This window comes from Chryseobacterium sp. GP-SGM7, from assembly GCF_049166575.1.
In the GTDB taxonomy this organism is placed as follows: domain Bacteria; phylum Bacteroidota; class Bacteroidia; order Flavobacteriales; family Weeksellaceae; genus Chryseobacterium.
The window spans coordinates 173,015-288,357 of record NZ_JBMHFF010000004.1 but is presented as its reverse complement, the minus strand read 5'-3'; the positions used below and the strand labels follow the sequence as shown (position 1 = coordinate 288,357).

The following is a 115,343-nucleotide window of genomic DNA, read 5'->3' as shown; positions in this document are numbered from 1 at the left end:
TTTGAATAATATTATCTCGATTTTAAATCAGGTCATAGATTTTGGTATTCAAAAAGATACCAAAAGACAATACAAATACACTGATATCAATATTAAACCAAATCTTGCCGGAATGACTGCAACAAGCTATGACGATAAGAAAAAAATACTTGACAGCGGTTATGTAGAAGGCATGAAATATTCGGCAGTTCTTGATCAGCTTCCAAAACGTGAATTTGAACGTCTCAGACAGTCCGTAAATCCTATATATTCTAATGTCTATAAGATTGACAGCGTATCAATAGATGGCGGTAAAATATACGGTAAAAACTACGTTCTCGGTAAAATGGGGCTTCGTCTTCCATCAATGCAAACGTACGGAAGCATTAATAAAGGTTTAGACAAACTCGTAGCAACTAATAATTACCGATTCATCAATTATGACATTGTCACAGAAAATAATCTGAATTATCTTAAATTATACGTGACAGAAGATGAAGCCAGGCATTTCCTGAAAGTTGGTTTACATTATGATGAAATTTTCAAAACCGGACTTTTGTTAAATTATTCTGCAAAGAGGTTACTATTTAAAAATTCAAATCTTTCCTTAGATGTAGTTATAGGAGACAAGCCAAGGTATTATTTAAATTATTTTGTTGATAATGGCTATATTCCGGGATTCGGAGTCTATTCTTCCGGGATGAGTTTTGATTTGAAAGGAGACAATAATATCAATATTGACAAATGGGAATGGCTTCGCAATGAGGTATACATACAATCTGTTTGGAAAGATAAATTTGCAATCGGGACAGGACTTAGTCACGATTATTTTGAAGCTGAAATGAATGGTACAAACAAAAGGTATAACCGGTTTTTAAATCCTTATATTTTTGTAAAAACAGATACTCAGAATGACAGAGATTTTCCTACTCAGGGTATTTATCTTAATGCTGAAGGAAAAGTAATTGATTTACTTAAGTCTGATGTAGAAAAACGTTTAATTCAGGTTAAAGCAGATGTAAGAGTAAATCTGCCAATTACAAAGCAATTGAGCTATCGCCTGAATCTCTATGGCGGAGTAACCATCGGCGAAAATCTTCCGCAATATTATCAATACAGGCTAGGAGGAGTTTTTGAGCAAAACATTATTAATTTTCACAACTTCTCTGGATTTTATTTTGCACAGCTCAACACAAACAATGTCGTGATGGTTTCAAACGATTTACAATATAAATTTTACAAAAACTTATTTCTAAGCGGAAATTTTACATTTGCCAATCTTTCAGATGACATTAGCTTTGAAGATGCCGTAAAGGTAAATTACAGTTCATTTGGAGCAACGATTGGTTACAAATCACCTTTCGGACAAATAAAGTTCAATTTTGGACATTCACTTAAAAATAATCAAAAAGGCGTATTCAGTGTTATTTTAGGACACTGGTTTTAAATTATGATACAATTCTTTTACGAAAACATATCCGAATCTGTTAATACAGAATACAAAAAATGGCTGGAAGAAATTATTCTTTCTGAACGAAAAAAACTGGGCGAAATCAATTATATCTTCTGCAACGATGATTATTTATTGAAAGTAAATCAGGATTATCTTCAGCATGATTACTACACAGACATTATTACTTTTGATTATGTAAAAGGTAAAACGATAAGCGGTGAGATTTTTGTATCTTTGCAGCGCATTTCAGATAACGCTTCTACCCTATCAAAAGATTATGAAGAAGAACTGAGAAGAGTTTTAGCTCATGGCGTTCTTCATCTTTCCGGCTATAAAGATAAAACCGAAGAGGAAGAAAAATTAATGCGAAGTAAGGAAGATTTTTATTTAGCAAAATACCGTTAACATTTTAAATTTTTCTTTTAGGAGCTTAATCCCGCTTTCCGCACTCGCTATTTTCATTTACAAAAAGAAAATGAGCTCAGACGAATGCTGCAATCGGGCTATAAAACCCCGCACACAGGCGTATTTGTCTTGTAATTTAAAAGAATGTTTCACGTGAAACATTTATAGAAAAAATTAAAATTTAAGGCTTAAAATAAGCAATAAAATATGATTTCAGAAATATATGATGTAATTGTAGTTGGTGCCGGTCACGCAGGATGTGAAGCCGCAGCTGCAGCAGCGAACTTGGGTTCAAAGACTTTGCTTATTACAATGAACATGCAAACCATCGGACAGATGAGCTGCAACCCTGCAATGGGAGGAATCGCAAAAGGACAAATTGTACGAGAAATCGATGCAATGGGAGGTTATTCAGGAATTATTGCCGACAAATCTGCAATACAATTCAAGATGCTAAACCTTTCAAAAGGTCCTGCAATGTGGTCGCCCAGAACTCAAAATGACAGAATGCTTTTCGCAGAAGAGTGGCGTTATGCATTAGAAAATACTCCCAATCTCGACTTTTTCCAGGATATGGTTAAAAGCTTAATAATCGAAAATAATAAAGCTGTAGGAGTTGTGACTTCACTAGGAATTGAAATTAGATCTAAGTCAGTCGTTCTCACAAATGGAACCTTTCTAAATGGATTAATCCACGTTGGAGATAAGCAGTTAGGAGGCGGAAGAATGGGTGAACCAAGAGCTTTTGGAATCACCGAACAACTTGTTTCTTTTGGTTTTGAATCTGGAAGAATGAAGACCGGTACTCCACCTAGAGTAGATGGCAGAAGTCTTGATTACTCTAAAATGGAAGAGCAAAAAGGTGATGAAAATCCTCAGAAATTCAGCTATTTAGATACTCCCAAATTAAACAAACAATTAAGTTGTCACATCGTTTATACCAACGAAACGGTACACGATATTTTACGTGAAGGATTTGATAGAAGCCCGATGTTTAATGGTACAATTCAGAGCTTAGGACCAAGATATTGTCCATCTATTGAAGATAAAATTAACCGTTTTGCAGAAAGAAACAGACACCAGTTATTCGTAGAACCTGAAGGCTGGAAGACTGTTGAGATCTATGTAAACGGTTTCAGTTCTTCTTTACCGGAAGATGTTCAGATCAAAGCAATGAAGCATATACCAGGATTTGAAAACGTAAAAGTATTCAGGCCAGGTTATGCCATTGAATATGACTACTTCCCTCCTACTCAACTAAAGCATACTTTAGAAACAAAATTAGTTGATAATTTATATTTCGCAGGACAGATTAATGGTACAACTGGTTATGAAGAAGCAGCGGGACAAGGATTAATTGCAGGGATTAATGCTCATAATAAAGTACATGAAAAAGATGAATTTATCTTAAATAGAGACGAAGCGTATATCGGAGTTTTAGTAGATGATTTAATCACAAAAGGTACAGAAGAACCTTACAGAATGTTCACTTCAAGAGCTGAGTACAGACTTCTTTTAAGACAGGATAATGCTGATATCAGACTAACCGAAAAAGCTTTTGAATTAGGTCTAGCTAAAGAAGATAGATTAAGAAAAGTAGAAGAAAAAATCGCAAAAAGCCAGGAACTTGAAGCATTTTTACGAGAAACTTCTTTAAAGCCTGGAATCATTAATCCTATATTGGAAAGTATGGAGAGTAATCCTGTAGATCAAGCTTACAGAGCTTCGCAATTTCTTACCAGACCAAATATTACATTGCAAAATCTTGACGAAATTGATATAATTAAAGAATTTACATCTCAATTCACAGATGAAGTTCGTGAACAAGCCGAAGTAAATATCAAATATAAAGGTTACATTGAAAAGGAAAAGGAGAATGTTGCAAAACTAAACCGTCTTGAAAATGTAAAAATACCTGAAGATTTTGATTATCTGAAAATTTCAAGTTTGTCTGCAGAAGCAAAGCAAAAAATGAATAATGTCAGACCAAAAACAGTTGCTCAAGCTGGAAGAATAAGTGGTGTTTCGCCTGCCGATATAAATGTTTTACTGGTTTATTTAGGCCGTTAAATACAAAATGTTTCACGTGAAACATAGGGAGAATAAAAGCCGAAATTAAGGTATTTATAAACTTATCATAAGCTCTAAATATCTTAATTTTATTATTTAAAAGAATAATTCAAATGAAAATAAAAGATCATTTTCTTTCACAAGAAGTTTTTGAAATTAAAGAAACGGAAACAAAAGGAGTTTTTAAAACCTCCCCTATTCCATCGAACATTTCAAAATATTATGAAAGTGAAGACTATATTTCTCATCACCAAGACTCAGGAAGTTTAAAAGAAAAACTGTATAAATTTCTTCAGTCTTTTAATTTACAATACAAAAAAACAATACTTTTAGATCGAATTAATAAAGGTTCGAAAGTTTTAGATTATGGATGCGGTGCAGGAGAATTTGTAAAATATATAGAAAATGATTTTGAAGTTTTAGGATTTGAACCTAATTCAGATGCAAGAAAAGCAGCGCAAAATAAGATTTCAAAAGCAATAATTTTAGATAATATCAATGCACTTGAAGATCACAGTTTGGACGCAATTACGCTTTGGCATGTATTTGAGCACGTAGAAAATCAAGATGAAATGCTTGAAATTTTCAATAAAAAATTAAAAGAAAAAGGGTTATTAATTATCGCTGTACCCAACCCTACTTCTTACGATGCAAAACATTATAAAGAATATTGGGCAGCATACGATGTACCAAGACACGTGTATCATTTTTCTAAAAAAGGAATGGAAAATTTGATTTCAAGGAAGCCAAATTGGAAAATGAGAAAAATTAAACCTTTAATATTAGATTCGTTTTATATCTCCATGCTGAGCGAAAAATATAAGAAATCTTCTTTTTTTTGGCTAAAAGCAACAGTCTACGGAACAATTTCTAACATAAAAGCCCTTTTTTCTAACGAATTTTCGAGTTTGATATACATTATCGAAAAAAAGTAGAAAATCGATTTTTAACCTATTTCTTAAAGTCGATTTTTAGCATTTTCTCTATAAAATTCAAAAAATTCAGGATTAAATCTTGAGTTATTATTTTTTTTAGAACTATCAATTTAAATTATTTTATTATAAAAAGTCTGAAAATTTTACTTCTTACCTACCTTACTACAATTTCTTATAAAACATTTTAAAATCTGATGTGCCTAAATTTCTTGAGATCATTAAATAAGCAGATTTAAAATTGACAAAGTTTTGTAAAATTTAAAGGCAAAAATTTTTATGATTTTTTAAATTGAAAATCTACAAGGTAGAGATTTTCATAAAATTAAATTTGAAAGTTTTAAATGAAAAATTCACTGTTCAGCATATCGTAAAAGAAAAAATAGAAAAATTTGCATTTAAAAAAGTAAATTCTCGCAAAAACTATCTATATTAAGCTTTATTTTAAATTTAGATATAAATGCTATAGAAATATTTATTTATGGATTTTAACCATATTTATGAAAGTCAATTTTTCAACATTTTCCAAGAAAATAAAAATTTAACTGATTTTATAGGAAAATAAAAAAGTCTGCCGAAAATCCGACAGACTAAAATTTATAAAAAGAGAAATTTCTTAATTGTTAATTGCAGCAACTCCCGGAAGTTCTAAACCTTCCAGACTTTCAAGCATCGCTCCACCACCAGTTGAAACATAACTTACTTTTTCGCCATATCCGAATTGCTTAACAAAAGCTACACTGTCTCCTCCACCAACTAACGAAAAAGCTCCTAGTTTTGTAGCTTCAGCAATACTATCACCTAAAGCAATAGTTCCAGCTGAGAAATTTGACATTTCAAAAACTCCGATAGGTCCGTTCCAAAGAATTGTTCTTGAATTTAATAGAACATCATTAAACTGATCTCTGGATTTTGCACCAGCATCCAATCCCATCCAACCTTCAGGAATTTCATAGATATTTACTTCTTTTCTTTCAGCATCATTATTAAAACTTTCAGCAATAATAGTATCTGATGGAAGGTAAACTTTTACATTATGTTCTTTCGCTTTTCCTAAAATCTCAAGAGCTAAAGGTAATTTATCTTCTTCAACTAATGAAGTTCCAATCTTTCCGCCTAAAGCTTTAATGAAAGTAAATGCCATTCCGCCACCAATGATTAAATTATCAATTGCTGGTAAAATATTTTCTATAATGGTAATTTTAGTTGAAACTTTAGAGCCTCCAAGTATCGCTGTAATAGGCTTTTCGCCACTTTTTAAAACTTTATCAATCGCTTGAAGTTCTTTAGCCATCAGTAAACCGAAAAATTTAGTTGAATTGAAAAACTGAGCAATAACAGCTGTAGAAGCATGTGCTCTGTGGGCTGTTCCGAAAGCATCATTCACATAAGCATCGGCTAATTTAGAAAGTTTTTCAGCAAAAGCTTCATCACCTTTTTCTTCTTCGTTATGAAAACGTAAATTTTCCAATAAAAGGATTTCTCCGGCTTTTAATTCTGAAGCTGCTTGCTCAGCTTTTTCTCCAACGCATTCATTTACAAATTTTACTTCCTTACCAAGTACGTCAGAAACCTCTTCTACAATATGTTTTAAAGAAAATTCATCCTTTACTTCTCCTTTTGGTCTTCCTAAGTGAGCCATTAAAATTACAGAACCTCCATCTTTAAGAATTTTATCAACTGTAGGTTTTACAGCAACAATTCTTGTATTGTCTGTAACTTTCAGCTGGTCGTCTTGCGGAACATTAAAATCTACTCTTACAAGAGCTTTTTTATCCTTAAAATTGAAATCATTGATTGTTTTCATATATACTTTTGTTAGTTTCTTCAGTCATAGAAAATCAACTTGCATATACAGTTCTCAGAAACTGCAGAGGCAGGTCGATATCTTAAATTCTTTTTTGATTTTTGTTTCACAAATGTAAGATTTTAAAGTCTCGCAAAAAATCTAATCTTTCAAAAGTTTTCAAAATTTTCCAAACAAAGCAACACTCATCAATCAACACTATCTTATTTTTTTTATAGAAAGAAAAGAATGAATACTGTTGTTAAGTGTTGTGAGTTTAGGGGATAACTTTAAAATTAAAACTTCATAACACTTAATTTAGTTACAATTGATAATTAATTAACAAAATAAATGACTGAAAATCTGATTTTTCGAACACTTACCAACAAATATTAATAACTTTTCCACTATTACTATTCTGAATAACCGAATTATGGAAAAACTTAAGATTAGTCTGAAAAAAGTTTTTGAAAATTTTTGCCCGAAAATTTGGAAGCAACTTTCATTACTAATTTTTCTGGTGATAAAAAATATTATTTTTAACAAAGTTTTCCACACTTATTCACAATGCTTTTAACATTTTGTTAGAATTTAATTAACAATTATTAAAGTTTTTATGAAACAGATACATTAAGGGCTAAATTACTCTGAAAATCAATTTGTTGCTTTTATGTTAATCGTTGGTAACTGTTTTGAAAGGAAAATTATACAACAAAGATTTTTAAGATCAAGAAGCAAAAAATTTATTCAGACGGAAGAATTTTAAGCTTCAGCGAAGAAGAGAGACTTTATAATCTACAAAGTTGATTTTTAAAACTGAATGAGATTAGTATGTTTTTAATTTGTTATACCAAATCCAAAGTTAGGTCTTCAAGCGCAAATGATTACGGAATTGAAGAGATAGCAATTTATGGAATTCTAATGAAAAAGCTCAAGAACGATAAAAGCAGAAATTAATTTGTATAAAAGTGTTATTATTCTTCAGATGTATAATTTTGCTTGAGATACCGATGTTTTTATGGAAAATTTACAAATAACAAGTGTAAATATTGATTTCAATTAGTGAATGTTTAAGACGTAGATTGGAATTAGAATTGTCCCAAATGTTCTTATCAGAAGAGAATTAATAAATAATTAAACTAAATATTTAGATGAAAAAGGAAAAAGTTTAAAGCTATTATTATGAAATTACCATTATAAGTAATAAAATAAAGCTATCGCTCTGGGAATGAAAGATCAAATTCCGGTTTTTACTGCTGAAATTATTAAAATTGAAGCCATTAATCCGGATAATGTCAAGTACGATAAAATTAAGGTTTTGTCATTAGGAATTTTTGAGATAAAACCTAGCGAAACTAAGAAGATTAAATTCGGAATTAACGTAACTTTGCATAAAGATCTCATCACATTAGACATCAAATAAATAAATTTTAAAAAGTAAAATGAAAAGAAAAATTGCTATTGCCTGTGACCACGCTGGTTTTGAGTATAAAGAAATTTTAAAGAAACATCTTGAAGAAAATTTTGAAGTTCAGGATTTTGGAACTTTTTCTGCAGATTCTGTTGATTATCCGGATTTTGTACATCCGGCTGCAACTTCAGTTGAAAATGGAGAAAATGAACTGGGAATTTTACTTTGCGGAAGCGGAAACGGAGTACAAATTACGGCTAACAAACATCAGCAAATAAGATGTGCGTTGTGCTGGATGCCCGAAATTGCAGAATTGGCGAGACAGCATAATGATGCAAATATGATTTCTATTCCTGCAAGATTTATTTCGAAAGAAGTCGCTATCGCTATTTCCGAAAAGTTTCTTTCAACACCTTTTGAAGGTGGAAGACATCAAACCCGAGTTGATAAAATTGCATTTTGCTAAATTTATAAAGGCTTGTAAATCAAATTACAAGCCTTATTTATTTTTTATTTTATATATTTACACTATCCAATAGCAATTAACAAGCTGTTGATTCCGTAAAAAATTGAGATAGTTTATTTGAACTAATCAAAAAATTTTTCCCTACACTTCTCCATATTTGTTTTAAATTTATGCAAAAACTAAGTTCTGGACTGTAAATCATATTAATTGAAAACAGTTAGTGCTTAGAATCTAGATTATTAATGTTAGAAAATTCTCAAATACAGTTTATTTCTGAAATAAAAACAAAAGTCAGAAATGCCCAGTACGAAGCAATGAAGGCAGTGAATGTTGGCCTAATAAATTTGTATTGGGAAATTGGAAAATCAATATCAGAAAATCAGGCTGAAAATTGGGGCAAATCAGTTGTTCCTACACTTTCTAAAGAATTGCAAAATGAGTTTCCGGGAGTGGGTGGATTTTCCACAACCAATTTATGGTTAATGACTCAGTTTTATTCTGAATATCAATCTGTTGAAAATCTCCATCCATTGGTTGGAGAAATTAGCTGGTCGAAACATATTGTTATTTTAAACAAATGTAAAGATCCAAAAGAACGAGAATTTTATATTCTTTCCACTAAAAAATTTGGTTGGTCAAAAAATGTTCTTATTCATCAGATCGAAAATCAAACATTCCAGAAATATCTTGTCAATCAAACCAATTTTGACGAAACATTACCTGAAAAAATCAGAAATCAAGCCATTTTAGCAGTTAAAGATGAATATATTTTTGATTTTTTAGGAATTGAAGAAGAGCATTCTGAAAAAGATTTAGAATTAAAACTAATACATAATATCCGCGGTTTTTTGTTGGAATTGGGAAGTGATTTTTCATTTATTGGAAATCAGTTTAAAGTAGAGGCTTCACAAAAAGAATATTTTATAGATTTACTTTTATTCCATCGAAGATTACAAAGTTTAGTTGCTGTAGAATTAAAAATTGGAGAATTTTTACCCGAATATAAGGGCAAAATGGAATTCTATTTGAATCTCTTAAACGATAAAGTAAAATTAAACCATGAAAATGAAGCTATCGGAATTATTATATGCAAAAATAAAGACCGCACAATCGTAGAATATTCATTAAAATCCAGCACATTACCGATTGGAGTGGCAACTTACTCTACTTCAGAAAAATTACCAAAAGATTATCAAAAACTATTACCAAATACAAAAGAATTATCAGAAAAATTTGATAATTATATTAAAAATTTAAAAGAATAAAATGGCAAAAAAGAAAAAATATATAAGTCAGAAAAACGATCATAAATTAATGGAAATCGGAAGATTGATCATGAGATTTATGAATCAGAATCAAACCAAATTATACAATTACAAACAGATTTCAGATGGAATTGACCATAAAAATCCCCGTCAGAGAGAAATGGTGATTCAGGCTTTGCATAAATTGTTATCAAATCAAAGAATTAAAGAAACAGAGAAAGGAAAATTTAGTATCAATCTTAATATTGAAGGTACTTTAACGGGAACGATCGATTTCAACCAAAGCGGAAATGCTTACGTTACGGTAGAAAATTTAAAAGAAGATATTTTCGTTCACTCAAAAAACGTGAAAGATGCTTTGCAAGGCGATAAAGTCTTGATTGTTACTTACAATTTCAAAGGTAAAAAGCTCGAAGGTTCTGTTTTGGAGGTTTTAGAAAGAAAAAGATCAGAATTTGTGGGTACTTTTCAGTTGGTTCCGCATAAAGAATTCGGGTTTGTAGTTTGTGATAAGAAGACAATCAATACGGATATTTTCATTCCTAAAGGAAAAATAAACGGCGCTGAAAACGGAAATAAAGTCGTTGTAAAAATGACCGAATGGAAAGCCGGAGACAAAAATCCAGAAGGAGAAATTTTACAGGTTTTAGGAAATCCCGGAGATCATGAAACTGAGATCCACTCTATTCTTGCGGAATATGGTTTACCGTATGAATTTCCCGAAGAGGTAGAAAGAGATGCCGATAAAATCGACCGTAGAATAACCGATGAAGAAGCTGCAAAACGTTGGGATATGCGTGATGTTTTAACTTTCACGATCGACCCGAAAGACGCAAAAGATTTCGATGATGCACTTTCGATAAGAAAATTGGAAAATGGAAACTGGGAAATTGGAGTTCATATTGCAGACGTTTCCCATTATGTAGTTCCGGGAACTATTCTGGATGATGAAGCGTACGAAAGAGCAACTTCAGTTTATTTGGTAGATCGTGTTGTACCGATGCTTCCGGAGGTTTTGAGTAACGATGTCTGTTCGCTTCGTCCGAATGAAGATAAATATACTTTCTCTGCAGTTTTTGAATTAAATGATAAGGCAGAACTTCAGAAAGAATGGTTTGGAAGAACCGTCATTCATTCCGACAGAAGATTTAGTTATGAAGAAGCTCAGGAAAGAATTGAAACCAGAGAAGGCGATTTGCAGGAAGAAATTAATGTTTTAGACGGATTGGCTAAAATTATGCGCGCTGAACGTATCAGAAATGGTGCAATTACATTTGACAGAAGCGAAGTTCGATTCAATTTAGATGAAAACAACCAGCCGATTGGCGTTTACTTTAAAATCAGCAAAGATTCAAATCATTTGATTGAAGAGTTTATGTTGCTGGCGAATAAAAAAGTCTCAGAATTTGTTTCGCTTAAAAAAGGAAGTCCAAACGGAAACACATTTATTTACAGGATTCACGACGATCCGGATCCGGCAAAACTGGAAGCTTTGAGAGATTTCGTTTCCACTTTTGGGTACAAAATAGACTTGGCAAATACCAAAAAAGTAGCAGAATCTTTAAATACTTTATTGAAAGACGTCAAAGGAAAAGGCGAAGAAAATATGATCGAAACATTGGCGATGCGAAGCATGAGTAAAGCGGTGTATTCTACCGAGCCAATTGGGCATTACGGTTTAGGATTCGATTACTATTCGCACTTCACCTCTCCTATCCGCCGTTATCCGGATTTGCTTGCACACAGATTGTTACAGCATTATCTGGATGGAGGAAAATCTCCCGACAGAAATGAATTGGAAGAAAAAGCTAAACATTGCAGCGCCAGAGAACGTTTGGCGGCCGATGCAGAAAGAGATTCAATTAAATTTATGCAGGTAAAGTTCATGGAAAAACATTTGGGAGAAACTTTTACAGGTGTAATTTCAGGAGTTGCAGAATTCGGTTTCTGGGTTCAGATTCCTGAAAATGGTGCGGAAGGTTTAATTAAATTACGGGATTTAATGGATGATTCTTATACTTACGACAAAACCACTCACGCCGTTTATGGTTCACGTACAGGAAACAGATACCAATTGGGAGATGAGCTTCAGATTAAAGTAATAAAAGCGAATTTAATTGCAAAACAGCTTGATTTCAAAATTGTTGAATAATGACGAAAGTTGACAAGTCAATCTTTTTTAGTATTTTAAATGTAGTTTTACTAGTCACCATAGTCTTTAAAACAGTTTTAAACTTTTATTGGTTTGTTATAATTATTGGTTTACTTTGTGTAGTTATTAACAGATTGATTAATAAAAAAATTATTAAGATTAAAAATGAAGATAAGAAGTACTTTTTTGGAGTCATTTTTCCATTTTTAATTAATTGTTTTTTTATGATAAATTATTTTACGGGAATGAATCCCCAAAAAGAAACATATTGTTTTAAGAATATGATTTCTGAAGTTGGTGGAAGGAATAGTCATCAAAAAGGCAAAACCACCTATATTTATTTAAGTGGAAATGCCTATAAATATTCTTATATGACTAGAAGCTTTTTTATTGATTACAAAAAAATGTGGGGTAATAATGAAATCATTTACACTTTTGAAAGAGGTATTTTTGGATTAAAAGTGAGAAAAGATTTTAAATTTGTTTATAATAAAAATTGCCCTGATAATTATTTGAATTTTTAAAACTTAACACAATAATTGAAAGACTGCAATTTTGTAGTCTTTTTTGTTTTTGAAATCCTGAAATTTTTGTTTTAAAAGTGTTTAATATCACGTAGATTAAGCTAATTGGGCAGATTTTTTTAATGCTGGAAATCTGTTTAATCTGCAAAATCAGCGAGAAGTTTAGAAATAAATTCAATGTATAAACCCAATAAATTCTTTATTTTAAACTCCAATAAAAATATAATCTTTAAATTTGAATTTGAAACAAATTTTTAATGTTTGAACTTATATTGTCGGCTATTGGTCTTGGTTTCATGTTGAGCCTGGTTTTTATCGGTCCTATTTTTTTCCTTTTAATAGAAACCAGCTTTACAAGAGGTCCAAAACATGCTTTGGCACTTGATTTTGGTGTTATTACAGCAGATTTACTGTGTATTATCGCAGCCTATTATGCAAGCGCAGATATTGTTGATTTAATAGACAAACATCCTGGATTTTACAGAATTACATCTATTCTTATTCTCACTTACGGAATTATTATGATGGTTACAAAAACCAAAATGCACATGCCCGGAGAAGAGAAAATTATCAATCAGAATTACTTTAAAACATTTCTCAACGGTTTTCTACTGAATATTTTGAATGTAGGGGTAATACTTTTTTGGTTAGTAACGGTTATAGGAGTTCGAAATCAATATCCAGATACAGAAACATTAATTCTATATCTGGCTATTGTCATTGCAACTTATCTTATGATTGATTTTGCTAAAATTTTCCTTTCAAAACAATTTCACGACAGACTGACTCAAAAACTGGCAAACAACATCAGAAAAGGTGTAGGAATTGTTTTAATAATCTTCAGTTTCTTCATATTCCTTCAAAGTTTTAAAATGTTTAATCAGTTTGATAAACGTTTGGAAGAAGCCGAGAAAAAAGAATTAAAATACAAAAAGATTCAAAAATAGATGACCAAGGACTTCTCAAATATTCGTATTTATGTTCTTTGCTGGGTGAAACATTTTTGCGAATGAAAAATTAGCAGAATAATATAAAAAATATTTGCGCATTTGAATCAAAACTAAAAACAACAACTGATAATGAAAATATTTCCCAAACCACTTAAAAAAGGCAGTAAAATAGCCATTATTTCTCCTGCAGGTTCTGTAGAGCCGATTCAACTGAAAAAAGGTATAGAAATGATAAAATCTAAAGGTTTTTCACCAATTTTAGGAAAAAATCTTTATACCAAATTTTCAAATGGTTACAATTACGCAGGTACAGAAGAACAGAGAATACAAGATATGAACTGGGCTTTGAATGATCCCGAAATCTCTGCAATCTGGGCTTCAAGAGGCGGTTACGGATGTCAGCATTTACTTAAAAAATTAAATTTAAAAGAATTTAGCCAAAATCCTAAATGGTATATTGGCTACTCAGATAATACGGTTATTCAAAGTTATTTGCTGAAAAAAGGCTTTGCCTCAATTCACGGGCAAACTGTAAAAACATCAAGTTTTGGAGTTACCGATGAAAGCTATGATCTGATCTTTAATATTCTGAAAGGGAAACCCCTAAAATATACTCTGAAGTCGAATCAATTTAACAAAGAAGGAAATGCTGAAGGAGAATTGATTGGAGGCAATCTTGCGCTTGTTTATGCGCTTTTGGGGACTGCATATTCTTTTGATTTTAAAGATAAAATATTATTTGTCGAAGATATTGGTGAAAATTTCTATGCCTTAGACAGAATGATGATGAGCCTGGAATTAGCCGGAGTTTTTACAAAAATAAAAGGCCTGATTGTAGGTGGAATGACTAATATGGGCGACGAAAAAGAGAATAAACAATACAAAGACAGTTTCGATGAGTTTACCTATAAATTGATTTCAGAAAGAATCTCGAAGTATAATTTCCCGGCAGTTTTTGGTTTTCCAAATGGACATATTCATAACAATATTCCTCTGATTATTGGTGCTGAGGTTCTATTAAAAGCCGGAAAGAATGTATCTTTAACTTTTAAATACTAAAATGTTTTATTCGAAATTTGTACTTGCCTTTTTCCTGATTGTTGCTGGGATTTTTCATTTCGTAAAACCTGAGTTTTTCATGAAAATTATGCCCGACTATATTCCATTGCATCTGCAAATGGTTTACATCAGCGGTGTTGTAGAAATTTTATGCGGAATTCTCCTCTTTCCGGAAACTCAAAAATTGGGAGCTTATCTCTGCATCGCTTTATTTATTGCCGTTTTTCCTGCAAATATTGAGATGGCAAAAAAGTTTTATTTAATGCATCATAAATATTTTTGGCTTACAGTTGTAAGACTTCCCTTGCAGATTGTCTTGATCTGGTGGGCATATCAGTTTAGAAACAAAGGATGAAAATACGCTCTCAAATACTCAAACCTACCAACTCTCTTACCAAATAATGGCAGATCACAATGACTTAGGAAAAGAAGCAGAAAATCTGGCGGCAGAATATTTACTTAAAAATGGCTATAAAATTTTGGTACGAAATTTCCGTTTCAAGAAAAATGAAGTGGATATCATTGCAGAAAAAGATAATCTGATTATTATTATTGAAGTAAAAGCGCGCTCAACCGATTTTTTCATTCTGCCTCAGGAAGCCGTAACGAAGGGAAAAATAAAGTCAATAGTTTTGGCAGCTAATCATTTTCTGGAAGAATTTAATAAAAATCAGGAAGTAAGATTTGATATTGTTTCTGTGCTTCCGGATCAGAATAAAAACTTACAAATAGAACATATTGAAGATGCTTTTCAGGCATTTGATGCAAATTAATTTTGCTGCTGGCTTTTAGCTATTAGCCAATTGCCAACAGCCAAACTCCAAAATATTATGAAAACAATACTCATCACCGGAGCAACTTCCGGAATTGGAAAAGCAACAGCAGAACTTTTAGCAAAACAAGGAAACAGAATTATTATCTGTGGAAGAAGACCTGAAGTTTTGGAAACTGTAAGATCAGAATTATCAAAATTCACAGAAATTTTCAGCTTAAAATTTGACGTTCGAAATTTAGAAGAAGTCGAAAATGCCATTTCATCGCTCCCTGATGAATGGAAAAGTGTAGATGTTCTCATCAATAATGCAGGAAATGCTCATGGTTTAGAACCACTTTCGGCAGGAAGTACAAACGATTGGGATAATATGATTGACGGAAATGTAAAAGGTGTTTTATACGTTTCTAAAACATTAATTCCGATGATGAAGGGAAGAAATTCCGGTCAGATTATTAATATCAGTTCCGTTGCAGCAAGACAAACATATGCAAACGGAGTTGTATACTGCGCTACAAAAAAAGCAGTTGATGTGATTTCTGAAGGAATGCGAATTGAATTGACAGAGTTTGGAATACGGGTTACCAATATTCAACCGGGAGCTGTGGAAACTGATTTTTCTCTGGTTAGATTTAAAGGAGATCAGGAAAGAGCTTCGACGGTTTATGCAGGTTATGAAGCTTTAAAAGCTGAAGATATTGCCGACGCAATTGCTTATTGCATCAATGCTCCACAACATGTAACGGTTTCAGATATGACAATTTATCCGAGTGCTCAAAGCGAACCGAGAACGATATACAGAAAGCTATAATTTGAATTTAAAAATGGGTCAATTTGAGAATTTAAAAATGAAAAATTTAGCATTAATATTTCTTTTCTCTTGCATTTTCGGATATGCTCAGAATTATTCTAAGAAGGAAAAACAATTGCTTTTTCAAACGGCTAAGTTGGATTCTCTGATGCAGAATAATGATTCTAAAATTTTAGAATTGCTTGAAACCGATGTTTCTTTCGGTCATTCTAATGGCTGGATTCAGAATTTTGATGATTTTAAAAAAGATTTTTCGTCAGGTAAAGTGATCTACAAAGAAATCAGACAGATAGAAGTTTCAGAAATGAAAAAATTTGGAAATATTTTCAGTATACGAAGGAAAATAAAAGTTTTAGGTTTATATAGAAATCAAGATTTTGAAATGAATTTATCGCTGCTTGAAATCTGGATCAAAAACAAATCTGTATGGAAATTGTGGAGCCGGCAAAGTGTGGAAATAAAGCCATAAATTTGTTTATAATATCAACACAATGAACGAAGAGATTCAGAAATTTTTGATTTATAATACACCAAATGAAAAAGTTAGAGTTGATGTTTTTTACAAAATGAAACCTTTTGGCTTACTCAAAATACGATGACTGCTTTATTTGATATAGCTAAATCTACCGTAAGTGAACATCTTATCAGTATTTTTAATTCTCTGTAAACTTTGAAATAAATTTTAACTTAGAAAAACATACTAAATAAAATATTTTTGTTATATTTTTGTAGATTAAAACCGGTAATAGTTAATTTGTTGATTTTCAGTTTTTTAAATGAATTATCGCATAATAAATAATCTTGACCTTTTAAACTTCGCAAAAAATTGTGAAGATTTTGATGTTAAATTATTTGAGAAAGAAAAATATGGTATAATTCAAGTTTATGAAAATGAAAATCAACCAGTAATTTTTTTAAAAGAAGTTGAGTATTTTGATTTTGAAACCTTAAAACAAATTGCTGAAATCCATAAAATTTGCTGGAATTTCCAGAAAGTACTTTTTCTCTACGTTTACAACAAAACGGAAATCCGGATCTACAATTGTTCTGAGAAACCTTTTGTTTACACAAACTCTATTAAAGAAAATGATTTTACTAAAAAACTCAAACATTTAGAAGCATATTCTTGTCAACAAAATGATAAAGAAAAGCTTCAAATATTAAATGTAGTTTTTTCAAGAATTGCTATTGATACAGGTTTTATCTGGTCTTCAGAAGAAGCCATCGAAATTAGAAAAAATGTTCAAATTCAAAATAGAGTTGATAAATTTTTGATACAAAGTCTTATAAAAACTGCAAATGCTTTAGATAAGAAAGGATTAAAAAATAAATTTATTATCCATAAGCTTATTATGCGTTCTCTATTTTTATTTTATTTGGAAGATAGAAAAGCAACTTCACGAGATTTATATCAATCATTTTTACCAGAAGCAATCTCTTTTTTTGATGTTTTAGATAACATTGAAGCAACGTATAATCTTTTCGAAAAACTTGCAGATGATTTCAACGGAAGTCTTTTCAACTTTGAAGACAATGAGAAAGATTCGGTTAAAAAAGAACATTTGGAATTAATTAAAAACTGTTTTTTTGATGGTTATCAAGATGAAGCAAAACCTGTTTTATTCAGAGACAAATTATTTGATTTTAGTATTATTAGAATCGAGTTACTAAGTGAAATTTATGAAAATTTCTTATCACAATTAGACGATAAAAAGAAAAAAGATTCAGGAACGTTTTATACTCCACCATCATTGGTCGAATTGATTTTAAACGAAAAGTTACCCATTAGAAATAACGAATCAGAATACAATGTAAAAACATTAGATCCAAGTTGTGGTTCGGGAATTTTTCTGGTTCAAAGCTTCAAAAGATTGGTCAAACGTTATGAAAATCACCACAGTAGTGAACTAAACGATTTTAATGTTTTAGTAGATATTTTAAAATCTAATATTTTTGGGATAGAATTGGATTCTAAATCTATAAAAGTCGCCGCATTTAGTTTGTATTTGGCTTTGTTAGACAATCTTGACCCGAAGACAGGTTGGTGGAACAAAACCATTCAATTTCCTTATTTAATCAACGACCTGGAAGATGCAAGTTTAAAAGAACAAGGCTATAATCTTTTTAAAAGAGATACAATATCTGATTTGTCCGATATTGAGGAATTACAGAATTTTGATTTAATTGTTGGAAATCCACCTTTTGGAACTAAAAATTTATTACCAACAATTACAGCTTATTGTAAAAAAGAAAATTTTGCTCAAGAAATGGTTTTACCGTTCTTGCACAAAGCAACTATTTTAGCACCAAAAGGAAAAATTGCTCTAATTTTTAACACTAAAGTTTTAACAAATACAGGCGGAACTTACCAGAAATTCAGGAAATGGTTATTGAATGAAAATTATGTAGAAAAGGTATATAATTTTTCAATTTTAAGAAAGGCTCCAAAATTTTCTGGTGGGCAACTTTTTGGTTCTGCTGTTGGTCCAATAAGTATTGTTTTTTATCAAAAAGACCCCCCCAAAAATCCAATAGATACCATAACTTATTATGCCCCAAAAACATATATAAAAAATGATGTTTTAGAAGGAATTGTTATTGATTCATCTGATGAAAAACATTTGCCAAGAATAGAATGCGTGAAACAAGATTCCAAAATCTGGAAAATTGCAATGTGGGGAAGTTATTTCGATTTTGAATTGATTGAAAACTTAGAAAAGAAGCATAGTACTATTTCTGCTTTTTTTAAAGAAAATCAAATTGGTTATGGTGTTGGACTTGAACTAAGCGAGCCAAATAATAAATTTAATACCTCAATTAAAACAATAGCACATCATAATTCAAACACAATTTCTAAATATTTAAGTCCAATTGAAAATTCAATTAGAATTGAAAATGATTATTTTAGAAGATTAGGAAATTTAAAAGCTTATAATAAACCGCATATACTTTTAAATGAAGGTGTCCAAAAAAATAACATTACAAGTTCATATTTAGATTATGATTCTAGTTTTTATAAAGGAATTGTAGGTATTTATTCAAAAACAGAAGATGTAAAGACATTAAAAATTATTTCATTGTTTTTGAATTCCTTATTTACTAAATATTATGCTTTTTTATCAACTTCAAGTTGGGGAATTGAGAGAGATGTAGTAAAGCACAGAGAATTATTTAATATTCCTTTTATAATAAATGATTTAAATAATGATATCATCGAAAAATTGCTTTTAGCATTTGATGAATATTCGAAAATAATATTTGAAAATGAAAAAGATGATTTCGAAACTGAAATAAATGAATTGATATTCGAAAATTTGACTGTTAAGGAGCAAATTATCATTCAAGATACTTTGGATTATAGCTTAAATTTATTTGAAAAACAGGCAAAATCAGATGCTGTAAAACCAATTTTAGGAATTGACCGTTATTCGAATAGAATCACTAATGAACTTAATGAATGGTTAGATGATGTAGATTTAAAAGTTTCAGCAACGCATTACAAGATTGACAAAAGTTGTCCATTGTATATGGTAAAATTATCGTTTGGAAGTGAACAAAAAGAAACAATACAGTCAAAAGAAAACATCAAAAAAGAGCTAAAAATATTAGATAAAAAAATTTGGAATGAAGAAGCTAAAAACCTTTATTTCAGAAAAAAAATAAATTATTTTGATGGTAATGATGTATTCATAATAAAACCAAATCAAAGAAGATTTTGGAATGACACTACAGCTATGGAAGATAGTAAATCTTTGTTGGTTGAAATAGCAAAAGGAAATGGCTAAAAGTCTCCAATTGATAAATAAAGTGAATCAGAGTTTTGAATTAAAATGCTTACGTCTTTTGATTCAATCATTTGGTTCAGCAATTGAAGAAAACTTACTCACATTAGAATGGGAAGAAGAATCAATTTCTGCACACATTGTAAAGCATCTTCGAAATTTTAAAAGTGGTTTTATCATCAATTATGAAGTTCCATTGGTTGAGGAAGATGTTTACAGCGCAAAAAAGCGTGTAAAAAACTCAAACAGAATCGATATTTTTTTTCAAAAGAATCAATGGAATCAAAAAGAATATTTAGAATATCACGTTGAGGCTAAAAATATTTCTTCTTCTGAATGGAAAAAATCAACTGGAACAAAAGTTAACGCATCTCAACAACAAACCGAATACATCACTAAAGGAATAGAAAGATTTTTAATAGGACATTTTAAAAATAAAAATGGTTGCTTATTAGGTTATGTAGTGAATGGTAAGTTAGATGAGATATTATTAAAAATCAATAGTAAGATTGAACTTAATAAGAGCAAATCTGAGATCATCAGCTTTAAAGATGAAGTGATTGACAATCATAAAATTTATCAATCTTGTCATTCCCAAAGAAATGTCAAACACTTATTTTTTGATTATACAGATCTTATAATTAAAAGGCTAGATCAAATAAATTTAATATAAAATGAAAATACTATATCTCGAAACTTCCTCAAAAAACTGTTCAGTTGCCATTTCGGATGGTGAAAAACTGCTTTGTGTAGCGGAAGAGGTTTCAGAAAATTATAAACAGTCTGAAAGTCTCCACACTTTTGTAGAATGGGCTTTGGAAGGAGCAGAGATTTCTTTGAAGGAAATTGATGCGGTTTGTTTAGGTAAAGGTCCCGGTTCTTACACAGGTCTGAGAATTGGAGCCGCTTCAGCAAAAGGCTTTTGTTATGGATTAAAAATTCCTTTGATTGCCGTAAATTCTATGGAAAGTATGATTGAGCCATTTTTAGCTCAGAACTATGATCTTATAATCACATTAGTCGATGCAAGGAGAATGGAGGTCTATACGGCTGTGTATGATGGAATTTCGGGGGAAGAACTTCATCCGACTGAGGCAAAAGTTTTAGATGAAAACTCTTTTCAGGAATTTAAAGATAAAAAACTCCTTTTTGTTGGCGACGGAGCCTCGAAAACACAAGAAATTGTACAGCTTCCTGATGCAGAATTTAATAATGATGTCTACCCTTCTGCGCAGCATTTAGTTAAGAAAACTTTAGAGAAAATAAAAAATAAAGATTTTGAAGATATTGCTTATTTTGAGCCTTTTTATCTGAAAGATTTCCATGGAGTAAAAAAGAAACAAAAAAGCGAAGAATAATCTTCGCTTTCTTTATTTGCTACTTGCCTTCACTTCGGGCGGTGACTGCAGTTTCTGTGTTTGATTCAGCTGTTTTTTTTGAAGAATATTGTTCTGAGGAGTATTATTATTCATCATCTGATTATTATTGTTAATTTGATTGCTTCCCGGAGCAAAATTATTATTTTGATTGCTTTGTTGAGGTGTATTCGGCTGTCCTGATCCGTTGAAAGGGTTATTCGGTACAGAATTTCCCTTATTATCAGTTGGCTGGAATGCTAAGTCACTTTTCAAATAATTCAGCATTTCTTTAGCTTTAATTCCTTCAGGAGTTTTTGCATAATTTAAAACAATCTGTTCGAGTTGTAAAATCATCACTTCTTTTCCGCTGGTTTTTCCGGCATTGATAGCATTCAGCAAATTAAGTTTCGGAACTAAAGCGTCTTTAGGGTATTTTAGAATGATCTGATCTATTTTCCCCTGGCTTTCAGTAAATTTTTCAGATTCATAAAGAGCATAAGCCATTTTATACTCGTTTTCTACTTCTTCTGATGACTTTACAAAAGTATCATTCTTAGGGTTTCTTACATATTCTGCATACGATGTAAAAGGGTAATCTGTCAATAAAATCTGTTTTGCTCTGCTCGCAATCTGCGGATTCTTTTCATGATTCATTGCAAAAATTTCATACAAAGCCTGGAGCATTACCTTTTCTTCGGGTTTTACATCGACCAGATCGTAGAGTGTTTTTGTTGCTAAAGGCGTATTGGTAAAATAATTCTGATACATGATTCCCAGACCTAGAGAAGCAGTATCTCTGTCTTTTTTAAGCTGAGATAATTTACCCATATCTGTGGGAATCTGCTCAATATAATATGAAGGCTCAAAACGTCTGGGATTGGGTGATGAAGTTATCCCTAAAGCTTCATTTTTCATGTCATCAATCGTCGTCATTTTTTTAGAATAACGCCAGTTATCAACCAAAGCGCGATCTCCCCAAAGCTGTTTAAATGATGATGTTCCTTTACTTACCGTTCCTGTATTGCCGAAATAGAAACCTTTTGCCGCAACTCCGAAATCTTCAAAAGAATTTCCGCTGTTGGCAAAAAGTGAATTCGCATTGTAATCTCCCGTATCGAAACCTTTACTTCTTTCGGCACGTCTTCTTTCTAATTCTTCCTTCTCTTCTCTAATTTTTATTTTTTCAATATACTTGGCAAAATAATCATTTTTTTGAGCATCAGACATTTTTGCTAACGAAAGAATACTATCGTTTTTCTTAACCAAATAATAGTTTTTGGAGATTTTCTTAATATAGCCGGACTGATTCTGCAACAATATTTTGGAAGGCTCATACGTCATTACAGCCAATGCAGAATCATAATATGCTCCTGCTCCGATGTAATCATTTCTCTCTAAATAGTCTTTGCCGATCTCATAATAAGCCAAACCTCTCACTTGTGGATCTGAAACTTTTTCCAGCAAAGATTTTTTAAAAAATTCCTGGGCTTCTTTTTTCTTACCTGCTTTGTTGGCCATTAAGCCTAAAGCATAATAAAATTCATTTTTTCTCGATCCGTAAGTTCCTTTATTACTTATTTTTTCCAGATAATCTTTTGCCCCTTCATAATTTCCTTTTCCATTGAACGTTTTGGCAATTTCGATTTGAGATTTCACTTCAAATTCAAAATCGTTAGCATATTTATAAGCAGCTGCAAAGCTTTCTCTGGCCAGATCAGGCTTACCAGTTTCCTGTAAAACCTGACCTCTCAAAAAAGCAATTCTGCTTTTAAGTTTTCTGTTACCATTTATTTCAAAAGCCCGGTCTAATTCTTTTATAGCAGCTTCTTTTTTACCTGCATCCAGAAGAGATTCTGCATAATAAATACTTAAAAGCTTCTCGTGATCTTTACTTATTTTTTCATTTTTAAGTTGATCAAAAATTTCGTCAGATTTGTGATAGTTTTTAAGTTGAGAATAAGCCAGACCTTCATACACGCGAGCCAGAGGAAGCCTTTTATCTTCTTTCATGTGGGTGAAAACATAGTTCAAAGCATCTAAAGCTTTCACCGATTTTCCCTGATAAATTCTGGATTGCGCTAAAATAATATAAGCATCAAAAATAGCTTTGTTTTTCTCCTCTCCTTTTTTGATGACAGAATATTTGTTGATTGCTTTTAGAGCTTTTGCTTCGGCAATTTCTAAAGTTGTTGCACCTTTGTTTCCTGTAGGATTATTGGGATCCTGAGACATATTATTACCGGGTATTCCGGGCATTCCGGTGCCATTTGGAGGCATTCCTGGTGCTGTTCTTGAACTCTGTTGCGGTCGGGTTACTTCTGCCATCTTCATAGAATTTTCTGCAAAAGCTGAAGATTGACCCAGATCACTTCCTAAAGGCTGCTCTTCGTAAGTAAGGATGGGAATATATGGCGCATAGAAGTTATCTTTATGAGCTTTGTCTCTCTCGGTAAATTCACTGTTCAAGGCATCTTTAGCATTAAAAAGTGTATTATAATATGTTGAAAACCCTTTCAGAAACTTAGATCTTGCTTCCGGTTTTTTTACTTTCGTGCCACAGGAAACAACAATAATTGCTGCTAAAAGGAATATGATATTCTTTTTCATTATTTCAATATAACTCGCTAATTTACTTTTTATTATCAGCAGTTTGATGATTTTGTAAAAATAATAAAATTTATTTTGGAAAAATGCTATATTTCTTTCAGAATTTTATAAACCAAATGAGTGGGAAGTCCCATAATCGTATAAAAACTTCCGTTGATTTTTTTAATTTTGGTCATTCCGAGCCATTCCTGGATTCCGTAGCTTCCTGCTTTGTCGAAAGGTTTATAATTTTTGATGTAAAAATCAATTTCTTCTTCAGAAATTTCATCAAATTCTACATCAGCGACATCGGTTTCTGTAATGGTTTTATCTAAAGTTTTCAGGGTAATTGCCGTATAGACCTGATGAGTTTTTCCGGATAATGCCTGAAGCATTTCTTTAGCTTCGTTTTCATCTTTTGGTTTTCCGAGAAACTGATTTTCACTGGCAACAACGGTATCTGCAGTTAATAAAACTTCATCTTCTTGCAGATTTTGAAACGCATTAGCTTTTAATTCAGATAAATAAGCTGCTGCATTTTCTATTTTTATATTTGCGGGTAAAATTTCTTCGCATTCTATTTTTACCATGTCAAAATCAAATCCTAGACTGGAAAGCAATTCTTTTCTTCTGGGAGACTGCGATGCTAAAAGTATTTTCATCATTAAATTTTAAACAGATTGCGTGTTGTCATCATGCCATTTCCCCTGAACTTTCATTACTTGCTCAATCACATCGCGCACTGCCCCACTTCCGCCTTTAATTTGTGAAATATAATCTGCAATTTCTTTGATTTCGGGAACAGCATTTTCCGGACAGGTTGCAATCGCAGAATTCTGCATCATGTGAAAATCTGGAATGTCATCTCCCATCGTCAGAATTTCTTCGTTTTTAAGCTTATATTTTGTTTTAAAATCTTCATAATCCACCATTTTATCATTTGATTTCGCATAATAATCCTGAATTCCGAGGTAGCTGATTCGATGCCTTACCATTTCATCATTTCCACCGGTGATTACGCCTATTAAATAATCATTTTTTAAAGCTTTTACAACGGCATAACCATCTAAGACATTCATTACTCTGCTCATATTTCCGCCGGGCATTAAATAAACGCTTCCGTCTGTAAAAACACCGTCTACATCAAAAACAAATGCTTTTATATCTTTTAATTTCTCTTTATAACTCATTTTAATTAATGATTGATAAGTGATGAATCATAAAAAATTCAAATCATTTACTAATCGCTTGTTAGTTTTATTAATAATTATTTTAATCAAGATTGTACGTGAGTCTTACCGTTATTCTTGCAGATTTTTCTTTGCTTGAAGTGTCAAAATTTCCGCCATAACTGTCTTCATCGGTAGAACCTTTTGCGGTAATCTGGAAAACGCCCATCGAAGCATCTTTTAATTTTCCCAGATCTCCGTCTGCGCTTTTTACGATTTTTTCCGCTCTTTCTTTGGCATCTTTTGAGCCTTGTTCTATCAAACTGTGTTTCAAAGAAGAAAGATCAGAATAAGTATATTGCGCTGAAGTTGGCTCAAACTGTACTCCATTGTTGATGAGTTCGGCAGTTTTATCAATTACACTTTCTATTTTCCTCATCAAAGCCGGATTTTTCTTGGCTCTGAATTGAACATTTTGAGTAGCCTTATAACCATCAAAAATCTCTTCAGATTTTTCAGATCCATCTGCTTCTTTTGTTGTCACAGTACGGTAAGACCTTGAAAAATTAACTCCGCCGAAAGCAAATTCACCCGCTTTAAAACCCTTGCTGTAGAAAAATGCTTTTACTTTTTCTTTATCCTGAGAGATTAAACTGTAAGCTTCTTTTGCATCCATCGCACTGGCGTCGAAACTTCCGCCCCAACTTATTTCGTCTGAAATAAAATCTTTAGAACCAAGTCCTGTGACGGATATTGTATCTTGCTTTAAGTTTCTGTTTTTAAAGCTTGAACCTAAAATAAGAGCTGTAATCACGATGGCCGCTCCAATGATGAGAGAACGGATAATGTTTGTATTCATTTTTTCTGTTTTCCCAAAGGTAAAACTTTATGGCAATTGATACATTTTTTTAATCGATTGATTCATGGTTTTATAAATCTCAAGACTTTCATCATGTAATAATTGCTCATGTAATTCCAAAACTCTTTTGTCATTTCTTACCGCTGGTCCCGTTTGCGCAGATTTTGGATCAATTTCATGAATTTTCTGAACGGTTTCATCAATTAATGGCAGAAAATAGTCAAACGGAATTTCCTGTGCATCTGAAATTTCTTTAGCTCTCGAAAAAAGGTGATTCACAAAATTGCAGGCAAAAACTGCGGTCAAATGAATATATTTTCTTTTTTTATGAGTGCTTTCCATTACATTTTCTGAAATTTTGGAAGCTAAATCAGTTAAAATTTTCTGATCTCCGGAATTTTCAGTTTCAATAAAGAAAGGAATTTTTTTATAATCTAAATCTTTAGACTTTGAAAATGTCTGTAAAGGATAAAAGCTTGATTTTCTGTACTCCCCTACCAAAATTTCTTTGGGCAATGAACCAGAGGTATGCGCGACCAAGCAATCTTTTTTAGATATAATTTTAGAAATATCTTCCACAGAATGATCACTGACACAAATAATGTATAAATCTGCATCTTCTAATTTTTGTGTCGAATAAAAAACATTTAATTCTGAAGAAATTTTTTGAAGTTCAGTTTCGTTTCTTCCAAAGACTTGAGCTAATGAAACCCCATTCTTAACAAAAGCTTTTGCCAGATGATACGCTACATTTCCTGATCCGATAATGACTGTTTGCATAAAACAAAGATAAATATTTTGTTGAGGCGATGGAAGTTGAATGATGGATGTTTATAATCTTTTAACGATAAAAAGCTAAATTATAGCATAAAAATTGAATAAGTAATTTAACTTTTAGATATTTTTGTAATCCAAAACAATGAAAGCATCTTATGAAGATTAAAGACGCGGAAATTATTGCGCTGATGCAAGATCCTCGAACCCTTGAAAAAGGACTTCGTGTGTTGATGGATGCTTATCAGAGTAGATTATATTGGCACATCAGACGTATTATTGTAGATGGTGACCTTGCTCAGGATACTTTGCAGGAAACATTTATCAAAGCTTACCAGAATTTTCATCAATTCAAAAATGACAGTCAGCTTTATACCTGGCTTTACAGAATTGCAACCAATGAAGCGTTGCAGCAGATCAATAAGCTGAAAAGAATGCAGAAAACCGATGAAGATCCTGAATATTATATGCAGAATCTGGTTGCTGATAATACGGAAGGAGACGCAGAAGAGATACAGATTTTACTGCAAAAAGCCATACATAGTTTGCCAGAAAAGCAGAAATTGGTATTTACAATGCGGTATTATGATGATTTACCTTACGAGGAATTATCTAAAATTTTAGATATGTCTGTAGGAACTTTGAAAACGAATTATCATTATGCCAAACAGAAAATAGAAGAATATATCAAAGAAAATTACGAAAGATAATTTTTGAGAAAACAAAGTATGAAAAATTTTGATCTGGATAATTTAGAACGCAAAAACATTTACAGAGTTCCTGAGAGTATTTTTAAAAATATTCAGGAAAGGGTGTTGAGCGGAGTGAAAGATTTCGATCTGGAAAACTTAGATCGCAAAAATATATACAAAACTCCTGAAAATTTGTTTCAGACAATTCAGGATAATGTATTGAGCGAAGTGAGAGGATTTGATCTGGAAAAACTAGAACGTAAAAATATTTACAAAGTTCCTGAAAGCATGTTTGAAACAGTTCAGGGAAGAGTTTTTAACGAGATAAAGGTTGAGAAAAAAGCACCTATTTTCAAATTAAATTGGGGATATGCTGCAGCGGCATCTTTAGCGCTTATTTTTGGGTCGGCATTTGTTTATAATTTAAATTCAGACGCTTCATTAAATGGAGATTCAGTAAAAAATATTGCTGATAACAGAATTGTACCCAAAAAAGAAAGTCAAATAGCTTACGAAACTTTAGCATCAGATTTAACTTCTGTTGAAAATAACAATCAAAAGATTGAAAGTCAGATGAGTATAAAGCCTATGATTTCTCAGGCAGTTAATAATAATTCTGTAAGTCAGACTAAAAAAACGGTAAAACCTTCGAATGATATTCATATGAATGAATATATTGAGGCGCTTACCAGTTCTGAAATTGCAGAATTAGCGAATAATTCAAGTCAGGATGTTTATTTAGACTTGTATAATTAAAAGAAAGATGAAAAAAATATTATTTACACTTTTTATAATTTCTGGGTTTGGGCTTAATGCTCAGATTAAAGATTACGACTGGAGGAATATGAGTCGTGAAAAAAGAAAGGAGGTAATAAATAATCTTTCCCCGGAAGAAAGAAAAACACTTCTTACCCAATTTAGAAATAATATGGTTGTTGATATGCTGGATGTTGCACCACAGGATAAAGCAGAATTTACAGCAATGTATAATGAATATCTTGATAACCAGAACAAAATAAAAAGTCAGTTCGATTCTAATTTTGATCCTGAAAAATTAACTGAAGAGGAAGCAAAAGTAAAACTTCAGCAGAGTTTTGAAATGGGTCAAAAATTATTTGATAACAGAAAAAAGTATGCAGAAAAAATGCAGACGGTAATACCTTGTCAGAAAGTCTTGAAGCTTTTCAATTCTGAGGCGATGATGCGTGATAAAATGAACGAAAAAAGATCTCACGATGGAAAGAACAACAATTCGAGACCTAAGCAATCTCCATAATAGTTTATTTTTTTTAATGTTAGACGACTCTTGCAATTTATTGTGAGAGTCGTTTAAATTTTAGATATTACCAAATAATTAATAGAAAAATAACTAAGCTAATTTTTTAATGTTGAAAAAATATAAAAATGAGAAAAATAGTCCTTTTCTTAGCATTTTCCGTGATGATTAATGCCCAGAAAGTCGAAATAATTAACCTCAATCAGAATATCAGGGATAAAAAAGGCCTTGTAAAGTCATTAACTTTTATAGATAAAAGAGATGATAAAACTATTGGGAATGTAACGGATAAAGAGAGTAAAGCCGAGATAAAATTTACTGATGACAACCTTAAAAATTATGTTGAAAAATGGTTTCAGAGTCATAATAACAAGGTAGGAAATAATGATGTTGTGATTATGCTAGAAAATCTTAAAGTATATGATGAGGTGGATGAAAACAAAACTTTACCATATGCAAAAGCTAGAATCAAAATATCAGGTTTTTTGAAAAGAAATGACAGGTATTATTTCATCACAAGATTCGATAACGTTATTGTATGTAATCCTAAAACCGTTTCTCATCCTCAAAAGTATTTGGCACAGCAAATTTCAGATGTTATTTCGGAATTTATAAAATTAACTTATTCGGGAGCAGTTTCAAGTTCATATATTCCTGAAAATGAAATCAATAATTATGATTCTTATTTGATTCATAATAATAAGGCTATTACGAATTCTGAGCTAAAAGACGGGGTTTATACAAGCTTTCGAAACTTTTATAATCAGCAACCAAGCGCAGACTATCATTTAGAAAAAAACAAAAAAGGAAAGGTAGTAAGATTGATTAAAAATGATTTGAGTACATCATTTTCAGAAATGTATTGTTATGTTGAAAATGGAGTCGCTTATAAATTGACACCGGTCGGATTTGATGAAATGAAGAAAAATAAAAATGGATTTTACATTTTTAGTTCAAGGGTTAATCTTTTTTCTGAATCAAAAACTGGGGGAATCATGATTGGAGCTATTGCAGGTGGAGTAGTGGGTGCTTTAATTGGTGCTGCAATAGATTCAGGATCCAATGGTTCAAACGGGGCCGTCAACGGCGTAGGATTTAAGTCTACACAGCAATCGAATATTTACATTGATTCTCTTACCGGAGCGTATATTTTTGAGAAATAGTTCTACAAAATAAATCTTATTTTTGTGAAAATTAAATAATGAGAAATTTACTTTTTTTTCTTCTGGCCTCAGTTTCTTTATTGGCACAGAAAACCGAAGTGATTGACCTGTCAAAGTCTATAAAAGACAGCAAAAACACAATTAAAACTTTCACCGTAATCGATCAACGGATAAACAAAGATGTCGGAAGTGTAGTATTTCGCAAAGAACAAGTGAATATTGTTTTTGAAAATGATGCCAGTAAAGATATTTCAAATTGGTTTTATAAGTACAATACAGGAAAAGGAACTGAAGAATTGGTTCTTTTATTGGAGGACTTAAATATTTCTGAAGACTTTAAAGAAAAGTATTCCATCGGAAAACTTCAATTAAAAGCAAGTACATTCCTTAAGAAGGATGATAACTACTATTTTGTGAACAGGATTGATACTGTTACCACAGTTTCATCACGAAACACACCTTATTTAGCTCAAAGTTTAGCTAAGAAAATCACATTGTCATTAGCAGATTTGTTGAAAGATTCTTATAATAAAAGAACTTGGGAATTCGGTATTTCAGAAAATGAACTTGCCAATTATAGTTCTATTTTAACGGATAAGCTTGAAATTTTAAAATCAGATTCTTTAAAAGAAGGAGTTTACAAAGATTCTTACAGTTTCTTCACGCACAATCCAGAACCAGGCTTTACCATTGAGACTAATAAAAAAGGTGTGGTAACGAAGGCAATAAACGGAGACGACAAAAAGTACATCAGTAACTTCTACGCATTTGTACATCATGGAGTTCCATATAAAGTAATTCCGGGTGGTTATGTTGAAATTTTCAGAGATGATCAGGGACTTTTCATTGAAGTTAAAAAAGAAGACCTTTTCCCTGAATCTAATTCTTCATTCATTATGATCGGCGGTGGAGTCGCTGGTTTGGTAGGAAGTCTGGTTGCCAATGTTGCGGTTGCCGCTATTGATGCGAAAGCCGCTCAAAAAAGAAGAGGAATGCCGGGAACTTATGTTTCGCTTGATCCTTTAACAGGAAATTACATATTGCCGGAAGATTTCGGAAAATCTAAATAAGCAAAGAGGGGCAATTTGTCTCTCTTTTTTTGTTGTAAACGATAATTGAAATGGCATTTGTAACTGAAAATTAAAAACGGAATTCTCCTGCATTTTTTTATCTTTGCAAATTACATAGTTCTTAAATGAAAAACATACGAAATTTTTGCATAATCGCCCATATCGACCACGGTAAATCTACTTTGGCAGACCGTCTTCTGGAGTATACCAACACGGTGACTCAGAGAGAATTACAATCTCAGACGCTTGATGATATGGATTTGGAAAAAGAACGTGGGATTACAATTAAATCTCACGCCATCCAGATGGATTATGAGCTTAATGGCGAAAAATATATTTTAAATCTTATTGATACACCAGGACACGTAGATTTTTCTTACGAAGTTTCCCGTTCAATTGCGGCTTGTGAAGGCGCTCTTTTGATTGTAGATGCTGCACAAAGTATCCAGGCACAAACAATCAGTAATTTGTATCTGGCTTTAGAAAATGATCTGGAGATTATTCCTATTCTGAATAAAATTGATCTTCCTTCAGCAAATCCCGAAGAAGTTACCGACGAAATTATGGGACTTTTAGGCTGTAAATATGAAGATGTTCTTCGTGTTTCCGGAAAAACTGGAGAAGGTGTTCATGAATTGCTTGAAGAAATCGTAAAAAGAGTTCCGCCTCCGGTTGGAGACCCGAAAGCACCGCTTCAGGCATTAATTTTTGATTCTGTTTACAATCCGTTTAGAGGAATTGAAGCTTATTTTAAAATCGTTAACGGAAGTATTTCTAAAAACGAAAAAATTAAATTCTTCGCTACCGGAAAAGAGTACGGTGCTGATGAAGTAGGAACCTTAAAATTAAAACAGGTTCCGAAAAAAACGATTGAATGTGGAGATGTGGGTTACCTGATTTCAGGGATTAAAGATGCCCGTGAAGTAAAAGTAGGAGATACCATTACGTCTTTTGTAAATCCTGCAGAAGCTCCGATTGATGGATTTGAAGAGGTAAAACCAATGGTTTTTGCCGGAATTTACCCGATTGAATCTGAAGATTTTGAAGAACTAAGATTTTCGTTGGAGAAATTGAGATTAAATGATGCTTCTTTGGTTTTCGAGCCGGAAAGTTCGGCAGCACTTGGTTTCGGTTTCCGTTGCGGATTCTTAGGAATGCTTCACATGGAAATTGTTCAGGAACGTTTGGAAAGAGAATTTAATATGAACGTGATTACGACCGTTCCCAACGTTTCATACCACGGATATTCTAAAAAAGATCCGGAAACTACAATTTTAATCAACAACCCATCTGAAATGATTGATCCCAATCTTTTAGACCGGGTTGAAGAGCCTTACATTAAAGCTTCTATCATTACAAAATCAGATTTTGTTGGAGCGGTAATGACTCTTTGTATCGAAAAAAGAGGGGAAATTGTTAACCAAAGTTATTTAACGGCGGACAGAGTAGAATTAACATTCAATATGCCATTGGCTGAGGTTGTTTTCGACTTTTATGACCGTCTGAAATCTATTTCTAAAGGTTATGCATCATTCGATTATTCACCCATCGGAATGCGTTCTTCTAAGCTGGTAAAAATGGATATTCTGATTAATGGAGACATGGTAGATGCTTTATCTTCATTGATTCATGATTCTAATGCATACTACATCGGTAAAAAGATGTGTGAAAAACTTCGTGAACTGATTCCTAGGCAACAGTTTGATATTGCTGTTCAGGCTGCTCTGGGGGCGAAAGTTATTGCAAGAGAAACCATTAAAGCATTAAGAAAAGACGTTACCGCAAAATGTTACGGAGGAGATATTTCCAGAAAGAGAAAACTTTTGGAAAAGCAGAAGGAAGGTAAGAAAAAGATGAAGCAGATTGGTAGAGTAGAAGTACCACAGTCTGCGTTCATGGCTGTTTTAAAGCTCAATGATTAGAGGTTAAAGAGCCAAGTAAAAAGTAAAAAGAGCCAAGTGAAATGGCGAAGTATAAAAGTAAATCCGCAGAAAAAATCTGCGGATTTTTCATTGTTTTTAAATGAATTCTATTTTCTCTTGTAATTAATTTCCATTGTTTTAAATTCTTTTCCCGTTTTCGCATCAGGACCAAACATTTCCATTTTTTGAGTGTTATCGTCTATGAAAGTGAAAACTTCTCTTACATCACAATCTTTTCCTGGTCTTGAAGGGTCGGTCATTTTTCCTTTAAATTCAATCGATTTTTTGGAAGCATTCCAATCGCCTTCCATTGTCATTATTCCTGTTCCCATATTGTCAATCCAGCTGCTTACAAATTTCTTTTTAGCATTATCGTAGCCTAAAATACTCATCCCTTCAAAAGGCATTCCCATAAAATTTCCTTTATGAGAACTCATTTGATAACGTCCGTCAAACATCATTTTGTTGGTTGCTTCAGATGTGCTCATCATTGGTTTTCCTCCATTTTCCATCCACATTGTGGTTTCTCCAGACCAGTTTCCGTCGGCTTTTGCAATCATTTTTTGCATTTCTCCCGGTGTTGCGTAGTCCATCCAGGCTTTTGTTGCGGTTGCAGAATCTACTGGTTTCCATTCATTGTTTGCTAATGAATCTTTTTTGTCAGAATTCTTAACGTCTACTTTTACTTTATCACAAGAAAAAATAAGAAAAGCTGCTGAAATAGTGAGGATTAAATTTTTCATAATAGTTTAGTTTTAAATTAGTTATTCATCAGAATAAAGGTAATAAAAATTTAGATTGGTGTGAATTATTTTTATTTCGATAATAAAACTTAATTTTGTGTATTCATAACGCAAATCAATTTAATGAGCAGTCCAAAAAAATTACAGGATATAAAAGTTGCTGTAGACGCAGTTATTTTCGGATATTTTGACAAAAAAGACCTTCAGATCCTTTTAATTAAAAGAAATATTGACCCCTTTAAAGGAGGTTGGGCGCTTCCGGGAGGTTTGGTTTTAGACGATGAAAGTCTTGATGATGCGGTAAAACGAGAACTTCACGAAGAAGCAGGTATAAAACCCGATTTTCTGGAACAACTTTATACTTTCGGTAATGTTGATCGTGATCCTAGAAACAGAGTAGTTTCTGTGGCTTATTTAGGACTTGTGAACCCTTCTTATTATGAATTATTTGCTGATTCCGATGCAGATGATGCACAATGGTTCAGCGTCAACAAACTTCCGAAGCTCGCTTTTGATCATCAGACTATTATTGACATTGCACTAAAAAGACTTCGTACAAAAATTCAGTATCAACCGATTGGTTTTAATCTTCTGAATGAAGAATTTGCTTTTTCTGATCTTGAAAATTTATATAAAACAATTATCGGAAAGGAAATCGACCGTCGAAATTTCCGTAAAAAAATCATGAGCTACGGATTGTTGAATGAAACCAATAATCTTAAAAAAGAAGGAAGCGGAAGACCCGGAAAACTGTTTAGTTTCAATCAAGAAAAATATAAAATGTTTGAAGAACAAGGTTTTTATTTTGAAATAAAATAGTTTTTCTGCCACGAATGCACGAATTTTTAGCTTTAAAATCATCTGTTAATTTTTTAAAATCAAAATAATTAACAAGATCTTTCGTGCATTCGTGGCAATTCCTCTGCGCAGAGAATTATTTTGAGAATATTTTTATTACTGAAAATCAATTAGTTAAGTTGGTTAGTGTAAGATTAACACAAATAAATTAGGTAATAGAATTATATTCTTTTACATTTGTGTAATAATAACGCAATTATGAAATATACATTACAAAATACAATTGAAAAATTTCGAAATCAGGAAATTTTGGATTTTTTATTCTTCTGGTGACATACCGTGAAAGATGAAATCACGAAAGCATACTTTAGTCAATGGTTTCCTTTTGTATTTGAAGAAAATGGAATTACTTACAAAACAGCAGAGCATTATATGATGGCCGGGAAAGCAAAATTATTTAATGACAATGAAACTTTTGAAGAAATTTTAAAATCAGAAACTCCGAATCAGGCGAAAAAACTGGGAAGGAAAGTAAAAAATTTTGATCCACAATTTTGGAACGAACATAAATATGAAATCGTAAAGCAAGGCAATCTGTTGAAGTTTTCTGAAAATGATAAATTTAAACAATTTCTTTTATCAACAGAAGATAAAATCTTAGTAGAAGCCAGTCCGTACGATACAATTTGGGGAATCGGAATGTCAGAATTGGATAAAAGAGCAGAAAATCCGTTGCAATGAAATGGTGAAAACCTTCTAGGATTTGCTTTGATGGAAGTAAGGGATGAATTAAAATGATTCTGAATGTTCGTAAATAGTTATAACTAAGTTTTTTAACGTTTCTCTTGAGATTCATTTATATTTATACAGACTGAAAAATAAGGTGGTTAAGATTCCTCCGGAATAACAAAAATGACCGTTGATTTAATCTTCATAATTAAAGTGGATATTCAAAAAAAGATAATCAAATATAAAACAAAACTCAGATCAAAAAATAGAAGTAACAATTACGAGATTGGCCAGAAAAAGGGCATCATATCATGGATCAATAGGATGATAAAAATATTTTAAATAAAAAATTAAAATGATGAAAATTGAATTAATAAATGGCGACATCACCAAAATAAATGCAGATGCAATTGTAAACGCAGCCAATTCTTCTTTGCTTGGCGGAGGTGGAGTTGATGGAGCAATTCATCGTGCAGGCGGAAAAAAGATTTTGGAAGAATGCATAGAGATCAGAAATAAACAGGGCAAATGCAAAACAGGAGAAGCGGTTGTAACAACAGCCGGAAATCTCCCTGCAAAATATGTAATTCACACTGTTGGTCCGATTTGGAACGGAGACGAAGAAAAATGTTCAAAATTATTGGCAAATTGTCATAAAAATTCCTTGAAATTGGCAGAAAATCTTGATGTTAAAATCATTGCTTTTCCTAATATCAGTACAGGAGTTTACAAATTTCCGAAAGAATTGGCTGGAAAAATTGCTGTTGATGAGGTGAAAAATTTTAAATCAAATATCATAGAAAAAGTTATTTTCGTCTGTTTTGATGATGAAAATGAAGAGATTTATAAAAAATTATTGGAATAAATTCAAATATTCCAATTTTAAATATTTCAAAGATGAGTTTAATTTTCAGATTAAAAAATCTGTGTAATTTGCTAAATCTGCGAGAGATTAAAAAACAAACAAATGAAAAAACTAACCATATTAACCGGCGCAGGAATTAGCGCCGAAAGCGGAATAAAAACCTTCAGAGACGGAGATGGTCTTTGGGAAAATCATAGTATAACGGACGTTGCAAGTCCCGAAGGATGGCGAAAAGACAGAGCTTTGGTATTGGAATTTTACAACCAAAGACGTCGTCAGCTTCATGAAGTAGAACCCAATGATGCACACAGATTATTAGCAGAATTAGAAAAACATTTTGAGGTTCAGATTATCACTCAAAACATTGACGATCTGCACGAAAGAGCGGGCTCTACCAATATCATCCACCTTCACGGAGAATTATTCAAGTCCTGTTCTTGTAATAATAAAAGTTTGATCTACGAACAAAAAGATGATATTAACATCGGGGATAAAGCGGAAGACGGAGCTCAATTGCGACCTTTCATCGTTTGGTTCGGAGAAGATGTTCCTTTGATGAATGAAGCTTCAAAGAAAGCAAAGGAAGCAGATATTTTCTTAGTTATAGGAACTTCTTTGCAGGTTTATCCGGCTGCGGGATTAATTCACGATATTAAAGATGATTGTCTTTTAATCGTAATCAATCCCAATGAAACAGGTTTTGGATACGGACAAAGAGCGGTTATTATGAAAGAAACGGCAACGCAGGGAATGAAATTATTGTTTGATAAATTAGTAAATCTTGCATAATGGAAAATTTTGTAAAAGCAGGAATTTTTGGTGTTTGTATCGGTGATGCTTTGGGAGTTCCTGTAGAATTCCGAACCAGAGAAGAATTAAAACGCTCACCGGTCACGAAAATGAGAGCTTTGGGAAGTCATCGCCAACCTGCGGGAACATGGAGTGATGACAGTTCTTTAACATTATGTCTTGCAAGTAGCCTTTGCAACGGATATAATTTGGAAGATATGGCTCTGAAGTTTTTACAATGGTACAATACAGAAATTTGGACTCCTCATGGAAGAGTTTTTGACATTGGAATTGCAACTTCACAAGCAATTCACAGAATCAGCAAAGGAATTTCTCCGACTTTATGTGGCGGAATCAGTGAATTTGATAACGGGAATGGTTCTTTAATGAGAGTTTTACCGTTATTATTTTACATTAAAAATTTACCGATTGAACAACGTTTTGATAAAGTAAAAGAAGTTTCGTCGATTACTCATGGTCATATTCGTTCTGTTCTGGCGTGTTTTATTTATTTGGAATTTGCTTTGGAAATTTTGAATAAAAAAGAGAAATGGGAAGCTTACAAAGCAATGCAGAAAACAGTTCGGGAGTTTTTGAATCATACTCCAGTCTGTTCACAAGATGAGATGGATAAATTCCACCGAATTTTAGAATTAAAAGTTGGCGAATATGATGTTGCTCAGTTACATACTTTACAGGAGGAGGAAATAAGTTCTGGAGGTTATGTTCTTCACAGTTTAGAAGCTTCATTATGGTGTTTTCTAAATTCTGAAAGTTATTCTGAAGCGGTATTAAAAGGCGTCAACTTAGGAGAAGATACCGACACAACCGGTGCCATCACAGGAGGAATTGCCGGAATTTATTATGGTTTCGAAAATATTCCTGAAGAATGGATTGAAGTCTTGGTGAGGAAAGATGATATTGAAAACTTATGCAAAAAATTAGAAAATAAATTAACGAACTAAAACACAAACTATGAATGAGCAACAAAAGAATAATTAAGCAAATTTCTGAGCTATGTTCTCAGACATCATCCTGAATTGATCGGTTTGAACCTGGATGAACAAGGCTGGACAGATGTTAATGAATTAGTCACTAAATCAAAAAAAGATTCTCATGAGGGTTTTACTTTTGAAGAACTTGACGAAATCGTAGAAACCAATGATAAGAAACGCTTTATTTTTAATGAAGATAAAACAAAAATCAGAGCCAATCAAGGGCATTCGATTGATATAGATTTGGCTTTGCAATCACAACAACCACCGGAATTTCTTTATCACGGAACTGCTCAAACGAATATCAATTCTATTTTGGAAAAAGGAATTGAAAAAAGAAATAGACAGCACGTTCATTTGAGTCAAGATAAAGAAACGGCAACCAAAGTCGGAATGCGCCATGGAAAACCAGTTATTCTGATAATTAATTCAGGAAAAATGTTTGAAGACGGCGTTTTATTTTATCTTTCAGAAAACGGAGTTTGGCTAACGGATTTTGTGGATTTTAAATACATTTCGGAATAATAAATGTTTAAAAAATTAAAAATGCCCAAAAAATAAGTTTTTTGATTTTATTATTAAATATTTCATATATTGGTGTATTAATATCGCGGTATCCGAAAAGCGTATAGAGTAGGAGAATTAAAGCAAAATTATTATGAAAAAATTAAACAAAATTTCAAGAGAAAATCTGAAATCAATTAAAGGAGGAATTACACCAGAATGCGCATCTTGGTGGGGTTCAGGCAAACCATATTACAGTAATGAGGCAACTTGTCTTCAAGCTGCTGCCAACTCAAATCCTGATTTTGAACCATTTTGCGTTAACAAATGTGGACGTTGGTATGCTTTTTAATTAAGAATTGAGCATAAAATACCCCTATAAGTACCAAACTTTTAGGGGTTTTTTATGGAATTTGAAAAATTAATTCAACCTTTGATAAAAAATCATTCTATCTTTTAGGTAAACCTTTTTTCAAAGCGTAATTGGCTCTTTCAACTGCTTTTTTCTCTTTCCAGTCCATATATTTCTTTTTAAACTGACCTTTCATGATATTATCAAAATTTCTCTGAACGGTAAGATTCCAAAGCGAATTGGCTTTTACTGCCCAAGATTTATCCCATGCACGAAGCGAAAGTGAGAAGCTTCCGTCAAGATATTTCATCCAGTGCCACCATCCTGTCGGCATAAATAAAGTATCTCCATGCTCCAGGAAGCATTCAATTCCTTCTATACCATCCAAAGCAGGAAATTTTTCAAAATCAGGATTAGAAATATCAAAATCCTCCAAAGCATAGGTCGCATAAGGTAGTTTATACAATCTGTCTTTCCATTTGTATTCGAAAAGAAGAACGTGTTTTCTTCCGTTAAAATGGGTGTGGAAAATATGTGCTAAATCAATATCATAATGTAAGAAGGTTACAGACCCTTTCCCACCAAAAAACATTGAGGGATATTTATCTAAAAATCCGCCCATTAAATCGGAAGGAGAAATATAGTCTTCAAGGAGTTTGTTGGCCCTTTTAATGGGGTCGAAAAAGAAAATACGCAAATCGGTAGGTTCCTTTTGGATCAGATCGATGTAGTCTGCAAATTTCATTTCCGTTGTTGGTGTGTTGATGGGAGCAGAAGGGTCAGCTTTTGCACTATCATAGAGTGGAACCGTAACGTCTCCTACCACTTCTTTCACATAATCCATCGTCCATTTTTGATAGGCGGGCCACTTTTTTGCCATGTTTTTAATCACAACCGGCTTTCTAGGAATCAGATATCTCTCACGAAACTCTTCCTGAGTAATATCATCAACAATATCTATAGGTTTTAAAATAACCCCCATTCTTATAAATTTTATGTTACAAAATTATTAAATATTTACTTACAGAAATTGATTTAAGATATTTTTAATCTATGACCTTAATCACATTATTATTTAGACTGAATATAAATTTAAAAAGACAACTTGAAAACTTTTTTTCAATATTAAGATTACGAAATTTTATTTGACACCATAAACAATTATTTTTCAAGTTAAATTAAAGATCCGCCTTTTGTTAAAAAACTCTGCAAAAGTTGCTGAATTTTCTATATTTTATCTTTTAAATTTCTTTATAGGTTTGTAGCATGACACCAAATTAGAAAATCGCGAAACATTTGCAGCGCTCTGCTGTATCAATGTATTTCTTTTTAAAAGTCATAAATGATGCATCATCTAGATTGGAGGTTTATTCTAGACCCAATTTCAATCTAGGAAAAATTTAGTTATTAATCATTAAAAAAAATTTATGAAAAAGAAATTTTTATTAGGTGCTATGTTTAGCATCATGACTTTATCACTAATGTCTTTTGCCAACAGATTTATGGCAGTTTGGACATCAACTTGTGGAGTAAAACATTATACAACATTTGCTGAGGGAACATCCCAATCTCTAATGGCATATTATATTGCAGAAATTAATGCAAATGAATGTGGTGGTGTAAGACCGACAGTAAATTTTAATTAATTTAATCCGGGGTGGGAATTTTTCCTGCCCCTTTAAAAAATAAAAATTATGAAGAAGTATTTCATATTTTGTTTAATGTTTTGGTTGTGTATTTATATCAAAAGTCAAGAAATAGAATTTGAGCCGTTAATTAGAGCTACGTATAATAGCTCTTTAAATTATGGGTCTAACTTTCGTGTAAATCAAACTTTTATTTTATGTGGTAACTCGAAAGATTATTATTTTGCCGGCTATAAAAACTATCTGAAAGATACGGAGCAGGAAGAAGCTACTAAAAAAGGCAGCGGAATCACTCTTACAGTAGGTGATTATTTTCAGGAAAGAATCATTAAAAAAAACGGAGTAACAAATTTTTTCGGGATGTTCAGAGATGAGAGATTACTGTATGAAGAAAATGTTGTTTTAAAATGGGTTCTTTATAGTGATACGAAAATAATTGATGGAGTAAAGTGCCAAATGGCTGCAATCAATAAATATGGAAGAAGATGGATTGCCTATTTTTCTACTGAACATCCGATACCGTTAGGACCATACAAATTTACTGGGTTACCTGGTTTGATATTTGAAATTTATGACATCAGAGACGATTATCATTTTACATTAGTAAAACTTGAGAAATATGACGATGATTTTGAATTTAATCTTAAAGGATACAAGAAGTTTAATAAAAAAGATTTTTTAAAGGCATCCTATAATTTAGAATTTACTACTTCGGGATTTCCATTGGACGCAGATATGAGAAAAGAATTTGAAGATATATTGAAAAACAAAAAGAAACGATATAATAATCCCATTGAATTAAAACCATTTGAATGAGTTATATCAATCTTTGTCATTACGTAGAATTCAGGCTATTTAAAAAAAGTGATGTTGAGATTCCTACGGAATGACAAAGAGGAAAAAGGCTATTTTTTTAAACTATTGATTAAATCTTCCAATTTAGAATTAAATTTATCTACAGATTCTTTGTCGGAGATATTAAAGATAATTAAACCCACAGAATTATCTTTATTGTCAAAAGTATTATTTGATATTTCTAATTTTCTTTCGGAATCAAAAAGATCCTGAATTTTCACATCAAATATTTCTGCCAATTTCGGAATGTACTGAGATTTTACATCGGTCGTTTCGCTTTCCCAGTTTGCATAAGTATTTCGGTCTATTCCTAATAAATCTGCAATATCCTGATTAGAATATTTGGTTTTGCCTCTCAGTCTCTTTAGATTGTTGCCTACTCCCATGTGATATTTTATTTATATTTACAAAATTATGATATAAACTAAAACACCAAAGAAAAAATGATGAAATTTATGTTCAGATTAAAATTTATCACTATTTTTGTAGTGATAAATTTGTTTTTAACTATTCCAAAAATTTTATATCTCTATTATGTGTAACAAAAAACGATAACGAATAACTAATTACTCAAATAATAAATTATGGAATTGCTGTGATTGGTAAATTAGCCATTATCAATACATATTTGCCGATTCCATATGACCACAAAAAATAAATTAAGACATTATGAAAATAAGAATTTACCTCTTTCTAATGGTTTTTTTCTCTGTAATAACATTTGCTCAGAAAACAGTCTCCGGAAAAATTACTGATGAGGATGGTGTGGCAATTCCCAGTGCAAGTGTAACGATTGAGGAACCTGGAAAAGATGCAATTCTTGCTTACGGAATTACCAATTCTAAAGGTGAATATAAAGTTACATTCACAACATCAGAATCAAATGTTGATCTCAAAGTAAAAGCGTTCAATCAAAAGCCTCTTACAAAACAGATCAGCAACAGTGATCAGTCTTTGACATTCAAAATGCAGTCTGAAGCGACTGAAATTAAAGAAGTACAGCTGAAAACCAAAATGATTACTTCAAGAGGTGACACTATTGCTTATGATCTAAAAGCTTTCGACAGTAAAAGTGACAGAACCTTAGCTGATGTGATGAAAAAAATTCCCGGGATTGAAGTGAAAACAGACGGTACAATTCTTTATCAGGGTAATGCGATCAACAAATTTTATGTTGAAGGAAAAGACTTAATGGAAGGAGGGTATGGAACAATCACCAATTCTTTACCGAAAGAAGCCATTCAAAAACTAGAAGTTTTGGAAAATCACCAACCTGTAAAAATGTTACAGGGAAAAATACCATCAGATGCTGCGGCAATTAATATTAAATTAAAAAATTCTGTAACAATGACAGGTCGGGGAGAAGTAGGTGCTGGTTTTGGCGAACCATGGCTTTGGAATTTAAAATTAACACCAATGTTTTTCAGCAAGAAACAACAGTGGGTTCTTAATTATAAGACCAACAACATGGGAGAACAGGTTGAAAATGAAGGAAATATTTTAAGTTTCGGAAATAGATTTGAGGGAAGAAGAATTAATGCTTCTCAAAATGATTGGCTAAATGTTGAAAATTCAAGAACTCCCAATCTTCCGGTAAAAAGATATTTATTTAATAATGTACATTATCTTTCTGCAAATTATCTTACTAATATTGATAATAAGAAGGAGTGGGAACTTAAAGTTAATGCCAATTACACAAATAATAATGTTGAGAGAGAATCTTACAGCAAGATAGATTATTTTGCAACAACAGAAAATCCGGCATTTAGTGTAACAGAAAATATTGTAAATAGATTTTTTACGGATAAACTAAAAGGAGAACTTATTTTTTCAAAAAATGCGAAAAAAGGCTTTTTTAAAAACACAACTAGTTTTTCTCAATTTTGGAATGCAGACAGAGCTGTTGTAGACAGAACGGATAATTTAGATGTAAGAAACGGTAAAGAAGCATTGCAATCACCGACTTCATCATTTCAAAACTCATTAAGTACAATTCTTCCATGGAAAGAGAAAATGGTTAATGTACAATCATTTATCAATTATCAAAATGATAGCCAGAAATTAGATGTTTCACCAGCTTCTTATCTGGATATTCCAGGATTTAATCCAGGTGCAAATGCAGAATATGTAAGGCAAAATCTACAGTTGAAAACATTTGAGGCCAATCATTCAGCTAATATTGGTTTTTCAGCTAAAGGATGGACTTTTACACCAGAAGTGGGATTAAATTTTAAATCGACAGAATTAAGAACAGCACTTACAAATTATCAGAATGGGAGGCCTTTTGGTTATGGGATTAATTTTGATAATGATATGAAATATACGACGGCGACTCCATATGGAAGTTTGGGGATTAATTATAAAAGCGATTCTTGGATGCTTTACGCAAATGTTCCTGTGAATTCAAATAATATTACTGCCGAAGATCCATTAAGAAACGTTTCAAAATCTATAAACAAAGTTACTTTTGAACCAAATGTTTTTGTTCAGTATAACTTTGCATCTTTCTTTAAAGCATCATTAAATGGAAACATTAATAATAATTTTGGAGAGGTAAATACAGCTTACTCAGGATTTTTAATGACTTCTCCTACGTCTTTAAATGCCATGGATGCAAATAATCCGATTCCTGAAAATAATAATAAATCTGCAGGAGCAAGATTGGAATATCGAAACCCTTTGAATAATTTATTTTTTAATGTAAATTATAGATTATCCGATGCAAAACGAAATTTAATTTCAAACCCAACAATTGTAGGTGGATATTCGGTAATGAAATATATAGAGCAGGATAATAATGTTGTAAGTAATGGCTATAGTGCAGAGATCGGAAAATATTTACCAAAATTCAAAACTAATGCCTCTATTAGTTACAGTAATAATACATCTACATCAGATGCGTTTCTGAACAACGATTCTTATACAAATAAAAATATAAGCCAGTCATTTGGGATTAAGTTAAATAATACTTATTTCAGCTGGATGAGTATTGATTATAATGCTAATTTCACAAGAACTAAGCAAACAAGTACCGGAAGTGTTAATTCCAATGCCGCTAGAAAAGGTTTTAATCATAATCTTGGTCTTTTCTTATACCCAATCGAAAATCATACTGTTGGATTTAACTGGGATCAGGTGAATACAAGCGCCGCTAATGAAGAGTACCGTAACGGATTTTATGATTTATCGTATCAATTCTCATGGTCTGCAAAAAAAATCGATTTCGAGGTAAAGTGGATGAATATTGCTAATAAAAAGGTATTTGAAACGTATGATATTAATACTACAAATATTTCTTACACCAGAATATTATTAAGACCAAGCCAGGTAATGTTTACAGTAAAATTCAACTTCAAATAAAAGCAAAAAACCAATCTCACCGAGATTGGTTTTTTGCTTTTAAATACATTAACATTTTATTTTGCTTTAAAAATTAGGATGATCCGCAGTCGGGCCATAACTTCCCGGAAGTTCAATATCATTCAGTCTGTAATAAACTCCCAATTGCGCTCTGTGATGCGTAATCTGATTTAAGCTGTGACGAATCGCTGCATATTTCGTCCAAGATGCCAATTCATGACCGTCATTTTTTAAAGCCCATCTCGGTTCTAAATCCTGTTCGGATGCTTTTTCCAGTGCTTCTTCACTTGCGGCATAATTTTCATCTAAAACCTGAAGCAAGTCTTCTTTTGTTAATAAAACTTTTGGCTCCATCCCTCCTTTTGCAAAATCGAGCTCGGAAGAATTCAGCATAAATCCTGCCCAACCAAAAACTTCCGTAATATGGGTGGCAAGATGCATTATTTTCATACTTTTAGGATGAGGTTTGTAATCATTTTTATCATCGGGATAGATTTCCAAAAATCTTTTTGTTGTTTGATACTCAGTTTTGAGCTCGTCTCTTAATTGTTTTAAAGTGTTCATAATATTTGTTTTGGGTTAGTTTAAATTTAAAACTTTTCAGAAGAACAAAAAATTTTTTAATAAAGATTAAAAAATTATGTAACAAAAAACCACGAATGCAAACTAATTGAATAAACCTTTTATAAAATGAAAAATATATTTTCAATAGTATTTATCGCCGTTTTTGCAATTGCAAATGCACAGGAAAAAGAAAGTTCAAACCGCTTTTTTTATGAACTTACCTTTAAGCCTAAAAAAGATTCTGCAAAACTAGACAAAGTAATCACAGTATTAGATATTACAGATAAAAACAGATCTGTTTATCAGGATTACACTGTAATTTCCCAGGATTCTATTATGAAAGTAGAAATGGAAGCAATGCAGAAAGCAGGTGCTTTTAAAGATCTTTCAAAATCTCTTAAGACGCCAAAATTTTCGGCAAGAATTCACAAATTTTATCCAGGCATGAAAGTGGAATATGTGGATAAAGTAGCCAATGGAATGACTCCTGTAAATATTGCATACACTGAAGATTTAAAATTAAACTGGAAAATTTCCAACGAAAAACAGAAAATCGGAGAATACAATACTCAAAAAGCGACTACTGAATACGGCGGAAGAACTTGGACGGCCTGGTTCAGTTCTGATCTTCCTTTTCAGGATGGACCATATAAATTTTCAGGTCTTCCGGGCTTAATTGTTAAAATTGAAGATGCAGACAAAAATTATTCTTGGATCCTTCAGGGGAATAAAAAAATAAAAGATTACAGTGAGTTTTCTTACATAGAAGGTTTGATGCAGGCAACAGGTGGAAAACCCAAAGAGTTAACAAAAGAAAAATTTGATAAAACATTTAATGATTTCAAAAAAGATCCTTTTGCTTCTGTAAGACCAATGATGAACCAGGAAATGATGTCTAAACCAATGCCCGGAACTGATGGTACTATTGGTGATATGATCCGGAAGCAGGAGAAAATGTATAAAGATTTCTATAATGCGAATGATAATCCTATAGAAAAAACCAAATCTGTAGATGTTGGTGTCGTTGAAAAAGTAGGAAGGGCAGCTGATAAAAAATAAACATTCATATCAACTAAACTATATTTAAAGTAAACCCAAATGCAGTAATGTGTTTGGGTTTATTGATGATGATAACTGAACATTTATACATCTAAATGCTTGCAAATATAAAAGCTACATCTATTTAGATTAAATTTAAATAACTATCTTTGCAGACACAAAAATAACGGCTTTGAAGGAGATTCAAATACATACATTAAGCAGCTTTCCGAGGAACAAAATCGGTAAAATAGTGGGTTATGACAATGATAATCTGAAAATGCCGACCAAAATCATAGAGATGGGGCTTCTTCCGGAAACCCTTTTCAAAATCCTTTACCAGGCTCCTTTTAAAGGACCGCTCTACGTGGAATTTGGTGAAGAAAGAAGCCGTATTGCACTGCGTAAAGAAGAAGGAGACTTTATTATTGTAGAAGATTTGATTAATGCAGGAAAATAACAACAAACAGATACTTTTAGTCGGAAATCCGAATGTAGGTAAATCTACCGTTTTTAATGCACTGTCCAACAAAAAGCAGAAAACGGGAAATTATGCGGGAGTTACCGTATCAAGTCATTCCGGTAATTATTCTTACAAAAACGAAGAGGTAGAAATCGTAGACCTTCCCGGTTCATACAGTATTTACCCAAGTTCTGAAGACGAAGCTATTTTTTCTGAATTTTTAATAAACGGACAAAAAAAATATGACGGAGTTGTCTATATACTGGAAGCTTTAAGCATCAAAAGAGGTCTCTTGCTATTTCAGCAGATTCAGGATTTGGGAATTCCGATGATTTTAGTTTTAAATCAAATCGATCAGGCAGAAAGAAGAGGGGTACATATTGATGTTGAAAAACTTTCTAAAGCATTAAACATCAAAATTGTTCAGACAAATGCAAAAGAACAGATAGGTATAGAAGCGATTCAGGAGGCTGTTTTTGCCAATGATTTTGTAACTTCTGAAAAATCCGGCTTTGAAATTCCTGTTGAACATAAAAATAGTATAGATAAAAATTCAGTAAATAATTATCAAACCTGGGTAAATCTCACGCTCGGAAAAAAATCAGATTCAGCTTCAAAAAACATAATTCCGAAAAGGCTTCAGGTTCAGGAAACCGTGAGACGCTACCAGAATATTGATAAGATTTTGGCGGAAGTTATTACTAAAAAAACTCAGTTTAAAGAACTTTTAACCGAAAAATTAGATAAGGTTCTCGTTCATAAATTTTGGGGCTATGTTGTTTTCTTATTGGTTCTCTTAATCATTTTTCAGTGCGTTTATTTCTTAGCGGAATATCCAATGAACTGGATTGACGAAGCTTTCGCCTGGCTTTCTGAGTTTACAGGAACACACCTTCCGGAAGGACCTGTCAATTCGTTGATTTCAAAAGGAATTGTTCCCGGTTTAGGTGGAATTATCATCTTCGCACCACAAATCGGAATTCTTCTCTATTTCCTCTATTTATTAGAAGATTCAGGATATATGGCAAGAGTTGTTTTTCTTATGGACAGGCTTTTAAGACCTTTTGGATTAAATGGAAAAAGCATCGTTCCTTTAGTTTCAGGAACAGCCTGTGCAATTCCGGCTGTAATTTCAACAAGAAATATTGAAAATTTAAAGGAAAGATTGCTCACAATTTTGGTAACGCCTTTTATGACCTGTTCGGCAAGACTTCCGGTCTACAGCATTATTATTGGCTTAATTATTTCCGATAAAACCATTTTCGGAGTGCAATATAAAGCTTTGGTGCTTTTAGGGATGTATCTTTTAGGATTTTTCGTAGCTTTATTATCGGCGGCAATTTTGAAGAACTTCATTAAAGAAGATAGCAAAACATACCTTGTGATGGATCTGCCGACGTATAAAAAACCCCTTTTCGGGTATGATTTTAAACTGGTTTTAGGGAAAGTTTGGGAATTCATTACCGGAGCCGGAAAAATTATTTTCATTGTAAGTATCATTATTTGGGTTTTGAGTTATTTCGGACCGAAACAAAATCAGGATGAGGTGGTTGCAACCGACGTTAATTTAGACCACTCGTATTTGGCAAGAATGGGGAAAGCAATCGAACCAGCAATTGCACCGCTTGGTTATGATTGGAAAATGGGAGTAGGAATTTTGACGAGTTTCGTAGCGAGAGAAGTTTTCGTAGGAACAATGTCAACTTTATATAGCTTAGATGATGACGCTCCGGAAGGAAAAGTAATCGATAAAATGAGACATGATGTAAAACCGGATGGCGAAAAAGTCTTCAGTTTTGCAACGGGAGTTTCTGTATTATTATTCTACGCATTTGCGATGCAGTGCGTGTCTACCTTGGCTGTAGTTTACAGAGAAACAAAAAGCTGGAAATGGACGGGTTTTCAGGTAGCAATGATGACCGGTTTGGCATATTTTGTGTCGATGATAGCTTATCAAATCTTAAAATAATGAATACATCATTAATTTTTCAATATATTATTATCGCACTTGTGGTTGTATTTGCCTGTTATTCTTTATTCAGATTTATCAGGAAAAACTTTTCACCCAAGAAATTCAGTTCTAAAAGATCTGGGTGCGATAAAGATTGTGGGTGTTCGTAGGAACTTTTATTGGTTAGGATTATGTTTTTTATTAGCCCAAAAAGACAGAATTTCTACAGTGTTTTTTTGAATTCTGTATTGGAGAGAAAAATTATCCAAAACTAGAACTCTTCTTACTTCTTCTTTTGCACCAAAAACAATTGCTCCAATAAAGGGATTGAAAGAAAGTAATTTTTCCTTTCTCTCAACTTCATCAATAATTTTTAAAGAATAAATGTTAGATTATTATGATTGATCCAATATTCTAATGTTTCGAGATATAATTTCTCTGCTTCAGGAGTTCATTTTATTTCGAACATAATGCCCTAGCTTTTTGATGAACATCAGAACTGTCAACCAGCTTACTATCATTAGCTTCGTCAACACCGTTATTAATAGATTTTAATTCTTCAGGAGAAGTAGTAACAATTTCTTCGGATACTTTTTCAAACGAAAACTTCATTCTTTTTAAAAGATTTTCTAAAAAGCTTGCTTCTTCGGGAGTTGTAGGGTGTACTATTATCGTATTCATATTCTGCTTTTTACAAAGGTATAAATTATTTCTAATTTGAATTTTTATTTATATTCGTACTGTTTTAGCGAAAATAAACTTTCATTATTTAAAGTAAATACCAATTGATAAAGCCTCTCTGTTTTTTGATTTTAAACCTATGCTTTCTGAGTATCAATGCCCAGAACAAACCAGATTCTGCAAAAATCATTTCCTACGAAGAACAGGTAACACTCAGAATTAATTTTGATACAAATGCAGAAGATTTTATTGCCAATTACAATTCAGATGCTGGAAATTTTCAAACCAGATTAGCAATCAATAATAAAATTCGCACCTCATTTTCTGTTGACTATAAAATTATAAGTGCCGCATTGTCATTTGCTCCCGATTTTTTCCCTGGAAATAATGATAACTCATTGAAAGGAAAAAGTTCGTACACCGATTTTAAATTCAGATTTTTTCCGGGACAGTTCATTCAGTCTTTCAATTATCGTAATGTAAAAAGGTTTTATGTGGATAATATGAATGATTTTCTTCCTGATTGGCGAAAAGGGATTGATCCCTATTTTCAGTTTCCGGATCTAAGAATTCAAACCTTTGGCGGAAGTACTTCGTATGTGTTTAATAAAGATTTTTCACTGAAAAGTATTTACTATCAAAGAGAATGGCAAAAGGAAAGCAGCGGAAGCCTCATTCCTGTTTTAGAGTATGACGTTTCTTATTTTACAAACAAAACAGACGGACTAAAGGATAAAGAGCAGCAATTCAATATTGGTTTAAATCTCGGCTACCATTACAATTGGGTGATTGCTAAGAAAATCAACTTTGCCCCATATATTTTTACCGGAATTGGTGGGAAATGGTCATCTTATCAAAGCCATTTACCAGACGGGAAAAAATCTGATCCCGAAAAAAATAAGTATATCATAGGAAAATTCGGAACAGGAATTCATTTGGGTTACAATTCTGCAAAGTTTTTGTTTGGAGCGAAATTAAATGTTACTTCAGCATATTATAAGCAAGATTCAACTTCAGAAGTTACTAACAATAATGTATTCGGTTTGTTGTATTTTGGATACAGATTCCCGCCGCCAAAGGTTTTAAAGCGGAATTATGACAAAATTCAGAAGAAAATTCCGGTGCTCTGATTTCGTTGTCTTTTCAGTATCTTTGCAAACGGAAAATTTAAACTAAAAATAATCTACACTTTTTGAATTATTAAAAATTTATATGCACTTTGCATCCAATTAATAATCAGAAAATAAAATTTATAATAAATGTCATTAATAAAAAGTATTTCAGGAATCCGCGGAACAATTGGTGGGAAAGTTGGCGACAATTTAACACCGCTTGATGTTGTAAAATTTGTTTCTGCTTTCGGAACCTGGCTTCAGAATAATAAAAATAAGAAAGATTTAACCTTAATTATCGGGCGTGATGCAAGAATCTCTGGCTCGATGGTTAATTCGCTGGCTACTGCAACGTTACAGGGTTTAGGAATTAATGTGATTGATTTAGGACTTTCTACAACTCCTACCGTTGAAGTGATGGTTCCTGAATTAAATGCAGATGGCGGAATTATCTTAACCGCTTCTCACAATCCAAAACAGTGGAATGCTCTTAAATTATTAAATGAAAAAGGAGAATTCATCAGCGGAGAAAATGGTGCTGAAGTTTTGGCTTTGGCTGAAAGTGAAGATTTCAATTTTGCTGAAGTAGATGATTTAGGAATCTACGAAACCAGAGATGATGCTTTTGATATTCATATTCAGCAGATTCTTGATTTGCCAATGGTGGATGCTGAAGCCATTAAAGCTAAAAAGTATAAAATCGTTCTGGATGCCGTAAATTCTACAGGCGGAATTGCAATTCCGATGCTTTTAGATAAATTAGGTTGTGAAACTGTAAAATTATACTGTGAACCCAACGGTCAGTTCCCGCACAATCCTGAACCTCTGAAAGAGCATTTGGGAGATATTTGTGAATTAGTGATAAAAGAAAATGCAGATTTTGGCGTTGTAGTAGACCCGGATGTTGACAGACTGGCTTTAATCGACGAAAAAGGCGAAATGTTCGGCGAAGAATATACTTTGGTTGCCGTTGCTGATTATTTGTTGAAAAACAAAAATGGTGTAGCAATTTCAAATCTTTCTTCAAGTCGTGCGTTGAGAGATGTGGCGAAAACTCATAATTCAGAATACTTTGCAAGTGCGGTAGGAGAAGTGAATGTGGTGAATTTAATGAAAGAAAAAAATGCGGTGATCGGTGGTGAAGGAAACGGTGGAATTATTTATCCTGAACTTCATTACGGAAGAGATTCTTTGGTTGGAGTTGCCTTATTTTTAACTCATTTAGCAAAGGAAAACAAAACTGTTTCTGAATTGAGAGCAGTATATCCAAGCTATTTCATGGGTAAAAAGAAAATTGAGCTTACTCCGGAAATAGATGTAGATTCTCTTTTAACTAAAATGCAAAAAGAGTATCAAAATGAAGAGGTTTCTACGGTAGACGGCGTTAAAATAGATTTTGAAAACAATTGGGTTCATTTGAGAAAATCGAATACAGAACCGATTATCAGAATTTATACAGAAGCCAAATCTCAGGAAGAAGCCGATAAACTGGGTGATGATATGATTGCTAAAATCAGAAGTTTGATTTAATTGATCACGTTTAAAGTTTATAATAATAAAAAAGAACTTTGTGCTCTTTGCTGAGTGAAATCGAAGATTCGACGAAGTCAAACGCCTTTGCGAGCCTTAAAGCTGTTAGTGGTAAAAACTCTTTGCGGACTTTGCGTTAAAAATTATTATTTAAAACGGATAAACTATTAATTAAAACTAAATTTCATCATTCTAAAAAATTATTTATTAACTTTATAGTAATAAGATTATCAGAAGCGAGCATTTGTATATCTCATCTCTCTGGTCTTAAATCTTAAAACTCGTTTTATATTGGAAGAATATTTTGGAAATGAACTGGTAACAAAGTTCGAAGAAATGATGGAAAATAATGATGAATTCTACTTTGATACAGAGGAGTTAGAAGACATTATTGTCTATTATCTGGAGCTTGGAGATTTTAATTACGCAGATATGGCTGTGAATTTTGGTCTTAAGCTTCATCCCAATTCTTTAGAAATCAAGATTAAAAAACTGGAAGTTCTCTTAGAATGGGAAGATTATAATACAGCGAAGGAATTAATCGATGAGTTAAAAGGTTCTTCTATGGAGAATACAGACTTTTTGGTGTGCTACGCAAAGTATTATTCGAATCTGGGAAATCCTAAAAGATCGATAGAAATCTGTAAAATTGCCCTGGAATTGAAGGAAGAAGAAAACTTCCTCAATAATTTTATTGCAGACGAATACGTGAATCTTGGAGATCCTTTTAACGCTCTTAAACATTATCAGCAAGCACTCAAAGAAGACCCGATGGATGAATATTCTTTGGAAAACGCAATGATCTGCTTTAATGATCTGAACAGAGGCGAAGAAGCTATAGCGTTTCTGAACGGTTATCTTGATGATTTTCCGTACTCAGAAACTGCATGGAGCGAGTATGGACAATATTATTTTAACAGAAAAAATTACGAAGAAGCCATCAAAGGTTTCGACTATATGTTGGCTATAAATTCCAGCGCAGTTGGTGTTTATGCGAGCAAAGCAGCTTGTTATGAAGCTTTAAATCAATATCAGAAAGCGATTGAAGTTTACGAAGAAATGTTGGAGCTGGAATACACAAAAGCATTTACTTTTTATAAAATCGGTCTTTGTTTTAAGGCATTAAAACAACCGATTATTGCTTTAAATTCTTTTCAGAAATCATTAAGAGAAGATCCTCAGTTTTATCTTGCAATGATGGAGCAGTCTTATCTTTATGAAGAAATGGGCGGAATGACCGAAGCTTTACACTTCGCAAGAGAAGCAACTTTGCTGAATGACAGTAATCTTGATTATCAGAAAAGACTGGCATTCTTGTTCATCGATTCAGGTAAGTTTGAGGAAAGTCTTTCTTGTCTGAAAAAATTGGTAGATGCAGAACCTTCTAGATTTTACAATTGGTATGCTTATTCTGAAGTTTTGATGTTGGTCGGCGACTACGAAGAAGCGGTAACTGTTTTAGATTCAGCTTTAAAACATCACTATAGAGCGGAATTGTTTTATCAGTTGAGCAACTGCTATTTCATTCTTAAAAATCAGGAAAAAGGCAGTGAATCTTTAGAAAAAGCTTTAGAATTAGACCCTTCATTAATTACCGATATGCAGAAAAAATATCCTTACATTAAAGATGAGGTGAAAAAAGCGAAAGCGAAGGTGAAAAAGAAAAATCTTTAGGCTAGAAGTTTGATGATGGATGCAGGAAGTTTATCCTTTCCTGAAAATTTCACCTTGAAATAAATAGAGAAATCCTGCAGTCGTGCAGGATTTTCATGTTTAAGGTTTCTTTCGCTGAGTGAAACGCCTTTGCGAACGAAAAATATTTTCAATAACGAGAAAAAAAACTTTGCGGATTTTGCGTTTAAAAACAATTACTTCATTTTTTTCACCGTTGTTTTAGCTCTTAAAAAGATTAAACCCACAATAATAATACTTGTTCCTGCAAATTGCAAAGAAGTTAATTTTTCACCATCCAAAACGCCCCAAATAATCGCAACAATCGGCATAAGTAAAGTTACTGTCGATGCAAAAAGCGGCGTAGAAACTTTCAGTAAACGGTAATTCATCATCATGGCTAAACCAGTTCCAAAAATGGAAAGAAGGCTTACAAACCCCAATCCAATCATATTTTCTTTGGTGAAACTAAATTGAGATACAAATCCCGTCGAAATCAGAGATACCAGTGAAGGAAAAAACAGAACAAATGAAAAAACAAATGCCGATAAAACGGTTGATGAAACATCCATCAGTTTAGATTTTACGGTTGTCGTGCTTATTGCGTAGCACAAAGTGGCCAAAAGCAGTAAAAGTATGGGTAATAATTTTAATTCTCCACCTTCATCACCACCAAAAGCAAGCAGACAAACTCCTGTAAAGCTTATCAAAACTCCGGTCATCTGTCTTTTAGTGGTTTCAAATTTCCAGACTAAAGCTCCTACAATAATCACAAAAATAGGCATCATTGAATTGATAATTCCCGCAATACTGCTGCTAATTTCAGTTTCTGCAATAGGAAACAGGAACATCGGGATGAAATTTCCTGTAAAAGCTGCCAAAATAAGCCACTTCAGATGTTTTTTAGGGAAAAGCCTGTATTTTGAAACTGCAAGCGGCATTAAGATAATTCCTGCAACCAAAACTCTTAAAGCACCGACCTGATAAGGGCTGAAATGTTCTAAAGATTTTTTGATTAAAATAAATGAAGAACCCCAAATAATACTGAGTACAATCAGAAGGAGCAATTTTTCTTTATCTGCGTTCATTGTTTTCGTGTAAAATTTTCAAAAAATCTTTTTTAGGAATCATTCTCGCTCCCAAACTTTCTAAATGATCGGTGTGAGATTGGCAATCAATCAGTTTAAAATCATTCTTATGGGTCTCCACAAAATGAATAAATCCCGCTTTTGAAGCATTGCTTACTTTTGAAAACATACTTTCACCACAAAAAACCTCTCCGACTTGCAGACCATAAAGTCCGCCAACCAATTCACTATTTTGCCAAACTTCAACACTTTTAGCGATACCGTAATGATGAAGGGTGGTAAAAGTTTCTATTAATTCATCAGAAAGCCATGTTCCTTCTTGTCCGGGACGGTTAATTTCACGACAGTTTCTTATAACTTCTACAAAATTTTGATTTTCAGTAATGGTAAAAACTTTTTTAGATAAAATTTTTCGCATCGATTTTGAAACCTTCAGTTCATCCGGAAAAAGCACAAACCTTGGATCGGGACACCACCAAAGAATTTCATCACCCGGATCAAACCACGGGAAAATGCCATTTTGATAAGCAAACCAGATTCTTTCCAACGATAAATCTCCACCAAAAGCGATAATGCCTTCGTGACCGTCGTATTGTGCGGGATCAGGAAATGAAATTTCGTTTTCGTCTAATCGAACCATATGGAGGAAAAAAAATCCCACTTTCAGAAAGCAGGATTGTTATTTGATTTTATTTTTAATTAAAAAGGTAAATCATCATCATCGTCACCTGCAAAAGGATTTTCGTTTGAAACCGGAGCTGCAGATTGAGACGGAGCAGCGTGAGTAGGTTCAGAACCGTTGTCCATCACTTTTTCTATTCTCCACCCTGTAATAGAGTTGAAATACTTAGTTTCTCCCTGTGGCGAAACCCATTCTCTACCTCTGATGTTGATTCCTACTTTTACATTTTCTCCTTCTTTCAAAGAATCCAGCAAATTTATTTTATCCTGTAAAAACTCAATGTTGATTGGCTGTGGATATTGCTCTTGTGTAAGAATAACCATTTCTCTTTTTTGGAAACCACTCGCAAATGTTTGAACATCAGTGATTTTCTTTACTGTTCCTTGTAATTCCATATCGTAATTGTTAACTTTGTAAAAGTAGTAAATTGAAATGTAATAAAGCAACACGGAAATAAATTTTACAGAAATTTAATTTTTTTTCACAAAATGCTTGGAAGTAAAGAAAATTGCCCTATATTTGCACTCACAAAAACGAAAGAAGTTCTTTAAAATAACTCAATAATAATGCGGATGTGGTGTAATTGGTAGCCACGCCAGACTTAGGATCTGGTGCCGTGAGGCGTGGGGGTTCGAGTCCCTTCATCCGCACTACTTTATTGCGAAAATAGCTCAGCTGGTAGAGCACAACCTTGCCAAGGTTGGGGTCGCGGGTTCGAGTCCCGTTTTTCGCTCACATCACGCCCTGGTGGTGGAATTGGTAGACACGCAGGACTTAAAATCCTGTATCTTCGGATGTACGGGTTCAAGTCCCGTCTGGGGTACTTAAAAAGACTGTTAATCATTGATTAACAGTCTTTTTTATTTTCAGAGGTGGCTAAAATTATTTCGTACCATTCTTATTAATTTTAACAAATTTGCTTAAATCAAAAAATCCTTATCTAAAAGAAGGAGAAACATTAAGCACATGAATAAAATCATAAACAATATAATAAGCTAAAAGATAGTATATCATTGGGGTTTTATAAGAAAAAGTTTAATTGTAATAGTCACAACTTGATCTGACAGTTTTGTTCTAAAAATATTTGTCACGAATACCATATTGTCCTTACTTTCAAAAGTAAGGATTTTTTTTTCTAATATTCCAATAATTTGTCTTTTGCTTGGTATATAAAATTTAATAACTATTTATGTCTAATTGCAACTCCTCAGTGCTTGTTTAAATTTTTTTTCTAAAGCTATGACATAAAACTCTTACCGAACAGGAGTCTGTATACGAAAAATAAAAAAAGTTTAAGGAATAATCTATTAACAAGAACAAGTTTAATAAATAATATTAAATCATAGTTTTTTCTTTACAACTTCTGAACTCAAGCTAATTATCAGGATCTCCAAATTTCTTTTAATTTTTTTCAATAAAATTATAACACGACAAGTTTTGCCGCTTTCAGCATTGATATTTGCATTATAAGAAACACGGAAAATGAAACTTGATATTAAAAATTAAGGTGGAAATCTTTCGCCGGAAACCACCTAAAAAAATAAGGCTAAAACCTGAAGTAAACTCTAATAAAAAGAACCTTCAAATCTTAACCCTTATAAAATCAAACAAATTTAAGCAAATGTCAACAAACAACAATGCGTCTCAGACGTTATTCAGGTTTGTGAGTTTACGAAACCCACAACTTACAGAAATAAAAAGAAGAAATCTCGGCTTTATTCATCGTCCATCAGGAGCGAAAGGTATTTTTGATGATGCAGTTTCATCAAGAAGCGGCAAAACTTTAAAACTTCAGGCTTTATCTTCTAAAATCTCAGATTTTGCTCCTTCAGCTATTAAAACGGAAAAAGAATTAGAAACAGGAGTATTTGCAACTCTTTTGGTAATCGGAAGAAAAATTTCAAAAAAAGAAACTCTTTCTAAATGGGATTGGGAATATACAAAGGAATATTACAGTTCTCTGATCGACAGCAATAAAGAATTGACTTCAGATGCTATGAAAATTTTTGATAATCTTTGGAATAATCTTATTTATCAGATTGTCAGTCAAAAAGATTTTTATGTAAAAGAAGCGATCAGTCATATTTTGAAAGCAATTCATATTGGTTTTGCACAAAATATAGACATCAATGAAGATGTATTGAAAGCAAATGGTGATAAAAAACCTTTAGATAATGCACTCAATGGTAAAATAGTAATGCCAAAATATCTATTTCTGGAAGAAGATAATGTGAATGCAGGAAATGGTGCGGCTTTAAAATCAGAAGTTTCCGCAAACGTATCACTTGCTCCAAAAGATTTGGAAAGATTAAATTCTGTTGCCAAAAACGATTTGATTGTTACAGAAGCTTTATTAAGAAAAGAAAAACTTGAAAAGCTAAATTCAGAATTAGAAAAGCTACAAAAGTCATATCATAAATCGAGTGAGAAAGCTTATCAAACGGAATATGAAAAATACAAAGAAAACTATCGAAAAGAATTAGAAGAGTACGAAAAAACCTCCGAACAGATTGATATTTTGCTCGAACAGAAAGCTTCTGAAGAAGAATTACGCAGATTATATGATTGGTTACAAGAATTAAATCTTCCGATATTTGAGTTTTCATATAAAAATGAAATTAATCTTTCAGATCTTCAGGAAAAGCTATCTCCGGAATCATTGGATTTATTTATTGAATTATGTTCCGTTCAGGAGATTAACGAAAACTTTCGTTCAAAATTACAAACCGATGCAAGACGTGAAGTAATTTCGGATACAGAATTAAAAATCGGAGCACAGTTTCTTCAAATTGACGATAGTTATACTACATTTAATGAAGTAATTTCTCATATTCAGGATAATATTGCAGGAACTACACAAGTTGCTTTGGATAACGCAACGATCGAACAAACACAATATGCGAATATTGGCGGAGCATTAATTCCGGTGGTAAATGCTCGTTCAATTACCCATTTAGCATACAATCTACAGGCAATATATTCCAGATCAGTTTTTATTTCTAATAATGGATTTATTAATTTCTCTTTTGAAGTGCAGGATAATTCCTGGAGTGTTGCCAACGCAAAAATAGTGTTAGAATCTAATACAGGAGTTCATCAGGAAACATTAAGCAATATTTCTGTACTTAATAATATGGTTAGCTTTCCGGCTGTAATGGTTAACAAATTTGCATCTATTTCAAAAATAAGAATTGATGTTTATTTTGATAATGGAAGTGAAGCCTATCTGGAATTATTAAAGATTCCAAATAATCAATTATTAACAGGAATTCTTACATTAAAAGAGCGCTCAGAAAATCCGGTAAAAGGTTCTGAAGAAACTTACAAAAGAAAAAATTTCGGAATTAAAAGATTAGGAGTTGCCGATTTCCTTAAAGTTGTACAAAGTGTTCATGCTTATGTTCCGGGAGAAGTTTCGAATATCGAAAATGTAATGGCAAGTGAATTAAGACATAAATCTTCCGTTGCAAGAGATTATTCTGAAATTACAGACACAACATCAAAGTCTCAGGAAACGGAAAAAATTTCCGACACTTCAAAAACATCAAGAACAGACATGCAGACAGAGGTTGCAAAAGAAGTCGAAAAGCAACAAGCCATCACAGCACACACTCGTGCAACTTACGGAGGATACGGAATGTCATTTGAAATTGGTGCAGAATACGCAAACAATACCGCTCAACACGATAGTACAAGACAGGCTGTAATGAAGTCTCAGGAAATTACGGAAAGAGCCATGGAAAGAGTTCTTACCAAAGTTTCTGAAGAAAGAGTTCAGAAAATCATTAAAGAGTACACAGAAACCAACGTTCACGAATTTGACAACCGAGGAAAAGCTCTTACAACCAATGAAGCGCCACAACACATAACAGGAGTTTACAGATGGATTGACAAGAAAATGAAAAACCAGATTTATAATTATGGTAAACGTACCATGTTTGAATTTATGGTTCCTGAACCTGCGAGGTTACACAGATTGTCTTTAGTTGTAGCAAAAGGTCAAATTCTTACAGCTCCTATCGATCCTAGAAAAGCTGACAGACCTTACACTATGCCGGATTCTAAGTCTGCTACAAAGACATTATTACAATATTGGGCTCAGATTTATGGTGTAAAGCTTACAGATCTTCCAAAAGAAGACGCTGAAGTTTACCAGGAAATTAAAGGAAGACCAAATTCTACGGGTTCTTTTGGAGCTGTAGGAACTCCTATAAACATTACGCCTAATTATGCTGCTAAAACAATGAAATTAGGTTTTTACATGAGCAGGAATTCTCTGTGGCATAATAGTAATTTTTATTGCAGTAACGGAAGAGGCGGTGACAGAGATTTAAGCTTTGGCGGAAGGATTAATCAGGGAACTGTGATGGAAACCGGATTGAATCTTGAAGGATCATTTAATTTCTTATACAGAGGACGAAATATTGAAGACGTAACTCTTAACGTAACATTGTATTGTAAATTATCTGATACATTTATGCAGTCTTGGCAACAGGAAAATTTTAATTTAATCATTACAGCTTACGAAGAAGCGTACAAAAAATTCCAAGAAGAACAAGCCAGACTTGATGCCGAACAAAAAGAGAAAGAAGCTGCAGCCAAAGAAAAAACAGGAACTTTCTACAGATATATGGAACATGATGTTCTGAAACACAATTGTATTGCTTATCTCTTGCAAGATTATTTAAGTGTTTTAGGACAAGTAATGACCAACGGAGCAGAGAAAGATACCGTAATGGAAAATTATCAGGTTTATTTAGGTGAAGATCTTGATAAATATACAGCTCTTGCGAAATTCATGGAACAGGCTTTTGAATGGGAAATTATGGATTATACATTCTATCCATACTATTGGGCGAATCGTAAACTGTGGCAGGAAATGTATGTTTCTGAAAGTACAGATCCTTTATTCAGAAGTTTCTTACAGGCAGGTATGGCAAGAGTCATTGTCACTGTAAAACCAGGATTTGAAGATGCTGTCAATTTCTTTCTAACAACAGGTAAAATCTGGAACGGCGGAGAAGTTCCCGTAATCGGAGATCCAATGTATATGTCTATCGTAGATGAAATGCGTCAACCAACAGGAAAACCGCAAGGAAAATACTGGATTACAAGAGTTCCTACAACGCTTACCATTATCCAGGATAAATCTACCGGATTACCGGTTGATCAGCCGTTGCCGATTTTCCCGGAATTAGATGCTACTAATTGTGAAAATCCTTTAGAATTAGAGACTAAAACTAGTTTTGAACCTAGAGATATACAGTTATCTCATGGTACTACTGCGGATAGTACTTTAGATTAAGATTTAGTTAATGAAATGGTGGTATACCGCCACCATTTCTATTTTTTAACAATTAAAATTTAGAAAAATGAGCAAAATAAAAGCATTAGGATTGCCCAATAAAATAAAAGCGTTGGGGTTAGGAAATACAATTGAATTAAGGGATTCAAAAACAGCAACAGTAGAAGGTAACAGATATGATTTTCTTCCTGTTGTAAAAATTAATGGAAGTGAAAACCCTAAGAATGCTATTGTTTCCTTAGCTGATTGCGCAGGATATAAACTAGAATATTTGAATTTAGGTAATGATTATGATAAAGAGTGGAAAAATTATCCTGTATCAAATATTGTGATTGCAAAAAATTCTGTAGCAAGAATTCCTTTACTTGTAAAAATGGGTTATGATCCTGTTGGTTGGCAAGACGGAGATGGAATTCTAGAATTTAAAAGCTCTAATACTTCCGTAAAATTGAAGTTTATTGATAATGATGATACAGATTATGATAACGATGAGGATAAATATGATTTAAAGGATGCAGAATATGGGGATGAACTAGTATTGGAGATTGATGCAAAAGCATTGGCAAGAGGAACGAAATTTAGTGTTTCTATTTTTGCATCAGATGATGGAGATGGAATAAGTAGTTCTTCAAAAAGAAAAGGAATTTGTGGGAAATTTAATGTGAAAGTTGTAGAGAAAGATGTATTTTTGAAAGAAGAAATAGGTAATTTAGACAGCATGATAAAGTTAATTTCCTCTAAAATTAATTCTAAACCAAATACAGGAGAATATAGGAAATCAAGGAATTATTGTGTTTTCGCAACAGATAGATTTATAGGTGCATTATTAAATAATAAAAAAGATTTTTATACTTACAATGATGATAAAGATATTGTCACAAATTTAGAAAGTTTACAATCAGGGACGTATAGAGCTGAAAACATTAGAAAAAAAGGATATGTTTCAAACTATGTGATATATAAAGATAATGAACTTCTTAAACCAATTCATGCGAACATTCAAAAAATTCAAGATGATTTAACATATGATGCCTTAAGTATAAATAAGGGTATATTAATGAATTTTATAAAAAAAGATATTTCTAATAAGTTGGGATTTCATGTTTATTATACAACTTATTCAGATGATTTTCATGTACAGACCTTAATTATTGATAATAGTAATCCTTGTGATGCAAAATACAGAATTGTAGATCAACATGGTGAAACAACTTCTAATGGTAAATTATCTGCAATAGAAGAAGGATTTAAAAACCAATCTAGCTGGACTTATGTCAATTTCTACTTGAATCACAATAAACAAGCATTAACTAAAACTATATCATCCTTATGGAAAATTCAAAGAAATTAATATTGACATTAATCTTATTAATTTTTGTTTCATGTAATAAAAATAATCTTCGGATATGTCAAGAGTGTATAACAACCAATGATAGTTTGATTTTTCAAGATAAAAAAACTGATGAATTATACATCAGATTAAAGGCTATTGACCATCATCCATCAATGGAAAAAGAATTGAAAGCAAATAACAATTATGCCTTTTATAATTATGTTAATATTTTTCCCATAGGTAAAAATGTAAAAGTTAAAGAAATTATTAATCAGAAATCTTTCAGAAAAATTAATGATAATTATTTTGAAGATAATGAATTAATTTATTTTACTCCTTCAGATCCTAAAGGTGATTATTTTAATATTTTAGATAGAAAAGAATTTGTGAAATTTAGTAAAAATAAGGATACTGTTTATAGTAGATATGGAATTTTCTACAAAGGCGCTTTAATTGGATCAAAAGATAATAAATAATTACACTATAGATAATAATGATATCGTTTTTAAAAACGAACGATAAATTAAAAAATAGTTCAGAGCCCGCAAAAATTATATTGTGGGCTATTTTAAGCAAAGCTAAATAATTTTTTTATTTCATAATTAAAGCAATTCAGCAGATTCTAAATAACAAACAGTTGAAAATTAGAACTTGGATATCTGAAATATAAAATTTAATACTGATCACATGTTAATATGTTCGTGTAGATACTATTAAAAAATGAAAAAAACAATCTCTTACTTACTAATTGTTGGGCTGATTCATCATGCTATAACGGAAATTTAGTATCACAAAACTGATTAATGTAAAGTATATCAAGAAAGATTCTATCATAAAGGATAGATACGTGGAAATTTACTTTGTACATAAGTAAACAAATCCGAAATTTAAAAAAAATGAGAATAATTATTTTTATATCAATCTTATTTGGTTTATTCAGTCCTTATCAAAAAAGTCAATATTCTATGATAAAAAAGGATCTACTTTATAGGGATAAACAAGCTAATATTTACCTAAAAGGTAAGGTAGATGTGGCAAGTGAAAAGAATCCACAAGATAATAAAACAGTCTATCTAGATAATGTTCTTTATAAAGATAAAGTTATAAAGCTAAAACAATTAGTAGATGTTGCAACTTTTCATCAAATAGGAACTCGTGATAAAAAAGATGTTTTTGTAAAAGGTATTTTTGAAGATAAAAAATATAAATATATATTTAGAAATCATCCCGCTTCATCACCCAACATAAAAGTGATAGATAAATAAGTAGGAATCCGTCTCATGTATTGGTTGTGAGACGGATTCTTATTTATGCAAAAATCATAGCTTCATTTAACTGCAACAAGACATCTTCACATTAATAGAGACTTACACAAAATTATTTCTCATAAATTTCAAAAACAGTGTTTTTCCTCTTTTTTATCATTTGGCATATAACTACTTTTGTTACATAACCTTATAAATTTTAAAAGATGAAAACTCCAATTTTATTTAAGAATGTAAGTTCGCTTTTGAGTGTGATGTTTTTAGCTGTTTTTCTGTTTACTGCTATTCGTTGTTCTCCACCGCCGCCAGAACCTCCGGTTGATGACAGTTATAAAAAGAAGCTGATTACCCATGAAGAAGCCAAGGTTCTTTTCGATGAATATTCTGCTACCAATAATAAAGTTCTTATGGAATCGAGGAATGGAAATCCGGATTCTCGTTGGTATTGGTTTTCTATTGAAGAAATTGAGGGCTACATTAAATATGTAAAAGAAAATGCTCAGGAAAAAAATCTGAAAGATGTCGGAATTAGAATTTATATGGGAAAATATCCTGCAAATCATCCTGTAAATAAAATGGCAAAACCTGAATATGCGGGTTACCAGACTGTTTTTTTAATGCCTACTGCAAAAAAATCTCAGGATTCTACAAACAGTATGCAGAAAAGAAGAGGTATGATTACGGATGAGAATGAAGATGTAAAAGAAATTCAACCGATGAATATGATGAATCTTTCGCCACCACCGAACTCGATGACAAACACAATGAATTAAAAGTAAAATAACCATGACTTGGAATGTAGAATTAGGAAAACAAATCTGGATGGTAATTTTGGTTATCATGATGATTTTAGTAGCAATCCGCTCCAGAAAAATAGATAAAGTTAATTTCTTTTTTTTCGCAGGATACATTCTTTTATCTGGGACAGACTTCTTTTTCTATTTCTACGCCAAATTTACCAAATCATTTACAGAAAAGTTTTTCAGTGTTTTTATTACAGTCGTCTTTTTTATGTATCTCCTGTATTATTTTAAATTATTGTATGTCCCTGTTTTAAAAAAAATACAGATTGCCATTCTCGCTTGTTTTGTTTTAACGATTGTAGTAATGCTTTATCTTGATAATGGATTATTTGAGCATCTTTCTTTTAAAATGTTTTACATTAATATCCTTTTATTAACGTTTTCAATCATATTGTTTCTGTATCAAACCTTTAATTCGGATAAAATATTTGAGATTAAAAATTATCTTCCTTTTTGGATTTCTGTGGGCTTGCTGATTTTTTATATTGGAATTATTCCGATTTTTTATTTCAGGACATCCGTTGAGTCTGACATATACTTTTTTATTTTATTTTTATTAAACCTTATCAGTAGTGGAGTTATTGCCGCTGGACTATTTTGGAGCAAGCAGGATAAAACTTAACAAGTCGAATTTTAAAGCATGGAAAAAAATAATCTGATTATTATTTTCACGATTACGCTATTTATCATTGTCTTAACGATGATTTTCGTTTACGTGATTTTCATTCAGAAAAAAACAACTTTATTGATTGAGCAGAAAGAAAAAGATATGCGGTTTGAAAAAGAATTGGCGACTTCTCAAATCGAAATGAAAGAACAAACTTTAAATTATATCGGTCAGGAACTGCACGATGATTTAGGTCAAAAGCTTTCCGTAGTACGTTTAAGGCAAAACCAATTGATTGCTAAAATGAATGATTCCGAAAAGGAAGAACTAGTAGAATTAAACGAATTATTAGGCGAATGTATTCAGGATATTCGGGATTTGTCTAAAACTTTAATTACAGAACAGGTCATTCATTTTGGGTTGATAGAATCTTTGGAAAGGGAAATCATTAAAATCAGGAAACTGAGACTGCTTACAATAGAATTAATTACTGAAAAGCACGATATTGATATCACGCCAAAACATGGTTTGATCCTTTTCAGGATTATTCAGGAAAGTATTAATAATATTCTGAAGCATTCCAGAGCGAAAAATGTTTCAATAAAAATTAATGATGACCACGAAAAAGTGAATATTCTCATTTCCGATAACGGAAAAGGATTTAATACCAACCTTAATAAAGACGGTTCCGGATTAAAAAATATGGAATTGCGGGCAAAAATTATTCAGGCAGAATTCTCTATTCAATCTGAACTTGACAAAGGAACACAGACTTCAATAACCTATTACAAAAACGACCAATGAAAACAATTCCGATAGCTATAGTCGATGATCATACATTAATGTCAAAGGCATTGGAAAATATGATTATGGAAAATCCGCAATATCGTGTGATGATGAATCATCAGAATGGCGAAGATTTTATTGAAGCTTTAGAAAAAGCCTCAGAATTACCCGCTGTAGTTTTGATGGACATTAATATGCCATTTAAAAACGGGATAGAAACCACAGAATGGCTGTCTGAAAACCATCCCGACGTCAAAGTAATTGCATTGACGATGGAAGATGATGAAAAAGTCTTGATTAAAATGCTGAAAGCCGGAGCAAAAGGATATTTATTAAAAGATATGCAGCCATCCATACTTTTTCAGGCAATTGATACCGTTTTTGAAAAAGGAAGTTTTTATACCGATTTTGTAGCCCAAAAACTATTAAAAGTAAAAGCAGAAGATATAAAAACAGCTTCTTTGCTTTCGGAATTAAAAGGCAGAGAACTGGAATTCATAAAATGGGCATGTAGCGAACTTACTTATAAAGAAATCGCCGATAAAATGTTTGTAAGCCCGAAAACTGTTGACGGTTACAGAGATTCCGTTTTTATAAAACTGGAGATAAAAAACCGAGTCGGTCTTGTGATTTTTGCTTTAAAACACAATTTGTGCTGATTTCTACGATATAACTAAATGTTTACTTTTAAAAAATCCTTCCTGATTTTTCAGTGAAGGATTTTTTATGTCTTTTCAATGTCGTTTTAAATTTCACTTAAATCTCCTCAATCCGAAAAATCTGCGAGAACAAATTAGAATAAATCCTTTATTTAAAAACAGTTTGAGTTTTATTCTGTTTAAAATCAAAGTTTTATGATTTTAAAATAAGTGTTTTTCCTGTAATAAATGAGTTTTTTTCCTCTGTTTTTGTTGTGTTGAAAGATAGAATTTTGTCATACCAAATAACAATAATCAGCGAAACCCGAAAAGCTTTAAAAGAGTAGGGAAATTAAAAAAAACTTGACAAAATGAAAAAAGCACTTATTGTAGGAATCAATGACTATGCTCCGATCGGATCGGGCGGTCCGGATTTGAACGGATGCATCAATGATGCACGAGACATGGCAAATACTTTGGTGATTTGCGGATTTAATCCTTCTCAGATTAAAATTCTTACCAACCAAAATGCAACACGAGCCAATATTTTAGCTTATCTGAAAGCTCTTGTAGCTCAAAGTGTAAAAGGAGATTCATTGGTTTTCTATTATTCTGGACACGGAACGAGAGTTGCGAACATCGGAACGGATTTAGAAATTGACGGTTTGGATGAAGCAATTTGTCCGCACGATTATGCAAGCGCAGGAGTAATTCGTGATGATGATTTCAAAACGGTTTTAAGTAAGCTTAAAGCGGGAGTAAATCTGGAAGTTATTTTTGATTGCTGTCATTCGGGAACCGGAACCCGGAAAATGGATCTAGGACTGGAAATGGATATGTCTTTCGAAGCTGCACGTTTTATTCCGCCAATGTTGGAAGATGAGTTTTATATGACGTATGCAACTGAGGTGTCTGCTTCTAAATCTTCCAAAAAAATGGCATTTTCAACAAAGGCTCTTGTTCCTGTCGCTGGACTGAATCATACGATGTGGGCTGCCTGTAAAGACAATCAGGTTTCCATGGAAGGAAATATGAGCGGACAAATCCGAGGATATTTTACCTATCATTTCTGTAAAGTTTTAAGAGCAACAAACGGAAACATCATAAGAAAAACACTCGATAAACAGGTTGCAATTGCTTTGGCTGCAATGGGAGCTGCCCAAATTAACCAGACCGAAAGCATCACTGCAGAATTTTCACAAAAAATATTTTCATAAAAATAATTGGCGGAATCCGAAAAGCCATCCAAAGAGTAGGAAAAAATTGATTAATACCAAAAATCATGTCTAATATTGAAAAAAACAACCCAATGTCTGCTGAAGAAGTTTTAAAACTAAAAACAATTAAAGCAAAGTCATCCGAAAAATCAGTAAACGAAAAATCATTGAAACAAGAACCCGAAATGATAACAATCGACGGAAGAAATTTCCCCAAAGGAATGAAATCAGTCGGAGTTGTATTGGGCGAAAGATCGAAAAATGACGAATCTACTGAAACCGATTATTTTTATCCAACGCATTCAGATTTCGAATATCACCCAAAATTAGAACCCAAAAAAGACCGTAAACCAAAATTCATCGAAAGAGAATCTTTTTTAACAGTGGAAGGAGCAAGAACTATTTTCGGTCCGGATCAGAGAAAAGTTTTTAATTCTACAGCTTATCCGTGGCGTTGCGTGGGAAGAGTAGAAAGCTCTTTAGGAATTGCAAGCGGCGTAATGATTGGTCCGAGACATCTTCTTACCTGCGCTCACATTGTAGATTGGCAACCGAATAACAGCACAGGTTGGTTAAAATTTACTCCAATGTATTATAACGGAAGTGCGCCTTACGGAAGTGCTTGGGGAACTTTAACGTATTATAAATATAAAGTTGCAGGTCCTACAATAGATTCTACAGAAGTACAGTTTGATTATGTAGTGATAGTTTTAGATCGCCCGATTGGAAACAGCACAGGATGGCTTGGTTCTAAGTCTTACTCAGATTCTTGGGACGGACAGGCTTCTTTTACTCACGCAGGTTATCCTGCTGATTTAACGGGAACTCAGAGACCGACTTATCAAACGGGAATTGCTTTAGATGGTGATTTCTGGAGTCCGGATGATAATCAGAGCATCAGTCATAAAGCAGATATTTGGCCCGGACAAAGCGGTGGTCCGTTTTGGGCATATTGGGATGGGCAACCTTATGCTGTAGCTACGCAAAGTGCACATAATCCAAGTATTAATTTTGCAAGTGGAGGTTCAGATTTGGTGGATCTTGTAAAAAGAGCAAGAAACGAACATCCTTAAAATAATTTTATCTAAATAAAAACGAGCCGGACTTTTTTAGTTCGACTCGTTTTATTTTTTATTAGCTTCTAAACATTTCAGTATGCGGAATATTGTCTTCCAAATATTTCTTTCCGGTGTCTTTAAAGCCAAAACCCGAATAAAATTTCAGCAGATAATCCTGTGCGGAAATTCTTACTTCTGAGGTTTTAAATCTGTTTTCTATCGTTTCTACGGCATATTGTATTAATTGTTTGCCTAAACTTTTCCCTCGCCCTTTTTCTGAGGTTAAAACTCTTCCGATTGAAGTTTCTTTATATTTAATTCCTTTATCAAAAATCCTGCAGTAAGCTAGAACCGTATTGTCTTGTTCTGCCCAAAGATGAATTGCTTTTTGATCGTATCCGTCCAAATCGGGGTAAGGGCAGTTTTGTTCTACCACAAAAACATCAACTCGTGCTTTGATTATCTCATAAAGTTCGGAAGTGGTGATTTCTTCAAAACTTTTTATTTTCCAAACCATATTACTCATTGAATGTCACACTGTTATTAGCCAAAAATTCATTTGTTTTTTGAATAAAACTTAGAATTTCTTCAGTTCCCGTTTTCTTTTCTCCGGAAGTAACATAAATTTCGGGTAAATCTTCCCATGTTTTATGAAGTTCGGCTTTGTAATCTTCTACATTTTTTATCAATACGTTTGGCTTAAGTTTATCGGCTTTTGTGAAAACAATTGAAAAAGGAACGCCACTTTCTCCACACCATTGGATGAATTCCAAATCAATATTTTGCGGACTGTGACGGGAATCAACCAAAACAAAAAGATTTACTAGGTTATTTCTGTTTAAAATATAGTTATTAATTAATTTTTCAAAATCCCTTCTCATCACTTTTGAGACTTTTGCGTATCCATATCCCGGTAAATCGGTAAGATACCAGCTTTCATTAATGATGAAATGATTGATCAACTGAGTTTTTCCCGGAGTTCCTGAAGTTTTTGCCAAATCTTTCCTGTTCAGCATTCCGTTGATCAGTGAAGATTTTCCTACGTTTGAGCGTCCGATAAAAGCATATTCAGGAATCGTTCCTTCAGGGCATTCCTGCCATTTTCCGCTGCTTTTTACAAACTCTGCTGTTTTTATAACCATTTTTTAGAATTTTATTTAGAAAAATAAACCATTAAGAAGGGTCTTAATGGTTTATCATTTTATATTTTGTCTTTTACCCAGTTGTAGAGAATTTCATTAAATTCATCTGGTTTTTCCATCATTGCGGCGTGACCACATTTATCAATCCAGAATAATTCTGAATTTGGAATAAACTTATTCATATCGATTGCAACTTCCGGAGGTGTTACATTATCTTGTTTTCCCCAAATCAAACACGTTGGTCTTGATATTTTAGGAAGATCATTCAGCATATTGTGTTTGATGGCACTTCTTGCCAACATCACGGTTTTGATTCCCTTCATTCGGTCATTCACCACGCTGAAAACTTCGTCTACCAATTCTTCAGTGGCCACAGCTGGGTCATAAAAAACCTCTTCTGCTTTCTTCCTTATATATGAGCGGTCGTTTTTTCTTGGGAAACTATCGCCAAATGCTCTTTCGTATAAACCTGAACTTCCTGTTAATACAAGGTTTTGTACTAAGTCTGGTCTCGCTAAAGTTAAAATTAAACCGACATGACCACCCATAGAATTACCTACAACGGTAACGGGTTTACCAATATTGGTTTCGATAAATTTAATAACATACTTCGCAATCGTTGTGAGATTGGTATTGAGTACCGGCAAATCGTAAATGGGTAATTGAGGTACGTAAACCTTAAAACCTTTTTTTGAAAAAAAATTCACCATTGTATCAAAATTACTCAATCCACCCATTAACCCATGCAAAAGCACAAGCGGGTGACCTTCCCCAGCTTCTATAAAGTTGTATTTCTTTTCTTTTTTTGTACTAAATCTCATAAGTTGCCTTTGTAAGCCTTGCAAAAATACAAATTAAACACCAAAAACATTTTGATATATCTAATTTAAACTAAAAATAATATAATAAACGATTACTCCAATCATTTTTTAAAATTCTTTTTATTATGCGATGTATAAAAGGCTTTCTTAATTTTTATATATAAAATATTTATGTGTTTGATTATCAGTTGTTATCAAAACTTATTAACATTAAGTCAAAAAGTGGGAGAAAGTGGGAGATATTGGAAAAATATTTCTAATTTTGTCCCAAATGAGAAATTTCATTGGAACATATGAGTGCAAAATAGACGACAAAGGTCGCCTTAAAGTACCTTCATCGCTTACAAAGCAGATGGAGGATTTTGAGGATAAAACCTTTGTGGTAAAGCGTTCTGTGTTTCAGCCGTGTCTCGAAGTTTACCCTATGAAAGCGTGGGATAAACTGATGGAAAAGATTAATAAATTAAACAGATTCATCAAAAAAAATGCAGATTTTATCAGAATGTTTACAGCAGGAGTGAAAACGGTGGAACTTGACGGCGCCGGAAGACTGCAAATTTCTAAAGATCTTACGCATTTTGCCAATTTAACGAAAGATATTGTGGTGACGAGTGCGGGCGAACTTTTTGAGATCTGGGATAAAGAAGCATACGAAAAAGTAATTGCAACCAATGAAGATGATTTTGCAAGTCTTGCAGAAGATGTAATGGGAACTTTTGAAGAAGAATAATTAAAATAAGCACAAACAGAGCATGTATCACAACCCCGTTTTATTGAAGCAAAGTGTGGATGATTTGGTGACGAATCCAGACGGAATCTATGTGGACTGTACGTTTGGCGGCGGTGGACATTCACGCGAAATTATAGAAAGACTTTCCGAAAATGGAAAGTTATACGCATTTGATCAGGATCTGGATGCACTTGAAAACAAATTGGATAACCCGAAATTTACTCTTATAAACCAGAATTTCAGATTTCTTGAAAACTCTTTGCTGATGTATGGCGTTTCTCAGGTTGACGGAATTTTAGCCGATCTGGGTGTTTCTTCACATCAGTTTGATGAAGCAGTAAGAGGTTTTTCCACGAGAAGCAATGCGCCTCTTGATATGAGAATGAATATTATGCAGAGTCTCGACGCCAAAAAAGTGATCAATGATTACGATGAAGAGTCTTTAGCCGATATTTTTTATTACTATGGCGAATTGAGAGAAGCGAGAAAATTGGCTCGTGATATTGTTCATCACAGAAAAAATAAAACGATTGAAACAACAGATGATTTAAAGAAACTCTTCAGTTATCTTCCGCCTCATAAAGTTAATAAATTTTATGCGCAGTTGTTTCAGGCAATAAGAATTGAAGTAAACCAGGAACTTGAGGTTTTAAAAGAAATGCTGGTTCAGTCTTATAAAATTTTGAAACCGGGAGGAAGATTAGTTGTGATTTCTTACCATTCGTTGGAAGACCGTTTGGTAAAAAGATTCCTGAAAAACGGAATGTTTGAAGGTGAACCACAACGTGATATCTATGGAAATTACGAAAAAGCCTTCGAGCTGGTGAAAAGCAAAGCAATAGTTCCTGATGATAAGGAAATTGAAGAAAACTCCAGAGCGAGAAGTGCTAAAATGAGAACAGGAATAAAAATATAAGTAATAAGCAATCGGTAATAAGCAATGATAAATAATTACACATTACTCATTACCAATTACTAATAAATAAGGTGGCAAAAAGAACAACATATAAACCTCAGAAGAGACTCACTTTTATAGACATTATAAAAGGGAATTTCCTGAACCGTGATGAAATAAAAGTTCATTACAAATTTTTCCTGTTGTTGTTTGTGTTGATGATGGCGATGATTTACAGCAATCATTTAGTCAATAAAAAAATTAAAATTGTTAATGCTTTAAAAGAAGAAACTGAAGAATATAAATCGAGAAACGCTTATGCACAAAGTAAGCTGATCAAAGTAAAAATGGAATCTGAACTAGGCAAAGAAGTAGCCGCAGATTCACTCATGACTTTAGAAAGTCACCCACACAAATTGTTAATTAAATTGGATAGTACCGATGCAAAAACAAAATGATTACGATAACAAAAGAAAGAAAACATTGCGATGGGGTTACCTGTTCGCAACGCTTGCTTTATGCGTGTTTGTGATGTTTTTGGCAAGAATTGTAATTCTTCAGAATACCAATGTTCAGGAAATTAAAGACGATTATATCAACAGCAATTACCGTACAGCAACCTTAAAAGCGGCTCGTGGAAATTTATATGCTTCAGACGGATCTATCTTGGCAACAACGGTGATGCGTTACGATATTTATCTTGATTTTAAAACCATAAAAGATACCGTTTACAGCAATAATGTTGGTGCACTTACAGATTCTTTAAGCAAAATGTTCGGTAAACCGAGAGCAGATTTCAGAAAAAGATTCGACGAGCAGAAGAAACATAAAAACCAGTATTATTCTTTGGTGAAGGGATTGGATTTTGATCAGTATGACAGAATCAGAAAGTTCCCGATTTTCAAAAGAGGAAAAAATAAAGGCGGTTTTATAGTTGACAGAAATTATAAACGTGAATTGGCAACTTCTGAAATCGGTTCAGGAACAATAGGAATCGATAACGGAGTAGCAAAAGCAGGACTTGAAGGTGCATTTTCAAAATATCTTACCGGAATTGACGGAAGCAGATTAGAACAGAGAGTCAATTCTTCTCAATGGAAACCAATTGACTACTGGAAAGTTAGCGAACCAACAGACGGACAGGATGTTTATACAACGCTGGATCTCAGAATTCAGGATATTGCGCATTCAGCATTGCAAAAACAATTGATGAATTTTGAAGCGAAACACGGAACAGTCATCGTAATGGAGGTAGAAACCGGGAAAGTTCGTGCCATGGTAAATCTTCGAAAGGATGAAGAAGGAAACTATGTGGACGCATACAATTATGCCATTAAAGATAATATTGAACCGGGATCAACCTTTAAAGTCGTTTCACTTTTGGCGGCGATGGATGATGGTTTCATCGATGAAAATACGACAGTAAATGTCGGAAACGGAATTTGGGTATACGCAAAACAAAGAATTACAGACGGTCACGGTGGCGGAACTTACGATATTTCTGATGTTTTGGCTAAATCAAGCAATGTTGGAACAGCAAAGCTCATCACAAAATATTATGCAGATAAACCCGAGATTTTCCTGGACCATTTAAGAAGATGGAAGTTATTCGATAAAATGGATATTGAACTTCCGGGAATTACAAAGCCAAATAATCTTACACCTCAAAACAAGAGATGGAATGCAGGAGCGTTGGCTTCTATTGGTTTCGGATACGGGACGAATATAAATATTTTGCAGCTCGCTACTTTTTATAATGGAATTGCCAATAAAGGCAAGATGGTAAAACCGCTTTTCATTGATAAAATAATGCAGAACGGGAAAGTGACTTTTGAGGCACAAACTCAGGTAATGGTAAAGAAAATGGCTTCAGAAAAAGCAGTCAAAATGATGACCGATGCATTAACAAAAGCGGTTGAAAAAGGAACGGGCAGAAGCATTTTCACACCGAATTTAAAAATGGCTGGAAAAACAGGAACGGCAAGATTTGAATATTGGCTTCCTGGTCCCATGAAATACAGAGCGTCATTTGCTGGTTTTTATCCGGCAGATAATCCGAAATACACGTGTTATGTAATGATCAGTGAGCCCAATACGGCAAAAGGATTTTACGGAGGAACAGTTTCAGCGCCGGTTTTTAAAGAAATTGCAGGTAAAACATTCTTAAAAACACCTCAAAATGTTGAAAAAGAAATGCTTGTCGACAGAAAGGTAAACCTAAATAAAATGGTTGAACCAAATGTAAAAGTCGCAGTAAATAATAAACAAATGCCAAGTGTGGTTGGATTAATCGGTAAAAACGTAATCCCGCAATTGGAAAATTTAGGCTATCGTGTAGATTTTAAAGGTGTTGGAAGAATTAAAGAACAATTCCCTTTAGAAGGCACAACAATCAGTAAAAATCAGAGAATTTATTTGTCTCTGCAAAATTAAAAAAGTCCTGAAAGGACGATTTGATAAAGAATAGGATAAAATTCTATTAAGAATTAAACATTCAATAAGAATTAAATATAAAAAGCATCAGCAATGCAGTTAAATGAATTATTAAAAAGAATTCCAGTCTTAGAAATCCACGGTGAAAACAATCGTGAAGTTTTTGGATTGGTTTTCGACAGCAGAAAAGTTTCAGAAAATTCATTGTATATCGCAGTGAAAGGAACTGTTGCAGACGGACATTCATTTATTGCATCATCGATTGAGAAAGGCGCAAAAACAATTGTTTGCGAAGATTTACCCGAGAATTTAGATGGAAATATTACCTACATCAAAGTAAAAGATTCATCAAAAACTTTGGCGCATTTGGCTTCTAATTTTTATGGAAATCCATCTGAAAAATTAAAGTTAATCGGCGTTACAGGAACGAATGGCAAAACTTCTGTTTCCACTTTACTGTTTGATGTTTTTAGAAATTTAGGTTATAATTCGGCTTTACTTTCTACGGTTGAAATAAGAATCGGAGAAGAAATAATTCCTGCAACACACACAACACCGGATGTGATTACAATTAATCAGATTTTAGCTAAAGCTGTTGAGACGGGTTGCGAATTTGCTTTTATGGAAGTAAGTTCACACGGAATTTCTCAAAACAGAATTGAAGGTCTATACTTCAAAATTGCCGGATTTACCAATCTTACCCACGATCATTTAGATTATCATAAAACATTTGACGATTATTTAAAAACGAAAAAAAGATTTTTTGATGAATTGAATGATGATGCCATTGCCATCACGAATATTGATGATAAAAACGGTAATGTTATGCTTCAAAATACAAAGGCTGCAAAAAGATCTTACGCTTTGAAAACAATGGCAGATTACCACGGAAGACTTTTGGAAGTTGATTTCAACGGAATGCTGTTAAATTTTAACGGAAAAGAATTCTGGACGACTTTAACAGGTAAATTCAATGTTTACAACCTGCTTTTGGTGTTCGGAATTGCTGCAGAATTAGGATTTGAGCAGGACGAAATTCTTCAGGCCATCAGCAGATTAAAAAGAGTTTCTGGAAGATTTGAAACGTTCAAATCCGATGGCGGAATTTTCTTCATCGTAGATTATGCACACACTCCCGATGCACTGGAAAATGTTTTAGACAGCATCAATGATATCAGAACGAAAAACGAAAGACTGATTACAGTCTTCGGTTGCGGAGGAGACAGAGATCATGCAAAAAGACCTGAAATGGGAAACATTGCCTCAAAGAAATCGACTTTGGCAATCATCACTTCGGATAATCCAAGAACAGAAGATCCTGCTGCGATTATAAAAGAAATTGAAGCTGGTGTTGAACCTCAGAATTTCAGCAAATACACTTCAATACCGGACAGAAGAGAAGCGATAAAAATGGCGATAAAATTTGCTGAGCCGAAAGATATTGTTCTCGTTGCCGGAAAAGGTCACGAAAATTATCAGGAATTAAAGGGTGTAAAACATCATTTTGATGACAAAGAAGTAATCAATGAGCTGTGGAAGCTGATGAGTAAATAAATTTAAGCATTAAACCTTAAACCATAAACTTTGAACTAAATGCTATACTATCTATACGAATATCTAACGAGTCAAGGCATCCACATTCCGGGAATGGGAATGTTGAGGTATATTTCGTTCCGTGCAGGAATGTCGGTTTTGTTGTCTTTAATGATTGCTCTTGTCTATGGAAAAAATATCATCAATTACCTGAGAGGAAAACAAATGGGCGAGTTGGTGCGTGATCTTGGTTTAGACGGGCAAAAACAAAAAGAAGGTACGCCTACAATGGGTGGTTTCATCATTATCATTGCGACTTTAATTCCTGTCTTGCTGTTTACAAGAATTACCAATATTTATATTGTTCTTCTTATCGTGACAGTGATTTGGATGGGAGCCATTGGTTTTCTGGATGATTATTTAAAGAAGATTAAAAAAAATAAAGACGGATTAAGCGGTAAATTTAAAATTGTAGGTCAGGTTGGTTTAGGGCTAATTATCGGAGTTACAATGTATTTCCATCCTGAAATTACGGTGAAAAGAAAATATGCCGATGCGAAAGTGGTCAATAGAAATAATGTTGAACAAAACTTTATGCCTACAGAAAAAATTACAGTTTCCACAGTTCCGTTTACAAAAAATAACGAGTTCGATTACAGCGGAGTTTTATTTTGGATGAGTGACGAAGACGCTCATGAATGGGCCTGGATTGTTTTTATTCCTGTTGTTATTTTTATCGTAACCGCTGTTTCAAATGGTGCCAATATTACCGACGGAATTGATGGTCTTGCTGCAGGAACCAGTACGGTGATCTTATTGACATTGGCATTTTTCACTTACGTTTCCGGAAATATCATTTTTGCAGATTATCTTAATATTATGTTCCTTCCCAATATGGGTGAAACCACAATCTTTGTTGTCGCCATGGTAGGTGCGGTGATTGGTTTCTTTTGGTATAATACGTATCCGGCTCAGGTTTTTATGGGCGATACAGGAAGTCTAATGTTGGGCGGAGTAATTGCGGTTTTAGCAGTTATTTTAAGAAAAGAATTAATGATTCCTGTGCTTTGCGGAATTTTCTTAATTGAGAATATTTCGGTAATGCTTCAGGTGGTGGTCTTTAAATACAGAAAAAGAAAATTCGGGTTGGAATATGCCCAAAACAATAGATTGTTCAAAATGTCTCCTTTGCATCATCATTATCAGAAAGAAGGATTTCACGAAAGTAAAATCGTTAACAGAATGATTATCATTGGGGTTATGTTGGCAATTGTATGTCTCATTACATTGAAAATGAGATAGAAATGAGCAAAGCCTGAAGCTAAAAGCTTATGGCAAAAGCAAAAAGCAAGAGTATGAAAATAGTTGTTTTAGGAGGTGGCGAAAGCGGTTGTGGTGCTGCTTATTTGGCAAAAAAGAAGGGTTTGGAAGTATTTCTTTCAGACAAAGGAGCCATTAAGGAAAACTATAAACAATTTTTGACGGATAATGATATTGATTTTGAAGAAGAAAACCACGATGAAGAAAGAATTCTCGATGCAGACTGGATCGTAAAAAGTCCTGGAATTCCTAAAAAAGCTGAGATGATTACTAAAATTCAAGAGAAAGGAATCAGACTTTCTTCTGAAATTGAATTTGCTTCAGAATTTACAGATGCAAAAATCATCGCTATCACAGGAAGCAACGGAAAAACAACGACAACGTCTTTAATCTATTATATCCTGAAAAATGACGGCTTAAATGTAGGTTTAGGCGGAAACATAGGTTACAGTTTTGCAAAGCAGGTTGCGGATGAAAACCATGAATATTATGTTTTGGAGGTAAGCTCTTTCCAGTTGGATGATATTCAGAATTTCAGACCGTACATTTCTTTGCTGTTGAATTTGTCTAAAGATCATCTGGATCAATATAATTACAACTATGAAGAATATGCTTTAGCAAAATTCAGAATAGCTGAAAACCAGAAGAATGATAATTTTTTCATCTACAATAAAGATGATGAAATGAGCAAAAACATTCTTGAAAAATTTGAAACTAAAGCGAAAATGATTCCTTTTTCTACCAATGAACATTTGAATGAAGGAGGTTTTGTAGAAGAAGATAAAATTGTGGTGAAACTTAAAGATGAATTTTCAATGAAAGTTGAAGAATTGTCTTTATTGGGAAATCATAATGTTGCCAACAGTTTGGCAGCTTCAATTGCCGGTAAGATATTGGAAATCAATAATGAAAGCATAAGAAATTCATTGATGACATTTCAGGCAGTTGAACACCGTTTGGAATTTGTAACTGAAATTAATGGCGTAAAATTCATCAATGACAGCAAGGCAACGAACGTCAATGCAGCATATTACGCTTTAGAAAGCATGAAAACTCCCACAGTCTGGATTGTTGGAGGCGTTGATAAAGGAAACGACTACACTGAAGTAGAAGATTTGGTGAAAAGAAAAGTAAAAGCAATTGTCTGCTTAGGAATTGATAATCAGAAAATTATTGACTTCTTTAAAGACAAAAAGGAATTTATTTACAGCACTTCAAGTATGGATGAAGCTGTGAAAACTTCAAAAGCGCTGGCAAAAAACGGAGATACGGTTTTACTTTCTCCTTGTTGTGCAAGTTTTGATCTTTTCAAAAGCTATGAAGACAGAGGTCGTCAGTTTAAAGAGCAGGTTTTAAAAGCCAATGGCAATTAGCCAAAAGCCAAAAGCGAAAAATATGAACGAACAGAATTTAGAGGAAAGCAGATTCGAATTTCTAAAGGGCGATAAAGTACTTTGGATGGTCATTCTTGTGATCTCCATTTTCTCTATTTTCCCGGTTTATTCTGCAAGTTCAAACCTCGAATATATTGTAAACAACGGAACCACAACGGGACACGTGATGAAACATATGTTTTTCGTGGTTTTAGGTTTGGCAATCATGAGATTGGTAGGAACCGTGAAGTACGAATATATGGGAAAACTCAGCAGCATTATGTTGGGTTTAATGATCATTCTTCTGATTGTTACGATGTTTACGGGGCAAACTATCGACGGAGCAAGTGCTTCAAGATGGCTGAAAATTCCCGGAACACCGATTTCTTTTCAGCCGTCATCTTTTGCTTTTTTAATGTTGATTATTTATCTGTGCAGATATTTAACCAAGAAAATAACAAGAGAAAGACTTCCGATTGAGAATGTTATGTACATTTTCGGACCAATTTTATTGGTTTTTGTGTTGGTTGCAAAAGATAATGGTTCGACAGCATTGATGATTTTAATGGTTTCTGTGATTGTTTTGGTTATTGGGCAATTACATTGGAAATACATTGCAGGATTTATCTCCGCATCATTTGTCGCTATTGCTTTGTTTTTATTAATTGCACTTAATACAAACTTAATCGGAGGAAACCGAGTTCATACCTGGATGAGCCGTATTGAAACCTTTACGTCAAGCAAAGCAAAATCTGCTGATGTAGATGATGAAAGTGTAAAAGCAAAAAATTATCAGGTCATGCAGGCTAAAGCAGCCATTGTTCATGGTGGAATTACAGGAATGGGACCCGGAAAATCTGCTTTAAAGCAAATGCTTCCGCAATCTGCATCCGATTTTATTTTTGCCGTCATTGTTGAAGAATATGGTTTGATCGGGGCAGGATTTTTAATCAGTATGTATTTGATTATGATTGTCCGGATTGTGATGATTGCGAGTAAAATGCCCGCATTTTTCGGTTCGTTGCTCGTTCTCAGTCTCGGGGTAATGATTTTCATTCAACTGGCAGTAAATATTGCCGTTGCAGTGAATCTGATTCCGGTTACAGGACAACCCTTGCCACTGATAAGTTATGGAGGAACATCAATGTTGGTAACTTACATCCAGCTTGGAATTATTTTAAATATAAGCTCAAGAATTCAGATTTACGATGAAGAAGGAATGGGAAAAAAACAAAGTATTGTTGAGATCAACGACATTGCATAAACACCAAACAAAATGGAAATAAGAAAAATAACATTTACCGACAGTAAAAACTCAGAAAATCCTGTGATTATTGAACAAAACGAAGATATCACAAATTTTCTTGAGACTTTCAGACTGGAAGTTGATGAAGTGATAGAGTTAAGTGATGCGATGTACACGGTAAAATCAGTCTCAAAAACTGAGGTTGATGGTAAAAATGAAATTTCTATCGGCGTAGAATTTATTGATTTAATTGAAAATCAACCGACAGCTTAAACTGATGATGATGAACAAAAAAATAAAAGTTTTATTAAGCGGAGGCGGGACAGGAGGACACATCTTCCCGGCAATCGCTATTGCAGACGAAATCAAGAAAAGATTTCCTGATGCAGAATTTTTGTTCATCGGAGCCAACGGAAAAATGGAAATGGAAAAAGTTCCGCAAGCTGGCTACAAAATCGAAGGAATTGACATTGCAGGAATCGACAGAGGAAATATATTATCTAATCTAGGTTTGCCTTTTAAAATTTTAAAAAGTTTATCTAAATCTAAAAGAATAATCAGAAATTTCTCCCCCGATTTTGCAGTCGGAACAGGTGGTTTTGCAAGCGGACCGGCTCTTTATGAGGCCAGTAAAATGGGAATTCCAATTTTTATTCAGGAACAGAATGCTTATGCAGGAGTCACGAATAAAATTTTGAGTAAAAAAGCAAAAGCTGTGTTTACAGCCTACCCGAAAGTGGAAGGTTTTCCGGCTGAAAAGATAAAGTTTTTAGGAAATCCGATTCGTGAGAACATTGTTTCAGGAATGCAGGAAACTTCTCAGGCAAAAGAGAAATTAGGTTTAGATAAAAATAAACTGACGATTCTTTCTGTTGGCGGATCATTAGGATCAAGAACATTAAACAACGGCTGGAAAGAGAATTTAGACAAATTAAAAGAAAAAGGTTACCAATTAATCTGGCAGACCGGAAAATTGGATTATGCTGAAATTGCTGGAAGCCAGAAGCCGGAAGCTGGAAGTGAATATAGCGAAGCTAAAAAAACTTCTGACATCAAACTTCCGTCTTCCATCCAAATAAAGGAATTCATCAAAGACATGGAAACCGCATATTCTGCAGCTGATGTCATTGTTTCTCGAGCAGGAGCAATTGCGATTTCAGAATTAGCAGTGGCCCAGAAACCGGTAATTTTGGTTCCGTTTCCATTTGCTGCGGAAGATCATCAAACAAAAAATGCGATGAATCTGGTGGGAAAAAATGCAGCAAGAATGGTAAAAGATTCAGAAATGAAAGAAAAATTCTGGACTACTTTATCAGAAATCTGCGAAAATGAAAGTGTAAGAAAAGAAATGTCAGACAATCTGAAATATTTTGCTAAACCCAATGCGGCAAAGGAGATTGTAGATGAGATTTTTAAAATAATTGAATAATGTCAACAGAGCTTTCTACATACAGAAAATTCATTTATGAAGATGATGCTTTAGAATTGATAAAAATTCTGGAGGATAACCAAATTGTTAATGAGTTGGTAAATAATTCTTCACAGCTGGATTCAAGTTTTGGTGGAGACATCAATACAAAACAATTTGAGCTGAAGATTCATAAAGATGATTTTGTTTTTGTTGAAAACTTAGAAGAGGAGCTTATTAAAGACGAAGTCGAAAATGTAGAGGAAGGTTACCATCTTTTTGAATATTCTGATGAAGAATTGGTTGAGATCGTTACCAAAAAAGAAGAATGGAATAAATTTGATTATCTACTCGCTCAAAAAATATTAAAAGAAAGAGGAAAAGAAATTAATCCAGAGCTTTTAAAAATAATAAATAAGCAGAGAATCGAAAGTATTGCTACCGAGGAAATAAGTCCGACCTGGCTGATTGTCATTGGATATGTTTGTGCAGTTCTCGGAGGACTTTTTGGGATTTTTATAGGTGCTTATTTGATGTATTACAAAAAAGCATTGCCAAATGGTGATAGAATGTATGGTTTTAGCCGACAAGACAGAAGCCACGGGCAAAATATTCTGATTATTTCCGGAATCGCATTTTTATTTTGGATAGGAATCAGACTTTTCAGTTATAAAAATTATTAGTAGAATAAGGATAAACAAATAAAATGTGTTGTTCCGGTTGAAGTTGGCAAATAAAGAATCTGAATTGAGATTCTTGGTTCCTAGGAATGACAAAATGATGTTTTAAAATAATAAAATAAGAGATAACAAAAGATTGAGATCGATTAACAATATCAAATCTCAAACTTTAAATCTCAAATAAATAAGAATGAATAATTTAGAAACATATCAAAATTTTTACTTCGTTGGAATCGGAGGTATTGGGATGAGTGCTTTGGCGCGCTATTTCCATGCTTCGGGCAAGAAAGTTTCAGGCTACGATAAAACCAACACCAAACTCACTCAGGCTTTGATGGGTGAGGGAATTGATATTGTTTTTGATGATGTTATTAATGAGAAAATCACGTCGCTTCAAAAAGAAAATACATTGGTCATTTATACTCCGGCAATTAAAAAACTGGGGATTTTAGATTATTTTAATGAAAATCAGTTTGAAGTTTTAAAAAGAGCAAAAGTTTTAGGTTTAATCACTGAAAACACAAACTGTATCGCCGTTGCAGGAACTCATGGAAAGACTACAACGTCAACTTTGGTTTCGCATTTGTGTAAAGAAGCAGATTTGCCGTTTTCTTGTTTTCTGGGTGGAATTTCTGAGAATTTTAAATCAAATTTCCTTTACAACGGAACAGAATATTCCGTGGTGGAAGCTGATGAATACGACAGAAGTTTCCTTAATCTTTCTCCGGATTGGGCAGTGATCACTTCTACAGATGCCGATCATCTGGATATTTATGGTGATAAAAATACAATTGAAGAAGGTTTCAGAGAATTTGCGGCATTAGTTCCAGATGACAAGCAGCTTTTTGTAAGAAAAGGGATTGAAATCGGAAGAAATCATAAGACTTATGCAGTCAACGAAAAAGCTGATTATTATTCAGATAATCTGAGAATGGATTATGATAAAATCTACTTTGATTTTCATACGCCAACCGAAACAATAAAAGAATTTGTCTGGGAAATTCCTGGAATTCACAATGTAGAAAATGCAACGGTTGCTTTGGCAATTCTGCACAATTTAGGAGTTGATTTTGAAACTTTAAAGAAAGCGATTGCCAATTTTAAAGGAATTAAAAGAAGATATACAAAACATATTTATCCGGACGGAAAAATTTATATCGATGATTATGCGCACCATCCAACGGAAATCAATGCGGTTGTTGGGTCGATTAAAACGTTTTATCCGGATAAAAAATTACTGGTTGTTTTTCAGCCGCATTTATTCAGCAGAACGAGAGATTTTGCAGATGGGTTTGCAGAAAGTTTAAGCAATTCTGAGGAGTTGATTTTGCTTGATATTTATCCGGCAAGAGAGCTTCAGGAGAACTTTGAAGGAATTACTTCAGATTGGTTGCTGGAAAAAGTGACTTTAGATAAAAAAGAAATTTCAAATTTATCTCAAGCATTTAATAAAATAAAAGATAAAGATTTTGATATTTTACTCACAGTAGGTGCCGGAAATATAGATACGCTGTATGATCCGATTTGTGAGTGGCTTAGTAGAAAGTAATTGAACACAAAGGGCACAGAGATGTTTTTTATAATGCGAAATAGGTTTCACAAAGCCGCTTCGCTTATAAAAGCATCAAAGTGAAAGTTTTTACAATATGCTATTTCTCTTACAAGCAAAGCGGCTTTGTGAGACTAAGAAAATTAGCAGTATTAAAATAAAAAACCTTGTGAACTTCGTGTTCCAAAAAGATAAAAAACGCATAATGAATGAAAACGAAATTTCGGCGATTATAGTTGATGCAGGATTGAAGATTCACAGAGCTCTTGGAAGTGGTTTATATGAAACAGTGTATGAGCAATGCCTTGAATATGAATTAAAAAATAGAGGATTATTAGTTGAAAGACAGAAATTTCTTTCAATACAATATGAAAATCTAAAAGTAGAGAATGCTTTCAAAATTGATTTATTAATTGAAAATAAAATTGTTGTAGAAATTAAAGCTCAGGAAGCGCTAGACAATTTTCACAATGCGCAATTATTGAATTATTTGAAATTAGGAAATTATAGATTGGGTTTATTGTTAAATTTTAATTCTAAACTTTTTAAAACGGGAATTCAAAGAGTAATAAACGGATATATAAAATAGAAAACAATTAGCTTATATAAGCGAAGCGGCTTCGTGAAACTAAAAAAGCGGTATTAATTAAAAAGTTTTGTGAGCTTAGTGTTCAAACAATAATGAAAAACAAATACAGAATTTTAAAAATTGCCATTACAGTAATCATCCTTGGATTTCTGTTGAGTTTCTCTTTGAAGAAATTCAGCGTTCAGAAGATTACGGATAATAAAATTTCTGTGAAAATGAATGAGAAAACTCCGGTTTATTTTATTGATGAGAAAGATATTCGTGAGATTGTTAATAAAGAAAATCCGTCCCGAAAAGTTGGAGATCTGAATATTCCTGAACTGGAAAAAAAAATCAATGCACTTCCGGCTGTAGATAGTGCGAATGTGTATTTAAACCTAAATGGAAGTTTAAATTTAGACATCAAACAGAGGATTCCGGTTTTTAGATTAAATAATGACGGAAAAGATTTTTATGTGGATGAAAAAGGGACGGAGTTTCCGATTTCAAAAACGTATTCACATCCTTGTATGTTGGTAACGGGAGATGTTAAAAAAGACGAATATGAAAAATTGGCTGAACTGGTTGAGAAGATCGATAAAGATGATTTCAGCAAAAAATATTTTATCGGAATTTCAAAATATAAAGACAGCTACAATCTTTTGACAAGCGAAGGAAATTATAGAGTCGAGATAGGTGATCTGGATAATATTGAACTAAAAGTAAAAGGCTTCAAAACTTTTGTTGAGAAATATTTGGTGTTTCAGGATCCGCAAAAGTACAGAATGATTTCGGTAAAATATCAGAATCAGATTGTAACAACGCTGAACCCTTATTTTAAAGAAAATGACAGCATTATAAAAGCAAGTCATAAAGATTTAGCGAAAACACCGATTGTAGTTGCTGCGGTTAAAAAACCAGAAGTAAATCTTAAACCGGAAGCAAAAAAAGCAAGTTCAACTTCTTTAAAACCAAAGGAAAATACAAAACCTAAAACGGTAGTCAAACCCAGGGAAAAGAAGACGTCCGAAAAGAAATCAACGGTGAAGCCAAAAGCAAAGGTTAAAATAGAATAAAAAAATCCTGAAAGGACGAACTTCTAAAGAATAGGGTAAAATCCTATCATAATTAAATTAAGAATTAAATCAAATCGATATAAACAATGGAAAATCAAGAGTATTCAGTAGGTCTGGACATTGGGACAACCAAAATTGTCGCCATTGTAGGACGTAGGAATGCACACGGGAAGATAGAAATTCTCGGTGTTGGAAAAGCCAAAAGTCTTGGGGTTCATAAAGGTATTGTGAATAATATTTCACAGACGATCAACTCCATCAAAGCTGCTGTGTCTGAGGCACAGTCTAGCGCAGGAGTGCCGATTCATAAGGTAACTGTGGGTATTGCAGGGAAGCACATTCGTTCATTGCAGCATTCAGATTACATTATGCGTGAGAAACCAGACAAATTCATCACAGATGACGATATTGAAGCATTAAAAGATCAGGTGAAAAAACTGGTGATGCTTCCGGGAGAAGAAATTATTCATGTACTTCCACAGGAATATAAGGTTGATTCTGAAGGAGAAATTCAGGAACCTGTCGGAATGCACGGAAAACGTCTGGAAGCCAATTTCCATGTAGTCGTTGGACAAATGGGAAGCATCAGAAACATCGCAAGATGCGTAAGAGAAGCAGGTTTGGAGATGGAAGCGCTTACTTTGGAGCCTTTGGCATCTTCGGAAGCTGTTCTTACGAAAGAAGAGAAAGAAGCCGGAGTAGCAATCGTAGACATCGGAGGTGGAACTACAGATATTGCTATTTTTAAAGATAATATCATCCGTCATACTTGTGTCATTCCTTACGGAGGCGGAATTATTACGGAAGATATCAAAGAAGGCTGTTCAATTATTGAAAAGCATGCCGAGCAATTAAAGGTTAAGTTCGGTTCTGCAGTTCCTGAGCTGGAAAAAGACAGCACTTTTGTGACCATTCCCGGACTTCACGGAAGACCGGATAAAGAGATTTCTCTGAAAACTTTAGCGCAGATTATCAATGCGAGAGTAGAGGAAATTCTTGAAATGGTTAACACAGAATTAAAAGCTTACGGAGCTTTTGAACAAAAGAAAAAACTGATTGCAGGAATTGTGTTGACGGGTGGTGGTTCAAACCTGAAGCATCTTCGTCAGTTGGCAAATTATACAACAGGGTTCGACAGTAGAATTGGTTTTGCAAATGAATACATCGCTAACGATAAAAATCAGTATCTTAAAGGACCGGAATTTGCGACATCTATCGGTTTATTGATGGAAAGTTTAAAAATCAGAGATAAAAAAACGACGGCAGTAGATGAAGAAATTGAAATCGAAGTTGAAACTAAAGCTGAAACAAAAGAACAGCCAAATGTTGCACACACAGAAAATCAAACTCACACCGTTCATGAACCTGTAAAAGAGTACGAAACTCCTGCAGAACAGCAACAGAGAAAAGTGAGATTGACTTTCGGACAATCTTTGATGGAAAAAGTAAAAAAATTCTTTGAAGAAGTAGAATAAAAAATATAAACGGTAAAAGATCAATGATAATAGATAATCACTCATAGATTATTGGTCATTCATCGGTTATCATTCATCAATTATCAATTATAAAAAAATATAAGTAATGGAAAATATAGGTTCACAAGGGTTTTCATTTGATTTGCCAAAAGGAAATTCGTCGATCATTAAAGTAATCGGTGTAGGCGGCGGCGGAAACAACGCACTTAAACACATGTACGAAAAAGGGATTCACGGCGTAGATTTCGTGATCTGTAATACAGATGCGCAGACGTTAGACAACAATCCGGTTTCCAACAAAGTACAGTTGGGAGTTACAATTACGGAAGGTTTGGGTGCAGGTGCAGATCCGGAAGTAGGTGAAAAAGCTGCTATCGAAAGCATCGAAGACATCAAAGCTTCAATGGGACAAAATACTAAAATGGTGTTTATCACTGCAGGAATGGGTGGTGGAACCGGAACCGGTGCAGCTCCTGTTATCGCTAAAGTTGCCAAAGATATGGGAATTTTAACGGTAGGAATCGTTACAGTTCCTTTTAGTTTTGAAGGTAAAAGAAGACTGGAACAGGCCGAATTAGGTCTTGAAAAATTAAGAAATAATGTTGATTCATTAATCGTTATTAATAATGATAAACTGAGACAGCAGTTCGGGAATTTAGGTTTCAAACAAGGTTTTTCAAAAGCTGATGAAGTTTTAACCAACGCTGCGAAAGGTATGGCGGAAGTTATTACAGGTTATTTTGATGTAAATATTGACTTTAGAGATGCTAAATCTGTGCTTCAGAATTCCGGTACCGCATTAATGTCTACCGGTATGGCTTCAGGTGAAAATAAAGCGGAAGAAGCGGTTAGAAAAGCACTGGATTCTCCTCTATTGAATGATAATAAGATTACAGGCGCAAGAAATGTACTGTTATTAATCAGAAGTGGTGTAGAAGAAGCAACGATGGACGAAATCGGTATCATCATGGATTATATCCAGAAAGAAGCAGGTCATACAGCAGATATTATTTTTGGAGTTGGTGCTGATGAAGAATTGGGTGATGCAGTGAGCGTATTGGTGATTGCAACTGGTTTTTCTAATGACAATCAAAAATTTGCTGGGCCAACTGAGAAAATCAGAATTGGTTTGAATGACGCTTTAGATGCCCCAAAAGCTTCTCCTTTTAAAACGAAAGAAGAAAGAGAAACTCCCGAGCAAGGATATGATTTCGGAGGTAAAAATCTTTTCAGACTGGATGATGAAGACGGAGATGCGCCACAGTTTAAAATGTCGTCACCTGAAAAAAAAATGATTATCGAGGATGAAGAGATTAAAACAGAAATAAAATTCTCTGACAGAGAGCAAGATACGTTAGAAAGCCCAATTCAAAGCTGGAGGAATGAAGAATCCGGCGAAGAAAATAGCGTAAGTCTTTTCACTTTTGATGATGATCCTAATGATTTGGAAATTCAGTCGTTCTCTTTTGATTTTGAAAATAAAAAAGAAGAGCCTGAAAACGATTCTTTTACTTCAAATTATTCTGACGAAAAACCAGTGGAATTCAGCTTTACGGTAAATGAACCTATCGTGGAAACTAAGTCTGATTTCGGACAGCCAAAAAATGAGGTTGAAACGTTTACAGAAACGGTAGAGGAAGTTGCCCCCAAAATCGATAATTTTTATCAGCCTAAAGAAGAAATTAAGGTTGAAGAAAAACCTGTTTTCCAAAACAGAGCTGAAGTTGAAACTCTAAGACAGAATGAAAGCGAATTTACATTCGTCAATAAACCTGCAGATCAGGAAAGAGTGGTAGAAAGAAGAAATAAATTAAAAGAATTCAATTCCCGTTACCAGAATTTTGATCATGCGAATGAGTTTGAATCTGTTCCTGCTTTCAAAAGAAAGAATATTTCTATCGATGGAAGCAATGCATCAGACCAAAACATCAACACGTATTTGTCTGATAATAACGGAAACATGCAGATCAGAGAAAACAGATTTTTAAATAAAGATGTTGACTAAAATAATATAACAATGTACCAATGTAACAATCTCTAATTGTGCTAAGCTTTTCGTGGCATCTCATTGGTAAACTGTTACATTGATACATTGTTAAATTAATAACTATGAGTTTAGAATTAATAATAAGCGAAGCGATAAAAACGGCAATGAGAGCTAAAGACAGAGTGGCTTTAGATTCTCTTCGTGCTGTAAAATCACAGATATTACTTTTGAAAACGGAAGCTTTAGGAGCTGAAGTTTCAGAAGAGCAGGAAATTGCCATCCTGCAGAGAATGATCAAGCAGCGTAAAGATTCTTATGAGCAATTTACGGCTCAGGGAAGAAACGATTTGGCAGAAGTGGAAGATGCTCAGATGAGAGTCATTGAAAAATTTTTACCGGCGCAATTGTCTTCTGAAGAACTGGAAGCAGAAATAAAGAACATTATCGCTGAAACTGGTGCTGAATCCATCAAAGATTTAGGAAAAGTAATGGGAGTAGCCTCAAAAAATCTAGCCGGAAAATCTGACGGAAAAAGTATTTCCGAGATGGCGAAGAAGCTGCTTTCTTAGGTGTTGGTAAATAGTTGTTAGTTGATAGACAATTCTATCAACCATCAACCAAAACCCATCAACCATTAAAAACGGATATTCAACCTTTGCATATCGATTTGATTAACGAAGCCCGAAACATCATGTTTCGGGCTTCATTTTTTAAATATGAATGTTGGTTTTATTTTTTAATAAAATGATGATTGTAAGTTCCTGATTTATTTTCAAGGGTTAAAATATATTTACCTGTGTTGTAGTTGCTTACATTGATTTTTTGAGACTGACTTTCATCTGCATTGATGACTTCAATTAATTTTCCGCTCATATCAAAAATACTTATTTTACCAATTCTCTCTTTTGATTCAATCATTAAGAAATCAGAAACAGGATTAGGATAAATTTTAATATTTTTTTCAAGTGTAAGATCTAAAGTGCTCAAATTTGTTGTTACGGTAATTGCTATTGTAGTACTTTGGCATGTGCCTACAGTTTGAGTAACGTAATAAGTTGTTCCGCTTGTTACCACCGTTGTTGAAGGAAGCTGCGTTGTCATTGCTGAAGAAGTATACCAAACTAAATTTTGACCGGATACAGTTAGATTTGCCAACGTAGATCCCGCAGAAACAGTTTGTGTTGCAACAGCAGTTGGAGGAGGAGTTGCAGCACTTACAGTTACTACTGTTTCTACTTTTCCGCTTGCACAAGTTCCTAAAATGGGTGATACTTTCCAATTATAAAAGAAATAATAGACCGTACTGTTGGTATTAGCGTTATTGATAGTACCTCCTGTTATAGATCCTAAAGTTCCCAACGTGTAAGGAAATGCATTTCCCGACCCGGAATCTCTTCTCATAGACGGAGATGATCTTGCAACGAGTTTATAAGAATTTCCTCCAACGACAGAAAATCCTACAGGAACTGTAAACTGTATCGGAGCACTTGAAGTTCCTCCCGCAGGAATAGCCACACTTTTTTCAGCTATTTTCACATAATTGGCGTCTAAAAGTTCCAATGCTAACGTTCCACCTGCAGAAGCAAATACGTCTACAGATTCAAGCATAAAGTTGCTATTTGCTGTAAAAGCCAATCCCCAAGGAGAAGTTCCTGAAACTACGGCAGTAGAGCTTGTTGCAGGTGTTGTTTTACCTCCCGTTACCTGGGTTCCCAATTCGTAATTATAAGCTTCTGCCCAATAAGATGTTGTAGAAGTAAGATTTGGAGTTGTATAAGTATTTCCAGTCCAAAAAGGAGCGGTTGCTGTTACAGAATTATACCATTTTACTTCTGTTGCAGTAGTAGTTGCGGTAAGTGTAGCAGAAGTCTGATTACAAATTGAAGCCGGGGCTACGGTGAGTTGTGGCGTCGTACAGTTTTGTGAATAACAAATTCCACTTATTAAAGCAGAAAGAATAAAAGTGTAAATTTTCTTCATAAATAGAGTTTTAAGATTGAAATTATATTTAATTTTTCTAAGTATTCAACTGAATATTTGTGTTTTTAAAATAAAAAAGCCCGAAACAATTTCGGGCTTTAGCTATTGTAAATCCTTTATCAATGTTTTAATTCTAAAAACTAACAAGTAAACAAAAATAAAGGAGAGGGAATTACATGGCCACCAGATCTTACTCTAATGCTACTAAAAAATTAATTTAATAAAGTTTTTTTCATGGAAATAGTTTTTAGAATCATTTCAAATTTAGTAAAATAAATTTAATATTCATAATAATTATTCAAATATTATCTAAAATTGTTATGGTATCTGAATGTTTAACCTTTGTTTCATTTTATTTGCCAAACAATCTGATAGTTTTTATAAATTGTTTATACCATCAGAAAAATTGTAAATTTGTAGACACTTAAAAAAATAAGAAATGTATCCAACAGATTTAGTAATGCCTATGAAGGCTGAGCTTACAGATAAAGGTTTCTCAGATTTGGCAACTCCTGCTCAGGTAGAAGATGCTTTAAAGCAGTCAGGAACTACACTTTTAGTAATCAATTCTGTATGTGGTTGCGCGGCCGGTGCTGCAAGACCTGGAGTTGTTTATTCTTTGACAGGAGAGAAAAAGCCTGATCATTTAACAACGGTTTTTGCAGGTTATGATAAAGAAGCGGTTGATGCAGCTAGAAAACATTTAGCACCTTTTCCTCCAAGCTCACCATGTGTGGCGCTTTTCAAAGACGGAGAATTGGTTCACATGCTTGAAAGACATCATATTGAAGGGAATCCTGCAGGAGCAATTGCTGCAAACCTTCAAGCTGCATACGACGAATATTGCTAATATTTAAGTATTAAAAAATGATATAGAAACCATTACAGCTTTTGTAATGGTTTTTTTATTGAAATCATTCGCTGAAAATACAAATAGTATTATATTTGTGTTAATGGCAACGAAGGCACTTTTCAATACTGTGGTTAATTGGTTTATCAAACAGAGGATAGACCAGATTCAGAATTTTATGGATTACCCTATTGAGACCCAAAAAGGGATTCTGTTTTCTCAGTTATTTCATGCAGAAGACACAGAATACGGTAAGAAATTCGGGTTTAATTCCATTTCAAGCTATCAGGATTTTAAAAATAAAGTTCCGATTGTTTCTTACGAAGAATTTGAGCCCTATGTTGAGCGTGCAAGACAGGGTCATAAAGACGTTAGTTGGCCCGGTTACATTAAACATTTTGCAAAATCTTCAGGTACAACCAATGCAAAAAGCAAATTCATTCCTATTTCTGCAGAAAGTCTGGAATACTGCCACATGAAAGCGGGAAAAGATATGGTTTCAATTTATGCTAATAATCACCCTGAAAACCAGCTTTTTACCAATAAAAATTTACGTTTGGGCGGAAGCTCAGAATTGTACGCAGATTTTAAGACAAAATTTGGTGATCTTTCGGCAATTTTGATAGACAATCTTCCTTTTTGGGTAGAAATTACCACAACTCCGAGCAAGAAAGTTTCTTTGATGGGAGAATGGGAAAGCAAATTACAGGCGATTGTTTCTGAGGTTAAAAATGAAGATGTTGGAAGCATTTTGGGTGTTCCAAGCTGGATGATGGTGCTTTTGCAAAGAGTTTTAAAAGAAACTGATGTAAAAAGTGTTTCCGAAATTTGGCCCAATCTTGAAGTGTTTTTCCATGGCGGAATCAGTTTTAAACCTTATAAAGAACAATACAAACCGATTATCGGGAAAAATATTAATTACTACGAAATTTACAATGCTTCTGAAGGCTTTTTCGGAATTCAGGACAGATCAGATAGTGATGAAATGCTTTTGATGTTAGATTACGGGATTTTCTACGAATTTATTCCGATGGATCAGATCCATCATTCCAATCCGAAAGTGGTGAGTCTGGAAGGAGTAGAAGTCGGGAAAAATTATGCAATGGTCATCACGACAAATGGCGGACTTTGGAGATATTTAATTGGAGATACTGTTGTTTTCACGTCAATTAATCCGTTCAGAATTAAAATTACCGGTCGTACAAAACACTACATCAATGCTTTTGGCGAAGAACTGATGATTACCAATGTAGAATCTGCTTTAACTAAAGCCTGTTCAGAAACCAATTCTTCTGTAAAAGATTTTACCGGGGCTCCGATTTTTATGAAAGAAAATGAAAGCGGCGCTCATGAATGGATTTTTGAATTTAGCCAGCATCCGGAAAATTTAGACCAATTTACCGATATTTTTGACCGACATCTTAAAACCATCAATTCTGATTACGAAGCCAAAAGATACAACAATATAACGCTGAAAAAACCTGTGGTACATATTGCAAAACCTAATCTTTTCTATTGCTGGCTAGAATCTAAAGGGAAACTGGGCGGACAAAACAAAGTTCCGAGACTCAGCAACGACAGAGAATATATAGATCCTTTACTGGAGCTAAACAGACCATAAAAAAAACCGCAAATTAATTGCGGTTTTTTGTTTAAATTATTTCTTTAGATCTTCTTTTAGTTTTTTTGCGGCATCTTCAACTTTCTGAGCTCCGGTTGCTGCAGTGTTTTTTACGTCTTTACCAACTTCCTGTGCACCAGATTTAATATCTTTACTTACCTTGTTGATGTCTTCTTTCGCTTTTTGAGCCGTATTGTCGATTTTATTTCCTGTGTTGTCAACAGTGTTTTTAATATCGTTTTTAGCCTTTTCTATTTTTGAAGTATCTACCAATCCGGAATTGGTTTCTGTCGTAGTAGTTGTTGTTACAGATCCGTCTGCATTTTCTACTTTTTCAGTTTTTGTTGTAGATTGTGTACATGCAACAAACAGTGTAGAAACTGCAACTGCTGCTAAAATGTGTTTTTTCATTGTGTATATTTTTTTATTACTCTTGTTTTTCTTGATTTGTAGTCTCGGAAGCCTTCTGTTTTTTTTCGTCTTCGGCTTTCTTCTTATTTTCTTTTTCTAATTCGTCTTTAATTCGTTTCTCTTCCTGTTGCAATTTTAAGGCCTCTTTTAATGAATCCTGAAATTTTTGTGAAGACATTCTTATTTTTCTCGCAATATCTACAGAAGTTGCTCCTGCTGAAAAAGAATCTATTGCCGTCGTATCATATTTTTGTTTTAGCTCCTGAACGTTGTCTGAAACGGGTTCACGCTTCGAACAGGCAATCAGTAAAACAGATATTGTGAAAGCGACAAAAATTACATTTTTCATGCGACTAATTTAATAGAAATTCGGCAATTACAGGATAGTGATCTGATAATTTTACAGAATAATCAACTTTATAGCTTTTGGGGATTATATTTTTTGAGGTGAAAATATAATCTATCCTTAAAGGAAATTTATAATCGTGGAAACTTGTGGAGCTTCCGTTTCCTGCTTTTACAAATGCGTCATCTAAGTTTTTGCCCAGATTATAATATTCCCAGGAATTCGGAACAGAGTTAAAATCTCCCGCAAGAATTACAGGATAAGGCGAATTGTCGACTGCTCTTCTGATCTTTTTTACCTGTTCTTCATGCGTTCTGAATGTGGGAATTAATTTTGAAAAAATAGTTTTAAACTTATTTTGCTCTTCTTTATATGAATTTTCGTCTTTCATTCCGAGCAAATTTTATTTAATCTAAAAGGTTCCAGATAAACATTGATGATTCTTACCACTTTACCGTTAATGTCTACATCGGCATAAAAAGAATTTCCCTTTGATTGGTCGTTGATTAAATCTGCCTGTCTTATTATTTTATGTTTTGTTTTTAAAACCACGGAAGGATATTTTACCAAATCGGGCCTTACGGCTCTGTTCGTATCTCTTTCCTGAACCAGAATAATGTCGGCATTTTGATCGGTGATGTATTTTTTCACGTTTTCCCAGCCTGAGCTTCCATATTTTACATTGTATGTAAGAACTTTTATATCTGTTTTAGCATTAATAATTTCGGAATTTTGAGGTGAAAAGTTAATCCATCTTCTTACAGGATTATAAAAAATAAATGTTGAAAGAATAAATACAAATGCAATTTTTTTCTTCTTAACAATCCAAATTACTGTAAAGATGAAATGAATTATAACTAAATAAGGGAAACATAAAGAGAGAATGTTGAGTTTACTAAAGTAAGTGGGCGCAACCCATGCGTTGGCTAATGTGCACACTAAAAGAAATAAAACACTTACATGTAAAAGAAAAAAAACAGGAAACCTCTTCATGAAACTCAAATATGAGTCTTGGGCAACAAAAATTTTGCCACTTAACTGTTTTTAAAATTAAAACTAATTGATCTAGTTGATTTTAAAGGTGGCAATCACAGGAAAATGATCGGAAAGATGTACAGAATGATCAACTTCATAAGTCACAGGTTGTATAGATTCTGATGTGAAGATGTAATCAATTCGTAAAGGATATTTATAGTCATGAAAACTTGTTCCGCTTCCTCTTCCGACCTCATAAAAGGCATCTTTTAAACCTTGGGAAGTTTCGTAATATTCATAAGAATTCGGAACAGAATTAAAATCTCCAGCAACAATCACAGGGTAAGGTGAATTGTCAATCGCTTCACGAAGAACTCTCACCTGCTCCTGATGAGATTTGAAAGTGGGAATCAGTTTTTTGACAACGCCTTTTACTTTTTGCTCGTCTTCCTGACCATTTCCGTTGAGTTTCACCATACTTTTTAGAAAGCCGAAGGATTCTAGATGAACGTTAAAAACACGATAGACTTTCCCTCTGATTTCTATGTCAATTTGCTCGCATTGAGCAGTGATGTCTCCGTCGGAAAGATTTTCAAAAATATTTTTTCGGGAGACAACTTTATAATTGGTATATAACGCAATGATGGGAAGATCGTATTTTCCTGTTTTATTTCTTAATTTTAGTTCGCTACCATCACCATACTCTTGTATAAAAATTAAGTCTGCATTCTGTTGATCGATATAGTTTATGATTTGCTCTTTTCCCAATTTTCCTCCTTTTATGTTGAAGGTAAGAACTTTAAAATTTGCTGTTTCTTTACTTTCAGGTGAATAATTGATCCATCTTTTTACAGGATTCAAAAAAAACAATCCTAAAAACATAAAAACAAATGCTCTTTTTTTCGAGCTGAAAATCCAGAAAAAAGTGAGTAAAATATATCCAATGATTAATATGGGAAAGCCTAGAGACAATAAATTAAACCATGCAAAAATCTTCGGCGGAATATAGGCATTCAGCAAAATTCCTGTTAACAGAAACAACAATCCCAAATGCAGTAAAAGAAGTATTAATCTGAAAATTTTCACAATAAATTAATTAAATCGATATAAATGCTTCTTCCAGATTTTAGCTAAAATAAATCCTACGATTGCTCCACCAACGTGAGCCAAATGAGCAATTCCTCCCACATTTCCTGTTAATCCTAAATAAACAGAGCCAATCACAACAACAGGAAGCACATATTTTACTTTAACGGGAATTGGAATAAACATAATTCCAATTTTTGCTTCGGGATATAAAGTAGCAAATGCGGCAATCACTCCGAAAATTGCTCCTGAAGCACCGACCATTCCGCCAGTTAAACCTTCATATAAACTACGTGATAGAGGTTGATCTAAGTATATTGTTTCGCTGTAGCCATAAGTTCTTAAGTCCGATTTTGAATAAATCTCCGAAACATCAACTTTCATCTCTTCAAGTTGAGATATTAATTGCTGAATTTCAATGAAATTCCAGAGATTAAATAAGAAAAACGCTCCTAAACCGCTTAAGAAATATAGAATTAAGTATTTCTTATCTCCTAAAGATTGCTCTAAAATGGGTCCAAAACTAAATAATGTAAACATATTGAACAGAATATGCATTATACTTCCATGCATAAACATATGAGTAATAATTTGCCAAGATTTAAAGTTTGGCGAGAACGGATAAAATCCGGTTAAATTTAAATCTAATAAAGGGATAAGATATGCGGCTATAAATACTACAATATTTATAATAATTAAATTTCGGGTGATTGGCGGTATATTATTAAACATCTACTTAAAATTTATTTTTTAAATCATTAAACGGAACTTCATAAAAACATCTTTTTCCGTTGGGCAGAAATTCAGGGAAACCAAGAACAGTAAAATCCTTGATTACTTGCTCTGCATCTGCTTTATAAATAAAATCAAAACGCGATTTCGACTGCATTTTGTTCCATTGGTTTTGGTAAAACTGCAAAAATTCTTCTTCAGTTTTATATTCCAGAATTTCGAAAAGATTCTCCAGAAATTTCATCACCTGAGATTCTTTTAAACCTTCAGGAACAGCATCAATTCTCAAAACGTTTTCATGAGCTATACTCATTCCAAATCCCAATTCGGGAAGATATTTTTTGATGGATTTGTATTTGTTTTTTTCAATCTCATTCATATGATATTCCAGAGAGAACAGAAGAGACTGGCTGTTGGTATTGGTTTTCTTTGCAGATTTATTGTTTTCTGAAATCAAAAGACGGTGCATTCTGCCTAAATCGAGCATCAAAGTACAGTCTCCTTTGTTGAAAAGCCAGTATCCGTTCGGAAGTCGCATCAGATCTTCATCAAAATCCTCATCTTCAAACAAGTTGATTTTTGAGGGTTCTGCAGAAATATTCTGATGATACATTTCCGTTAAATTCTGAATTTCTGCTTTTGAAGTCTGTCTTTCTTCCAGAAAAGGATTGTAATCACGGTCTACAATAATTTCCGGCATTTTAATACTTGCTGTATTGCCTTTGCTGGGAAAACTTTTCTGCATGATTTCATCCAGTTGGGGATCTCTTTCAAAATCTAAACTTGGTGCAACATTGTAAATTCCCAAAGAACGTTTGATGGTCGAACGGAGCAATGCAAAAATAAGATGCTCGTCTTCAAATTTCACCTCCGTTTTTTGCGGATGAATATTAACATCAATTTTCTCCGGATCTAATTCAAGAAAAAGAAAAAATGTGGGAATATATCCCGGTAAAAGTAATCCTTCAAAAGCTTCCTGAACTGCTTTGTTAAAATAAGGGCTTTTAAAAAATCTTCCGTTCACAAAAAGAAATTGTTCGCCACGGGTTTTTTTTGCGCCTTCAGGTTTTGCTACGAAACCGTGAAGTTTACACCAAAGTATATCTTCTTTAATAGGAATGAGTTGCGGATGTAGTTTTCTGCCGAAAATATCGACAATTCGCTGCATCTGAGTTCCTTTTCTCAGCTTAAAAACAGGATCATCATCATGGAATAAAGAAAATTCTAAATTTTCATGTGCTAAAGCAACACGTTGAAATTCGTCAATAACGTGACGAAATTCAATATTATTATTTTTAAGAAATTTTCTTCTGGCCGGAACATTGTAGAAAAGGTTTTTCACTAAAAAATTAGAACCTTCCGAACTCTGGGCGGGCTCCTGAAACTGGAAAACTCCGCCTTCGATGTAAATATTTGTTCCTAAGGCAGCATCTTTTAGCTTCGTTTTCAGTTCGACCTGAGCAACGGCAGCAATTGATGCCAAAGCTTCACCACGGAAACCTTTAGTAGCAATTTTAAATATATCTTCAGTACCTCTTATTTTTGATGTTGCGTGTCTTTCGAATGCCATTCTTGCATCGGTTTCAGACATTCCCTTTCCGTCATCAACTACCTGAATAAGATTTTTTCCGGCATCTCTTATAATCAGCTCTATTTTCGTAGCTCCCGCATCGATGGAATTTTCCAAAAGTTCTTTTACAATAGATGCAGGTCGCTGCACCACTTCACCTGCTGCAATCTGGTTGGCTACATGATCGGGTAAAAGCTGAATAATATCTGACATAAATGAGTAATGAACGTACAAAAATAGGCAAAGCAAATAAGATGTAAAACAGTAAAGCAATGAATTAAGATTTAGTTATCCCGAACTTTTAAACAATTTTAAATAAAAACCCCTAATTGCCTAAACAATCAGGAGTTACAAAACTAAGTATATACAATTTGTGCTGTCCAGATTTAATTATATGAGGTTTCTTCTAAAACAAGTTTAGATTTTTCCGGTTTATTCTGTTTTACCGCAACTTCTGAGCTTCCATGAATTTTATCATACAAAACAGACATCAGATTCGGTTTATGATAAATTTTTGTGTATCTGTAATTGGTATAGAAATGTCTTAGGTGAATCTTGTAGAAATCATACCCGATGACAACAACCAGACATAAACTTATTACATAAAATACGCTAAACTCCAGATAATAATATGTTAATCCCGAAAATACAGCTCCCGTAACATAAGCCAGCATTACGCTTGATAAAAGCTTTGCTCTTGCAATTAACTCAGGGTTTTTTCTGTATTTTTTATGCGTAAACATCGACATTAATATTCCCAAATCTGTGGTCGTACCGGTAAGGTGAGTGGTTTTTACCAAAAAGTTTGAAATACTTGCTGTTAAACCATTCTGCAGACCTGTTGCAAAAAGCATTAATGCGACCAGGTATTCGGCTTCTTCCAATGTTTTCTGATAATAAAACTGTCCGTAAATTCCTACAGTCAGAAGACAAAGTATCTCCAGAAGAATTGGCATTGCGTGTGCAAAATATTTACTTTTCTTATTAAAATTTATTACAAAAAAGTTAGCGGTAAAACTTCCGAAGAAGAAAAGAAAAATCCAGGCTCCGACTACGGCAACCTGATTCCAGTTTCCTTTGCTGATTTCTGCTGCAAAAACAGCGTAATGTCCCGTTACGTTTGAGGTAAAAGAGAGAAATATCAATAGAGATGCTATATTTATAGTTCCTGCCGTAAAAGCAGTCAGCGTCCCCAGTTTTATGTTGTCTCCCAACGTCCTGCTGTTACTATAATTTCTTAACATTTTTTTAAATTTTAAAAAGTTTATTATTTAATTTTAATTAAACTTCAACAAAAACTTCTGCAATTCTGCCTTTTTCAGGCATAAATTGAGGTGTTCCGAAAGCTACTTCCTGAGAAGAAAGATCTTTACATTTTTTGATGTAAGGTGCGAGATCAAATTTACCTTTGGTGTTTTTATTTTTCAGCGATGTTGAGTAATAGGCTTCGGTGATTTCTTCAGCTTTCACATAATTATTAAAAGCTCTTTGGAAACTTCCCGAGAAAATATCACAAACAATTTTGTCTACTAAATGAGGATATTTGTTAACGATAATACCGTAAGCATCACAAAATTCTTTAGATCTGATTTTACTGAAAACGGTAGACTTTGTGTTGAAAAGAAGATCTCTGATAGAATCTCCCATATCATAGCCCGATACAAGTAAAATTTTGTATTGAGTATCATTTTCTTCTGCGTTCTTCTCTTTTAAAACTCTTTTTAAAATATTCAGAGACTCAAGAGAATAATCTGTTGCTATTAAAATGGTTTTGATCATATCTGTTAGATTTAGTTGTGTAACATTTTTTGATATTACAAAACTATATCTGTAAGATTAGAAGATCTTTGGAATGAAATTAAAATGTAATTAAAGAGATTAAAATGAGATTAGAATTTCATTTTTAGCAAAACTAAGAGGTGATTTCTTCTTTCTGCGTCCCATAAATAGTAGGAAAGCGCATTTGTACAGTCGTTCCCTGATTTTCATGAGAACTCACCAGCAATTCCCCGTTATGCATTCTCACAATATTTCTTGCCAAAGGAAGACCAATGCCGTAACCTTCATAATTTCGGGTATTTGAAGCACGGAAAAACGGATCGTAGATTTTATTCATTTCAGATTCTGGAATTCCGATTCCGTTGTCTTTAATGATAATGTAAAGATCGGTATCTGTTGCACCTAATGAAACTTTTACCTGTTGATGATTAGAATATTTGCATCCGTTGTTGATAATATTGGCAACTGCAAGATGAAGAAGCTGCTCATTCCCCTGCACTTTCAGTTTTTTAGGATTATCGGGAAGCATACTGATGTCGAGATAAATATTATTTCGGGAATCTATTTTTCTTAAAGTTTCGATAACGTCCCATAAAAGCTGATCGATTCTTACTTTGTCGATTTTCTGAATTCTGCCGTCAAATCCGGTTTGTGCGATGAGAAGAAGTGCCTTTATTTTTTTATCTAATTTTTCGGCTTCACTAAGAATGATTCCCAGCGTTTCTTTGTATTCATCTGCAGTTCGATTGATAGAAAGTGCCACATCAGCTTCGCCCATAATCGAAGTAAGCGGAGTTCTGAGCTCATGAGAAACATTTCCAATCAAGTGGTTTTGGGTTTCAAACGAAGTTTCTATTCTTGTCAACATCGTATTGAAAGTTTCTACTAGTTCATTCAATTCTTTATTATCGGGTTGAGGTTCAAGTCTTAAATGCAGGTTTTCAGAACTGATTTCTTTTACTTTTCCGGTAATTTTAAGTATCGGTTTAAATAAAGTTTTAGACAGATAAAAAGAGAAAATCATGCTGAAAAAAATCGAAAGAATCATACAGGTAATTAAAGTTCTCTTTAAAAACCCGAGATAATGAACGACATAATGGTTTTTTGCTGAGGCAATTGCGATGTAATCTTTATTTTGATACCTAAAAGACTGACCGATATAATAAAATTCAGAGTCGTTGAAATTGGCTTCTCCGGTTCTGATTATATTTTTAAAAAACGTATCGGGAATGTGAACTTCATGAGAAATTTTACTAAAGTTTGAATCTTCGGGAACAGCAAACACGTAGTCTTTCTCCATCGGAAGTTCTTCCTCATTTCTGCTGTTAAGAATATGGTTTTCAGGAAGGTCCAGGTGATGTTTGCCTTTCTGAACCTGAACAATCGTTGTCGTACGGATTTTTAGCAGTTCATAAAACCTCTGATGCGAAAAGTTTACAATAGAAAAATACACCGATCCTCCAAAAATCAGGATAACGGTTGTAAAAACAACCATCAAAAGCACCATTGTTTTGGTTTGATTGGTAACGACTCTATTAAACATTTTCTACGGTTTTTTTAAAACATATCCCATTCCGATAACAGTGTGAATAAGTTTGTTATCTTCTTGATTATCTATTTTTTTTCTTAAATAGTTTACATAAACATCCACAACATTGGTTCCCAATTCATAATTTACGCCCCAAACCGCATCCAAAATTTCAGCTCTTGAAATAACTTTTTCAGGATTGTTTAAGAAATACATCAGAAGTTTGTACTCGGTTGAGGTTAAAGAAACTTCTTCACCTGCACGAATCACTTTTTTAGAATAATCATTTACGATTAAGTCTGAAAACTTAAAAACGTGTTCGTTATCGTCATCATTCTCAACCGCTTCGGGAGTTGATATAGGGTTGCTTCTGCGCAAAAGAGATTTCACACGCGCAACCAATTCAATAAACTTGAAAGGTTTCACAAGATAATCGTCGCCGCCGTTTTCCAAGCCCAAAACGATATTTTCTGAAGTTCCCAAAGCTGTTAAAAATAAAATAGGAACGCTTTTATTGGTTTTTCGGATCTCTTTACAGACATCCAGCCCGTTCATTTCGGGCAGCATAATATCAAGGATAACCAAATCGAAATCGTTTTCCTGAACTAAATTTACGCCGGTAATTCCGTCAAAAGCCACAGAAATTTCATATCCTTTTTCCTGCAGTCCCTTCTTTATAAAAGAGACAACGCTGGTTTCATCCTCAATCAGAACAATTTTTTTCATAAAAAAACAGTGAACTTCACAAAAATAGGAAAAAGATCGGAAACGAAGGATTTTGTCTTTAAATACAAAAAAGACGAATGCAGGATTCGCCTTTTGGTTATATAGAAATGTGTTTTTGTTTTATTTAAACAGATTATTAATTACAACCTGAACAATATGATCTATCAACATATTGTTTGCTATTTCCGGTATAGTAATAGCATCCACCTCTTTTCCCGACATATAAAGAGTTACCATTGTAAGTGCAATCTTTACTCCTTGATGCGGTTGCTGATCTTTTTGATTTACTTTTTTTGCTTTTCTTTTTCGGTTTTGTTGTTGAAAATTCTGTTTTAGCAGTTGAGTTTTCTGCAGCTATAAAGTTTGCTGGTAAAAATAAGCCTAATCCTAAAAGGCTTGTGAATAGTAGTTTTTTCATGGGATTGATGTTAATTTATATTATGTTTTGTTATAAATCTCTCTGAAATTTCATTTTCATCAAGAATCTGATTGTTTGGTAAGATGATTTGACGATTTCCTGTGGTTGGGTTCTCAATAAAATGAGTTCCAGATCTGCAATTTTCGAATCTATATTTAAATGCTTTTAAACCGGAAATAATTCCATTGTTTGTTGTTGCTTCATAAACATATTTTGAACAACTCTTTTTGAAAATACATTTTCTTCTTTTTGAAGCAGGGATTATTAGCCAGTACATTTTAATGCTTAATAGCAGGAAATATTTCATTTGTTTCTTTTGTAAAAACAACCACTTGATAAGATGTCATATATCCAGGTTTTTGCTGACCTATTCCAAAACAACCTTCTACAGGCTGAATGTATGTTGAGACACTTTCTAATCTTAGATATTTCCAACCCTGTGCAGACTGAACAAGTATTAAATTTTCTAATTGTTGGGCAATGATGCTTGAACTCATGTTTTGTTGATTGGCTGTTGCAACAAATGGGACTACTTTGTATTCCATAATTGATTCTGATTTTAGTTTTTAAAATCCAGTGGCTAATTTGAGTAGCCACTGGGTAAATTTTAAGCGTATAGGATTAATTCCCAAGTAACTGCTTTTCCATCGTAAGGTGGCATCCTATTACCATTTGAGATAGGTGCAGTTGTAGACGGATTTCCTACAACTTTCCAAACTCCTGATTCTGGACATGTTTCGCCAGTTTTCGCTGTTGTTCCTAACGGTTTTTTCATAATAAAACGTTTTTAATTGTTTAACACTCCAAAAGTATAACTCTTTAGAAACCAATCCTTACGGGAAACCGTAAAATGAAAAAACCTTTCAAAATTTTGAAAGGTTTTGTATAGGTAATGGAGAAAGTCTAGATAATCCCTAAATCTTTGCAAATGACGACCAATTCGATGTTATTTTTTGCATTAAAGATTTCACGAAGCTCATTCAGCCTTTTTTCAATGGAACTTTTACTGTTTGGAGTGATATTATTTTGTTTAAAATGATCTTCAATTTCACTTTGAGTAAAGCCTTTTGAAAGTAAAGTCAAAAGTAATTCATCATTCTCGGTAATTTCAAGATGAGTATTTCTAATGGAGTTTAAGATTTCCTGAGGAATCACGGTTTCACCTTTAAAAACCTTTTTAATTGTATTCCTAAGCTCTTTACCGTCATTTCTTCCTTTGCTTACAAAACCGTCAATCAATGAAATCTTGAAAAGATCATCTATTATTTTCGGTTTGTTTTCAATAGAAAATGCTATAATTTTCAATTGAGGATGAATGTCTCTTACGATACCAATTAATTCCTGACCAGATTTTAGTGTTTGCGGAAAATGATCTTTGTCAAATGACAGGTCTGTAATAAGCAAATCATAAGGTTCGTTTTCAGCATCTGCAGTTTTTATTTTATGTAATGCTTCATCACAATAGCTCACAAAGTCATAATGGTTGATTTGTAATTCTTTAAGTGCATTTACCACACCCAAATTTCTCACTTCGTGATCTTCGGCAATAAGGATTTTTTTAAACATATTTAGAATGTATTGGAATGGTTATTTTAATAATTAAACCTCCCGTAGGATTTTCTTCAAAAATAACATCTCCTCCGATTGTGTCAATACGGTTTTCCGTATTGCGAATTCCTGCACCTCTTTGGATATCTAAATTTTTAATGCCCTTTCCATTGTCGGTGTAAGTAATATAAAGTGCATGATCATTTTTTTCAAATTTTAAAACGACCAACTTGGCATCACTGTGCTTCTTCATGTTGACCAAAATTTCCCTTACAACGTAAAATAGTTCCGACTGAGTGTTTTGAGGAATGTTTTCCCATATATTTTCTACATATTTTATTGGAATAACTTTTTGTTCTTCCGTGTAATATGAATTAATCATTTTGCTGAATCGTTTGTAAAAATCTATCTCAGTCAATTTGTCATGCGAAATATCTCGAGATTCTTCGTACATTTTTTCCATGTCGTTTAAGATTTTCATCTTGTCAATATTAGGATTGTTTTCGATCTCAATCATCAGATGATAAAGACCATTGGCAACAACATCATGTACTTTTTTGGAATATTTGAGCTCTGTGTTTTTTATTTCGAGCTGTTTTTCCTGTTCTTTTTCACGGCGAATATTTTTCTTCCTTTTTTCGTTCCAGAAGAAGCCTGTTGCTAATAATAAGATTAAAAATGCGATTCCAATATTTTGCTGAAATGCTGTTTTTTCTAAAATTTGGTTTTGAGCATTTTTTTGTTCAACATCATACCTCACTATGGCAAATTGATTTTTCGCTTTATTCCTCGAAGTCTGTAAACTGTCATTTAATTTTTGAAATCTATTAAAATATTTTAAGTAGTTTTTTTCATCTAAATCGATAATTTTCTGTAATGCTTCAAGCTGATCGTCGGGACTTTCATTTTTTTCAGCTCTGTCTAGCATCAATTTTGCGTAAAATAATGATTGGGCTTTATCTTTATTTCTGAAAAAATCTGCAAGAGTCGCAAAACTGGAATTTAGACCTAAAGAATCCTTTTTTGCTTTTCTAATTTGTAATGCTTTCTCTAATTCAGGGATTGCATTATAGTTTGAGTTTCCTAGAAATTTGGCTTTTGCTAAATTATTCAAAACCCGGGCATAACTGATACTGTCTTTTGTTTTTAAAAGTCTTTTTAAAAGTTTTATTGCTGATTCAGGTTTGTTTTGTAGAATCAAAGCATCACTTATATTATTATTAATAATTGACTTATATTCATCTTTGTTGGTTGTCTCTAAAGCATCTTGATAGTACTTTTCTGCATCGCTGTAATTTTTTAATGATTTTGAAGATATTGCAAGGTTATTATAATTTGATGAATAAAGATTTTTCACAAAGTTATTTTTCACAGCAGTTTTTAAATATTTATCAGCTTCCAGAGAAGTCTCAATACTACCATAAAAATCTCCTGTGTCAGATTGTATAATTGCCATATTCACCAAAGATCTTGCAGCTCCAACAGAATCTTTTTTATTAAGAAAGTCATTTTTAGCAATATTAAAATAATAAAATGCTGAATCTACGCTTGTATTTTTAAAGTTTTTTGCTTTTTCAAAATTCGGATTTGAAGTAATAATCAGATCTTCCTTAGGGTCATTTTTACAGTGATGCAGTAAGGAAATTAGTAAAATGAAGATTAAAAAATTTTTCATGTTAATAGTTTGCCGCAAAATAAGAAAAAAAGGACAGATTACTAAAAATCTGCCCTTTTATAATTATGGTTTTGTAAAAGGAGGGGGTAATTGCCCTGTGTTTCCACCTGTACCTCCGCCTCCATCTTCTCCAGTTCCAGTTCCCGGATCAAAACCCGTTCCTGTTCCCGGTCCGTTTTGCGTTGTTACTGTATTTCCATTGTTATCACAATTTGTATTTGCATTATTATTTCCGAATGCTAAACCTAATAGCATTAATATTAATTGGATCATTTCCTTTAAATTTTTGAAGTTGAAATTGTTTTTCTTCCTCTCGCAGATACTTTGATCTCGAGCTGTACACGTAAAATTTCGAAGCGCTTCTTAATTTTTTAGGGAAGTGAACCATCAAAAACGGAAGAGAAACATCTGCTTCCCAACCCGGAGTTTTCTTCCGTTTTTTCTGGCGATTTTAGAAATCAGTTTTGTAAGTTTGTTTTTGTAATTGTTTGTTTGTCACTGATTTCTATGGCAAAGATGCAACGCAAAACGGGGCAAGTGTTAGAAAGTTTTTGGAAAGTTTTTGGAAATTTTTTTTGTGTTTTGGAGTACGGAAAACCGTAATGCTATTTTGTAAAAAAGACTTATTTTTTCACCATAATAACCATGAGTATGTCAAAATTTTTACTTGAAAAAAAGAAATTAATTGAAGATGTATACGAAAAAGCTGCAAAAGAGACTACAGAGACGTCTTTTAGTGGAATTTTGCTGCATCTTGAACAAGTTTTAAAAGATGATTTCGAGTCATTGAGTTACAAAACTTTTGAAAATTATTATAAAGCTTTGGTAGAGAATGATGAGGATTATAAAATTAAACCTGCAATTTTAGATAATTTGAGCAACTATTTAGGGTTTGATAGCTTTAGCGATTATTGTTCCGGCTGGAAAAGTTTTGAGTATAAAATAAATCAGGCAATTTCTAAACTTGCTATAACTATTATTAACAAACCCATTTTTACAATGCCTGAATTTCTTACCAAGCAAAATAGCTTAGGAATTGCAGGTTTTGTTGTTGTAGCATTGTTTTTGACAGGGAATATCTACTTATCAAATAAAAAAAATGATAAAGAAAGTACTTCTGCTTTTGGTTTTTTAAGTCCCGTACCAGAAAAGAAAAAAGAATGTATGTATTGGGATAAAAGCGAATATAAGCCAGCATATTGTGATGATAAAGACCCGCAAAAAGATTTGAAACCTATTGATACAGTTGTTATAAAGTATTTTAAAATGATTACCAGAAAAGATACTTTAACTGTTGACAACGCATTTGGAAAAGTTTGGTATTCTAAACAGAATGGAAATGTAGAATTTTTTACAATGGATGGAATAAATCCTGAAAATGGAAAGGATTTACGATTTGCTACCGAATATATGATATACACTTATGGTGGGCAATAAAAAAAGCGAAGAAAAATCTCCGCTTCAATTTTATTTTAGTTCAATTCCAGCATTCCCAATTCTCCGTAATGTTTTTTGAATTTCTGAATTTTCGGGCCAACAACTGCGCTGCAGTAAGGCTGGGTTGGGTTTTCATTATAATATCCTTGATGATATTGTTCTGCTGGCCAGAATTTTTCGAAAGGTGAAAGTTCTGTAACATAAGTTCCCGACCATCTTCCAGATTCCTGAGAAGTTTTGATGGCTTCTTCGGCTTTTGATTTTTCCGCTTCATCTTTGTAATAAATTACCGAACGATATTGTGTTCCTATATCATTTCCCTGTCTGTTTAGTTGGGTCGGGTCATGAAGAAAGAAAAATACATCCATCAATTGTTCGTAAGAAATAACTGAAGGATCATAAGTGATTTGTACAACTTCAGCATGACCGGTTTCTCCTGTACAAACTTCTTCATAAGTCGGATTGTCTTTATGACCTCCCGAATAACCTGAAATTGCAGATTCTACACCTTTCAGCATATTAAAACAGCTTTCCACACACCAAAAACATCCGCCACCAAAAGTGATCTGCTGTATATTATTTTTATCCATTTTTAAAATTAATTAATGATTAGAATGTTTTCTTTTTTAAGCTGAAAACGAATTCAAAATTATGAAAAAGTTTTTCATTTAAATAAGATTTTATCTTTTAAGAATAAATGACAACAATAGATTTCACAAATCATGGTTATAAATTACATAGTGTTTTTAGCGTACTTAATTTGAAAATATCATTAAATAATCCGAGCTAAACGAACAATTTTATTTGCCACGAATGCACGAATATTTTAAAAATATTTAAAAAACATTCGTGTATTCGTGGTTAAAATGCTTTTCAGTACAATAAAAAAATCTATGAAAATCTGTTTAATCTGTGGAAATTAAAAAAAATAGCACCCCAAAAAGGATGCTCAATATTTTAAATTTAATAAAAGTTATTTTTCCCAGACTAAAGCGCTTGCTCCAAGAATGGCAGCATCAGCCTCATCAAGCTCAGAGAAAACCAATCTTACCTTATTTCTGAAAATCGGAAGAAGATTTCTTTCCATGTGAAGTTTAGCGGGTTTCAAAATAAAATCTCCGGCTTTAATTACTCCTCCGAATAGTAAAATTGCTTCCGGAGAAGAAAACATGACGAAATTTGCCAAAGCTTCACCCAATTTATGACCGGTATATCTGAAAACTTCAATCGCAACCGCATCTCCCTTTAAAGCACATTCATGAACGGTTTTAGAATTGATTGACTCTTCTGGAAACTGATTCAGCATCGAATCCGGGAATTCTGCTCTCATTTTTTTGGCTGTAATCGCAATTCCTGTGGCCGAAGCATAAGCTTCAAGGCTTCCTTCAGAACCTGTGCTCCAGTGTTTTCTTCCGCCTGGCTTTACGATTGTGTGACCTAATTCTCCGGCAAAACCATCGTGACCGTAAATTAAATGTCCACCAGAAACAATTCCGCTTCCAACGCCGGTTCCCAAAGTAATCATAATAAAATCTTTCATCCCTCTTGCTGCACCATACATCATTTCGCCTAAAGCTGCGGCATTGGCATCATTGGTCATTTTGCAAGGGCTTTTGAATTTGGCGGTTACCAAATCTGCGAAATTAATTATACCTTTCCAGGGAAGATTAGGAGCGAGTTCTATGGTTCCTCTGTAATAATTTGCATTGGGAGCACCTATACCAATACCTTCAATAATTCCGTCTACTCCATGTTCGTCAATTAAGGGCTTGATATTTTCATATAATGCATCAATAAAAGCTTCCGGCGTGCTGTATTGATCGGTAGGAATTGAGCCTTTAGCTAAAATTTCACCTCTGTGATTTACGAGACCAAATTTGGTATTGGTTCCACCGATATCGATACCTAATGCAACCTGTTTTGACAAATCTACTACTGACATTTTCTTATTGTATAATTTCGAGGCAATAAATTTATAAAAAAGATTGTATTAATAGTCATCAAACCTAATTTATTTGAGAATTCAGATTGCTTTTTTAATCTTTTTTCTTCTTCCCCACCAAATTAAAAATCCTGTTACAGGAAGTGAGGCACAAATTAAGCTGACAATGAATGCAATAATTTTTGTGGGCAATCCTAAAATTGAACCTACGTGAATGTCATAATTGGCTGCAACTGTTTTCTCACCGAAGTTTTTATCTTCATGGTTGTAAGTATGCAAGAGTTCACCTGAATTTTCATCAAAAATTAAACTGCTGTTTTTATGATAAGAATACGAAAGGTGTTTTACAAAAACCGAAAAATTCGGATGTTCGTGATCATCCATGTGCGGATGTCCCAAATCAACTGAAAAGCCGTAAGAATTTGGATATTTTGCCTGAACTGTAGAAATAACTTTGTCTAACGTTGTTTCATTTCTTGCTTCAATCGGAGCTTTTGTAGTGATGTGTGAAAAGTCAGGATATACTGTACTTCCTCCTGAAAATACGAAATACATCATCATTTGTACGATAAGAAATGCATAAAATAAACCTGTAATAGAGAATATTAAAGCAAATATTGATGCATAAAACCCTAAAATATTATGAAGATCGTAGTTTTTTCTTTTCCAGTTTTTGATGTTCTTCCATTTGAATGAAAACCTCTGTTTTCTGGCTGCTTTATTTTTGGGCCACCAAAGAATAATCCCAGAAATCAGCATAATGACAAAAATAATAACAGGAATTCCAACCACATATTTTCCCCAATCCTGCTTTAGCAAAAAGCTCCAGTGAATCATTTTTACAATTTGAAAAAAACCGTTTTTTTCGTCGTAAACCTTTAAAACTTTTCCATCGTATGGATTTACATAAGCCACTTTGTAAATAGGAAATTCATCGAAATAATTCCAGGCTTTTGTATTGTGTTCGTACCAGTAAAACTGATAAGACATTTTCTTGTCAATCGGGACATTTACCCAATGGATTTTATATTTTTCTTTCACCTGAGCATCGACCGCTTTTTCAAGAACACGAATGGGTAAAACCTGTTTTTTAGCAATGTTTTGTTCGTTATGATAGATTACTTCTTTTCGGGTAAAGTTTTCTACTTCGTCCTTGAAGACATATAATGCTCCTGTTATGGAGACAATAAATATAATCAGACCAATTGAAAGACCTAACCAAAGGTGCAGTTTGCCTGTCCATTTTTTGAAAAAGCTTGGTTTCTTTTTGGGGTGATGTTTTTTCTTCATGAAATAGTAAAGTTGTGCAAATATAGGATTTTCTATTTTTATTTAGATTAATTCAAATTAACCTTAAATAAATCTGCCAAACTACACGCGCAGTTTGGCAGATGATATATAATGATTTTAAATTAGAACTTGTAAGCAATCGTTCCTAAGAAATTTGCGAGTATTTGCGGATTGGCAGTAGAATATCCTGTCCAATAATGCTCATTGGTGAAGTTATCTATTTTTACCCCGATTCTGAATTTTTTTGCATCGTAAAATGCATTAGCGTTCAAAACGAAATATTTTGGTAAAATGAAATCTCCAGTTACATTATTGTCACTGGCATAATTTCCACCAAATCCGAATCCGAGACCTTTTATCTTTCCATCAACAAACTGATAAGCCAAATTGAAATTTGCATTCCAGAATGAACCTGCTGTTGTTGGCCTTAAACCTGTTGTTTCATCTATTGTATCATTGTAGGCTAAACCTCCTACTAATGAGAAACCTTTTACAAGATAGGCATTAACTTCCAGCTCAAATCCTTTGCTGAGTGTGGAAGCAGCCTGTTGTTGCACTGAAACAAAATTTGGTGCAAATTCTCCTGTATATAGCAACTGGTTTTTTACTTTGATATTGTAATAAGAAACCGTTGCATTGAATCTGTTTTTGAATAAACTTGCTTTTAGCCCACCTTCAAACTGATTTCCTGTTTCTGCGTCTGATAAAGTAGTATTACCAATCACATCAGAAGTATAGTATCCGTTAGACTTAAAAGAGTTTTGGTAATTTCCAAAGACAGAGAATTTATCTTTCACAATTTCATAAACAATTCCTGCTTTTGGAGAAAATGCAGATTGATTGAATGCTTTCTCGGTATTTGGTCCGGACATTCCACCCAAATAATCATTATTTTCATAACGAAGTCCAGCCATAATATGCAGGTTTGTAATCGGAGTAAATAAGTTGGAGATATATCCTGAATAAGTGTTCAAATCTCGGATATAATCCCAGCTGGAAACATTTGAAGGATTTGAGTAAAGCACAGATAAAGCATCGGCATTCATTCCTGAATAATCTGCACCTGAAGCAGCAACAGTATCAAAATTGAAGTTCAGATATTTGTATTTTAATCTTTCAGTTGTTCTCATATAATCAAAACCAACTACCGTTCTGTTTTTCATTCCATTAGAAAAATCATAATTAAAGTTGAAGTTTTGCTGAACCTGAAACCAAGACTTTTTGCTGCCATTTGTAGATTGGTCTGCTCTTGCAACACTATATGAAGAAGATGCAGTATCGTAAGCAACAGAAAAATATGGGTTGTAACCGTCTGAGTAAGAATCGGAATTATTAATGTAAGTGTTGGATGTGATATTATCATTAATTGTCCATTTTACATTTCCGAAAACATTCGAGTTTCTTGCAGTCATATACAAACCTTTACCGGTATAAGACTCTTTATAATCCAGACCTGCCACTTTTTCCAAGTCTTTCATATTATCAATACCTTTTAGAGTTTTTGGCGAAAGATAGAAGAAATATGGGTTTGCTGTTACACGGTTTCTGAACAATTCGTAATCAACATTCAATTGAATTTTCTCAGAAACATTCCAAGTCAAGCTCGGAGCAAACGTAGTGTATTGATTCTTTGCATCGGGTTTTGTGAAATTTCCATCGTTGGTATAAGCTGTATTAACCCGGAACAGTAAGTCTTTGGTAATCGGAGCATTGATATCTGCAGTTGCTCTGTAAGTATTATAACTTCCGGCAGAAGCCGAAACAGCTCCAAAAAAATTCTGCAGGGGTTTTTTGGTAACTCTGTTAATAAGACCTCCATAAGATGCTACGGTACTTCCATAAAGTGTTCCTACAGGACCTTTTAAAAATTCTAATGTTTCAACATTGATGGCGTCTATTGTAGAAGTTACAGGAGCTACCATACCGTTTCGTGTCGAAGCCTGTGAAGGAAATCCTCTTAAAACGAAATATGAACCTCCATCTCCGGCTCTTCCTGTAGAATTCCACATTTTTTGCAAACCGGTTACATTTCTGTAAGCATCATCCACCGTGAAAATATTTTGATTTTCCAAAATACCTCTGTCGATTGAAGAGTAGACTTGTGGATTTTCAATAAAACTTATTGGCATTTTGTTGGAGGATTCAGTATCAAGTTTTTTCACCATTTTGTTGATGATAACTTCTTCTATTTTTTTTGAGCTTATTGAATCTTTTTCCTGTGCAAATGTTGCAACTGAGCCTAGAACGGAAATACACACCAATACTTTCTTCATAGAATAAAACTTTTTTGCAAATATATTGTTTTTAATTATTCTAAATTAACAATAAATGTGATTTTTGTCAGATTATTAAGAATTATTCCAAATAAAAAATCCTGCTGAAAAACTCAACAGGATTTTTATTATAAAATTCGTTTTCTATGCAGGAATTTCTCCTCTGTATAAGAATGAAATAATTTCTTTATTCATTTTGTCAACCATTTCGCTGAATAGTTGGAAAGATTCCTGTTTATAGATTACCAAAGGATCTTTCTGTTCGTAAACAGCTCCCTGAGAAGATTTTCTCAAATCGTCCATTTCACGAAGGTGAAGCTTCCAGTTTTCATCGATGATTGATAACGTAATATTCTTTTCAAAATCGTTGATTAAACTTTCGCAATGTGTATCGTGAGCTTCTTTAAGATCAGTTACAATCGTAGTTGTTTTAATACCGTCTGTAAAAGGAACCTGAATCATTTTAAACATTGATCCCTGATTTTGATAAACATTCTCAATAATTGGGAATGATTTTTCTTTCAGGAGATTCAGCTTCATGTCATAATCAGCCTGGGCTGCTTTGAAAAGAAGATCTGTCAGTTCAGGAATCTGTTTAGATTTAAAATCGTTTTCAGAAACAGGAGATTCCATCGTGAAATTTTTAATGATTTCAAACTCAAAATCCTTATAGTTTCCGGTTGCTTTACCTTTAGCTACGATAGAATTGGCAACATCAAAAATCATGTTTGTAATATCATACTTCAAATGATCTCCGAATAAAGCATTCTTTCTTCTCTTGTAGATTACGTCACGCTGCTTGTTCATTACATCATCGTACTCAAGAAGCCTTTTTCTGGTTCCGAAGTTGTTTTCCTCTACTTTTTTCTGTGCTCTTTCGATAGATTTAGAAATCATAGAATGCTGAATTACCTCACCTTCTTTATGACCCATTCTGTCCATCATTTTTGCAATTCTTTCAGATCCGAACAAACGCATTAAATTATCTTCCAGAGAAACATAGAACTGAGAACTTCCCGGGTCTCCCTGACGTCCTGCTCTACCTCTCAACTGTCTGTCAACACGTCTGGAATCATGTCTTTCAGTTCCGATAATTGCTAAACCTCCGGATTCTTTTACTTCTTTAGAAAGCTTAATATCGGTACCACGACCTGCCATGTTGGTTGCAATTGTTACAACTCCCGGTTGACCAGCTCCTGCAACGATTTCTGCTTCTTTTTTGTGAAGTTTTGCATTCAACACCTGGTGCTGAATTTTTCTTAAGCTTAATGCTTTCGATAATAACTGTGAAATCTCAACAGAAGTTGTTCCCACCAGTACAGGTCTTCCTGCAGAAGTTAGGTTCTCGATTTCTTCAATTACTGCATTATATTTTTCTCTGTTGGTTTTGAAAACCAAATCTTGTCTGTCATGTCTTTGAATCGGACGGTTGGTAGGAATTACCACAACATCCAATTTATAAATCTGCCAAAGTTCGCCGGCTTCAGTTTCAGCTGTACCCGTCATTCCCGCCAATTTATTGTACATACGGAAATAATTCTGAAGGGTAACAGTTGCAAAAGTCTGAGTTGCCGCTTCAATTTTTACACTTTCTTTAGCTTCAATAGCCTGGTGAAGACCATCTGAATAACGACGACCTTCCATGATACGACCGGTTTGCTCGTCAACGATTTTTACTTCGCCATCAATCACTACATATTCATCATCTTTTTCAAATAATGTATAAGCTTTTAGTAATTGGCTCATCGTGTGAACTCTCTCAGATTTTTCAGCAAAATCAGCAAAAAGTTTTTCTTTAGCTTCAAATTCTTCTTCTTTAGATAAATTTTTAGCCTCAACTTCAGCGATTTCAGTTCCGATATCCGGAAGAACGAAGAAATTGGCATCAGAATTTCCTTGAGACATGTATTCAACACCTTTGTCTGTAAGGTCAACCTGATTATTTTTTTCTTCAATAACGAAATAAAGATCTTTATCTACAATCGGCATATCACGGTTATTATCCTGCATATATTGCGCTTCAACTTTCTGAAGCAATGCGCGGTTTCCGCTTTCCGATAAGAATTTAATTAACTGTCTGTTTTTTGGAAGACCTCTGTAAGCTTGTAGCAATTTGAATCCTCCTTCTTTTGTGTTTCCTGCAGCGATTAATTTTTTAGCTTCATTAAAAATAGCAGAAACTGTTTTTTTCTGTACTTCAACGATTCTGTCAATTGATGGTTTTAAAACATCAAATTCCTGTCTGTCTCCTTGAGGAACCGGACCAGAAATAATCAATGGCGTTCTTGCATCATCTACCAATACAGAGTCAACTTCATCCACAATGGCGAAGTTCAGTTCTCTTTGTACCAATTCTGTAGGTGAAGTCACCATGTTGTCTCTCAAATAATCGAAACCGAATTCATTGTTAGTTCCGTAAGTAATATCTGAGTTGTATGCTTTTCTTCTTCCGTCTGAATTGGGTTGGTGATTATCAATACAATCGATAGACATTCCATGGAACTGATACAATGGTCCCATCCACGCCGAGTCTCTTTTCGCCAGATAATCATTCACGGTTACAACGTGAACTCCTCTTTCAGGAAGTGAATTTAAATAAATAGGAAGTGTACCTACCAAAGTTTTACCTTCTCCGGTTGCCATTTCAGCAATTTTTCCGCTGTGAAGAATTACACCACCAATAAACTGAGTGTCGTAATGCACCATATCCCAAAGTACAGGCGTTCCGGCTGCGTTCCATGAGTTTTTCCAAATTGCCTGATCTCCCTGAATTTCAATAAAATCTTTTCCGGCAGCAGCCAATTCT

General features: G+C 33.4%; 112 protein-coding genes and 3 tRNA genes (2 of these 115 running past the window's edge). 73 read left to right on the top strand and 42 right to left on the bottom strand.

From position 1 onward, the window contains the following. The 4 genes from ACOOWA_RS16250 to ACOOWA_RS16235 all read left to right on the top strand — a co-directional run. Positions 1-1,426: the 3' portion of a patatin-like phospholipase family protein gene (locus tag ACOOWA_RS16250; RefSeq protein WP_421376799.1), read on the top strand. The gene continues 731 nt to the left of window position 1, outside the view; only the last 1,426 of its 2,157 coding nucleotides appear in the window; its start codon lies off the left edge, out of view; its stop codon occupies positions 1,424-1,426. A gap of 3 nt (positions 1,427-1,429) precedes the next feature. Further along, a complete protein-coding gene (gene ybeY, locus ACOOWA_RS16245; protein ID WP_421376797.1) occupies positions 1,430-1,837 on the top strand; it encodes an rRNA maturation RNase YbeY in 408 nt (135 codons plus the stop codon). 207 nt (positions 1,838-2,044) lie between these two features. Then, the gene (gene mnmG, locus ACOOWA_RS16240; protein ID WP_421376796.1) at positions 2,045-3,907 is read left to right on the top strand and encodes a tRNA uridine-5-carboxymethylaminomethyl(34) synthesis enzyme MnmG; all 1,863 of its coding nucleotides are present in this window, start codon (positions 2,045-2,047) and stop codon (positions 3,905-3,907) included. A gap of 113 nt (positions 3,908-4,020) precedes the next feature. Next, a complete protein-coding gene (locus tag ACOOWA_RS16235) occupies positions 4,021-4,842 on the top strand; it encodes a class I SAM-dependent methyltransferase (RefSeq protein WP_421376794.1) in 822 nt (273 codons plus the stop codon). Positions 4,843-5,455: 613 nt separating this feature from the next. Here the strand turns inward: ACOOWA_RS16235 and ACOOWA_RS16230 are convergent. Beyond that, positions 5,456-6,646 carry a phosphoglycerate kinase gene (locus tag ACOOWA_RS16230; RefSeq protein WP_421376792.1) on the bottom strand — a complete coding sequence of 397 codons (1,191 nt, stop codon included), beginning with the start codon at positions 6,644-6,646 and terminating at the stop codon, positions 5,456-5,458. Positions 6,647-7,853: 1,207 nt separating this feature from the next. On the opposite strand from ACOOWA_RS16230, the gene ACOOWA_RS16225 reads away from it, so the two are divergent. The 14 genes from ACOOWA_RS16225 to tsaB all read left to right on the top strand — a co-directional run bounded on the left by ACOOWA_RS16225 (position 7,854) and on the right by tsaB (position 21,175). Next, positions 7,854-8,048 carry a hypothetical protein gene (locus tag ACOOWA_RS16225; protein ID WP_421376790.1) on the top strand — a complete coding sequence of 65 codons (195 nt, stop codon included), beginning with the start codon at positions 7,854-7,856 and terminating at the stop codon, positions 8,046-8,048. 19 nt (positions 8,049-8,067) lie between these two features. Further along, positions 8,068-8,502 carry a ribose 5-phosphate isomerase B gene (gene rpiB / locus ACOOWA_RS16220; protein WP_421376789.1) on the top strand — a complete coding sequence of 145 codons (435 nt, stop codon included), beginning with the start codon at positions 8,068-8,070 and terminating at the stop codon, positions 8,500-8,502. A 242-nt stretch (positions 8,503-8,744) separates the two neighbouring features. Beyond that, positions 8,745-9,767 (top strand): PDDEXK nuclease domain-containing protein, encoded by a 1,023-nt coding sequence (locus tag ACOOWA_RS16215; RefSeq protein WP_421376787.1) that lies wholly within the window; start codon positions 8,745-8,747, stop codon positions 9,765-9,767. A gap of 1 nt (position 9,768) precedes the next feature. Continuing rightward, positions 9,769-11,919 carry a ribonuclease R gene (rnr, locus tag ACOOWA_RS16210; protein ID WP_421376785.1) on the top strand — a complete coding sequence of 717 codons (2,151 nt, stop codon included), beginning with the start codon at positions 9,769-9,771 and terminating at the stop codon, positions 11,917-11,919. Beyond that, positions 11,919-12,443 (top strand): hypothetical protein, encoded by a 525-nt coding sequence (locus ACOOWA_RS16205; protein WP_421376783.1) that lies wholly within the window; start codon positions 11,919-11,921, stop codon positions 12,441-12,443. Before rnr ends, ACOOWA_RS16205 begins: the two co-directional genes overlap by 1 nt. Before the next feature lie 257 nt (positions 12,444-12,700). Next, complete coding sequence (locus tag ACOOWA_RS16200) at positions 12,701-13,390, top strand: LysE family translocator (RefSeq protein WP_421376782.1); 690 nt, start codon at positions 12,701-12,703, stop codon at positions 13,388-13,390. Positions 13,391-13,522: 132 nt separating this feature from the next. Next, positions 13,523-14,452 carry a S66 peptidase family protein gene (locus tag ACOOWA_RS16195; protein WP_421376781.1) on the top strand — a complete coding sequence of 310 codons (930 nt, stop codon included), beginning with the start codon at positions 13,523-13,525 and terminating at the stop codon, positions 14,450-14,452. A 1-nt stretch (position 14,453) separates the two neighbouring features. Then, positions 14,454-14,807 (top strand): DoxX family protein, encoded by a 354-nt coding sequence (locus ACOOWA_RS16190; RefSeq protein WP_421376780.1) that lies wholly within the window; start codon positions 14,454-14,456, stop codon positions 14,805-14,807. A gap of 46 nt (positions 14,808-14,853) precedes the next feature. Next, positions 14,854-15,225 (top strand): YraN family protein, encoded by a 372-nt coding sequence (locus ACOOWA_RS16185; RefSeq protein WP_421376778.1) that lies wholly within the window; start codon positions 14,854-14,856, stop codon positions 15,223-15,225. A 57-nt stretch (positions 15,226-15,282) separates the two neighbouring features. Further along, the gene (locus tag ACOOWA_RS16180) at positions 15,283-16,035 is read left to right on the top strand and encodes an SDR family NAD(P)-dependent oxidoreductase (RefSeq protein ID WP_421376777.1); all 753 of its coding nucleotides are present in this window, start codon (positions 15,283-15,285) and stop codon (positions 16,033-16,035) included. A 37-nt stretch (positions 16,036-16,072) separates the two neighbouring features. Then, positions 16,073-16,504 (top strand): hypothetical protein, encoded by a 432-nt coding sequence (locus ACOOWA_RS16175; RefSeq protein WP_421376775.1) that lies wholly within the window; start codon positions 16,073-16,075, stop codon positions 16,502-16,504. A 1,093-nt stretch (positions 16,505-17,597) separates the two neighbouring features. Continuing rightward, complete coding sequence (locus ACOOWA_RS16170) at positions 17,598-19,820, top strand: HsdM family class I SAM-dependent methyltransferase (protein WP_421376773.1); 2,223 nt, start codon at positions 17,598-17,600, stop codon at positions 19,818-19,820. Continuing rightward, positions 19,813-20,490 carry a hypothetical protein gene (locus ACOOWA_RS16165; protein WP_421376772.1) on the top strand — a complete coding sequence of 226 codons (678 nt, stop codon included), beginning with the start codon at positions 19,813-19,815 and terminating at the stop codon, positions 20,488-20,490. The genes ACOOWA_RS16170 and ACOOWA_RS16165 overlap by 8 nt, the downstream gene beginning before the upstream one ends. A gap of 1 nt (position 20,491) precedes the next feature. Continuing rightward, entirely contained in the window at positions 20,492-21,175 is a 684-nt protein-coding gene (tsaB, locus tag ACOOWA_RS16160; RefSeq protein ID WP_421376771.1) for a tRNA (adenosine(37)-N6)-threonylcarbamoyltransferase complex dimerization subunit type 1 TsaB, read from the top strand. Between the two features lie 12 nt (positions 21,176-21,187). Here tsaB and ACOOWA_RS16155 read toward each other — a convergent pair whose 3' ends face one another. From ACOOWA_RS16155 to ACOOWA_RS16135, 5 genes are all read right to left on the bottom strand, one after another. After that, entirely contained in the window at positions 21,188-23,782 is a 2,595-nt protein-coding gene (locus ACOOWA_RS16155; protein ID WP_421376769.1) for a tetratricopeptide repeat protein, read from the bottom strand. An 86-nt stretch (positions 23,783-23,868) separates the two neighbouring features. Next, positions 23,869-24,423, bottom strand: coding sequence for a Maf family protein (locus tag ACOOWA_RS16150; protein ID WP_421376768.1), 555 nt, complete (start codon positions 24,421-24,423; stop codon positions 23,869-23,871). Between the two features lie 9 nt (positions 24,424-24,432). Further along, positions 24,433-24,951: a KdsC family phosphatase gene (locus ACOOWA_RS16145; RefSeq protein WP_421376766.1), complete on the bottom strand. Its 519-nt coding sequence runs from the start codon at positions 24,949-24,951 to the stop codon at positions 24,433-24,435. An 82-nt stretch (positions 24,952-25,033) separates the two neighbouring features. Next, the gene (locus ACOOWA_RS16140; RefSeq protein ID WP_421376765.1) at positions 25,034-25,789 is read right to left on the bottom strand and encodes an SIMPL domain-containing protein; all 756 of its coding nucleotides are present in this window, start codon (positions 25,787-25,789) and stop codon (positions 25,034-25,036) included. Positions 25,790-25,816: 27 nt separating this feature from the next. After that, positions 25,817-26,569, bottom strand: a complete 753-nt coding sequence (locus tag ACOOWA_RS16135; RefSeq protein WP_421376763.1) for a Rossmann-like and DUF2520 domain-containing protein — start codon at positions 26,567-26,569, stop codon at positions 25,817-25,819. 152 nt (positions 26,570-26,721) lie between these two features. Between ACOOWA_RS16135 and ACOOWA_RS16130 the strand changes: the two genes are divergently transcribed. The 6 genes from ACOOWA_RS16130 to lepA all read left to right on the top strand — a co-directional run bounded on the left by ACOOWA_RS16130 (position 26,722) and on the right by lepA (position 32,686). Then, complete coding sequence (locus ACOOWA_RS16130) at positions 26,722-27,273, top strand: RNA polymerase sigma factor (RefSeq protein ID WP_421376761.1); 552 nt, start codon at positions 26,722-26,724, stop codon at positions 27,271-27,273. An 18-nt stretch (positions 27,274-27,291) separates the two neighbouring features. Continuing rightward, complete coding sequence (locus ACOOWA_RS16125; RefSeq protein WP_421376759.1) at positions 27,292-28,011, top strand: hypothetical protein; 720 nt, start codon at positions 27,292-27,294, stop codon at positions 28,009-28,011. Positions 28,012-28,018: 7 nt separating this feature from the next. Further along, entirely contained in the window at positions 28,019-28,531 is a 513-nt protein-coding gene (locus tag ACOOWA_RS16120) for a hypothetical protein (protein ID WP_421376757.1), read from the top strand. Between the two features lie 128 nt (positions 28,532-28,659). Next, a complete protein-coding gene (locus ACOOWA_RS16115) occupies positions 28,660-29,694 on the top strand; it encodes a hypothetical protein (protein WP_421376755.1) in 1,035 nt (344 codons plus the stop codon). A gap of 38 nt (positions 29,695-29,732) precedes the next feature. After that, on the top strand, positions 29,733-30,764 hold the full coding sequence (locus ACOOWA_RS16110; protein ID WP_421376754.1) for a hypothetical protein: 1,032 nt from the start codon (positions 29,733-29,735) through the stop codon (positions 30,762-30,764). 125 nt (positions 30,765-30,889) lie between these two features. After that, the gene (gene lepA, locus ACOOWA_RS16105) at positions 30,890-32,686 is read left to right on the top strand and encodes a translation elongation factor 4 (RefSeq protein ID WP_421376752.1); all 1,797 of its coding nucleotides are present in this window, start codon (positions 30,890-30,892) and stop codon (positions 32,684-32,686) included. Between the two features lie 107 nt (positions 32,687-32,793). Here the strand turns inward: lepA and ACOOWA_RS16100 are convergent, their stop codons facing one another. Further along, positions 32,794-33,429, bottom strand: a complete 636-nt coding sequence (locus ACOOWA_RS16100; RefSeq protein ID WP_421376751.1) for a DUF1579 domain-containing protein — start codon at positions 33,427-33,429, stop codon at positions 32,794-32,796. 123 nt (positions 33,430-33,552) lie between these two features. On the opposite strand from ACOOWA_RS16100, the gene ACOOWA_RS16095 reads away from it, so the two are divergent. The 7 genes from ACOOWA_RS16095 (at position 33,553) to ACOOWA_RS16065 (ending at position 38,461) form a co-directional block, all read left to right on the top strand. After that, the gene (locus tag ACOOWA_RS16095; RefSeq protein ID WP_421376749.1) at positions 33,553-34,248 is read left to right on the top strand and encodes an NrtR DNA-binding winged helix domain-containing protein; all 696 of its coding nucleotides are present in this window, start codon (positions 33,553-33,555) and stop codon (positions 34,246-34,248) included. 318 nt (positions 34,249-34,566) lie between these two features. Beyond that, complete coding sequence (locus ACOOWA_RS16090) at positions 34,567-34,968, top strand: NADAR family protein (protein ID WP_421376747.1); 402 nt, start codon at positions 34,567-34,569, stop codon at positions 34,966-34,968. 346 nt (positions 34,969-35,314) lie between these two features. After that, entirely contained in the window at positions 35,315-35,821 is a 507-nt protein-coding gene (locus tag ACOOWA_RS16085) for an O-acetyl-ADP-ribose deacetylase (RefSeq protein ID WP_421376746.1), read from the top strand. 102 nt (positions 35,822-35,923) lie between these two features. After that, positions 35,924-36,610 (top strand): SIR2 family NAD-dependent protein deacylase, encoded by a 687-nt coding sequence (locus tag ACOOWA_RS16080; protein ID WP_421376744.1) that lies wholly within the window; start codon positions 35,924-35,926, stop codon positions 36,608-36,610. Then, positions 36,610-37,575 (top strand): ADP-ribosylglycohydrolase family protein, encoded by a 966-nt coding sequence (locus ACOOWA_RS16075; RefSeq protein ID WP_421376743.1) that lies wholly within the window; start codon positions 36,610-36,612, stop codon positions 37,573-37,575. Before ACOOWA_RS16080 ends, ACOOWA_RS16075 begins: the two co-directional genes overlap by 1 nt. Positions 37,576-37,659: 84 nt before the next feature. Next, complete coding sequence (locus ACOOWA_RS16070) at positions 37,660-38,130, top strand: RNA 2'-phosphotransferase (protein WP_421376742.1); 471 nt, start codon at positions 37,660-37,662, stop codon at positions 38,128-38,130. A gap of 133 nt (positions 38,131-38,263) precedes the next feature. Next, positions 38,264-38,461 (top strand): hypothetical protein, encoded by a 198-nt coding sequence (locus ACOOWA_RS16065; RefSeq protein WP_421376740.1) that lies wholly within the window; start codon positions 38,264-38,266, stop codon positions 38,459-38,461. A gap of 97 nt (positions 38,462-38,558) precedes the next feature. On the opposite strand, the gene ACOOWA_RS16060 is transcribed toward ACOOWA_RS16065, so the two are convergent. After that, positions 38,559-39,443, bottom strand: a complete 885-nt coding sequence (locus tag ACOOWA_RS16060; protein ID WP_421376739.1) for a cupin-like domain-containing protein — start codon at positions 39,441-39,443, stop codon at positions 38,559-38,561. Positions 39,444-39,888: 445 nt separating this feature from the next. On the opposite strand from ACOOWA_RS16060, the gene ACOOWA_RS16055 reads away from it, so the two are divergent. Both ACOOWA_RS16055 and ACOOWA_RS16050 read left to right on the top strand, forming a co-directional pair. Next, positions 39,889-40,107, top strand: a complete 219-nt coding sequence (locus tag ACOOWA_RS16055) for a hypothetical protein (RefSeq protein WP_421376738.1) — start codon at positions 39,889-39,891, stop codon at positions 40,105-40,107. A gap of 48 nt (positions 40,108-40,155) precedes the next feature. Continuing rightward, positions 40,156-40,923, top strand: a complete 768-nt coding sequence (locus ACOOWA_RS16050; RefSeq protein ID WP_421376736.1) for a GLPGLI family protein — start codon at positions 40,156-40,158, stop codon at positions 40,921-40,923. An 89-nt stretch (positions 40,924-41,012) separates the two neighbouring features. On the opposite strand, the gene ACOOWA_RS16045 is transcribed toward ACOOWA_RS16050, so the two are convergent. Then, complete coding sequence (locus ACOOWA_RS16045) at positions 41,013-41,348, bottom strand: helix-turn-helix transcriptional regulator (protein ID WP_421376734.1); 336 nt, start codon at positions 41,346-41,348, stop codon at positions 41,013-41,015. Between the two features lie 283 nt (positions 41,349-41,631). Here ACOOWA_RS16045 and ACOOWA_RS16040 point away from each other — a divergent pair, with 283 nt between their 5' ends. Continuing rightward, positions 41,632-44,322: a hypothetical protein gene (locus tag ACOOWA_RS16040; protein ID WP_421376732.1), complete on the top strand. Its 2,691-nt coding sequence runs from the start codon at positions 41,632-41,634 to the stop codon at positions 44,320-44,322. 66 nt (positions 44,323-44,388) lie between these two features. Here ACOOWA_RS16040 and ACOOWA_RS16035 read toward each other — a convergent pair whose 3' ends face one another. After that, positions 44,389-44,886 (bottom strand): DinB family protein, encoded by a 498-nt coding sequence (locus ACOOWA_RS16035; RefSeq protein WP_421376731.1) that lies wholly within the window; start codon positions 44,884-44,886, stop codon positions 44,389-44,391. 126 nt (positions 44,887-45,012) lie between these two features. On the opposite strand from ACOOWA_RS16035, the gene ACOOWA_RS16030 reads away from it, so the two are divergent. The 3 genes from ACOOWA_RS16030 (at position 45,013) to feoB (ending at position 48,356) form a co-directional block, all read left to right on the top strand. Next, positions 45,013-45,945 carry a GLPGLI family protein gene (locus ACOOWA_RS16030; protein ID WP_421376729.1) on the top strand — a complete coding sequence of 311 codons (933 nt, stop codon included), beginning with the start codon at positions 45,013-45,015 and terminating at the stop codon, positions 45,943-45,945. Positions 45,946-46,117: 172 nt separating this feature from the next. Beyond that, positions 46,118-46,384 (top strand): FeoA family protein, encoded by a 267-nt coding sequence (locus ACOOWA_RS16025; RefSeq protein WP_421376728.1) that lies wholly within the window; start codon positions 46,118-46,120, stop codon positions 46,382-46,384. Then, positions 46,371-48,356, top strand: coding sequence for a ferrous iron transport protein B (gene feoB, locus ACOOWA_RS16020; protein ID WP_421376726.1), 1,986 nt, complete (start codon positions 46,371-46,373; stop codon positions 48,354-48,356). Before ACOOWA_RS16025 ends, feoB begins: the two co-directional genes overlap by 14 nt. Before the next feature lie 438 nt (positions 48,357-48,794). On the opposite strand, the gene ACOOWA_RS16015 is transcribed toward feoB, so the two are convergent. Beyond that, positions 48,795-49,019, bottom strand: coding sequence for a hypothetical protein (locus ACOOWA_RS16015; protein ID WP_421376725.1), 225 nt, complete (start codon positions 49,017-49,019; stop codon positions 48,795-48,797). Between the two features lie 125 nt (positions 49,020-49,144). Between ACOOWA_RS16015 and ACOOWA_RS16010 the strand changes: the two genes are divergently transcribed. The 3 genes from ACOOWA_RS16010 (at position 49,145) to ACOOWA_RS16000 (ending at position 53,335) form a co-directional block, all read left to right on the top strand. Next, positions 49,145-50,149, top strand: a complete 1,005-nt coding sequence (locus ACOOWA_RS16010; protein ID WP_421376723.1) for a DUF4421 family protein — start codon at positions 49,145-49,147, stop codon at positions 50,147-50,149. Positions 50,150-50,278: 129 nt separating this feature from the next. After that, positions 50,279-51,661: a phosphoglucosamine mutase gene (gene glmM, locus ACOOWA_RS16005; protein ID WP_421376721.1), complete on the top strand. Its 1,383-nt coding sequence runs from the start codon at positions 50,279-50,281 to the stop codon at positions 51,659-51,661. Between the two features lie 291 nt (positions 51,662-51,952). Next, entirely contained in the window at positions 51,953-53,335 is a 1,383-nt protein-coding gene (locus ACOOWA_RS16000; RefSeq protein ID WP_421376720.1) for a tetratricopeptide repeat protein, read from the top strand. On the opposite strand, the gene ACOOWA_RS15995 is transcribed toward ACOOWA_RS16000, so the two are convergent. Genes ACOOWA_RS15995 through ACOOWA_RS15980 form a run of 4 tightly spaced genes read right to left on the bottom strand, consistent with a single transcriptional unit; the run spans position 53,332 to position 55,497 of the window. Continuing rightward, the gene (locus ACOOWA_RS15995; RefSeq protein WP_421376719.1) at positions 53,332-53,487 is read right to left on the bottom strand and encodes a hypothetical protein; all 156 of its coding nucleotides are present in this window, start codon (positions 53,485-53,487) and stop codon (positions 53,332-53,334) included. The genes ACOOWA_RS16000 and ACOOWA_RS15995 overlap by 4 nt on opposite strands. Before the next feature lie 42 nt (positions 53,488-53,529). Continuing rightward, positions 53,530-54,420: a DMT family transporter gene (locus ACOOWA_RS15990; protein WP_421376717.1), complete on the bottom strand. Its 891-nt coding sequence runs from the start codon at positions 54,418-54,420 to the stop codon at positions 53,530-53,532. Then, on the bottom strand, positions 54,407-55,060 hold the full coding sequence (aat, locus tag ACOOWA_RS15985) for a leucyl/phenylalanyl-tRNA--protein transferase (protein ID WP_421376952.1): 654 nt from the start codon (positions 55,058-55,060) through the stop codon (positions 54,407-54,409). Before aat ends, ACOOWA_RS15990 begins: the two co-directional genes overlap by 14 nt. Before the next feature lie 59 nt (positions 55,061-55,119). Next, positions 55,120-55,497, bottom strand: a complete 378-nt coding sequence (locus tag ACOOWA_RS15980; RefSeq protein WP_421376716.1) for a DUF3127 domain-containing protein — start codon at positions 55,495-55,497, stop codon at positions 55,120-55,122. 173 nt (positions 55,498-55,670) lie between these two features. On the opposite strand from ACOOWA_RS15980, the gene ACOOWA_RS15975 reads away from it, so the two are divergent. From ACOOWA_RS15975 to ACOOWA_RS15915, 13 genes are all read left to right on the top strand, one after another. Beyond that, positions 55,671-55,752: transfer RNA gene (locus ACOOWA_RS15975), tRNA-Leu, on the top strand. A 10-nt stretch (positions 55,753-55,762) separates the two neighbouring features. Next, a tRNA-Gly gene (locus ACOOWA_RS15970) sits at positions 55,763-55,835 on the top strand. An 8-nt stretch (positions 55,836-55,843) separates the two neighbouring features. Beyond that, positions 55,844-55,925, top strand: a tRNA-Leu gene (locus tag ACOOWA_RS15965). Positions 55,926-56,723: 798 nt separating this feature from the next. Next, the gene (locus tag ACOOWA_RS15960) at positions 56,724-60,407 is read left to right on the top strand and encodes a hypothetical protein (RefSeq protein ID WP_421376714.1); all 3,684 of its coding nucleotides are present in this window, start codon (positions 56,724-56,726) and stop codon (positions 60,405-60,407) included. A gap of 67 nt (positions 60,408-60,474) precedes the next feature. Beyond that, positions 60,475-61,758 carry a hypothetical protein gene (locus ACOOWA_RS15955; protein ID WP_421376713.1) on the top strand — a complete coding sequence of 428 codons (1,284 nt, stop codon included), beginning with the start codon at positions 60,475-60,477 and terminating at the stop codon, positions 61,756-61,758. Then, the gene (locus tag ACOOWA_RS15950; RefSeq protein WP_421376712.1) at positions 61,737-62,216 is read left to right on the top strand and encodes a hypothetical protein; all 480 of its coding nucleotides are present in this window, start codon (positions 61,737-61,739) and stop codon (positions 62,214-62,216) included. The genes ACOOWA_RS15955 and ACOOWA_RS15950 overlap by 22 nt, the downstream gene beginning before the upstream one ends. A gap of 420 nt (positions 62,217-62,636) precedes the next feature. Next, a complete protein-coding gene (locus ACOOWA_RS15945) occupies positions 62,637-63,005 on the top strand; it encodes a hypothetical protein (RefSeq protein WP_421376711.1) in 369 nt (122 codons plus the stop codon). Between the two features lie 206 nt (positions 63,006-63,211). Continuing rightward, a complete protein-coding gene (locus ACOOWA_RS15940) occupies positions 63,212-63,778 on the top strand; it encodes a hypothetical protein (protein ID WP_421376710.1) in 567 nt (188 codons plus the stop codon). 13 nt (positions 63,779-63,791) lie between these two features. Next, a complete protein-coding gene (locus tag ACOOWA_RS15935) occupies positions 63,792-64,430 on the top strand; it encodes a hypothetical protein (protein WP_421376709.1) in 639 nt (212 codons plus the stop codon). A gap of 18 nt (positions 64,431-64,448) precedes the next feature. Then, positions 64,449-65,219 (top strand): sensor histidine kinase, encoded by a 771-nt coding sequence (locus ACOOWA_RS15930; protein ID WP_421376708.1) that lies wholly within the window; start codon positions 64,449-64,451, stop codon positions 65,217-65,219. Next, complete coding sequence (locus ACOOWA_RS15925; RefSeq protein ID WP_421376707.1) at positions 65,216-65,860, top strand: response regulator transcription factor; 645 nt, start codon at positions 65,216-65,218, stop codon at positions 65,858-65,860. The genes ACOOWA_RS15930 and ACOOWA_RS15925 overlap by 4 nt, the downstream gene beginning before the upstream one ends. A 350-nt stretch (positions 65,861-66,210) precedes the next feature. Beyond that, positions 66,211-67,056, top strand: coding sequence for a caspase family protein (locus ACOOWA_RS15920; RefSeq protein WP_421376706.1), 846 nt, complete (start codon positions 66,211-66,213; stop codon positions 67,054-67,056). A gap of 65 nt (positions 67,057-67,121) precedes the next feature. Continuing rightward, complete coding sequence (locus tag ACOOWA_RS15915) at positions 67,122-68,129, top strand: trypsin-like serine peptidase (protein ID WP_421376705.1); 1,008 nt, start codon at positions 67,122-67,124, stop codon at positions 68,127-68,129. Between the two features lie 61 nt (positions 68,130-68,190). On the opposite strand, the gene ACOOWA_RS15910 is transcribed toward ACOOWA_RS15915, so the two are convergent. Genes ACOOWA_RS15910 through ACOOWA_RS15900 form a run of 3 tightly spaced genes read right to left on the bottom strand, consistent with a single transcriptional unit; the run spans position 68,191 to position 70,077 of the window. Then, complete coding sequence (locus ACOOWA_RS15910) at positions 68,191-68,640, bottom strand: GNAT family N-acetyltransferase (RefSeq protein WP_421376703.1); 450 nt, start codon at positions 68,638-68,640, stop codon at positions 68,191-68,193. Continuing rightward, on the bottom strand, positions 68,633-69,256 hold the full coding sequence (gene yihA / locus ACOOWA_RS15905) for a ribosome biogenesis GTP-binding protein YihA/YsxC (protein WP_421376701.1): 624 nt from the start codon (positions 69,254-69,256) through the stop codon (positions 68,633-68,635). The genes ACOOWA_RS15910 and yihA overlap by 8 nt, the downstream gene beginning before the upstream one ends. A 59-nt stretch (positions 69,257-69,315) precedes the next feature. Then, positions 69,316-70,077 carry an alpha/beta fold hydrolase gene (locus tag ACOOWA_RS15900; protein WP_421376699.1) on the bottom strand — a complete coding sequence of 254 codons (762 nt, stop codon included), beginning with the start codon at positions 70,075-70,077 and terminating at the stop codon, positions 69,316-69,318. 271 nt (positions 70,078-70,348) lie between these two features. On the opposite strand from ACOOWA_RS15900, the gene mraZ reads away from it, so the two are divergent. The 17 genes from mraZ (at position 70,349) to ACOOWA_RS15815 (ending at position 88,919) form a co-directional block, all read left to right on the top strand. Beyond that, positions 70,349-70,807 carry a division/cell wall cluster transcriptional repressor MraZ gene (mraZ, locus tag ACOOWA_RS15895; protein WP_421376698.1) on the top strand — a complete coding sequence of 153 codons (459 nt, stop codon included), beginning with the start codon at positions 70,349-70,351 and terminating at the stop codon, positions 70,805-70,807. 22 nt (positions 70,808-70,829) lie between these two features. Beyond that, the gene (gene rsmH / locus ACOOWA_RS15890; protein ID WP_421376696.1) at positions 70,830-71,723 is read left to right on the top strand and encodes a 16S rRNA (cytosine(1402)-N(4))-methyltransferase RsmH; all 894 of its coding nucleotides are present in this window, start codon (positions 70,830-70,832) and stop codon (positions 71,721-71,723) included. 71 nt (positions 71,724-71,794) lie between these two features. After that, positions 71,795-72,160 carry an FtsL-like putative cell division protein gene (locus tag ACOOWA_RS15885; RefSeq protein WP_421376694.1) on the top strand — a complete coding sequence of 122 codons (366 nt, stop codon included), beginning with the start codon at positions 71,795-71,797 and terminating at the stop codon, positions 72,158-72,160. After that, positions 72,144-74,135, top strand: a complete 1,992-nt coding sequence (locus ACOOWA_RS15880; protein ID WP_421376692.1) for a penicillin-binding transpeptidase domain-containing protein — start codon at positions 72,144-72,146, stop codon at positions 74,133-74,135. Before ACOOWA_RS15885 ends, ACOOWA_RS15880 begins: the two co-directional genes overlap by 17 nt. A 93-nt stretch (positions 74,136-74,228) precedes the next feature. After that, complete coding sequence (locus tag ACOOWA_RS15875; protein ID WP_421376691.1) at positions 74,229-75,689, top strand: UDP-N-acetylmuramoyl-L-alanyl-D-glutamate--2,6-diaminopimelate ligase; 1,461 nt, start codon at positions 74,229-74,231, stop codon at positions 75,687-75,689. Positions 75,690-75,728: 39 nt separating this feature from the next. Continuing rightward, positions 75,729-76,970: a phospho-N-acetylmuramoyl-pentapeptide-transferase gene (gene mraY, locus ACOOWA_RS15870; protein WP_421376689.1), complete on the top strand. Its 1,242-nt coding sequence runs from the start codon at positions 75,729-75,731 to the stop codon at positions 76,968-76,970. Positions 76,971-77,023: 53 nt separating this feature from the next. Further along, positions 77,024-78,361: a UDP-N-acetylmuramoyl-L-alanine--D-glutamate ligase gene (murD, locus tag ACOOWA_RS15865; RefSeq protein WP_421376688.1), complete on the top strand. Its 1,338-nt coding sequence runs from the start codon at positions 77,024-77,026 to the stop codon at positions 78,359-78,361. A gap of 22 nt (positions 78,362-78,383) precedes the next feature. Next, positions 78,384-79,625: an FtsW/RodA/SpoVE family cell cycle protein gene (locus ACOOWA_RS15860; RefSeq protein ID WP_421376686.1), complete on the top strand. Its 1,242-nt coding sequence runs from the start codon at positions 78,384-78,386 to the stop codon at positions 79,623-79,625. 12 nt (positions 79,626-79,637) lie between these two features. Continuing rightward, a complete protein-coding gene (locus ACOOWA_RS15855) occupies positions 79,638-79,880 on the top strand; it encodes a hypothetical protein (protein WP_421376684.1) in 243 nt (80 codons plus the stop codon). 10 nt (positions 79,881-79,890) lie between these two features. Next, positions 79,891-81,036, top strand: coding sequence for an undecaprenyldiphospho-muramoylpentapeptide beta-N-acetylglucosaminyltransferase (murG, locus tag ACOOWA_RS15850; protein WP_421376683.1), 1,146 nt, complete (start codon positions 79,891-79,893; stop codon positions 81,034-81,036). Then, positions 81,036-81,698: a hypothetical protein gene (locus ACOOWA_RS15845; protein WP_421376682.1), complete on the top strand. Its 663-nt coding sequence runs from the start codon at positions 81,036-81,038 to the stop codon at positions 81,696-81,698. Before murG ends, ACOOWA_RS15845 begins: the two co-directional genes overlap by 1 nt. A 187-nt stretch (positions 81,699-81,885) precedes the next feature. Then, complete coding sequence (murC, locus tag ACOOWA_RS15840) at positions 81,886-83,244, top strand: UDP-N-acetylmuramate--L-alanine ligase (protein WP_421376681.1); 1,359 nt, start codon at positions 81,886-81,888, stop codon at positions 83,242-83,244. A 205-nt stretch (positions 83,245-83,449) separates the two neighbouring features. Beyond that, positions 83,450-83,833 (top strand): GxxExxY protein, encoded by a 384-nt coding sequence (locus ACOOWA_RS15835; RefSeq protein WP_421376680.1) that lies wholly within the window; start codon positions 83,450-83,452, stop codon positions 83,831-83,833. A gap of 92 nt (positions 83,834-83,925) precedes the next feature. Continuing rightward, on the top strand, positions 83,926-84,888 hold the full coding sequence (locus ACOOWA_RS15830) for a cell division protein FtsQ (protein WP_421376679.1): 963 nt from the start codon (positions 83,926-83,928) through the stop codon (positions 84,886-84,888). Positions 84,889-84,974: 86 nt separating this feature from the next. After that, positions 84,975-86,363 carry a cell division protein FtsA gene (gene ftsA, locus ACOOWA_RS15825; RefSeq protein ID WP_421376677.1) on the top strand — a complete coding sequence of 463 codons (1,389 nt, stop codon included), beginning with the start codon at positions 84,975-84,977 and terminating at the stop codon, positions 86,361-86,363. A gap of 106 nt (positions 86,364-86,469) precedes the next feature. Then, on the top strand, positions 86,470-88,368 hold the full coding sequence (ftsZ, locus tag ACOOWA_RS15820; protein ID WP_421376676.1) for a cell division protein FtsZ: 1,899 nt from the start codon (positions 86,470-86,472) through the stop codon (positions 88,366-88,368). 104 nt (positions 88,369-88,472) lie between these two features. Then, the gene (locus tag ACOOWA_RS15815; RefSeq protein WP_421376674.1) at positions 88,473-88,919 is read left to right on the top strand and encodes a GatB/YqeY domain-containing protein; all 447 of its coding nucleotides are present in this window, start codon (positions 88,473-88,475) and stop codon (positions 88,917-88,919) included. 160 nt (positions 88,920-89,079) lie between these two features. Here ACOOWA_RS15815 and ACOOWA_RS15810 read toward each other — a convergent pair whose 3' ends face one another. Beyond that, positions 89,080-90,330, bottom strand: coding sequence for a T9SS type A sorting domain-containing protein (locus tag ACOOWA_RS15810; RefSeq protein ID WP_421376672.1), 1,251 nt, complete (start codon positions 90,328-90,330; stop codon positions 89,080-89,082). A gap of 439 nt (positions 90,331-90,769) precedes the next feature. On the opposite strand from ACOOWA_RS15810, the gene ACOOWA_RS15805 reads away from it, so the two are divergent. Both ACOOWA_RS15805 and ACOOWA_RS15800 read left to right on the top strand, forming a co-directional pair. After that, positions 90,770-91,180: a BrxA/BrxB family bacilliredoxin gene (locus ACOOWA_RS15805; RefSeq protein ID WP_267264040.1), complete on the top strand. Its 411-nt coding sequence runs from the start codon at positions 90,770-90,772 to the stop codon at positions 91,178-91,180. A 103-nt stretch (positions 91,181-91,283) separates the two neighbouring features. Further along, positions 91,284-92,801, top strand: a complete 1,518-nt coding sequence (locus ACOOWA_RS15800) for a GH3 auxin-responsive promoter family protein (protein WP_421376671.1) — start codon at positions 91,284-91,286, stop codon at positions 92,799-92,801. A 36-nt stretch (positions 92,802-92,837) separates the two neighbouring features. Here the strand turns inward: ACOOWA_RS15800 and ACOOWA_RS15795 are convergent, their stop codons facing one another. The 18 genes from ACOOWA_RS15795 to ACOOWA_RS15710 all read right to left on the bottom strand — a co-directional run bounded on the left by ACOOWA_RS15795 (position 92,838) and on the right by ACOOWA_RS15710 (position 105,868). Then, positions 92,838-93,212: a hypothetical protein gene (locus tag ACOOWA_RS15795; protein ID WP_421376670.1), complete on the bottom strand. Its 375-nt coding sequence runs from the start codon at positions 93,210-93,212 to the stop codon at positions 92,838-92,840. Positions 93,213-93,228: 16 nt separating this feature from the next. Beyond that, positions 93,229-93,561 carry a hypothetical protein gene (locus ACOOWA_RS15790; protein ID WP_421376669.1) on the bottom strand — a complete coding sequence of 111 codons (333 nt, stop codon included), beginning with the start codon at positions 93,559-93,561 and terminating at the stop codon, positions 93,229-93,231. A 4-nt stretch (positions 93,562-93,565) separates the two neighbouring features. Continuing rightward, positions 93,566-93,949, bottom strand: a complete 384-nt coding sequence (locus tag ACOOWA_RS15785; protein WP_421376667.1) for an endonuclease/exonuclease/phosphatase family protein — start codon at positions 93,947-93,949, stop codon at positions 93,566-93,568. Continuing rightward, positions 93,946-94,497 carry a hypothetical protein gene (locus ACOOWA_RS15780; protein WP_421376665.1) on the bottom strand — a complete coding sequence of 184 codons (552 nt, stop codon included), beginning with the start codon at positions 94,495-94,497 and terminating at the stop codon, positions 93,946-93,948. Before ACOOWA_RS15780 ends, ACOOWA_RS15785 begins: the two co-directional genes overlap by 4 nt. A gap of 126 nt (positions 94,498-94,623) precedes the next feature. Further along, positions 94,624-95,619 carry an endonuclease/exonuclease/phosphatase family protein gene (locus ACOOWA_RS15775; protein WP_421376663.1) on the bottom strand — a complete coding sequence of 332 codons (996 nt, stop codon included), beginning with the start codon at positions 95,617-95,619 and terminating at the stop codon, positions 94,624-94,626. A gap of 6 nt (positions 95,620-95,625) precedes the next feature. Beyond that, entirely contained in the window at positions 95,626-96,351 is a 726-nt protein-coding gene (locus ACOOWA_RS15770; RefSeq protein ID WP_421376662.1) for a rhomboid family intramembrane serine protease, read from the bottom strand. Between the two features lie 4 nt (positions 96,352-96,355). After that, positions 96,356-98,134 (bottom strand): DNA mismatch repair endonuclease MutL, encoded by a 1,779-nt coding sequence (gene mutL, locus ACOOWA_RS15765; RefSeq protein ID WP_421376661.1) that lies wholly within the window; start codon positions 98,132-98,134, stop codon positions 96,356-96,358. A gap of 173 nt (positions 98,135-98,307) precedes the next feature. Further along, positions 98,308-99,165: a YoaK family protein gene (locus ACOOWA_RS15760; RefSeq protein WP_421376659.1), complete on the bottom strand. Its 858-nt coding sequence runs from the start codon at positions 99,163-99,165 to the stop codon at positions 98,308-98,310. A 37-nt stretch (positions 99,166-99,202) separates the two neighbouring features. After that, positions 99,203-99,700, bottom strand: a complete 498-nt coding sequence (locus ACOOWA_RS15755; protein ID WP_421376658.1) for a hypothetical protein — start codon at positions 99,698-99,700, stop codon at positions 99,203-99,205. Positions 99,701-99,833: 133 nt separating this feature from the next. Beyond that, complete coding sequence (locus tag ACOOWA_RS15750) at positions 99,834-101,243, bottom strand: sensor histidine kinase (RefSeq protein ID WP_421376656.1); 1,410 nt, start codon at positions 101,241-101,243, stop codon at positions 99,834-99,836. Between the two features lie 3 nt (positions 101,244-101,246). Next, entirely contained in the window at positions 101,247-101,954 is a 708-nt protein-coding gene (locus tag ACOOWA_RS15745; protein ID WP_421376655.1) for a response regulator transcription factor, read from the bottom strand. Positions 101,955-102,090: 136 nt separating this feature from the next. Beyond that, positions 102,091-102,372 carry a hypothetical protein gene (locus ACOOWA_RS15740; protein ID WP_421376654.1) on the bottom strand — a complete coding sequence of 94 codons (282 nt, stop codon included), beginning with the start codon at positions 102,370-102,372 and terminating at the stop codon, positions 102,091-102,093. 10 nt (positions 102,373-102,382) lie between these two features. Next, the gene (gene yidD, locus ACOOWA_RS15735; RefSeq protein ID WP_421376653.1) at positions 102,383-102,679 is read right to left on the bottom strand and encodes a membrane protein insertion efficiency factor YidD; all 297 of its coding nucleotides are present in this window, start codon (positions 102,677-102,679) and stop codon (positions 102,383-102,385) included. Next, a complete protein-coding gene (locus ACOOWA_RS15730) occupies positions 102,651-102,917 on the bottom strand; it encodes a hypothetical protein (protein WP_421376652.1) in 267 nt (88 codons plus the stop codon). The genes yidD and ACOOWA_RS15730 overlap by 29 nt, the downstream gene beginning before the upstream one ends. A gap of 62 nt (positions 102,918-102,979) precedes the next feature. Next, on the bottom strand, positions 102,980-103,147 hold the full coding sequence (locus ACOOWA_RS15725; protein WP_421376651.1) for a hypothetical protein: 168 nt from the start codon (positions 103,145-103,147) through the stop codon (positions 102,980-102,982). Positions 103,148-103,275: 128 nt separating this feature from the next. After that, positions 103,276-103,938 carry a DNA-binding response regulator gene (locus ACOOWA_RS15720; RefSeq protein ID WP_421376649.1) on the bottom strand — a complete coding sequence of 221 codons (663 nt, stop codon included), beginning with the start codon at positions 103,936-103,938 and terminating at the stop codon, positions 103,276-103,278. Then, a complete protein-coding gene (locus ACOOWA_RS15715) occupies positions 103,931-105,595 on the bottom strand; it encodes a tetratricopeptide repeat protein (protein ID WP_421376648.1) in 1,665 nt (554 codons plus the stop codon). Before ACOOWA_RS15715 ends, ACOOWA_RS15720 begins: the two co-directional genes overlap by 8 nt. 63 nt (positions 105,596-105,658) lie before the next feature. Beyond that, the gene (locus ACOOWA_RS15710; protein ID WP_421376647.1) at positions 105,659-105,868 is read right to left on the bottom strand and encodes a hypothetical protein; all 210 of its coding nucleotides are present in this window, start codon (positions 105,866-105,868) and stop codon (positions 105,659-105,661) included. 378 nt (positions 105,869-106,246) lie between these two features. Here ACOOWA_RS15710 and ACOOWA_RS15705 point away from each other — a divergent pair, with 378 nt between their 5' ends. Then, entirely contained in the window at positions 106,247-107,032 is a 786-nt protein-coding gene (locus ACOOWA_RS15705; protein WP_421376645.1) for a hypothetical protein, read from the top strand. Between the two features lie 35 nt (positions 107,033-107,067). Here the strand turns inward: ACOOWA_RS15705 and msrA are convergent, their stop codons facing one another. From msrA to secA, 5 genes are all read right to left on the bottom strand, one after another. Further along, positions 107,068-107,622 (bottom strand): peptide-methionine (S)-S-oxide reductase MsrA, encoded by a 555-nt coding sequence (gene msrA, locus ACOOWA_RS15700; RefSeq protein WP_421376644.1) that lies wholly within the window; start codon positions 107,620-107,622, stop codon positions 107,068-107,070. Between the two features lie 383 nt (positions 107,623-108,005). Beyond that, a complete protein-coding gene (locus ACOOWA_RS15695) occupies positions 108,006-108,974 on the bottom strand; it encodes an ROK family protein (protein ID WP_421376643.1) in 969 nt (322 codons plus the stop codon). A gap of 81 nt (positions 108,975-109,055) precedes the next feature. After that, the gene (locus ACOOWA_RS15690) at positions 109,056-110,264 is read right to left on the bottom strand and encodes a PepSY-associated TM helix domain-containing protein (protein ID WP_421376642.1); all 1,209 of its coding nucleotides are present in this window, start codon (positions 110,262-110,264) and stop codon (positions 109,056-109,058) included. 122 nt (positions 110,265-110,386) lie between these two features. Next, on the bottom strand, positions 110,387-112,537 hold the full coding sequence (locus ACOOWA_RS15685; RefSeq protein WP_421376641.1) for a TonB-dependent siderophore receptor: 2,151 nt from the start codon (positions 112,535-112,537) through the stop codon (positions 110,387-110,389). Between the two features lie 144 nt (positions 112,538-112,681). Continuing rightward, positions 112,682-115,343: the 3' portion of a preprotein translocase subunit SecA gene (gene secA / locus ACOOWA_RS15680; protein WP_421376640.1), read on the bottom strand. 413 nt of this gene lie beyond the right edge of the window; only the last 2,662 of its 3,075 coding nucleotides appear in the window; its start codon lies off the right edge, out of view — the gene reads right to left on this strand; its stop codon occupies positions 112,682-112,684.

Coding starts and splice junctions, on each gene's coding strand:
- ybeY (WP_421376797.1), top strand. CDS start 1,430: ATGATACAATTCTTTTACGAAAACATATCCGAATCTGTTAATACAGAA.
- ACOOWA_RS15740 (WP_421376654.1), bottom strand. CDS start 102,372: ATGAAAAAACTACTATTCACAAGCCTTTTAGGATTAGGCTTATTTTTA.
- ACOOWA_RS15730 (WP_421376652.1), bottom strand. CDS start 102,917: ATGGAATACAAAGTAGTCCCATTTGTTGCAACAGCCAATCAACAAAAC.
- rnr (WP_421376785.1), top strand. CDS start 9,769: ATGGCAAAAAAGAAAAAATATATAAGTCAGAAAAACGATCATAAATTA.
- ACOOWA_RS15800 (WP_421376671.1), top strand. CDS start 91,284: ATGGCAACGAAGGCACTTTTCAATACTGTGGTTAATTGGTTTATCAAA.
- yihA (WP_421376701.1), bottom strand. CDS start 69,256: ATGGTTATAAAAACAGCAGAGTTTGTAAAAAGCAGCGGAAAATGGCAG.
- ACOOWA_RS16195 (WP_421376781.1), top strand. CDS start 13,523: ATGAAAATATTTCCCAAACCACTTAAAAAAGGCAGTAAAATAGCCATT.
- ACOOWA_RS15830 (WP_421376679.1), top strand. CDS start 83,926: ATGAAAAACAAATACAGAATTTTAAAAATTGCCATTACAGTAATCATC.
- ACOOWA_RS15720 (WP_421376649.1), bottom strand. CDS start 103,938: ATGTTTAAAAAAATCCTTATTGCCGAAGATCACGAAGTGAGAAATTTG.
- ACOOWA_RS15705 (WP_421376645.1), top strand. CDS start 106,247: ATGTCAAAATTTTTACTTGAAAAAAAGAAATTAATTGAAGATGTATAC.
- rsmH (WP_421376696.1), top strand. CDS start 70,830: ATGTATCACAACCCCGTTTTATTGAAGCAAAGTGTGGATGATTTGGTG.
- ACOOWA_RS15875 (WP_421376691.1), top strand. CDS start 74,229: ATGCAGTTAAATGAATTATTAAAAAGAATTCCAGTCTTAGAAATCCAC.
- ACOOWA_RS15695 (WP_421376643.1), bottom strand. CDS start 108,974: ATGTCAGTAGTAGATTTGTCAAAACAGGTTGCATTAGGTATCGATATC.
- ACOOWA_RS16175 (WP_421376775.1), top strand. CDS start 16,073: ATGAAAAATTTAGCATTAATATTTCTTTTCTCTTGCATTTTCGGATAT.
- murC (WP_421376681.1), top strand. CDS start 81,886: ATGAATAATTTAGAAACATATCAAAATTTTTACTTCGTTGGAATCGGA.
- yidD (WP_421376653.1), bottom strand. CDS start 102,679: ATGAAATATTTCCTGCTATTAAGCATTAAAATGTACTGGCTAATAATC.
- ftsA (WP_421376677.1), top strand. CDS start 84,975: ATGGAAAATCAAGAGTATTCAGTAGGTCTGGACATTGGGACAACCAAA.
- ACOOWA_RS15845 (WP_421376682.1), top strand. CDS start 81,036: ATGTCAACAGAGCTTTCTACATACAGAAAATTCATTTATGAAGATGAT.
- ACOOWA_RS16140 (WP_421376765.1), bottom strand. CDS start 25,789: ATGAATACAAACATTATCCGTTCTCTCATCATTGGAGCGGCCATCGTG.
- ACOOWA_RS15930 (WP_421376708.1), top strand. CDS start 64,449: ATGGAAAAAAATAATCTGATTATTATTTTCACGATTACGCTATTTATC.
- ACOOWA_RS15685 (WP_421376641.1), bottom strand. CDS start 112,537: ATGAAGAAAGTATTGGTGTGTATTTCCGTTCTAGGCTCAGTTGCAACA.
- ACOOWA_RS16110 (WP_421376754.1), top strand. CDS start 29,733: ATGAGAAATTTACTTTTTTTTCTTCTGGCCTCAGTTTCTTTATTGGCA.
- ACOOWA_RS16050 (WP_421376736.1), top strand. CDS start 40,156: ATGAAGAAGTATTTCATATTTTGTTTAATGTTTTGGTTGTGTATTTAT.
- ACOOWA_RS15900 (WP_421376699.1), bottom strand. CDS start 70,077: ATGAGATTTAGTACAAAAAAAGAAAAGAAATACAACTTTATAGAAGCT.
- mutL (WP_421376661.1), bottom strand. CDS start 98,134: ATGTCAGATATTATTCAGCTTTTACCCGATCATGTAGCCAACCAGATT.
- ACOOWA_RS16065 (WP_421376740.1), top strand. CDS start 38,264: ATGAAAAAATTAAACAAAATTTCAAGAGAAAATCTGAAATCAATTAAA.
- ACOOWA_RS15915 (WP_421376705.1), top strand. CDS start 67,122: ATGTCTAATATTGAAAAAAACAACCCAATGTCTGCTGAAGAAGTTTTA.
- ACOOWA_RS16030 (WP_421376729.1), top strand. CDS start 45,013: ATGAAAAATATATTTTCAATAGTATTTATCGCCGTTTTTGCAATTGCA.
- ACOOWA_RS16075 (WP_421376743.1), top strand. CDS start 36,610: ATGGAAAATTTTGTAAAAGCAGGAATTTTTGGTGTTTGTATCGGTGAT.
- ACOOWA_RS16135 (WP_421376763.1), bottom strand. CDS start 26,569: ATGCAAACAGTCATTATCGGATCAGGAAATGTAGCGTATCATCTGGCA.
- ACOOWA_RS16205 (WP_421376783.1), top strand. CDS start 11,919: ATGACGAAAGTTGACAAGTCAATCTTTTTTAGTATTTTAAATGTAGTT.
- ACOOWA_RS16035 (WP_421376731.1), bottom strand. CDS start 44,886: ATGAACACTTTAAAACAATTAAGAGACGAGCTCAAAACTGAGTATCAA.
- ACOOWA_RS15945 (WP_421376711.1), top strand. CDS start 62,637: ATGAGAATAATTATTTTTATATCAATCTTATTTGGTTTATTCAGTCCT.
- ACOOWA_RS16235 (WP_421376794.1), top strand. CDS start 4,021: ATGAAAATAAAAGATCATTTTCTTTCACAAGAAGTTTTTGAAATTAAA.
- ACOOWA_RS15935 (WP_421376709.1), top strand. CDS start 63,792: ATGACTTGGAATGTAGAATTAGGAAAACAAATCTGGATGGTAATTTTG.
- murD (WP_421376688.1), top strand. CDS start 77,024: ATGAAAATAGTTGTTTTAGGAGGTGGCGAAAGCGGTTGTGGTGCTGCT.
- ACOOWA_RS15805 (WP_267264040.1), top strand. CDS start 90,770: ATGTATCCAACAGATTTAGTAATGCCTATGAAGGCTGAGCTTACAGAT.
- rpiB (WP_421376789.1), top strand. CDS start 8,068: ATGAAAAGAAAAATTGCTATTGCCTGTGACCACGCTGGTTTTGAGTAT.
- ACOOWA_RS16015 (WP_421376725.1), bottom strand. CDS start 49,019: ATGAATACGATAATAGTACACCCTACAACTCCCGAAGAAGCAAGCTTT.
- ACOOWA_RS16125 (WP_421376759.1), top strand. CDS start 27,292: ATGAAAAATTTTGATCTGGATAATTTAGAACGCAAAAACATTTACAGA.
- ACOOWA_RS15980 (WP_421376716.1), bottom strand. CDS start 55,497: ATGGAATTACAAGGAACAGTAAAGAAAATCACTGATGTTCAAACATTT.
- ACOOWA_RS15880 (WP_421376692.1), top strand. CDS start 72,144: ATGCAAAAACAAAATGATTACGATAACAAAAGAAAGAAAACATTGCGA.
- msrA (WP_421376644.1), bottom strand. CDS start 107,622: ATGGATAAAAATAATATACAGCAGATCACTTTTGGTGGCGGATGTTTT.
- ACOOWA_RS16165 (WP_421376772.1), top strand. CDS start 19,813: ATGGCTAAAAGTCTCCAATTGATAAATAAAGTGAATCAGAGTTTTGAA.
- ACOOWA_RS15760 (WP_421376659.1), bottom strand. CDS start 99,165: ATGTTAAGAAATTATAGTAACAGCAGGACGTTGGGAGACAACATAAAA.
- ACOOWA_RS16080 (WP_421376744.1), top strand. CDS start 35,924: ATGAAAAAACTAACCATATTAACCGGCGCAGGAATTAGCGCCGAAAGC.
- ACOOWA_RS16130 (WP_421376761.1), top strand. CDS start 26,722: ATGAAGATTAAAGACGCGGAAATTATTGCGCTGATGCAAGATCCTCGA.
- ACOOWA_RS16040 (WP_421376732.1), top strand. CDS start 41,632: ATGAAAATAAGAATTTACCTCTTTCTAATGGTTTTTTTCTCTGTAATA.
- ACOOWA_RS16060 (WP_421376739.1), bottom strand. CDS start 39,443: ATGGGGGTTATTTTAAAACCTATAGATATTGTTGATGATATTACTCAG.
- mraY (WP_421376689.1), top strand. CDS start 75,729: ATGCTATACTATCTATACGAATATCTAACGAGTCAAGGCATCCACATT.
- ACOOWA_RS15745 (WP_421376655.1), bottom strand. CDS start 101,954: ATGAAAAAAATTGTTCTGATTGAGGATGAAACCAGCGTTGTCTCTTTT.
- ACOOWA_RS15710 (WP_421376647.1), bottom strand. CDS start 105,868: ATGATCCAATTAATATTAATGCTATTAGGTTTAGCATTCGGAAATAAT.
- feoB (WP_421376726.1), top strand. CDS start 46,371: ATGCAGGAAAATAACAACAAACAGATACTTTTAGTCGGAAATCCGAAT.
- ACOOWA_RS15790 (WP_421376669.1), bottom strand. CDS start 93,561: ATGAAAAATGTAATTTTTGTCGCTTTCACAATATCTGTTTTACTGATT.
- ACOOWA_RS15810 (WP_421376672.1), bottom strand. CDS start 90,330: ATGAAGAAAATTTACACTTTTATTCTTTCTGCTTTAATAAGTGGAATT.
- mnmG (WP_421376796.1), top strand. CDS start 2,045: ATGATTTCAGAAATATATGATGTAATTGTAGTTGGTGCCGGTCACGCA.
- ACOOWA_RS16225 (WP_421376790.1), top strand. CDS start 7,854: ATGAAAGATCAAATTCCGGTTTTTACTGCTGAAATTATTAAAATTGAA.
- ACOOWA_RS16100 (WP_421376751.1), bottom strand. CDS start 33,429: ATGAAAAATTTAATCCTCACTATTTCAGCAGCTTTTCTTATTTTTTCT.
- ACOOWA_RS16045 (WP_421376734.1), bottom strand. CDS start 41,348: ATGGGAGTAGGCAACAATCTAAAGAGACTGAGAGGCAAAACCAAATAT.
- ACOOWA_RS15750 (WP_421376656.1), bottom strand. CDS start 101,243: ATGTTTAATAGAGTCGTTACCAATCAAACCAAAACAATGGTGCTTTTG.
- ACOOWA_RS15860 (WP_421376686.1), top strand. CDS start 78,384: ATGAACGAACAGAATTTAGAGGAAAGCAGATTCGAATTTCTAAAGGGC.
- ACOOWA_RS16200 (WP_421376782.1), top strand. CDS start 12,701: ATGTTTGAACTTATATTGTCGGCTATTGGTCTTGGTTTCATGTTGAGC.
- ACOOWA_RS16120 (WP_421376757.1), top strand. CDS start 28,019: ATGAAAAAAATATTATTTACACTTTTTATAATTTCTGGGTTTGGGCTT.
- aat (WP_421376952.1), bottom strand. CDS start 55,060: ATGGTTCGATTAGACGAAAACGAAATTTCATTTCCTGATCCCGCACAA.
- ACOOWA_RS15725 (WP_421376651.1), bottom strand. CDS start 103,147: ATGAAAAAACCGTTAGGAACAACAGCGAAAACTGGCGAAACATGTCCA.
- ACOOWA_RS16115 (WP_421376755.1), top strand. CDS start 28,660: ATGAGAAAAATAGTCCTTTTCTTAGCATTTTCCGTGATGATTAATGCC.
- ACOOWA_RS15950 (WP_421376712.1), top strand. CDS start 61,737: ATGGAAAATTCAAAGAAATTAATATTGACATTAATCTTATTAATTTTT.
- ACOOWA_RS16180 (WP_421376777.1), top strand. CDS start 15,283: ATGAAAACAATACTCATCACCGGAGCAACTTCCGGAATTGGAAAAGCA.
- ftsZ (WP_421376676.1), top strand. CDS start 86,470: ATGGAAAATATAGGTTCACAAGGGTTTTCATTTGATTTGCCAAAAGGA.
- ACOOWA_RS15990 (WP_421376717.1), bottom strand. CDS start 54,420: ATGAACGCAGATAAAGAAAAATTGCTCCTTCTGATTGTACTCAGTATT.
- murG (WP_421376683.1), top strand. CDS start 79,891: ATGAACAAAAAAATAAAAGTTTTATTAAGCGGAGGCGGGACAGGAGGA.
- ACOOWA_RS16230 (WP_421376792.1), bottom strand. CDS start 6,646: ATGAAAACAATCAATGATTTCAATTTTAAGGATAAAAAAGCTCTTGTA.
- tsaB (WP_421376771.1), top strand. CDS start 20,492: ATGAAAATACTATATCTCGAAACTTCCTCAAAAAACTGTTCAGTTGCC.
- ACOOWA_RS15960 (WP_421376714.1), top strand. CDS start 56,724: ATGTCAACAAACAACAATGCGTCTCAGACGTTATTCAGGTTTGTGAGT.
- ACOOWA_RS16145 (WP_421376766.1), bottom strand. CDS start 24,951: ATGAGTTATAAAGAGAAATTAAAAGATATAAAAGCATTTGTTTTTGAT.
- ACOOWA_RS15770 (WP_421376662.1), bottom strand. CDS start 96,351: ATGTTTAATAATATACCGCCAATCACCCGAAATTTAATTATTATAAAT.
- ACOOWA_RS16085 (WP_421376746.1), top strand. CDS start 35,315: ATGAAAATTGAATTAATAAATGGCGACATCACCAAAATAAATGCAGAT.
- ACOOWA_RS16095 (WP_421376749.1), top strand. CDS start 33,553: ATGAGCAGTCCAAAAAAATTACAGGATATAAAAGTTGCTGTAGACGCA.
- ACOOWA_RS15925 (WP_421376707.1), top strand. CDS start 65,216: ATGAAAACAATTCCGATAGCTATAGTCGATGATCATACATTAATGTCA.
- ACOOWA_RS16190 (WP_421376780.1), top strand. CDS start 14,454: ATGTTTTATTCGAAATTTGTACTTGCCTTTTTCCTGATTGTTGCTGGG.
- ACOOWA_RS16155 (WP_421376769.1), bottom strand. CDS start 23,782: ATGAAAAAGAATATCATATTCCTTTTAGCAGCAATTATTGTTGTTTCC.
- ACOOWA_RS15795 (WP_421376670.1), bottom strand. CDS start 93,212: ATGAAAAAACACATTTTAGCAGCAGTTGCAGTTTCTACACTGTTTGTT.
- ACOOWA_RS15855 (WP_421376684.1), top strand. CDS start 79,638: ATGGAAATAAGAAAAATAACATTTACCGACAGTAAAAACTCAGAAAAT.
- mraZ (WP_421376698.1), top strand. CDS start 70,349: ATGAGAAATTTCATTGGAACATATGAGTGCAAAATAGACGACAAAGGT.
- ACOOWA_RS15815 (WP_421376674.1), top strand. CDS start 88,473: ATGAGTTTAGAATTAATAATAAGCGAAGCGATAAAAACGGCAATGAGA.
- ACOOWA_RS16185 (WP_421376778.1), top strand. CDS start 14,854: ATGGCAGATCACAATGACTTAGGAAAAGAAGCAGAAAATCTGGCGGCA.
- ACOOWA_RS16150 (WP_421376768.1), bottom strand. CDS start 24,423: ATGAAAATACTTTTAGCATCGCAGTCTCCCAGAAGAAAAGAATTGCTT.
- ACOOWA_RS15755 (WP_421376658.1), bottom strand. CDS start 99,700: ATGATCAAAACCATTTTAATAGCAACAGATTATTCTCTTGAGTCTCTG.
- ACOOWA_RS15955 (WP_421376713.1), top strand. CDS start 60,475: ATGAGCAAAATAAAAGCATTAGGATTGCCCAATAAAATAAAAGCGTTG.
- ACOOWA_RS15715 (WP_421376648.1), bottom strand. CDS start 105,595: ATGAAAAATTTTTTAATCTTCATTTTACTAATTTCCTTACTGCATCAC.
- ACOOWA_RS15835 (WP_421376680.1), top strand. CDS start 83,450: ATGAATGAAAACGAAATTTCGGCGATTATAGTTGATGCAGGATTGAAG.
- lepA (WP_421376752.1), top strand. CDS start 30,890: ATGAAAAACATACGAAATTTTTGCATAATCGCCCATATCGACCACGGT.
- ACOOWA_RS15920 (WP_421376706.1), top strand. CDS start 66,211: ATGAAAAAAGCACTTATTGTAGGAATCAATGACTATGCTCCGATCGGA.
- ACOOWA_RS16055 (WP_421376738.1), top strand. CDS start 39,889: ATGAAAAAGAAATTTTTATTAGGTGCTATGTTTAGCATCATGACTTTA.
- glmM (WP_421376721.1), top strand. CDS start 50,279: ATGTCATTAATAAAAAGTATTTCAGGAATCCGCGGAACAATTGGTGGG.
- ACOOWA_RS15910 (WP_421376703.1), bottom strand. CDS start 68,640: ATGAGTAATATGGTTTGGAAAATAAAAAGTTTTGAAGAAATCACCACT.
- ACOOWA_RS15940 (WP_421376710.1), top strand. CDS start 63,212: ATGAAAACTCCAATTTTATTTAAGAATGTAAGTTCGCTTTTGAGTGTG.
- ACOOWA_RS15690 (WP_421376642.1), bottom strand. CDS start 110,264: ATGAAGAAAAAACATCACCCCAAAAAGAAACCAAGCTTTTTCAAAAAA.
- ACOOWA_RS16215 (WP_421376787.1), top strand. CDS start 8,745: ATGTTAGAAAATTCTCAAATACAGTTTATTTCTGAAATAAAAACAAAA.
- ACOOWA_RS15785 (WP_421376667.1), bottom strand. CDS start 93,949: ATGAAAGACGAAAATTCATATAAAGAAGAGCAAAATAAGTTTAAAACT.